At 72.2% G+C, this 112,904-nt stretch carries 102 protein-coding genes and 1 pseudogene; 39 read left to right on the top strand and 64 right to left on the bottom strand.

Going from position 1 to position 112,904, the window contains the following annotated elements; genetic code table 11:
• Positions 1–56 precede the first annotated feature (56 nt).
• Positions 57–1,124 carry an RNA ligase (ATP) gene (locus ADK64_RS03635; RefSeq protein WP_053654691.1) on the top strand — a complete coding sequence of 356 codons (1,068 nt, stop codon included), beginning with the start codon at positions 57–59 and terminating at the stop codon, positions 1,122–1,124.
• A gap of 17 nt (positions 1,125–1,141) precedes the next feature.
• Here the strand turns inward: ADK64_RS03635 and soxR are convergent, their stop codons facing one another.
• Positions 1,142–1,600, bottom strand: a complete 459-nt coding sequence (gene soxR / locus ADK64_RS03630) for a redox-sensitive transcriptional activator SoxR (RefSeq protein ID WP_053654690.1) — start codon at positions 1,598–1,600, stop codon at positions 1,142–1,144.
• Positions 1,601–1,705: 105 nt separating this feature from the next.
• Here soxR and ADK64_RS03625 point away from each other — a divergent pair, with 105 nt between their 5' ends.
• Positions 1,706–2,167, top strand: coding sequence for a MaoC family dehydratase (locus ADK64_RS03625; RefSeq protein ID WP_053654689.1), 462 nt, complete (start codon positions 1,706–1,708; stop codon positions 2,165–2,167).
• 10 nt (positions 2,168–2,177) lie between these two features.
• Here ADK64_RS03625 and ADK64_RS03620 read toward each other — a convergent pair whose 3' ends face one another.
• The 3 genes from ADK64_RS03620 to ADK64_RS03610 all read right to left on the bottom strand — a co-directional run bounded on the left by ADK64_RS03620 (position 2,178) and on the right by ADK64_RS03610 (position 4,411).
• On the bottom strand, positions 2,178–2,822 hold the full coding sequence (locus tag ADK64_RS03620; protein ID WP_053654688.1) for a TetR/AcrR family transcriptional regulator: 645 nt from the start codon (positions 2,820–2,822) through the stop codon (positions 2,178–2,180).
• Positions 2,823–2,895: 73 nt separating this feature from the next.
• Positions 2,896–3,183 (bottom strand): YiaA/YiaB family inner membrane protein, encoded by a 288-nt coding sequence (locus ADK64_RS03615; RefSeq protein WP_053654795.1) that lies wholly within the window; start codon positions 3,181–3,183, stop codon positions 2,896–2,898.
• Positions 3,184–3,259: 76 nt separating this feature from the next.
• Positions 3,260–4,411: an acyl-CoA dehydrogenase family protein gene (locus ADK64_RS03610; RefSeq protein ID WP_053654793.1), complete on the bottom strand. Its 1,152-nt coding sequence runs from the start codon at positions 4,409–4,411 to the stop codon at positions 3,260–3,262.
• A 90-nt stretch (positions 4,412–4,501) separates the two neighbouring features.
• Here ADK64_RS03610 and ADK64_RS03605 point away from each other — a divergent pair, with 90 nt between their 5' ends.
• Together ADK64_RS03605 and ADK64_RS03600 are read left to right on the top strand one after the other, a co-directional pair.
• Positions 4,502–5,149, top strand: a complete 648-nt coding sequence (locus ADK64_RS03605; protein WP_053654687.1) for a TetR/AcrR family transcriptional regulator — start codon at positions 4,502–4,504, stop codon at positions 5,147–5,149.
• A gap of 41 nt (positions 5,150–5,190) precedes the next feature.
• Positions 5,191–5,904 carry an ArsR/SmtB family transcription factor gene (locus tag ADK64_RS03600; RefSeq protein WP_053654791.1) on the top strand — a complete coding sequence of 238 codons (714 nt, stop codon included), beginning with the start codon at positions 5,191–5,193 and terminating at the stop codon, positions 5,902–5,904.
• Positions 5,905–6,066: 162 nt separating this feature from the next.
• Here ADK64_RS03600 and ADK64_RS03595 read toward each other — a convergent pair whose 3' ends face one another.
• From ADK64_RS03595 to ADK64_RS03550, 10 genes are all read right to left on the bottom strand, one after another.
• Positions 6,067–7,149: a Zn-dependent alcohol dehydrogenase gene (locus ADK64_RS03595; RefSeq protein ID WP_053654686.1), complete on the bottom strand. Its 1,083-nt coding sequence runs from the start codon at positions 7,147–7,149 to the stop codon at positions 6,067–6,069.
• Between the two features lie 15 nt (positions 7,150–7,164).
• Positions 7,165–8,553 carry an aldehyde dehydrogenase family protein gene (locus ADK64_RS03590; RefSeq protein WP_053654685.1) on the bottom strand — a complete coding sequence of 463 codons (1,389 nt, stop codon included), beginning with the start codon at positions 8,551–8,553 and terminating at the stop codon, positions 7,165–7,167.
• Between the two features lie 122 nt (positions 8,554–8,675).
• Positions 8,676–10,013: an ABC transporter ATP-binding protein gene (locus tag ADK64_RS03585; RefSeq protein ID WP_053654684.1), complete on the bottom strand. Its 1,338-nt coding sequence runs from the start codon at positions 10,011–10,013 to the stop codon at positions 8,676–8,678.
• A gap of 305 nt (positions 10,014–10,318) precedes the next feature.
• Entirely contained in the window at positions 10,319–11,032 is a 714-nt protein-coding gene (locus ADK64_RS03580) for a class F sortase (protein ID WP_053654683.1), read from the bottom strand.
• Positions 11,019–11,690, bottom strand: coding sequence for a hypothetical protein (locus ADK64_RS03575; RefSeq protein ID WP_053654682.1), 672 nt, complete (start codon positions 11,688–11,690; stop codon positions 11,019–11,021). The genes ADK64_RS03580 and ADK64_RS03575 overlap by 14 nt, the downstream gene beginning before the upstream one ends.
• A 101-nt stretch (positions 11,691–11,791) precedes the next feature.
• Positions 11,792–13,027, bottom strand: a complete 1,236-nt coding sequence (locus ADK64_RS03570; RefSeq protein ID WP_053654681.1) for an MFS transporter — start codon at positions 13,025–13,027, stop codon at positions 11,792–11,794.
• A gap of 28 nt (positions 13,028–13,055) precedes the next feature.
• Positions 13,056–14,468, bottom strand: a complete 1,413-nt coding sequence (locus tag ADK64_RS03565; protein ID WP_053654680.1) for a CitMHS family transporter — start codon at positions 14,466–14,468, stop codon at positions 13,056–13,058.
• Between the two features lie 124 nt (positions 14,469–14,592).
• On the bottom strand, positions 14,593–16,824 hold the full coding sequence (locus ADK64_RS03560) for a molybdopterin oxidoreductase family protein (RefSeq protein WP_053654679.1): 2,232 nt from the start codon (positions 16,822–16,824) through the stop codon (positions 14,593–14,595).
• Between the two features lie 153 nt (positions 16,825–16,977).
• Positions 16,978–17,595 (bottom strand): TetR/AcrR family transcriptional regulator, encoded by a 618-nt coding sequence (locus ADK64_RS03555; RefSeq protein ID WP_053654678.1) that lies wholly within the window; start codon positions 17,593–17,595, stop codon positions 16,978–16,980.
• 64 nt (positions 17,596–17,659) lie between these two features.
• Complete coding sequence (locus ADK64_RS03550) at positions 17,660–18,271, bottom strand: hypothetical protein (RefSeq protein WP_078992472.1); 612 nt, start codon at positions 18,269–18,271, stop codon at positions 17,660–17,662.
• Between the two features lie 183 nt (positions 18,272–18,454).
• Between ADK64_RS03550 and hmgA the strand changes: the two genes are divergently transcribed.
• Genes hmgA through ADK64_RS03535 form a run of 3 tightly spaced genes read left to right on the top strand, consistent with a single transcriptional unit; the run spans position 18,455 to position 21,776 of the window.
• Complete coding sequence (gene hmgA, locus ADK64_RS03545; protein ID WP_053654677.1) at positions 18,455–19,801, top strand: homogentisate 1,2-dioxygenase; 1,347 nt, start codon at positions 18,455–18,457, stop codon at positions 19,799–19,801.
• Positions 19,802–19,846: 45 nt separating this feature from the next.
• Positions 19,847–20,596, top strand: coding sequence for a GntR family transcriptional regulator (locus ADK64_RS03540; RefSeq protein WP_053654676.1), 750 nt, complete (start codon positions 19,847–19,849; stop codon positions 20,594–20,596).
• A gap of 25 nt (positions 20,597–20,621) precedes the next feature.
• Entirely contained in the window at positions 20,622–21,776 is a 1,155-nt protein-coding gene (locus tag ADK64_RS03535) for a type ISP restriction/modification enzyme (RefSeq protein ID WP_053654675.1), read from the top strand.
• 379 nt (positions 21,777–22,155) lie between these two features.
• On the opposite strand, the gene ADK64_RS03530 is transcribed toward ADK64_RS03535, so the two are convergent.
• Positions 22,156–22,866 carry a TetR/AcrR family transcriptional regulator gene (locus ADK64_RS03530; protein WP_053654674.1) on the bottom strand — a complete coding sequence of 237 codons (711 nt, stop codon included), beginning with the start codon at positions 22,864–22,866 and terminating at the stop codon, positions 22,156–22,158.
• Positions 22,867–22,929: 63 nt separating this feature from the next.
• Between ADK64_RS03530 and ADK64_RS03525 the strand changes: the two genes are divergently transcribed.
• The 3 genes from ADK64_RS03525 to ADK64_RS03515 all read left to right on the top strand — a co-directional run bounded on the left by ADK64_RS03525 (position 22,930) and on the right by ADK64_RS03515 (position 25,933).
• Positions 22,930–23,886, top strand: a complete 957-nt coding sequence (locus ADK64_RS03525) for an ATP-binding cassette domain-containing protein (protein WP_053654673.1) — start codon at positions 22,930–22,932, stop codon at positions 23,884–23,886.
• A complete protein-coding gene (locus ADK64_RS03520; protein ID WP_053654672.1) occupies positions 23,883–24,665 on the top strand; it encodes an ABC transporter permease in 783 nt (260 codons plus the stop codon). The genes ADK64_RS03525 and ADK64_RS03520 overlap by 4 nt, the downstream gene beginning before the upstream one ends.
• Before the next feature lie 71 nt (positions 24,666–24,736).
• A complete protein-coding gene (locus ADK64_RS03515) occupies positions 24,737–25,933 on the top strand; it encodes a CaiB/BaiF CoA transferase family protein (RefSeq protein WP_053654671.1) in 1,197 nt (398 codons plus the stop codon).
• 75 nt (positions 25,934–26,008) lie between these two features.
• On the opposite strand, the gene ADK64_RS03510 is transcribed toward ADK64_RS03515, so the two are convergent.
• The 3 genes from ADK64_RS03510 to ADK64_RS03500 all read right to left on the bottom strand — a co-directional run bounded on the left by ADK64_RS03510 (position 26,009) and on the right by ADK64_RS03500 (position 27,792).
• Positions 26,009–26,290, bottom strand: a complete 282-nt coding sequence (locus ADK64_RS03510; RefSeq protein ID WP_053654670.1) for a hypothetical protein — start codon at positions 26,288–26,290, stop codon at positions 26,009–26,011.
• A 126-nt stretch (positions 26,291–26,416) separates the two neighbouring features.
• Complete coding sequence (locus ADK64_RS03505) at positions 26,417–27,253, bottom strand: anti-sigma factor (RefSeq protein ID WP_053654669.1); 837 nt, start codon at positions 27,251–27,253, stop codon at positions 26,417–26,419.
• Positions 27,250–27,792, bottom strand: a complete 543-nt coding sequence (locus ADK64_RS03500; RefSeq protein WP_053654668.1) for a sigma-70 family RNA polymerase sigma factor — start codon at positions 27,790–27,792, stop codon at positions 27,250–27,252. The genes ADK64_RS03505 and ADK64_RS03500 overlap by 4 nt, the downstream gene beginning before the upstream one ends.
• Positions 27,793–28,002: 210 nt before the next feature.
• Between ADK64_RS03500 and ADK64_RS03495 the strand changes: the two genes are divergently transcribed.
• The 4 genes and pseudogenes from ADK64_RS03495 (at position 28,003) to ADK64_RS03480 (ending at position 34,242) form a co-directional block, all read left to right on the top strand.
• On the top strand, positions 28,003–29,538 hold the full coding sequence (locus ADK64_RS03495) for a DUF4331 domain-containing protein (RefSeq protein WP_053654667.1): 1,536 nt from the start codon (positions 28,003–28,005) through the stop codon (positions 29,536–29,538).
• 96 nt (positions 29,539–29,634) lie between these two features.
• The gene (locus ADK64_RS03490) at positions 29,635–31,149 is read left to right on the top strand and encodes a tetratricopeptide repeat protein (RefSeq protein WP_234384450.1); all 1,515 of its coding nucleotides are present in this window, start codon (positions 29,635–29,637) and stop codon (positions 31,147–31,149) included.
• Positions 31,146–32,582, top strand: coding sequence for a nickel transporter (locus ADK64_RS03485; protein ID WP_053654666.1), 1,437 nt, complete (start codon positions 31,146–31,148; stop codon positions 32,580–32,582). The genes ADK64_RS03490 and ADK64_RS03485 overlap by 4 nt, the downstream gene beginning before the upstream one ends.
• 44 nt (positions 32,583–32,626) lie before the next feature.
• Positions 32,627–34,242: pseudogene (locus ADK64_RS03480) on the top strand (protein kinase domain-containing protein).
• A gap of 18 nt (positions 34,243–34,260) precedes the next feature.
• Here the strand turns inward: ADK64_RS03480 and ADK64_RS03475 are convergent.
• A complete protein-coding gene (locus ADK64_RS03475; RefSeq protein WP_053654665.1) occupies positions 34,261–35,064 on the bottom strand; it encodes an SGNH/GDSL hydrolase family protein in 804 nt (267 codons plus the stop codon).
• Between the two features lie 265 nt (positions 35,065–35,329).
• Here ADK64_RS03475 and ADK64_RS03470 point away from each other — a divergent pair, with 265 nt between their 5' ends.
• The 5 genes from ADK64_RS03470 (at position 35,330) to ADK64_RS03450 (ending at position 42,576) form a co-directional block, all read left to right on the top strand.
• A complete protein-coding gene (locus ADK64_RS03470; RefSeq protein ID WP_234384449.1) occupies positions 35,330–35,767 on the top strand; it encodes a hypothetical protein in 438 nt (145 codons plus the stop codon).
• A gap of 400 nt (positions 35,768–36,167) precedes the next feature.
• On the top strand, positions 36,168–36,989 hold the full coding sequence (locus tag ADK64_RS03465; protein ID WP_053654664.1) for a glycosyltransferase family 2 protein: 822 nt from the start codon (positions 36,168–36,170) through the stop codon (positions 36,987–36,989).
• A complete protein-coding gene (locus ADK64_RS03460; protein ID WP_053654663.1) occupies positions 36,986–38,014 on the top strand; it encodes a glycosyltransferase family 2 protein in 1,029 nt (342 codons plus the stop codon). Before ADK64_RS03465 ends, ADK64_RS03460 begins: the two co-directional genes overlap by 4 nt.
• Positions 38,007–38,834: a polysaccharide deacetylase family protein gene (locus tag ADK64_RS03455; RefSeq protein WP_199829473.1), complete on the top strand. Its 828-nt coding sequence runs from the start codon at positions 38,007–38,009 to the stop codon at positions 38,832–38,834. The genes ADK64_RS03460 and ADK64_RS03455 overlap by 8 nt, the downstream gene beginning before the upstream one ends.
• Entirely contained in the window at positions 38,827–42,576 is a 3,750-nt protein-coding gene (locus ADK64_RS03450; protein WP_053654662.1) for a hypothetical protein, read from the top strand. The genes ADK64_RS03455 and ADK64_RS03450 overlap by 8 nt, the downstream gene beginning before the upstream one ends.
• 15 nt (positions 42,577–42,591) lie before the next feature.
• Here ADK64_RS03450 and ADK64_RS03445 read toward each other — a convergent pair whose 3' ends face one another.
• Entirely contained in the window at positions 42,592–44,010 is a 1,419-nt protein-coding gene (locus ADK64_RS03445) for a GH39 family glycosyl hydrolase (RefSeq protein ID WP_053654661.1), read from the bottom strand.
• A 130-nt stretch (positions 44,011–44,140) separates the two neighbouring features.
• Here ADK64_RS03445 and ADK64_RS03440 point away from each other — a divergent pair, with 130 nt between their 5' ends.
• Together ADK64_RS03440 and ADK64_RS03435 are read left to right on the top strand one after the other, a co-directional pair.
• Positions 44,141–45,250 (top strand): DUF5925 domain-containing protein, encoded by a 1,110-nt coding sequence (locus ADK64_RS03440; protein ID WP_053654660.1) that lies wholly within the window; start codon positions 44,141–44,143, stop codon positions 45,248–45,250.
• A gap of 15 nt (positions 45,251–45,265) precedes the next feature.
• Positions 45,266–46,039 (top strand): DUF72 domain-containing protein, encoded by a 774-nt coding sequence (locus ADK64_RS03435; RefSeq protein WP_053654659.1) that lies wholly within the window; start codon positions 45,266–45,268, stop codon positions 46,037–46,039.
• Positions 46,040–46,049: 10 nt separating this feature from the next.
• Here the strand turns inward: ADK64_RS03435 and ADK64_RS03430 are convergent, their stop codons facing one another.
• Positions 46,050–46,421 (bottom strand): GntR family transcriptional regulator, encoded by a 372-nt coding sequence (locus ADK64_RS03430; protein WP_053654658.1) that lies wholly within the window; start codon positions 46,419–46,421, stop codon positions 46,050–46,052.
• Positions 46,422–46,492: 71 nt separating this feature from the next.
• Between ADK64_RS03430 and ADK64_RS03425 the strand changes: the two genes are divergently transcribed.
• From ADK64_RS03425 to ADK64_RS03415, 4 genes are all read left to right on the top strand, one after another.
• Positions 46,493–47,422, top strand: coding sequence for a GNAT family N-acetyltransferase (locus ADK64_RS03425; RefSeq protein WP_053654657.1), 930 nt, complete (start codon positions 46,493–46,495; stop codon positions 47,420–47,422).
• Positions 47,403–47,903 (top strand): DUF402 domain-containing protein, encoded by a 501-nt coding sequence (locus ADK64_RS03420; RefSeq protein ID WP_053654656.1) that lies wholly within the window; start codon positions 47,403–47,405, stop codon positions 47,901–47,903. The genes ADK64_RS03425 and ADK64_RS03420 overlap by 20 nt, the downstream gene beginning before the upstream one ends.
• A gap of 169 nt (positions 47,904–48,072) precedes the next feature.
• Positions 48,073–48,207: a hypothetical protein gene (locus tag ADK64_RS48320; RefSeq protein WP_107092909.1), complete on the top strand. Its 135-nt coding sequence runs from the start codon at positions 48,073–48,075 to the stop codon at positions 48,205–48,207.
• 154 nt (positions 48,208–48,361) lie between these two features.
• Positions 48,362–49,333, top strand: coding sequence for a lytic polysaccharide monooxygenase auxiliary activity family 9 protein (locus ADK64_RS03415; RefSeq protein ID WP_053654655.1), 972 nt, complete (start codon positions 48,362–48,364; stop codon positions 49,331–49,333).
• A 50-nt stretch (positions 49,334–49,383) separates the two neighbouring features.
• Here ADK64_RS03415 and ADK64_RS03410 read toward each other — a convergent pair whose 3' ends face one another.
• Both ADK64_RS03410 and ADK64_RS03405 read right to left on the bottom strand, forming a co-directional pair.
• The gene (locus ADK64_RS03410) at positions 49,384–50,247 is read right to left on the bottom strand and encodes an esterase/lipase family protein (protein WP_053654654.1); all 864 of its coding nucleotides are present in this window, start codon (positions 50,245–50,247) and stop codon (positions 49,384–49,386) included.
• A 170-nt stretch (positions 50,248–50,417) separates the two neighbouring features.
• Positions 50,418–50,864, bottom strand: a complete 447-nt coding sequence (locus ADK64_RS03405) for a MarR family winged helix-turn-helix transcriptional regulator (RefSeq protein ID WP_053654653.1) — start codon at positions 50,862–50,864, stop codon at positions 50,418–50,420.
• Between the two features lie 96 nt (positions 50,865–50,960).
• On the opposite strand from ADK64_RS03405, the gene ADK64_RS03400 reads away from it, so the two are divergent.
• Positions 50,961–51,335 (top strand): cupin domain-containing protein, encoded by a 375-nt coding sequence (locus ADK64_RS03400; protein WP_053654652.1) that lies wholly within the window; start codon positions 50,961–50,963, stop codon positions 51,333–51,335.
• A gap of 18 nt (positions 51,336–51,353) precedes the next feature.
• Here the strand turns inward: ADK64_RS03400 and ADK64_RS03395 are convergent, their stop codons facing one another.
• The 9 genes from ADK64_RS03395 to ADK64_RS03355 form a co-directional block, all read right to left on the bottom strand.
• Positions 51,354–52,328, bottom strand: coding sequence for a DNA polymerase Y family protein (locus ADK64_RS03395; RefSeq protein WP_053654651.1), 975 nt, complete (start codon positions 52,326–52,328; stop codon positions 51,354–51,356).
• Positions 52,325–55,765: a DNA polymerase III subunit alpha gene (locus ADK64_RS03390; protein WP_053654784.1), complete on the bottom strand. Its 3,441-nt coding sequence runs from the start codon at positions 55,763–55,765 to the stop codon at positions 52,325–52,327. The genes ADK64_RS03395 and ADK64_RS03390 overlap by 4 nt, the downstream gene beginning before the upstream one ends.
• Positions 55,766–55,958: 193 nt before the next feature.
• Positions 55,959–57,041, bottom strand: coding sequence for a S1 family peptidase (locus tag ADK64_RS03385; RefSeq protein WP_053654650.1), 1,083 nt, complete (start codon positions 57,039–57,041; stop codon positions 55,959–55,961).
• 317 nt (positions 57,042–57,358) lie between these two features.
• A complete protein-coding gene (locus ADK64_RS03380) occupies positions 57,359–58,258 on the bottom strand; it encodes a S1 family peptidase (protein WP_053654649.1) in 900 nt (299 codons plus the stop codon).
• Positions 58,259–58,707: 449 nt separating this feature from the next.
• Positions 58,708–59,553, bottom strand: a complete 846-nt coding sequence (locus ADK64_RS03375; protein WP_053654648.1) for an LLM class flavin-dependent oxidoreductase — start codon at positions 59,551–59,553, stop codon at positions 58,708–58,710.
• Positions 59,550–60,446 (bottom strand): LLM class flavin-dependent oxidoreductase, encoded by an 897-nt coding sequence (locus ADK64_RS03370; protein ID WP_053654647.1) that lies wholly within the window; start codon positions 60,444–60,446, stop codon positions 59,550–59,552. Before ADK64_RS03370 ends, ADK64_RS03375 begins: the two co-directional genes overlap by 4 nt.
• 2 nt (positions 60,447–60,448) lie before the next feature.
• Positions 60,449–61,210, bottom strand: coding sequence for an amino acid ABC transporter ATP-binding protein (locus ADK64_RS03365; protein WP_053654646.1), 762 nt, complete (start codon positions 61,208–61,210; stop codon positions 60,449–60,451).
• Complete coding sequence (locus tag ADK64_RS03360) at positions 61,207–62,967, bottom strand: FAD/NAD(P)-binding protein (protein WP_053654645.1); 1,761 nt, start codon at positions 62,965–62,967, stop codon at positions 61,207–61,209. The genes ADK64_RS03365 and ADK64_RS03360 overlap by 4 nt, the downstream gene beginning before the upstream one ends.
• The gene (locus tag ADK64_RS03355; RefSeq protein ID WP_053654644.1) at positions 62,964–63,821 is read right to left on the bottom strand and encodes an amino acid ABC transporter permease; all 858 of its coding nucleotides are present in this window, start codon (positions 63,819–63,821) and stop codon (positions 62,964–62,966) included. The genes ADK64_RS03360 and ADK64_RS03355 overlap by 4 nt, the downstream gene beginning before the upstream one ends.
• Positions 63,822–64,252: 431 nt before the next feature.
• Between ADK64_RS03355 and ADK64_RS03350 the strand changes: the two genes are divergently transcribed.
• Positions 64,253–65,182: an ABC transporter substrate-binding protein gene (locus ADK64_RS03350; protein WP_053654643.1), complete on the top strand. Its 930-nt coding sequence runs from the start codon at positions 64,253–64,255 to the stop codon at positions 65,180–65,182.
• A 9-nt stretch (positions 65,183–65,191) separates the two neighbouring features.
• Here the strand turns inward: ADK64_RS03350 and ADK64_RS03345 are convergent, their stop codons facing one another.
• Positions 65,192–66,349 carry a DUF5685 family protein gene (locus ADK64_RS03345; protein WP_078992471.1) on the bottom strand — a complete coding sequence of 386 codons (1,158 nt, stop codon included), beginning with the start codon at positions 66,347–66,349 and terminating at the stop codon, positions 65,192–65,194.
• A gap of 266 nt (positions 66,350–66,615) precedes the next feature.
• Here ADK64_RS03345 and ADK64_RS03340 point away from each other — a divergent pair, with 266 nt between their 5' ends.
• Positions 66,616–67,053, top strand: a complete 438-nt coding sequence (locus ADK64_RS03340) for a cell division protein SepF (RefSeq protein WP_053654641.1) — start codon at positions 66,616–66,618, stop codon at positions 67,051–67,053.
• A gap of 36 nt (positions 67,054–67,089) precedes the next feature.
• Here the strand turns inward: ADK64_RS03340 and ADK64_RS03335 are convergent, their stop codons facing one another.
• A complete protein-coding gene (locus tag ADK64_RS03335) occupies positions 67,090–68,280 on the bottom strand; it encodes an acyl-CoA dehydrogenase family protein (protein ID WP_053654640.1) in 1,191 nt (396 codons plus the stop codon).
• Positions 68,281–68,367: 87 nt separating this feature from the next.
• Positions 68,368–69,975: an MFS transporter gene (locus ADK64_RS03330; RefSeq protein ID WP_053654639.1), complete on the bottom strand. Its 1,608-nt coding sequence runs from the start codon at positions 69,973–69,975 to the stop codon at positions 68,368–68,370.
• Positions 69,976–70,235: 260 nt separating this feature from the next.
• Here ADK64_RS03330 and ADK64_RS03325 point away from each other — a divergent pair, with 260 nt between their 5' ends.
• Together ADK64_RS03325 and ADK64_RS03320 are read left to right on the top strand one after the other, a co-directional pair.
• Entirely contained in the window at positions 70,236–71,417 is a 1,182-nt protein-coding gene (locus ADK64_RS03325) for a mannosyltransferase family protein (RefSeq protein WP_053654638.1), read from the top strand.
• Between the two features lie 237 nt (positions 71,418–71,654).
• Positions 71,655–72,680 carry a phosphatase PAP2 family protein gene (locus ADK64_RS03320; protein WP_053654637.1) on the top strand — a complete coding sequence of 342 codons (1,026 nt, stop codon included), beginning with the start codon at positions 71,655–71,657 and terminating at the stop codon, positions 72,678–72,680.
• Positions 72,681–72,841: 161 nt separating this feature from the next.
• Here ADK64_RS03320 and ADK64_RS03315 read toward each other — a convergent pair whose 3' ends face one another.
• Positions 72,842–73,057 carry an I78 family peptidase inhibitor gene (locus ADK64_RS03315; RefSeq protein ID WP_053654636.1) on the bottom strand — a complete coding sequence of 72 codons (216 nt, stop codon included), beginning with the start codon at positions 73,055–73,057 and terminating at the stop codon, positions 72,842–72,844.
• 335 nt (positions 73,058–73,392) lie between these two features.
• Positions 73,393–74,085 carry a transglycosylase family protein gene (locus tag ADK64_RS03310; protein WP_053654635.1) on the bottom strand — a complete coding sequence of 231 codons (693 nt, stop codon included), beginning with the start codon at positions 74,083–74,085 and terminating at the stop codon, positions 73,393–73,395.
• A gap of 538 nt (positions 74,086–74,623) precedes the next feature.
• Here ADK64_RS03310 and ADK64_RS03305 point away from each other — a divergent pair.
• The gene (locus ADK64_RS03305; protein ID WP_053654634.1) at positions 74,624–75,415 is read left to right on the top strand and encodes a hypothetical protein; all 792 of its coding nucleotides are present in this window, start codon (positions 74,624–74,626) and stop codon (positions 75,413–75,415) included.
• A 122-nt stretch (positions 75,416–75,537) separates the two neighbouring features.
• Positions 75,538–75,945 (top strand): hypothetical protein, encoded by a 408-nt coding sequence (locus ADK64_RS03300; protein WP_053654633.1) that lies wholly within the window; start codon positions 75,538–75,540, stop codon positions 75,943–75,945.
• Between the two features lie 63 nt (positions 75,946–76,008).
• Here the strand turns inward: ADK64_RS03300 and der are convergent, their stop codons facing one another.
• From der to aroH, 5 genes are all read right to left on the bottom strand, one after another.
• Positions 76,009–77,490, bottom strand: a complete 1,482-nt coding sequence (gene der / locus ADK64_RS03295) for a ribosome biogenesis GTPase Der (RefSeq protein ID WP_053654632.1) — start codon at positions 77,488–77,490, stop codon at positions 76,009–76,011.
• A gap of 78 nt (positions 77,491–77,568) precedes the next feature.
• Positions 77,569–78,276 (bottom strand): lysophospholipid acyltransferase family protein, encoded by a 708-nt coding sequence (locus ADK64_RS03290; protein WP_078992470.1) that lies wholly within the window; start codon positions 78,274–78,276, stop codon positions 77,569–77,571.
• Entirely contained in the window at positions 78,234–78,929 is a 696-nt protein-coding gene (gene cmk / locus ADK64_RS03285; RefSeq protein WP_053654631.1) for a (d)CMP kinase, read from the bottom strand. The genes ADK64_RS03290 and cmk overlap by 43 nt, the downstream gene beginning before the upstream one ends.
• A 103-nt stretch (positions 78,930–79,032) precedes the next feature.
• Positions 79,033–80,118: a prephenate dehydrogenase gene (locus ADK64_RS03280; RefSeq protein WP_053654630.1), complete on the bottom strand. Its 1,086-nt coding sequence runs from the start codon at positions 80,116–80,118 to the stop codon at positions 79,033–79,035.
• Entirely contained in the window at positions 80,115–80,477 is a 363-nt protein-coding gene (gene aroH / locus ADK64_RS03275; protein WP_053654629.1) for a chorismate mutase, read from the bottom strand. Before aroH ends, ADK64_RS03280 begins: the two co-directional genes overlap by 4 nt.
• A 145-nt stretch (positions 80,478–80,622) precedes the next feature.
• Between aroH and ADK64_RS03270 the strand changes: the two genes are divergently transcribed.
• Together ADK64_RS03270 and ADK64_RS03265 are read left to right on the top strand one after the other, a co-directional pair.
• Positions 80,623–81,009, top strand: coding sequence for a Rieske (2Fe-2S) protein (locus ADK64_RS03270; RefSeq protein WP_053654628.1), 387 nt, complete (start codon positions 80,623–80,625; stop codon positions 81,007–81,009).
• A 22-nt stretch (positions 81,010–81,031) separates the two neighbouring features.
• Positions 81,032–81,829 carry a DNA polymerase beta superfamily protein gene (locus tag ADK64_RS03265; protein ID WP_078992469.1) on the top strand — a complete coding sequence of 266 codons (798 nt, stop codon included), beginning with the start codon at positions 81,032–81,034 and terminating at the stop codon, positions 81,827–81,829.
• On the opposite strand, the gene ADK64_RS03260 is transcribed toward ADK64_RS03265, so the two are convergent.
• The 11 genes from ADK64_RS03260 to ADK64_RS03210 form a co-directional block, all read right to left on the bottom strand.
• Positions 81,755–82,498, bottom strand: coding sequence for a DNA polymerase beta superfamily protein (locus ADK64_RS03260; RefSeq protein WP_053654627.1), 744 nt, complete (start codon positions 82,496–82,498; stop codon positions 81,755–81,757). The two genes, ADK64_RS03265 and ADK64_RS03260, sit on opposite strands and share 75 nt — an antisense overlap.
• A 4-nt stretch (positions 82,499–82,502) precedes the next feature.
• Entirely contained in the window at positions 82,503–83,510 is a 1,008-nt protein-coding gene (locus ADK64_RS03255; protein ID WP_078992468.1) for an ADP-ribosylglycohydrolase family protein, read from the bottom strand.
• Positions 83,511–83,576: 66 nt separating this feature from the next.
• The gene (locus ADK64_RS03250) at positions 83,577–84,638 is read right to left on the bottom strand and encodes a pseudouridine synthase (protein ID WP_053654625.1); all 1,062 of its coding nucleotides are present in this window, start codon (positions 84,636–84,638) and stop codon (positions 83,577–83,579) included.
• Positions 84,638–85,312: an SMC-Scp complex subunit ScpB gene (gene scpB, locus ADK64_RS03245; protein WP_053654624.1), complete on the bottom strand. Its 675-nt coding sequence runs from the start codon at positions 85,310–85,312 to the stop codon at positions 84,638–84,640. Before scpB ends, ADK64_RS03250 begins: the two co-directional genes overlap by 1 nt.
• On the bottom strand, positions 85,309–86,316 hold the full coding sequence (locus ADK64_RS03240; protein ID WP_053654623.1) for a segregation and condensation protein A: 1,008 nt from the start codon (positions 86,314–86,316) through the stop codon (positions 85,309–85,311). Before ADK64_RS03240 ends, scpB begins: the two co-directional genes overlap by 4 nt.
• Positions 86,317–86,334: 18 nt before the next feature.
• Positions 86,335–86,883: a hypothetical protein gene (locus tag ADK64_RS03235; RefSeq protein ID WP_078992467.1), complete on the bottom strand. Its 549-nt coding sequence runs from the start codon at positions 86,881–86,883 to the stop codon at positions 86,335–86,337.
• Entirely contained in the window at positions 86,868–88,001 is a 1,134-nt protein-coding gene (locus ADK64_RS03230) for a ParA family protein (RefSeq protein ID WP_078992466.1), read from the bottom strand. The genes ADK64_RS03235 and ADK64_RS03230 overlap by 16 nt, the downstream gene beginning before the upstream one ends.
• Positions 88,002–88,414: 413 nt before the next feature.
• The gene (gene ald, locus ADK64_RS03225; protein WP_199829475.1) at positions 88,415–89,530 is read right to left on the bottom strand and encodes an alanine dehydrogenase; all 1,116 of its coding nucleotides are present in this window, start codon (positions 89,528–89,530) and stop codon (positions 88,415–88,417) included.
• A 146-nt stretch (positions 89,531–89,676) separates the two neighbouring features.
• Positions 89,677–91,743: a tetratricopeptide repeat protein gene (locus tag ADK64_RS03220; RefSeq protein WP_053654619.1), complete on the bottom strand. Its 2,067-nt coding sequence runs from the start codon at positions 91,741–91,743 to the stop codon at positions 89,677–89,679.
• Between the two features lie 162 nt (positions 91,744–91,905).
• Positions 91,906–92,532, bottom strand: coding sequence for an NUDIX domain-containing protein (locus ADK64_RS03215; protein WP_053654618.1), 627 nt, complete (start codon positions 92,530–92,532; stop codon positions 91,906–91,908).
• Positions 92,533–92,615: 83 nt separating this feature from the next.
• Complete coding sequence (locus tag ADK64_RS03210; RefSeq protein WP_053654617.1) at positions 92,616–94,265, bottom strand: CTP synthase; 1,650 nt, start codon at positions 94,263–94,265, stop codon at positions 92,616–92,618.
• 570 nt (positions 94,266–94,835) lie between these two features.
• On the opposite strand from ADK64_RS03210, the gene ADK64_RS03205 reads away from it, so the two are divergent.
• The 3 genes from ADK64_RS03205 (at position 94,836) to ADK64_RS03195 (ending at position 99,801) form a co-directional block, all read left to right on the top strand.
• Entirely contained in the window at positions 94,836–96,638 is a 1,803-nt protein-coding gene (locus ADK64_RS03205; protein WP_053654616.1) for a glycoside hydrolase family 15 protein, read from the top strand.
• Positions 96,639–96,703: 65 nt separating this feature from the next.
• Positions 96,704–98,086, top strand: a complete 1,383-nt coding sequence (locus tag ADK64_RS03200; protein ID WP_053654615.1) for an FAD-binding oxidoreductase — start codon at positions 96,704–96,706, stop codon at positions 98,084–98,086.
• 68 nt (positions 98,087–98,154) lie between these two features.
• Complete coding sequence (locus ADK64_RS03195; protein WP_053654614.1) at positions 98,155–99,801, top strand: PucR family transcriptional regulator; 1,647 nt, start codon at positions 98,155–98,157, stop codon at positions 99,799–99,801.
• On the opposite strand, the gene ADK64_RS03190 is transcribed toward ADK64_RS03195, so the two are convergent.
• The 6 genes from ADK64_RS03190 to ADK64_RS03165 all read right to left on the bottom strand — a co-directional run bounded on the left by ADK64_RS03190 (position 99,798) and on the right by ADK64_RS03165 (position 105,823).
• Positions 99,798–100,934: a glycosyltransferase family 4 protein gene (locus ADK64_RS03190; protein ID WP_053654613.1), complete on the bottom strand. Its 1,137-nt coding sequence runs from the start codon at positions 100,932–100,934 to the stop codon at positions 99,798–99,800. The genes ADK64_RS03195 and ADK64_RS03190 overlap by 4 nt on opposite strands.
• A gap of 292 nt (positions 100,935–101,226) precedes the next feature.
• On the bottom strand, positions 101,227–101,979 hold the full coding sequence (locus tag ADK64_RS45770; protein WP_053654612.1) for a hypothetical protein: 753 nt from the start codon (positions 101,977–101,979) through the stop codon (positions 101,227–101,229).
• A complete protein-coding gene (gene recN / locus ADK64_RS03180; protein WP_199829471.1) occupies positions 101,976–103,718 on the bottom strand; it encodes a DNA repair protein RecN in 1,743 nt (580 codons plus the stop codon). The genes ADK64_RS45770 and recN overlap by 4 nt, the downstream gene beginning before the upstream one ends.
• A 39-nt stretch (positions 103,719–103,757) precedes the next feature.
• Positions 103,758–104,675 (bottom strand): NAD kinase, encoded by a 918-nt coding sequence (locus tag ADK64_RS03175; protein ID WP_053654610.1) that lies wholly within the window; start codon positions 104,673–104,675, stop codon positions 103,758–103,760.
• Entirely contained in the window at positions 104,672–105,487 is an 816-nt protein-coding gene (locus ADK64_RS03170; protein ID WP_053654609.1) for a TlyA family RNA methyltransferase, read from the bottom strand. Before ADK64_RS03170 ends, ADK64_RS03175 begins: the two co-directional genes overlap by 4 nt.
• 57 nt (positions 105,488–105,544) lie before the next feature.
• Entirely contained in the window at positions 105,545–105,823 is a 279-nt protein-coding gene (locus tag ADK64_RS03165; RefSeq protein ID WP_053654608.1) for a hypothetical protein, read from the bottom strand.
• A gap of 42 nt (positions 105,824–105,865) precedes the next feature.
• On the opposite strand from ADK64_RS03165, the gene ADK64_RS03160 reads away from it, so the two are divergent.
• Positions 105,866–106,213 (top strand): sterol-binding protein, encoded by a 348-nt coding sequence (locus tag ADK64_RS03160; RefSeq protein ID WP_053654607.1) that lies wholly within the window; start codon positions 105,866–105,868, stop codon positions 106,211–106,213.
• Here the strand turns inward: ADK64_RS03160 and ADK64_RS03155 are convergent.
• Genes ADK64_RS03155 through ADK64_RS03140 form a run of 4 tightly spaced genes read right to left on the bottom strand, consistent with a single transcriptional unit; the run spans position 106,197 to position 110,230 of the window.
• Positions 106,197–107,066, bottom strand: a complete 870-nt coding sequence (locus ADK64_RS03155) for an ABC transporter ATP-binding protein (protein WP_199829470.1) — start codon at positions 107,064–107,066, stop codon at positions 106,197–106,199. The two genes, ADK64_RS03160 and ADK64_RS03155, sit on opposite strands and share 17 nt — an antisense overlap.
• Positions 107,063–108,094, bottom strand: coding sequence for a FecCD family ABC transporter permease (locus ADK64_RS03150; protein WP_107092914.1), 1,032 nt, complete (start codon positions 108,092–108,094; stop codon positions 107,063–107,065). The genes ADK64_RS03155 and ADK64_RS03150 overlap by 4 nt, the downstream gene beginning before the upstream one ends.
• An 11-nt stretch (positions 108,095–108,105) precedes the next feature.
• Positions 108,106–109,149, bottom strand: a complete 1,044-nt coding sequence (locus ADK64_RS03145) for a FecCD family ABC transporter permease (protein WP_053654604.1) — start codon at positions 109,147–109,149, stop codon at positions 108,106–108,108.
• Between the two features lie 52 nt (positions 109,150–109,201).
• On the bottom strand, positions 109,202–110,230 hold the full coding sequence (locus ADK64_RS03140) for an HAD hydrolase-like protein (protein WP_053654603.1): 1,029 nt from the start codon (positions 110,228–110,230) through the stop codon (positions 109,202–109,204).
• 73 nt (positions 110,231–110,303) lie between these two features.
• Between ADK64_RS03140 and ADK64_RS03135 the strand changes: the two genes are divergently transcribed.
• Positions 110,304–111,587 carry a DUF1015 domain-containing protein gene (locus ADK64_RS03135; RefSeq protein ID WP_053654602.1) on the top strand — a complete coding sequence of 428 codons (1,284 nt, stop codon included), beginning with the start codon at positions 110,304–110,306 and terminating at the stop codon, positions 111,585–111,587.
• Positions 111,588–111,650: 63 nt separating this feature from the next.
• Here ADK64_RS03135 and ADK64_RS03130 read toward each other — a convergent pair whose 3' ends face one another.
• Entirely contained in the window at positions 111,651–112,427 is a 777-nt protein-coding gene (locus tag ADK64_RS03130) for a tetratricopeptide repeat protein (protein ID WP_053654781.1), read from the bottom strand.
• Positions 112,428–112,904: the final 477 nt, after the last annotated feature.

Raw genomic sequence — 112,904 nt, 5'->3', positions numbered from 1 at the left:
GCGCGATGAAACACGCCTGAGGGCCGTCAACGTGCCCGATCCTGCGAGGAGTTGTGATGTCGACGCTGCGCGTCACCGCCGAAGTGCTGACCGTCCACGAGCATCCGAACGCCGACGCGCTCGAACTGGCCCAGGTGGGCCTGTACCGAGCGGTCGTCGCCAAGGGCGCCTACCGCACCGGTGACACGGCCGTCTACATCCCCGAGCAGTCCGTCCTCCCGCCGGGGCTGATCGGGGAGCTGGGGCTGACCGGGCGGCTGGCGGGCGGCGAGGCCAACCGGGTCAAGGCGGTGCGGCTGCGCGGCGAGCTGTCCCAGGGCATCGTGTGCCGGCCGACGTCACTCGCGGACGTCGACCTGGCGCGCGCGGCCGCCGAGGGCACGGACTTCGCCGAGCGTCTGGGCATCACCAAGTGGGTGCCCCCGATCCCGCCGACCATGAACGGCGAGGTCGAGTCCGCCCCCGGGCTGCTGCCCTGGGTCGACATCGAGAACATCCAGCGTTACCCGGACATCTTCGCCCCGGGCGAGCCGATCGTCCTGACGGAGAAGCTGCACGGTTCGGCGTGCCTGCTGACGTATGCCGCCGAGGAGGGTCGGGCGTACGTGTCCTCCAAGGGTTTCGGCGCCAAGTCCCTGGCCCTGAAGGAGGATCCGCGCAACCTCTACTGGCGGGCGGTGCGCTCCCACGGCGTCGCCGAGACCGCGGCGAAACTCTGCCGGCGGCTGGGCGCCACCCGGGTCGGCATCTTCGGGGAGGTGTACGGCGCGGGGGTGCAGGACCTGACGTACGGCGCGGACGGCCGGCGGGACACACTGGGGTACGCGGCGTTCGACGTGTCGGCGGAGATCGGCGGGACGGTGCGCTGGCTGGACGCGGCCGAGCTGCTGGAGAAGGAGTTGCCGGTGGCGCCCACGCTGTACGCGGGGCCGTACGACATCGAGCGGGTCCGGGACTTCGCGAGCGGCCGGGAGACCGTCTCGGGGCGGGAGCTGCATCTGCGGGAGGGTGTGGTGATACGCCCTGCGGTGGAGCGGTACAGCGCGGTGACCGGGGGCCGGGCGATCGCGAAGGCGGTGAGTCCGGCGTATCTGACGCGCAAGGGCGGGACGGAGTACGAGTAGGGGCCCCGCAGGGGCGCTCAGCGCCCCTCCGCCAGCAGCCGCGACCCCGTCAGCCGTTCGCCGAACACGTCGTCCGGGTTGGAGAGGACACAGTTCTCCAGCGACAGACACCCGCAGCCGATGCAATCGGTGAGGTGGTCACGCAAACGATTCAGCTGTCTGATGCGTTCGTCGAGTTCCGAACGCCATTTCTCCGACAGCCGGGCCCAGTCCTCCCGGGTCGGCGTCCGCTCCTCGGGCAGCTCGGCGAGGGCGTCCCGGATCGTGGCCAGCGGGATGCCCACCCGCTGGGCCGCACGGACGAAGGCGACCCGGCGCAGGGTGTCACGGCCGTAGCGGCGCTGGTTGCCGCCGGTGCGGCGGCTGCTGATCAGACCCTTGGCCTCGTAGAAGTGCAGGGCGGAGACCGCGGCGCCGCTGCGCGCGGACAGCTGGCCGACGGTCAGCTCGTGGATCTTCTCGGGAATCTGGGGCACTCCTCAGAGCCTAGCGACCCGATCCCCGTCGCGGTCCGTTGACAGGCGCCGCACACCCGAGCATGCTAAGCAGTTGCTTAGACAAGCGAGCGAGAGGCCGGGAACATGGCAGAACCGAGGACCTTCACCTCCCCCGACGAGCTGAAGGCGGCCGTGGGCGAGCAGCTGGGGTACACCGACTGGCTGGAGGTCGACCAGAAGCGGATCGACCTGTTCGCCGACGCCACGGGCGACCACCAGTGGATCCACGTGGACCCGGAGAAGGCCGCGGCGGGGCCGTTCGGGACCACCATCGCCCACGGCTACCTCACCCTCTCGCTGCTGCCGCTCTTCGGCCCGCAGCTGATCCGGGTCGAGGGCGTCAGGATGGGCGTCAACTACGGGACGAACAAGGTCCGCTTCCCCGCGCCCGTCCCCGTCGGCTCCCGGCTGCGCGCGACCGCGAAGATCACCGGTGTCGAGGACGTCACCGGTGGCGTCCAGGTGACGGTCGCCTTCTCCGTGGAGCGCGAGGGCGGCGACAAGCCGGTGTGCGTCGCGGAGTCGGTGTCCCGGTACTACCTCTGAAGTCCCGGTACTACCCCTGAGCCGGTCGGGGCTGCTCCGCCCCGACCATCCGCAGCACGAGGTCGGCGTAGAGCGCACCGACCTCGTCCGGGGTGCGCGGGCCGTTCACGGTGAACCAGCGGGCCACGTCGATGCAGAGCGAGAGCACGGCGAGCGTGGTGCCCTGTACGTCCAGCACGTCGAACTCGCCCGAGGCCACTCCGTCGTCGATGATCCCGCGCACCTCGGCGTCGACCTGGCGGCGCAGCGCGACGATCTCGGCGCGGGCCTCGGGGCCGAGGGCGTCGAGTTCGTACTGCACGACGCGCGCGGTGGTGCGCCGGCCGGCGTGCCAGCGGACGAAGGAGCCGACCGCGTCGGCCAGCCGCTCGGCCGCGGTGCCCTCCCGCCGGGCCGCCGTGCGCAGGATGTCGAGGGCCTTGTCGTGGCCGATCCGGCTGATCCGGTGGAGCAGCTCTTCCTTGGTCTTGTAGTGGATGTAGAGCGCGGCCGGGCTCATCCCGGCACGGCCGGCGATGTCACGGGTCGTCGTCGCGTGGTAGCCGCGCTCGGCGAAGGCCTCCACGGCGGCGACGAGCAGCCGCCGGGCCGCGTCAGGGGTGACCTCTTCCCACGGCTCCATCTCGCCGCCGGTCGTCTCCTGCGCCGTACTCATCGCTCGCTCGCCCCTCTCGGTGACAGGAGCACCACCATACCGCCGAAGGTGAGCGAGCGCTTAGCGCGCCTGCTCAGATCTTCTCGAAGGGGTCGTGGTCGGCGAGGAGCTTCTCCAGCCGGGCCTGGTCGACCCGGCTGACGATCTGCCCGGCCTCCTGGCGGTCCCGGATCACCTTGGCGAGGGTGAAGGCGGAGGTGACGAGGTAGAGGACCGCGATCGCGAGGAACGCGCGGACCCAGGCATTGGTGTCGAGCTGGTAGATACCGATGGCCGTGGCCGCCATGGCGATCGCGAAGGAGGCGACGGACTGGCCGTAGAACGCGGCCGTGCTCTGCTGCTTGACCGGTGTGTCACTCATACGGAAGAGCATCGGCGGTCGTGGCCCGCGCCACATCCGCCGGCGTACTCAGACACGTACTCAGCCGGATCCGCCCTCAGAACGCCGAAACCCCGGTCAGCGCACGCCCGATGAGGAGCTTCTGGATCTGGCTGGTGCCCTCGTAGAGGGTCATCACACGGGCGTCGCGCAGGAGTTTGCCGGCCGGGTACTCGTCGATGTAGCCGTAGCCGCCGAAGACCTGGAGGGCGTTGTTGGCGGCGCGGACGGCGGCCTCGGAGGCGAACAGCTTGGCCTTGGAGGACTCGACGGCGAACGGCTGCCCGCGGTCGATGAGATCGGCGACCCGCCAGGTCAGCAGCCGGGCCGCGTCCACATCGACGGCGATGTCGCTGATCAGCTCCTGCACCAGCTGGTGCCGGGCGATGGACTTGCCGAACTGCTCGCGCTCACCGGCGTACCTGACGGCCGCGTCCAGCGCGGCCTGCGCTATGCCGACGCAGCCGGCCGCCACCGACATCCGCCCCTTGGCGAGCGCCGACATGGCGACGGAGAAGCCCTTGCCCTCCTCGCCCAGCAGGGCCGAGGCGGGGACGCGGACGTCCTGGAGGACGAGTTCGGCGGTGGCCTGGCCGCGCAGGCCGAGCTTGCCGTGGACGGTGCGGCGGGTCAGGCCGGGCGTGTCGGCGGGCACGAGGAAGGCGCTGACGCCCTTGTGGCCGGGCGCGTCGGTGGAGCGGGCGAAGAGCAGGACGACGTCGGCCCAGGTCCCGTTGGTGATGAACATCTTGGTGCCGTTGAGGACGTAGTCGTCGCCGTCGCGTACGGCCCGGGTGGTGAGGTTGCCCGCGTCGGAGCCGGTACCGGGCTCGGTGAGGCCGAAGCAGCCGACGTACGCGCCCGAGGTCAACCCCGGCAGCCAGCGGCGCTTGTGCTCCTCGTCGCCCCAGGCCGCGATCGTCTTGGCGACGAGCCCGAGGGAGACCGAGACGATGCCGCGCACGGAGGAGTCGCCGCGCCCCAGCTCCTCGGTGACCAGGCAGTAGGCGAGATGGTCGCCGCCACAGCCGCCGTACTCCTCGTCGACGGTCAGGCCGAGGAAGCCGACCTCGCCGAGCTTCTTCACGATGCCCCGGTCAACCTCCTCGGCCCGGTCCCAGTCGACGACGTGCGGGGCGATCTCGCGTGCCACGAAGTCCCGGGCGAGCTGCCGCACGGCCGCCTGCTCCTCGCTCAGCTCCAGGTTCACCACGAGATCACCCCACAGATGACAGATCTTGAAAACCGTACATTTAAATTAGCACTGCTAGTTTCTGTTGGCAGCCCTACTATGTGCGCCATGGCCCGACCGCGCAAGCCCCTCCTCAGCACCGACCGGATCGTCGCGACGGCCCGGGACCTCGTGGACCGGGAGGGACTGGCGGCCGTCTCCACCCGCCGGCTCGCCGCCGAGCTGGGGGTGAGCGGGCCCTCGCTCTACAACCACTTCCGCACCAAGGACGAGATCCTGGAAGCGGTCGCGGACTCGGTGAGCGGGCTGGTGGACCTGGCGATGTTCGAGGACGGCCGCGACTGGCGCACCGCACTGCACGACTGGGCCGTCTCCTACCGGGCGGCGCTGCGCGACCACCCCAACATCGTCCCGGTCCTCGCCCGGGGGCCGGGCCGCCGCCCCGCCGCGCTCCACCTGGCCGACGCGGTCTACGGTGCGATGGTCGACGCCGGCTGGCCGCCGGCCCAGGCGACCTCCATCGGCGCGCTGATGCGGTACTTCATCATGGGCTCCGCGCTCGGTTCGTTCGCCGGGGGCTTCGTCGACGACGCGAGCGCGTACGACCCGGCCGACTATCCCCACCTCGGCCAGGCCCATCTGCTCGCCGAACAGCAGGAGAAGATCGACGAGCGGGCCTTCGAGGCGGGGCTGACGGCACTGCTGGACGGGCTGGCGCACCAGTACGAGCAGGTCGGGCAGGGCGCGCAGCGATAGTTCGGCGGGTGCCGAAGTGTCCGTGGCGCATGCTGGGAGGCATGACCGCCAAGGATCCGCGGGCCGCCGGCCTCGCCTCGCTCGCCTCGCTGGTCGCCGACGAGACGCGGGCCGCCTGTCTGCTGGCACTGCTCGACGGGCGGGCCTGGACGGCCGGTGAACTGGCCCGGCACGCCGGGGTCGCCGCGTCCACGCTCAGCGAGCACCTGGGCAGACTGGTGGCCGGCGGTCTGCTCGCCGAGGAACGGCAGGGGCGGCACCGGTACGTGCGGCTGGCCGGCACCGGGGTGGCACAGCTGGTGGAGGACCTCGCCGCGCAGGTGCCTCCGGCGGCGCTGCGGCACCCGGCTCGCAGCCTGCGCGAGTCGAGTGCGGGCTCGGCCATGGCGCGGGGGCGTACCTGTTACGACCATCTCGCCGGGCGGCTGGGAATCGCGGTCACGGACGCACTGACCGAGCGGGGGCTGCTGCGGCAGGACACGGGGTTCGCGCTCACGGAGGCGGGGGTGGAGTGGTTCGGGCGGGTCGGAATCCCGCTGGAGCGCGGAGGGCGGCGCCCGCTGGCCCGGGCGTGCCTCGACTGGACGGAGCGGCGCCCGCACCTCGCGGGGGTGGCGGGGGCCGCGCTGTGCCGGTATGCGCTGGACGCCGGGTGGTGCGTGCGGGTCGGGTCGGAGCGCGCGGTGAAGGTGACTCCGTCGGGGGAGCGGGAGTTGGGGTTGCTGCTGGGTGTCCCGTCCGGCGCCCTGCGCTGAGATGCGGCTACGGGGGCGGGGGTCCTCCGGTCTGCCGGGTGCGCGCCGTTCGTGGCTGGTCGCGCCCACGCGGCGGGGCCGCGTGCCGATACGGCCCCGCGCCCTGCTCGGCCCGTCGGGTCGCGGTCCAGGGGGCCGCGACCCGAGAAGGTCGTCCGAGCCTCAGAACACCACCAGTGCCCGGCCGCCCTTGCCCGCGAGCATGTTCTCGAAGGCGGCCGGGATGCCCTCCAGGGCGATGCGTTCGGTGACCAGGGCGGACAGGTCGAGGCGGCCTTCGCGTACGTGTTCGGCGAGCACCGGCAGATCGCGGGCCGGGTCGCAGTTGCCGTAGACGCAGCCGGACAGGGTGCGGCCCCAGTGGAAGATCTCCAGGGCGTTGAAGGTGACCTCCTGGTCCTTGCCGCCGATGCCGACGACCGTCGTACGGCCGCCCCGGCGGGTGGCGTCCCAGGCGGCGCGGATGGAGACCGCCCGGCCGACGCACTCGACGGAGACGTCGACGCCCTGTTTTCCGGTGAGGGCCCGGATCTCGCGCGGGGTGGTGTCGGAGGCGACAAGGTAGTCCGTCGCGCCTGCCGCCCTTGCCAGTTCCTCCTTCTCCGGGGAGACGTCGACCGCGATGATGCGGGACGCGCCCGCGATCCGCGCCGACTGGAGGGTGGCCAGGCCGACCCCGCCGACGCCGAACACGGCCACCGTCTCGCCGGCCCGGACCCGGGCCGAGTGGTGGACCGCGCCGTAGCCGGTGAGGACGGCGCAGCCGAGGAGGGCGGCGTCCACCAGCGGCACGCCGTCCGGGAGGGGCAGCACACAGGACGCGGAGACCACCGTCTCCTCGGCGAACGCCGCGACGTTCAGGCCGGGGTGGAGGTCGGTGCCGTCGGCGGTGCGGGCGTAGACGTCGGCGGCGCCGTTCAGGGCGTTGGCGCACAGCCAGACCTCGCCGAGTGCGCAGGCGTGGCAACTGCCGCAGGAGGGGGCCCAGTTGAGGACCACGGGAGCGCCGGGCGAGACATGGGTGACCCCCTCCCCCACGGCCACCACCGTGCCGGCGCCCTCGTGGCCGAGGACGGCCGGGACCGGGACCCGCATGGTGCCGTTGGACAGGGACAGGTCGGAGTGACACACGCCGGCGGCGGCGAGGCGGACGCGGACCTGTCCGGGGCCCGGGTCGGGCAGGTCGATACCGATGATCTCCAGGGGGGCGCCGATGGCGGGCAGGACGGCGGCTCGTACGGCCATGGATCGCGTACTTCCTTAGAACTGGAGGGACTTGGTCTGGAGGTACTCGGCGAGTCCGTGCGCGCCGAGTTCCCGGCCGACTCCGGACTGCTTGTAGCCGCCGAAGGGGGCGAGGGGGTTGAACCGGCCGCCGTTGATGTCGACCTGGCCGGTGTCCATGCGGCGGGCGAAGGCCGCCGCCTCGGACGCGTCACCCGCCCAGACGGCGCCCGCGAGACCGTACACCGTGCCGTTGGCGATGCGCAGGGCGTCCTCCTCGTCGTCGTAGGGGAGGATCGCGAGGACCGGTCCGAAGATCTCCTCCTGGGCGATGGTCATCTGCGGGGTGACGTCCGCGAAGACCGTGGGGCTGACGAAGTAGCCCCGTTCGTTCGGCGACTGGGGGCCGCCCGCCACGATCCGGGCCCCCTCGGCCACGCCCTTCTCGATGTAGCCGCGCACCCGTGCCTGCTGCCTGGCGCTGACCAGCGGGCCGATCCGGTCGCCGTACTTGGCCGCGGCCGTGCGGGCCAGCTCGACCGCCTCCTCGTACCGGTCGCGGTGGACCAGCATGCGGGTCCAGGCGCTGCACGTCTGGCCGGAGTTGGCCATCACGTTGGCCACACCGACGTTAACCGCCTTGGCGAGGTCGGCGCTCGGCAGGATGACGTTGGCGGACTTGCCGCCGAGTTCGAGGGCGACCTGCTTGACGGCGGCACCGGCCGCCGCGCCGATCTGCCTGCCGACGGCCGTGGAGCCGGTGAAGGAGACCAGATCGACGCCCGGGTGCTCGGCGAGGGCCTGCCCGGCGACCGGGCCGAGGCCGGTGACCAGGTTGAACACACCGGCCGGCACGCCCGCCTCATGAACGGCCTCGGCGAACAGCTGGGCGGTGAGCGGCGTGTCCTCGGCCGGCTTGAGGACGACCGTGCAGCCGGCCGCGAGGGCCGGGGCGACCTTGGCGACGATCTGGTGCAGCGGGTAGTTCCAGGGGGTGATCGCGCCGACCACGCCGACCGGCTCGTGCAGGACGGTGGAGTTGCCGACCTTCTCCTCGAAGGAGTGGGCGGCGGCCAGCTCGGCGTAGGAGCCGGCGACCGCGATCGGCAGGCCGACGTGCACCGCCTGCGCGAACTCCGGCGGCGCGCCCAGTTCCGCGGTGACCGTCTCGGCGATCTCGTCCTTGCGGGCCACGAGGGCGTCGCGCAGGGCGGTCAGGCGTGCGGCCCGCTCGGCCGCAGGCGTGGCGGCCCAGGCGGGCAGAGCGGCCCGGGCCGCCCGGACGGCCGCGTCGACGTCCAGCGCGCCGCCGGCCGGAACGTGCCCGATGACCTGCTCGTCGACCGGGTTCACGACCTCGATCACATCCCTGCTCCCGGCGGGGCGCCAAGCTCCGTCGATGTACAGGCCGTCATGTGCCTTCATGCTGCTTCCTCCCGGCGGATCCGCGTCGTCCGGCACACAAACTAGCGGTGTTAGTTTTTCTGCGCCATAGCTGCCCTGCGGTGCCGGACGTTCCCGGACATCATCGCCGCGCGGAGCGGTGCTCACTCGTCCAGGGCGGGCAGCCGGTCGGGCGACGGCGAGATGCGGTCGCCCGCCTGGTCGAAGACGAGCAGGCGCTCCAGGTCGACGAGGAGCGGGACCTGCATGCCGTGGTGCAGCCGGACGTCCGGGGTGGTGCGCACGACCAGGTCGCCCGGGAGGCGGACCCCCGACGGCGCGGGTGCGGGCTCCTGCGGCGGATGTTCCAGGACGACCACCGGCCCGGCCCGCAGTGACCCCGCCCGCTCCCGCAGCCGGTCCAGTAGGCCCGGCCCTTCCCTGCGGCGCCGGCGCGGGGGCCGGGCGGCCGGGTGCGGCGCCTCCAGTTCGGGTACGACGGCGGGCCGCGAGCCGGTGTCGAAGTGGACGAGGACCTCGTGCCCCTGGAACTCCAGGTGCTCCACGAGCCCGGTGATCAGCGCCTCTCCCGGCCGGGCGGACTCCCGGTCGCCGATGCGGACCACCTCCGAGCGCAGCCCGACGATGACCTCGCGGCCCTGCTGCACCCGTAGCAACCGGTGGTCCGGGGAGAGCGGTTCGGGCAGCCGCAGGGCCTGTTTGCCCAGGGCGACGGTCATGGCGCCGTCCAGCGGGGCGCGGACCACACCCTGGAGCAGGTTGATGCGCGGGATGCCGACGAAGGCGGCGACGAAGAGGTTGCGGGGCAGCGCGTAGACCTCGCGCGGGGTGCCGACCTGCTGGAGCACCCCGCCGCGCAGTACGGCGACCCGGTCGCCGAGCGACATCGCCTCGGCCTGGTCGTGCGTGACGTACACCGTGGTGACCCCCAACTCTCGGGTGAGCTGGGACATCTCGGCCCGCAGCCGGTTGCGGAGCTTGGCGTCCAGGTTGGACAGCGGCTCGTCCATCAGGAAGGCCGCGGGGTGGCGGGCGATGGCCCGGCCCATGGCGACGCGCTGCCGTTCGCCGCCGGAGAGCTGGCTCGGGTAGCGGTCGAGCAGTTCCTCGACGCCGAGCATGCGGGCGGTGGCGGTGACGCGGGGGCCGGGGTCGGCGCCGGGGTCCTCGATGCGCAGCGGGAAACCGATGTTGTCGCGGCTGGTCATGCTCGGGTAGAGGGCGAAGTTCTGGAACACCATGGCGATGTTCCGGCCGGCGGGCTGCCAGTCGTTGGCGTACTCCCCGTCGAGCAGCAGCTCGCCCTCGTCGATCTCCTCCAGACCGGCGATCATCCGCAGCACGGTGGACTTGCCGCAGCCGGACGGGCCGAGCAGGACCAGGAACTCGCCGGGTGCGATGTCCAGCGAGAGCCCGTCGACCACGCGCGTGCCGCGCACGAAGGACTTGCTCACGTCGTGCAGTGAGATGGCGCGTGTCATGCCTGCCGCCCCGGGGCTGTCCGGAGCGCCACTGCTCCGTGGTCCGAAGGCCCCGCGCGGGTCGTACGAAGCCTGTGCGTCACGGAAGTTAACGGAATGTGCCCGGCCGGGGGAAGACACGCGGGGAACGCGGGAACACCGGGGCAGGTGGGGGCTAAAACGGACGCCGGGATTCAGCGCCCGGCCGCCGCCGTGCCCGGATCGCGGACGCCGGGAGCCGGCGGTCGTCCACGGCCCTGCCCGGTTCGCGGACGCCGGACCCCGACGGACGACCGTCACCCTGCCCGCCCCTCGGACGCCGGGGCTCAGCGGCCGGCCGTGGCCGTGCCCGGATCGCGTACGGCGGCGAGGTGGGCGAAGACGACCACGTTGCTGGTGTAGCCCGTCCGCCGGCTGTAGAGACCGCCGCAGGTCAGCACGCGGAGCTCCGGTCGCCGCGCCGGGGCGTAGACCTCCTTGTCCGGGAAGCTCGCCTTGTCGTAGACCTTCATCCGGTCCACCGAGTAGACGGCGGTGCGGCCGTCGGCGCGCTTGACCTCGATGACCTTGCAGGGTTTGACCTGGGCGAGCCCCGCGAAGACGGCCGGGCCGGTCAACGTGTCCCGGTGGCCGACGGCGATCGCGGTGCCGGACTCGCCCGGTGTGGGGCCGCCCTCGTACCAGCCGACCAGCTTGGGTCTGTCCATGGGCGGGGTCTCCAGCTCCCCCGCCTTGTCGAGCCGGAGGGCCGTGATCGGGGCGTCGATGCCCAGCGAGGGGACGCGGAAGGACGTCGGCCGGGACCGGGGCAGCGGGCGGGGCACGGGCCCCGGAGGCGTCTCGCAGGACTGTTCACCGGCCGCGCCCGCGCCATGGGCGGCCGCCATGGCGCCCGAGTCCCCCGCCCGGCCCGGACCGAGGTGCCCGCCCCCGCACCGGTGCACCACCGTCACCAGGACGGTCACCAGCAGGGCCGTCCTGGTGAGACGGTAGGCGCGGGTCCGGTGCCAGGGTCTGCGTCTGCGCCTACGCGGCGCCATGAGGCCGCCGGCGGCTGCGCCGAAGGTACATCACACCACCGACCGCGCCCAGGCCCACGGCACCCGCGGCGGCCACCGGCGAGTACGCCGCGGCCTTGTCGATGACACCGCCCCCGCCCGCGTGCACACCGCCCCTCGGATCGTCGTGATCCCTGCCGCCCCAGCCCGGACCGTCCTGCTGATGGTGGTCCTGGTGGTCCTCGATCTGTCCGTTGGGACCGTGCCCCTCGTCATGTCGGCCGTCGTGGCAGTTGACGCGGAAGAGCTTCTCCTTGACGGCACCTGCCGCGACCCAGGTGAGCTTGTACTGCCCATCGGTCAGGCCGATCGCGTCGGTGTGTCCGGCGCCGCCGGCGAGCTGGATGACGCCGGTGAGGGTGGCCGCGCTGGGCAGCGGCGGCTGCGCCTGGATGATGTAGGGGATATTGGGCAGGATGTCGAAGTTGACGGCGTCGAGGTAGAACTTGCAGACCGCCGGCTCGTCCTTCGTCACACCGTAGGGCACACCCACGCTGTGCACCCTGATGTCGCCGTTCTCCCCTTGAGCAGCCACGTTCGGCGCCGCCACCCACGACGCACCCACCGCGGCGAGGGCGGCGAGGACGACAGTGGCGCCCGCACGGGAGCCGAAAGTACGTGGTGAGGTCTGGGTGGGCATGCACATTCCTCCGAGTCGGACGATTGTCATACAAATCGCTCTTTCGTCTGGACTCTGCGCGATGGACACCTCGCCCGACGGCACCGACGCCCGGCGCGCCGTCAGAGATCGCTCGTGCGGCGCAATCCCGTGCGCCCGGCCCGCTCCCCCGCTGACCGTCCGGCTCCCCTGGGCCGCTCCTGCGAGCGCATTCCCACCCCCGCCGACAGCAGCAGCAGCGCCCCCAGCAACACGAACGGCGCCGCCACGCCCGCCACCCCGGCGACCAGACCGGCGGCGGCCGGGGCGGCGACCTGGCCGAGGCGGTTGCCGGTCAGGCGCAGGGCGAGCGCCGTCGAGCGGGCCTCGTCGGGCGCGGCCTGCACCACGGTCGTCATGGACAGCGGCTGGCCCACGCCCAGACAGAAGCCGAGCAGCGCGAGCAGGACGCCGAGCGCCCACACGGGCAGCGGGAGGGAGATACCCGCGCACAGCACTGCGGCCAGGAAACACGTCACCGTGAGCAGTGCGGGCCGGCCGAGCAGCCGGAGCAGCGGGGTGAGGACGAGCCGGCACGCGATGGTGGCACCGGCGCGCAGGCTGAGCAGGGCGCCGACGACCGGGGGCGCGATGCCCCGGTGCTCGCCGACGACCGGGAGGTAGGCGGTGAGGATGTCGGTGGCGGACAGCACCGACAGGCTGATCAGCATGCCCGCCGGTACGCCCCGGGCGCGCAGGATGTGGCCGACCGGGACCCGGTCGCCTTGCCCGGTACGGGACTTGACGGCCGTAGGGTCCTCGATGCGCCACAGCGAGGTGACGGCCACCGCCGCGCCCGCGCCCGCCACCACGAGGGCGCGGGCGCTGCTGCCCGCCATGTCGGGGCCGCCGATCAGAACACCGGCGGCCACCGGGCCGAGGAGCTGGCCCAGCGAGGCGCCGATGGTGAAGTGGCCGAAGTTCCGGTCCTGTTCGTGCGGTGCGGACTGGCGGGCGACGAGCGACTGGGCACCGATGACGAAACAGAGGTGGCCAAGGCCCATCACCCCGCTCCACAGCGCCATCGCCCACAGCGAGTTCACCACGCCGCTCAGCGCGCAGCCGCCGCAGATCAGGACCACGCCCGCCGGGAGCAGCGGGGCGCACCGGCCGTGGTCGGTGCGCCGGCCGAGCGGTACGGCGGCGAAGAGGGGCAAAAGCGCGTACACGCCCGCGATGACGCCCACCGCCCGCTCGTCGGCGCCGAGCGCGAGGGCCCGGTAGGAGACGGCGGGCCGGGCCATCGACACCGCCCCCTGCGCGAAGCCGAAGGCGAGGACGAGGCGGAGCAGCCAGCCGCGGTTCCCGCCGGGCGCCATGGGTCGGTTCCTCCCTGGAGACGCGGACTCAGATGATGCCGAAGACGATGCCGGCCCCGAGCACCACCAGGGATGTCAGGGCCGCCCACTTGACCACGAACCGGGTGTGGTCGCCGAACTCCACCTTGGCCATGCCGACCAGGACGTAGACGGCCGGGACGAGCGGGCTGGACATGTGCAGGGGCTGGCCGATGATCGAGGCGCGGGCGATCTCCAGGGAGGAGACGCCGTGCGCGTGGCCGGCCTCGGCGAGCACCGGCAGGATGCCGAAGTAGAAGCCGTCGTTGGACATGAAGTACGTGAGCGGGATGCTCAGCACGCCGGTGACGAAGGCCATGTGCGGGCCCATGCCGTCGGGGATGTTGTCCACCAGCCAGGACGCCATGTGGTCGACCATGCCGGTGCCCTGGAGGACGCCGGTGAAGACGGCGGCGGCGAAGACCATGCCGGAGACGTTGAGGACGTTCTCGGCGTGGGCGGCGATCCGGGCCTTCTGGTCCGGCATGTGCGGGAAGTTGACGGTCAGGGCGAGGGCCGCGCCGAGCAGGAAGAGCACCGGGATCGGCAGCCACTCCATGATCATGGCGGTGAGCAGGGCGACGGTGAGCAGCGCGTTGAACCAGTACAGCTTGGGGCGCAGGGTGGGGCGGTGCGGGTCGAGCCCCTGGAAGGTGTCGTCCGCGTCCGCCGGCTCCTCGGGCAGCCCGGCACCGGACGCACCCGAACCACCGCCGGCCGTGGACTTCTCGGCCTCCGCGCCGGAGCCGGAGCCGGAGCCGGAGCCGACGAGGACGGTCTCCTCCACCAGCACCTCGTCCAGCGTGAGCACACCGAGCCGCTTCCGCTCGCGCCGGCCGAGCACGTAGGCGAGGACGAGGACGAACAGCAGGCCCACGGCCAGGGCCGGGATCATCGGCACGAAGATGTCGCTCGCGTCGACCTTCAGCGCGGTGGCGGCGCGGGCGGTCGGGCCGCCCCACGGGAGCGTGTTCATCACGCCGTTGGCCATGGCGGCCACACCGGTCATCACGACCATCGACATCTTCAGGCGCTTGTACAGCGGGTACATCGCCGAGACGGTGATCATGAAGGTGGTGGAGCCGTCGCCGTCCAGGGAGACGATCGCGGCGAGGACCGCCGTACCGACGACGATGCGCAGCGGGTCGGCCTTGCAGAACCTCAGGATGCTCCGCACGATCGGGTCGAAGAGGCCTACGTCGATCATCACGCCGAAGTAGACGATCGCGAACATGAGCATCGCCGCCGTGGGCGCGAGGCTGGTGACGCCGTCGATGACGTAGTCGCCCAGCTTGGCGCCCTTGCCCACGAACACACAGAAGAGCGCGGGGATCAGCACGAGCGCCGCGATCGGCGACATCTTCTTCAACATGATCAGGACCAGAAAGGTCGCGATCATGGCGAAGCCGAGGATGGTCAGCATGAATGGATACCTAACGTTCGCCCTTGAACATCCCACCTGGGGGTCGGCGGTGCGTTGACGTTAGGTCCCGTCGTCTGGCGTTAACAAGATGTTGACGTGCGAGCAATAAGCGCGAAAGTCCAGGTCACAGGCTTGCACTGAGCTCCACGGGTACGCCGTTGAGGACGGCGTTGCCCGAGAGCGGGTCGAGCAGGCTGCCGTCGAGGAGCTGGTTGACGTTGACGCCCGGGCTGGCGGCGGCGTGGCCGAGGCGGGTGCCGGGGCGGTCGTGGCCCCAGCCGTGCGGCAGGCTCACCACCCCGGGCCGGACCCCGTCGGTGACCTCGGCGGCGACCACCACCTCTCCCCCGGCGCCCTTGACCCGTACGTCCGCCCCGTCCCGGACGCCGAGCCGGTCCGCGTCCGCGGGGTGGATGTGCAGGGTGCAGCGGTTGGACCCGCCGGTGAGGGCGGGGACGTTGTGCATCCAGCTGTTGTTGGAGCGCAGATGGCGGCGGCCGACGAGGACGAGCCCCGCGGGCCGGTCGTGCAGTGCCTGCCGCAGCCGGGGCAGATCGCCGGCGATCGGGTCGGGCAGCAGCTCGATCCTGCCGCTGCGGGTCTTGAGGGGCTGCGGCAGGCGGGGGTGCAGCGGGCCGAGGTCGATGCCGTGCGGGTGGGCGAGCAGCCGGGCGAGGGTCAGCCCGTCGGGCCGGGCGCCGAAGCCGTCGCCGTAGGGGCCGAGGCGCAGCATCATGTCCAGCCGCCGCTCGGGGCCGCCCGCGCCGGTGAGCCGCCCGGCGAGGTCGCGCGGGTCGCGACCGTACACCGGGGAGTGGGCTTCCTGGACGGCCTTGCCGAGGGTCTGCTCGATGACCATGGTGTCGACGCCGGCCGGGTCGGCGCCGTGCAGGCCGGTGGCCGCGAGGATCAGCCGGGCGAGGATCTCGCTCTCGGCCATGCGGCCGGGCTCCAGCGGGACGGCCGGACGGCTGTAGCGGACCTGGTTGCGGACGGCGAGGGTGTTGAAGGCGAAGTCGTGGTGCGGGCTCTGGGACGGCGGGGGCGGGGGCAGCACGACATGGGCGTGACGCGAGGTCTCGTTGAGGTACGGGTCGACGCTGACCATGAAGTCCAGGGAGTCCAGGGCCCTGTCGAGGCGGTCGCCGTCGGGCGCGGACAGCACCGGGTTGGCGGCCACGGCGATCAGCGCGCGCACCGGTTCGCCCCGATCGGTGGCGGTGTCGATCTCCTCGGCGAGCGCAGAGAGCGGCAACTCGCCTTTCGCTTCGGGCAGTTGGCGGACCCGGGAGTGCCAGCGACCGAGGGCGAAGCCGTGCCCGGGGCCCGCCGGGCGGGGGGTCTTGTCGGTGGCGGCCTGCGGGAAGAGGGCGCCGCCGGGCCGGTCCAGGTTGCCGGTGAGGATGTTGAGCACGTCGACCAGCCAGCTGGCCAGGGTGCCGTGCGGGACGGTGCAACTGCCGATGCGGGCGTACACGGCGGCGGTGCGAGCGCCGGCCAGTTCGCGCGCGAGGGCGCGGACGAGGTCGGGCCCGACGTCGCAGGCCCCGGCCACGGCTTCGGGGGTGAAATCGCTCATCTCCTCCCGGAGTTCGTCGACCCCCTGGACGTGCGGGGCGAGGCGGTCGAGGTCGACCAGGTACTCCTCGAAGAGGGTGTGCGCCATCGCGGCGAGCAGCAGGGCGTCGGTGCCGGGCCGGATCGCCACGTGCCGGTCGGCCAGTTTCGCGGTGCGGGTGCGGCGCGGGTCCACGACGGTGAGCCGGCCGCCGCGGGCCCTGAGCGCCTTGAGCCGGCCGGGGAAGTCGGGGGCGGTGCACAGACTGCCGTTGGACTCCAGCGGGTTGGCGCCGATGAGGAGCAGGTGGTCGGTGTGGTCCAGGTCCGGTACCGGGATGGCGTTCGCGTCGCCGAAGAGCAGCCCGCTGGAGACGTGCTTGGGCATCTGGTCGACCGTGGAGGCGGTGAAGAGGCTGCGGGTGCGCAGGGCGGCGAGCAGGACCGGTGGGTAGAGGGCGCCCGCCACGGTGTGCACGTTGGGGTTGCCGAGGACCAGGCCGACCGAGTCGGGGCCGTAGCGCTCCACGACCGGGCGCAGTCCGCCGGCGACCGCGCCGAAGGCCTCCTCCCAACTCGCCTCGCGCAGGCGCCCGTTCTCCCGGACGAGCGGGACGCGCAGCCGGTCGGGGTCGCCGTCGACGGCGCCGAAGGAGGCGCCCTTGGGGCAGATGAACCCCTTGCTGAAGACGTCCTCGCCATCGCCGCGGGCGCCGGTGACCCGGGTGCCCTCGATGGTGAGGGTCAGCCCGCAGGTGGCCTCGCACAGAGGGCAGATTCGCAGGGCGGTGCGGGGCACGGGTCCTCCCGGAGGTCGACGGCGGCGCCGGTCGAGCACCGGCGGGCCCGCCGGCTCGACGCGAGGATACCGACCAGTAGGCATGGACGGGAGCCCTGTCGCGCCACTGTTCGCAGACCGTTCGGCCGGAGAGGGGAGCCGCCGAGGGGCCGTTCAGTCGAGCACGCGCCCCAGATACGCCCGCAACAGCTCGCGCGTCTCGGCGATGATCGCCTCGTCCCCCTCGGGGTCCGTGCGGAAGGCCAGTTGGACGAGGGTGTCCGCGCTCTCCACGGCGACGAGGAAGATCCGGCGCAGGTCCTCGTCCGGGCCGTGCCCGACATAGCCGGAGAGCAGTCGGACGAGCCGGTCGGCGACCCGGGTGTTGGGCTCGGCCTGGCGGGCGCCGACCGGTATCTGGTTGCCGAAGTCGACCAGCGAGAAGCCGGGCGCGGTGCGCTTCATGGCGAGGTACTCGTCCAGGACGGCGTCCATCGCGGCTCGCCAGTCCCCCTCGGCCACCCGCTTCAGCCGCTCGCCGACGCGCTCGGTGTACCGCTCCAGGTTGCGCTGGGCGAGGGCGTCGGCCATCTGCCGCTTGTTGCCGAAGAAGCGGTAGACGGAGCCGATGGGCACACCGGCGCGCAGGGCGACCGCGCGGGTGCTCAGGGCGTCGTAACCCTCCTCGTCGAGGAGTTCGGCGCAGGCGTCGAGGATCCTGGTCAGCCGTTCGGCACTGCGCCGTTGGACCGGCGCGCGGCGGAGCGATGTCGCGTGGGGCACGGGCTTCATGATGCCTCTCCGCCGGGGCCAGGTGAACCTCGCCCTCCCGTACGCAGGCCAGTGGCCGATGCACTCATCGCACCGGGGAGCCGCCCATGGTGGGCATGGCCCCCACCCCGGGGGAGCGCGTGGTGCGGGCCTCCGGAGAGTGTGTGGAGGTCTGGGTGGGGGTCGGTGCGGGCTCCGTGTCCGACACCGTGATGTCGGCGGTGCTCTGCACCGGCTTGCCGTGGACGGCCCACACGGTGCCGTCGTCGGCGTACAGGCGCGCGGTGACGTGGTGGGTGCCGCGCGGGACGAGACGACCGGGCAGGTGGTAGTCGCTGGAGCGCAGCCGGGCGGACTCGTGGCCGTCGACGAAGAGGTAGGCGAGACCGCGCCCGATGACCGCCGCCCGTCCCGCGCCCGGCGCGGAGCCGCGGAAGTGGCGGAAGGTCAGGCGTACGTCCCAGCCGCCGTGGGCGTCCGGTATCACCTCGACGTCGACCTCGGGCGCGTCCTTCTTGTCGACCTCGCGCAGATGCCGGCCGCTCTCGTCGGTGTCGTCCAGGACCTTGCCGACCGGCGAGGGCGACGGCGCGCCCCCGTGGGCGTGACCGGTCGTACAGCCCGCCGCTCCGAGCGGCGGCAGGACGCACACCGCGAGCACGGCGAGAGTTCTGCGGGTCCACGGCGTCCAGGGCATGCCCGCGAGACTAGAACAACCTTCCGGTCTGCCGAATCCGCCTGAAGTCTGGTTCTGGCCGGCGTGTGTGGTCCCCCGGACGGAGTAGGCGGGCCCCTCTTGCGCCCGCCCTCACGTATTCCTACGGTGATACATAGGAATCGGAGCGCATCAGGCGCGCACCGGGAGCGCAAGGGAGCGATCATGAGCGACGGGGGTACCTCCCGCGTGAGCGAATTCGAGCGCGGGGAAGCACGGAAGACCGCCGCGGGACTGTCGTATCTGACCGGGTTCGGCAACGAACACGCCTCGGAGGCGGTGCCGGGCGCCCTGCCCGAGGGCCGCAACTCGCCGCAGCGCGCACCGCTCGGCCTGTACGCGGAACAGCTGAGCGGCTCGGCGTTCACCGAGCCCCGGGGGCACAACCGCCGCTCCTGGCTGTACCGGATCCGCCCCTCGGCCGCGCACCCGGCGTTCACCCGCGCCGACAACGGCGCGATCCGTACGGCCCCCTTCACCGAGTCCGTGCCCGACCCCAACCGGCTGCGCTGGAACCCGCTGCCCGAGCCGCCCTCCGGCACCGACTTCCTCGCCGGCCTGTGGACGCTCGGCGGCAACGGCGACGCGACCCAGCGCACCGGCATGGCCGTGCACCTCTACCACGCCAACTCCTCGATGGAGCGGGTCTTCTCCGACGCGGACGGGGAGCTGCTGCTCGTGCCGGAGCGCGGCGAACTGCTGCTGCACACGGAGTTCGGCCGGCTTCATGTGGAGCCGGCACAGGTGGCGTTGATCCCGCGTGGGGTGCGCTTCCGGGTGGAGCTGCTGGAGGAGTCCGCCCGGGGTTATGTGTGCGAGAACTACGGGGCGCCGTTCCGGCTGCCCGACCTCGGGCCGATCGGCGCCAACGGGCTCGCCAACGCCCGCGACTTCCGCGCGCCGGTCGCCGCCTACGAGGACGTGTCCGGGCCGGTGGAGGTGGTGAACAAGTTCTGCGGCAACCTCTGGACGGCCGGCTACGACCACTCCCCCCTCGATGTGGTCGCCTGGCACGGCAACCATGTGCCGTACGTCTACGATCTGCGCCGTTTCAACGTGATCGGCAGCATCTCCTACGACCACCCGGACCCGTCCATCTTCACGGTCCTGACCGCCCCGTCGGACACCCCGGGCCTGGCCGGTGTCGACTTCGTCGTCTTCGCGCCGCGCTGGCTGGTCGGTGAGGACACGTTCCGGCCGCCGTACTTCCACCGCAACGTGATGAGCGAGTACATGGGCCTGATCGAGGGCGCCTACGACGCGAAGGCGGAGGGCTTCGTGCCGGGCGGCGGCTCGCTGCACAACATGATGTCGGCGCACGGCCCGGACCGGGAGACCTTCGACCGGGCGAGCGCGGCCGAGCTGAAGCCGCAGAGGATCGACGACGGGCTGGCGTTCATGTTCGAGACCCGCTGGCCGGTCACCCTCACCCCGCACGCGGCAGGCGCGGACCACCTCCAGCAGCGCTACGACGACGTGTGGCGGGGCCTGGAGCCCCACTTCCGCGCGTGACACCTCTGTTGCGTCTGATGTTCATCGACAGGTACGGATAGCCATGTGACCTCCTTCGCCCCGGACTCGATCGTCCTGAACCGCAAGCTGCCGCTCTGGTACCAGGTGTCGCAGTCGCTGCGCGCCTCGATACTCGGCCGCTCGCCCGAGGATCCGCTGCGGCTGCCCACCGAGGAGCGGCTGGCGGAGCACTACGGGGTGAGCGTGCTGACCATGCGGCAGGCACTGAAGGAGTTGGAGGACGAGGGCCTGATCAGCCGGCACCGGCGGCGCGGCACGTTCATCGAGCCCGACGCCCGGCGCGCGACCCCGGTGCGGCTGCTGGGCTCGGTGGACGCGATCGTGGCCCAGCAGTCCGGTATGACGACCGAACTGCTGGACCACGGCAGCGTGCCGGTGCCGCCCGGTCTCACCGAGTACTTCCCGGACGTCGCGGAGGTGGCGACGTACCACCGGCTGCGCAGCGACGAGAAGACCGGCGAGCCGACGAACCACGCCGTCAACCACATCCGACCCGAACTGGCCGCGCGCATCGACCTGGAGGACCTGATCCGCTGGCCGATGACGAAGGTGCTGCGGGACGTGGTCGGGGCGGACATCAGCCGCATCACGGACACGGTGGAGGCCCGGCTCGCCGACCCGGAGACCGCCCGTCTCCTCCAAGTACCGCTGCTCAGCCCGATCCTGCACTACACAGGCGTGACCTACGACACGGACGGCCGGGTGCTGGACGTGGCGGTGATCCACTACCGGGGGGACCGGTTCTCGTTCACCGTCACTCTGGAGGCGACCTGATCCCGGGCCTCGGTCAGGCCGTACGATGCCCTGCGTGACGCACGACGACGCTCCGCTGCTGGCGGACCTCATGCCGTGGTCCGTCGCACCGCTGCGGCCGGGCCGCGCCTGGCCGACGGCACCTGATCCGGCTTCCCTGAAGGCCCGCTGGGACGCGTTGCTGAAGGCCGAAGGCCCGGACCGGGAGGCCCTGTTCGAGCCGACGCGGGCCCGCACACCGGACTCCGCGGTGGGCCAGCTGCCGGGCCAGCCGACCGGCACGGAGCGGCTGGCCCGTGCCGGGGGCCCGTGCGCGGAGCCGGTACGGGTGCTGGCTGCCCCCTTCGACGAACAGTGGCTGATCCCGGACCACCGGCTGATCGACACGGCCCGCCCGGAGCTGTGGCGGGTGGCGGACTCGCACCAGGTGTTCACGGCGGAGACGACCGACGCCGACACCCCCCTGCTGGCCACATCGCTCCTGCCCACCTTCCGCACGCCCCGCATCCGCCCCCTCTACCGCCGTCCGGGCGGCAGGGAACCGAACCTGGCCCCGGGCCTGCTGGACCACCTGGCGGACCGCCTCGGCACCCGCCCCACGGCACCGGACACGCTGGCCTGGATCCTCACGGCGATCCGCCCGGACCTCACCGTCCCGCTCACCGGCGACACCGACGCCTGGGACCGGGGCGTGGAGTCGGGCCACCGCATGCTGTGGCTGATGCGCCGCGAGGGCGAACGCCCCAAGCTGCCCGGCGGCCGCCGCCCCTACGTCCGCGCGCCCCTGCCGAGCCGCCCGCTGAGCCTCCGCTACGACCCCGAGGAGGAGACCCTCCAGCTGGACGAGGGCCGCGTCTCCCCCGTCCCCCAGGAGGCCTGGGACTACGAGGTGGCCGGAGTCCGGGTGCTGGAATCCTGGTTCGCGACCCGTACGGACCCGGCCGCTCCCGGAACCCTCGCGGCGATCCGCCCGGCGACCTGGCCACAGCCCTGGACCTCGGAGCTGCTGGAGCTGATCACGGTCCTGGCCCTGCTGGCCGAACTGCGCCCGCTGCGCGCCGAGTCGACGATCCCGTCCCCGATCAGCGCGACCGACCTGCGCCGGGCCGGCGTCCTCCCGCCCCCCGCCACATCCCGCCGCCCCGCCTCGGTCCTGGACCACCACGAGGAGGGCCCGGAAGGCCAGTTCGCCCTGATCTAGCGGCTCCGCGGGGCTGCCCAGAGCCGGGGACGTCCTCGACGTCCCCGGCCCGGCGAGGCCGCGCGGGGCCCCGGACGGGCATCATGCGCTTGATCCCGATCCGGGCGAGAGGGCTGACGATCGGCGCCTCGATGCCTGCGATGCGGCCGGGCGCCGCGCCCCGGTCCACGAACGGGCAGCCACTGTCCAGCGCCTCCCTGACGAAGTCCTGCCGGAGACCGGGAGGCGGCCCGGGCACGGGCGTGTGACCGAGCCGGGTCAGCAGCTCGGCAAGGCTGACGCCGGGTGCGCCCATGATCGGTCTGCACACCGACGCCCCAGGGGCCCGGGGAACTGCGCGGCCGGCCACGACGAGGCCGCACCCGCCGAACCACCCGAGCTAGCGGGGCGCATAGGCGTCCAGCACCCTTCCGAGCGCCCGCTCGAAAACCTCCTCCAGATCCACCGGCCCCGGATCCTCCGCGAACGCGCGCGCCATCCTCGGATACGCGCCGGAGGCGATCCGACGGCCCAGGTAGGCGCCGCGCACCGCGTTCTCCTCGGTCTCCGACCACGGCAGCGCCCGCACCCGCTCGGCGGTGTCGAGCTCGTTGCGGACGTACGTCGTCACGATGCCGTTCACCATGGCGATGAGTTCCAGCTTCGTGCCGTACCGCGCCTCCAGCGGATCCAGGCAGGCCAGGCAGTGCTCCAGATAGCGCAGGGCGTGCGGGCTGAAGCCGTAGGCCGGGGACATCAGGCGCGGCAGCCACGGGTGCCGGTGCATCAGCGCCCGGGTCTCGCGCGCCACCCGGAGCAGATCCGCCCGCCAGTCGGCGCTCGGCTCCCACGGGACGTGCTCGGCGCTCACCGCGTCCACCATCAGCTCGTACAGGTCCTCCTTGCGGGGAACGTAGTTGTAGAGCGACATGGTGCCGCACCCCAGCTCGGCCGCGACGTGCCGCATCGACACCGCGTCGAGCCCCTGCGCGTCGGCGATCCGGACGGCGGCGGCCGCGATGTCGTCCCGCGTGTACGCCGGTTTCGGCCCCCGCCCGGTGCGCTCGGGGCGCGCCCAGATCACCTCGGGAACGGCCCCTCGGTCTGCCATCGGTCATCACCTCGGCCACCATCCTAGTTACGTACAGCGTACGTAGTGCGCTATGGTGGCACCATGACAACTACGTACGCTGTACTTAGTGAGGGGTTGGAGAAGCGCTTCGGTTCCGTCCACGCCCTGCGCGGGCTGGATCTGGCGGTGGTACAGGGCACCGTCTGCGGGCTGCTCGGGCCGAACGGCGCCGGAAAGACGACCGCGGTACGGCTGCTGACCACGCTGCTGCGGCCGGACGCCGGATCCGCGCGGGTCGCGGGGCACGACCTGGTGCGGGAGGCCGCCGCCGTGCGGAGCCGGATCGGGGTCACCGGGCAGTACGCCTCGGTGGACGGCGACCTGACCGGCCGGGAGAACCTGCGGCTGTTCGCCCGGCTGCACCGGGTGCGCGGGCCGGCCGCCCGGGCCGAGGAACTACTGGAGCGCTTCGGGCTCACCGGGGCGGCGGGACGCCGGGCCTCGACCTACTCGGGCGGCATGCGGCGCCGGCTCGACCTCGCGGCGAGCCTCATCCGGCGCCCCGACGTCCTCTTCCTCGACGAGCCGACCACCGGCCTCGACCCGGCCAGCCGCAACCTGATCCGGCACGCCGTGCGCGATCTGCGGGCGGACGGTACGACGGTGCTGCTGACCACGCAGTACCTGGAGGAGGCCGACCAACTCGCCGACGACATCGCCCTGGTGGACCGGGGACAGGTCGCGCACCGCGGCTCGCCCGCCGAACTCAAGGCGCTGATCGGGTCGTACGCGGAGGCCGTCGTCGCGGACGGCGCCGCGCTTCAGCGGGCGGCGGCCGTGCTCGATCAACTCACCGGCGGCGAGCCGGTGTTCCACCGCGAGCGCAACGCGGTCGGCGCCGTCACCACCGACCCGACCCTCACCCTGCCGCGTCTGGTGCGTGAACTCGACGCGGCTGGCGTGCCGTTGATCGACGCGTGTCTGCGCCCGCCCACTCTCGACGACGTCTTCCTGCGGCTCACCGGCGAGGCCGCCGACCGCAAGGAGCCTGCCGCATGAGCGCGTTGGCGCACGACGGCCTGGCGATGACGGGCCGGCAGCTGCGCCGGGTCCGCAACAGCCCCGGCCTGGCGATCCTGACCCAGATGATGCCGATCAACATGCTGCTGTTCTTCGGCTACGTCTTCGGCAGCGCGCTGGCGATGCCCGGCCGCGAGTACCGCTCCTTCCTGGTCCCCGGATTGCTGGTGGCGACCGCGGCCGGCGGGCTGATGACGGGCATGCTGCAGGCCGCCGCGGACACGCACCGGGGGGTGATGGACCGGTTCCGGACGATGCCGGTGAGCCGGGCCGCCGTGCCGCTCGGGCAGGCCGTGGCGGACCTGGTGGTCACGACCGTCGGCACGGTGCCGCTGCTGCTGGTGGGGCTCGCGGTGGGATGGCGGATCGAGGGGTCGGCTGCGGCGGCCCTCGGGGCCGTGGGGCTGCTGCTCTTCTTCCGGTTCGCCTGCACCTGCGCCGGGATCCACCTGGGCCTGCTCACCCGCAGCGAGGACGCGGCTGGACAGCTCGGTGCCTCCTCCTTCGTGCTGCCGCTGATGTCGAACGCCTACATCCCGACGGGCAACCTGCCCGGCTGGCTGCGCGCGCTCGCCGAGTGGAACCCCATCAGCGCGGTGACGACCGCCCTGCGGGACCTGTTCGGCAACGCGCCGGTACCCCACGGTGCCGCCTGGCCGGTGGCCCACCCGGTCGCCGGGTCGCTCGCCTGGTGCCTGGCGCTGACCGCGGTGTTCCTGCCGCTGGCCGTGCGCCGGTACGCACGCGGGCAGCGGTGACCGGGTCACCTGGGCCAGGAGCGGTGACCGGGTACTGACAGACCTGCCGGTCACGGGCCATGATCCAGCCCATGGACCAGCAACCCCTGCCCCTGGAGGGCATCACCGTCGTCGCCGTCGAACAGGCCGTGTCCGCACCTTTCGCGACCCGGCAGCTCGCCGACCTGGGCGCCCGGGTCATCAAGGTGGAGCGGGTCGACGGCGGCGATTTCGCGCGCGGCTACGACTCGGCGGCCCGCGGTCTCGCCTCGCACTTCGTGTGGTGCAACCGCGGCAAGGAGTCCCTCGCGCTGGACCTGAAGGACCCGCGCGCCCTGGCCGTCGTACGCCGGCTGATCGCGGACGCGGACGTGTTCGTGCAGAACCTCGCGCACGGGGCGGCGGCCCGGCTCGGCCTCGACGCGGCCACGCTGTGCGCCGCGCATCCGCGGCTGATCGCCGTGGACATCTCGGGCTACGGCGGCTCGGGGCCGTACGCGGACAAGCGGGCGTACGACATGCTCGTGCAGTGCGAGGCGGGGCTCGTGTCGGTGACCGGGACGCCGGAGCAGCCGGTGAAGGCGGGCATCCCGGCAGCGGACATCGCGGCGGCCATGTACACGTTCTCGGGCGTGCTGGCGGCTCTCGTACGGCGCGGTACGACCGGGCGGGGCGGGCCGGTGGAGGTGTCCATGCTGGAGGCCCTCGCCGAGTGGCTGGGCCATCCCCTGCACCACGCGATGCACGGAGGCGAACCCCCGGCGCGCACCGGGCTCGCGCACGCCGTGATCGCACCGTACGACGCCTACCCGACGGCCGACGGCAGTCGGGTGTTGCTGTCCGTGCAGAACGACCGGGAGTGGCGGCGGCTGGCCGAACAGGTCATGGGCCACCCCGAATTGGGGATGGATCCGGCGTATGCGACGAATGCGTCACGGGTCGCGAACCGGGAGGAGACGGACGAACTGGTGGCGCGGGCACTCGGTGTCCTGGACGCCGAGGAGGCGCTGGCCCGGCTGGAGAAGGCGGGTATCGCCTGCGCCCGGCTGCGGGACCTGCACGAGCTGGCGGCACATCCGCAGCTGGCGGCCCGGGGCCGGTGGCGTCAGGTGGGGTCGCCGGTCGGGCCGCTGAAGGCGCTGCTGCCCCCCATCACACTGCCGGGCGGGGACGAGGCGCGGATGGGTGACGTGCCCGCGCTCGGGCAGCACACCGGGGCGCTGCTGCGTGCCGTGGGGATGACGGACGGCGAGATCGCAGCGATGCGCCGGGACGGTGTGGTGGCCTGAGCACGGGCACCCCGGAAGGGCTCCAGGGGGCCGCCTGCTCGGTCAGCGGCGGCTCACTGTCCGCCCGCTGTCGACTCAGTGGCCGCGTCCGTGCCCGCCGAACAGCGAGCGACGCAGCCGGCGCAGCGGTGCGAACAGGGAGACGCGGCTGACCCGCTTGCCCCGGTCGCTGCGCGGGTGCGCGGTGTCACGCGACGTCAGCTCGAGCATCAGCGAGGTCGCCTCAGCCGCCTTCTGCTGCGGTATGGCGGGTCCCGCCAGCACCGACAGATGGCGGTCGAGGCGCGAACTGGTCGCGCTGCTTCCGCAGGTGATCGCAGGGACCCTGGCCCTGCTGCGCACTGTTATCTGCTCCATGTCACTCCCCACCCGTACGAGTCCACCCGGCCCGGGCAGGCTAACCCTATCGCCCCAAGACGGCACGCGTGTATCGCGTCCGCAGGATTCACCTTCTCTGCAAGGCGGTTGACCATCCTTCTTTGACTACTCTCCGAATCCGACCGATTTCAGGGTGAGTTGGACAATGGGCTGGCTGGTGGGCTGCGCTGAGCCGCCATCAGGCTCGACGGTTACGGCGAGTGACGTCGAGGAGGTGTCGAGCCCCTGGGCGACCAGGGGCGTGTCGCCTGCGAAGAGCCCGAGGGAGCGCGGTTGTGCGCGGGGGCGCATCAGCCAGAGCTGGTGGACACGCCCGCCGGGCGGGGTGCCGTATCCGCTGAGGGTGACGACGGCCTCCCGCTCCGATGCGGAAGCGATCACTCCGATACTGCGTCCCCGCACGTCCGCGCTGTTCGTGGCGCGGGCGTCGGGAGCGGCCAGAACGTGGGCGATCTCACGTGTCCGGACCTGTGCGGCGTCGAACCGGTCCTGCGTGCGGTGCGCCTGGACCGCGAAGAGGGAGGCGACGACGAGGGCCGCCGCCGCGGTGGCCGTGGCGAGCGGCGCGAACAGGGGGCGCGGCCGGGGGGCACGGGTGCGTCCCGGCGGGGGCTGGGCGCCCCAGACGTGCGGCGGCAGCTGCGGCGCGCGCTCCCGTGACGTGCGCCCGGGGGCCGCGTGCTCCGGGGCCGGCTCCTGCGGGGTCGCGCGTACGGCGGCCAGTACCCGGTCGCGCAGCGCGGCCGGTGCGGGCGCCGCCGTGGACCAGGCGAGGCGCACCGCGTCCTCGGCCAGCGCCCGGGTCTCGGCGGCACAGCGGTCGCAGTCCCGCAGGTGTTTCTCGAACCGGCGCCGCTCGCCGGGTTCGAGGGCGTCTAGCGCGTAGGGCGCGGCGAGGGAGTGCGGGTCCCCACGGCGCAGCAGCCTGCCGAGGATGCTCATGCGGCGCCTCCCAGGCACTGGCGCAGCCGGGTGAGTCCGTCGCGCATCCGCGTCTTGACCGTGCCGAGCGGCAGCGAGAGCCGTTCGGCCACCTCACGGTAGGTGTAGCCGTCGTAGTAGGCGAGCGTCACGGACTGGCGCTGCAGGGCCGTGAGCCGGTCCAGGCAGCGGCGTACCCATTCGCGCTCCAGCCCCGCCTCGACCTCCTCGGCGACCTGGTCGAACGCGGTCTCCCCGGCCCGCAGCGCCTCGCGCTGCTCGCGTTCGCCGGCCGCGCGTGCACTGCGCACCCGGTCGACGGCGCGGCGGTGGGCGAGGGTCAGGATCCAGGAGAGCGCGCTGCCCCGGCCGGGGTCGAACCGGGCGGCCGAGCGCCACGTCTCCAGCATCACCTCCTGGGCCACCTCCTCGGACTGGGCGGGGTCGCGCACCACCCGCCGCACGAGTCCGTACACCGGACCCGACACCAGGGCGTACAGATCCTCGAACGCCCGGTGGTCGCCGCCCGCGACGAGCACCAGCAGTTCGTCGGCCCGCACACCGGCCCCCTCTCCGCGGCCGCAGCCGGCCCTTCCCCGCGTTCCCCGCATCCGCACGAACGCCCACCTCCCGCCGGTGATACGGATCCGCGGGCCGAAAACGCGGGTCGCACGGCACCCGAAACTTTTTCTCCGGCGGGCCAATCCGATCGCCGGTCCGGTTCCGAATGAGCGTCCGTCAACGGCAGGTCGGCACTGAGGACGGACGGCATGACACCTCTCTTCTCCAGGAGCGGCACGGGACGCACGGGCCTGGCCACGCTCCTGTGCGGCGCGCTGGCGGCCGGCGGGCTCGCCGCCGCCGGCGTCGCCGCGCTGGCACCCGGGGCGGCCTCCGCCTCCTCGCACCGGGAGGCCCCGCTGATCTCGGGGACCCCGCAGTACGACAACACCGACCTGTACGCGTTCGTCAGCCCGGACAGGCCCGACACGACGACGATCGTGGCGGACTGGATCCCGTTCGAGGAACCGGCGGGCGGACCGAACTTCTACACGTTCGCCGACGACGCGCAGTACGACATCCACATCGACAACAACGGTGACGCACAAGGAGAGTCGGTCTTCCGCTACACCTTCCGGACCCATACGAAGAACGGCGGCACGTTCCTCTACAACACCGGTCCCGTCACCAGCCTGGACGACCCCGACCTCAACATCACGCAGACCTACGACGTCGATCTGCTCCGGCTCAGTCACGACCGGGTGGTGTCGCGGACCAAGCTCGCGGACGACGTGCCGGTGGCCCCGTCGAACGTCGGCAGGGCGTCCATGCCCGACTACGGCAAGCTGCGCGCGCAGGCCGTCCGCAGGACAGCGGGCGGCGCCGCGACCTTCGCCGGGCAGGCGGACGACCCGTTCTTCGCCGACCTGCGCGTCTTCGACCTGCTGTACGGCGGCAATCTCAGCGAGGTCGGCCGCGACACCCTCCAGGGCTACAACGTCAACACCATCGCCCTCCAGGTGCCGAGCGACCTGATCCGCGAGTCGGCGGGCCAGCCGGTGGTCGGCCTCTGGTCCACGACCCAGCGCCGCAACGCGCAGGGCTCCTGGACGCAGGTCTCGCGCCTGGGCAACCCGCTGGTCAACGAGGTCGTCAATCCGCAGAAGGACAAGGACCGGTTCAACGCCTCCCAGCCCGCGTACGACGCCCGGTTCCTGAAGAACGTCACCGAACCCGAGCTGCCGAAGCTCATCGAGTCGATCTACAGGATCAAGGCGCCGAGCGAGCCGCGCAACGACCTGGTCGACGTGTTCCTGAAGGGCGTCAAGGGTCTCAACCAGCCGCCGGGCGTGCGCCCTTCGGAGGAGCTGCGCCTGAACACGTCCATCAGGCCGAGCACGCATCCCAAGCGGCTCGGCGTCCTGGACGGCGACAACGCCGGCTTCCCCAACGGACGCCGCCTCGGCGACGACGTGGTGGACGCGGCCCTTCAGGTGATGGAGGGCGAACTGGTCGGCGCCAAGAACGACTTGGGCGACGCGGTCGACAAGAACGACCGGGCCTTCGAGGCGTACTTCCCCTACGTCGCCGAGCCCACCTCCGGCTCACGCGGCCCGCTCGCCCAGGGCACGACCGCCGGCACGGACGTGCGCAGCCGGCTCGGCGACGCCCTGCGCCCGGCCGGGTCCGCCGGCTCCGGCGACACCGTCCTCATCGCCGCCTCGGCGGCCTCGGGCGCGGCCGGGATCCTGCTGCTCGGCACCGCCTTCGCCTGGTGGCGCCGGCGTCTGCAGCGCCCGTACTGACCTCCGCCCCACCCCCAGACCGGCGCGGCCCGTATCCCCTTCCCCCACGACGGGCCGCGCCTTCCACGCCACGACGCAGCAGACGGAGGAGAGGACATGGGCCCGCGCGCACAGGACGAGGACGACATGGGCGGGAGCAGGGTGAGCACCGGCGACGGCAGGGGCCCGGCGCCGGCCGGGACACCGGAGCCCTCCGGTCCGCACGCGCACGCCTCGCGCCACTGCGACGAGGACCCGCCCCACGACACCGACGAGCGGGTCGCCGCCGTGCGCCGGGTGGCCGCTGCCGGACGGCACTGGCACTCTCTCCAACTCGGCGGATCCGCCGTCCTGTTGGCGATCGCGCTCACCGGTGGGGCGATCGCGGTCGGTGCGGACCGGGCGCCCGCGTCCGTGCCGGTGGCGTCCGGTGCCATGGATCCCGGGGTGCTGGGCGGGGGCGATCCGGACGCGAGCATCGCCGCGCTCCAGGCTCATCTGCGCACCCAGCCCAAGGACGCGGGCAGTTGGGCGACGCTCGGGCTGGCCTACGTCGAGCAGGCGCGGACCAAGGGCGACCCCTCCCGGTATCCGCAGGCGGACAAGGCGCTGCGGCGGTCCCTGGCGCAGGCCCCGGACAACGACCAGGCCCTGGCCGGCCGCGCCGCGCTCGCCGCCGCCCGGCACGACTTCGCCCACGCCCTGACCTTCGCGGACCGGGCCCTGCGGCAGAACCCGTACAGCGAACGCGCGTTGTCCTCACGGATCGACGCCCTGGTCGAACTCGGCCGGTACGCCGAGGCGTCGAAGGCCGCCGGGACCGCCGACGCGCGCAAGCCGGGCGTCCCGGTGTTCACGCGGTACGCGTACGTGCACGAGCTGCGCGGGGACGTGGCGACCGCGCGCCGGGTGCTCCAGCAGGCGCTGTCCGGGGCCACGTCACGGGGCGACATCGCCTACGTGGCCGCCCAACTCGGACAACTCGCCTGGAACCAGGGCGACTACAGGACCGCTCTCGCCTGCTACGGCCGCGCGCTCGCCGCCGACGACACCTACCTCCCCGCACTGGAGGGCCGGGCCCGGGCGCAGGCCGCGAGCGGCGACCGGGCCGCGGCGGTCAAGGGGATGGAGACGGTGGTGTCCCGCTATCCGTTGCCGGGCCCGCTCGTCGAACTGGGCGAGCTGTACGAGGCGCGGGGCGCGTCCGGCGACAGGGCCAGGGCGCGGGAGCAGTACGCCCTCGTGGCCGCCTGGACCGCGCTGGCCCGGGCGAACGGCGTCGACGCCGACCTCGACACCGCGCTGGCCGCCGCCGACCACGGCGACAAGGCGGCCGCCCTGCGCGCGGCCCGCGCCGAATGGGCCCGGCGGCACACCGTGCACACCGCGGACGCGCTGGCCTGGGCGCTGCACGTCAACGGCCGTGACACGGAAGCCCTTTCGTACGCGCGCGCGGCCACGGCGACGGGCTACCGCAACGCCGCCTTCCGCTACCACCTCGGCATGATCGAGCTGGCCACCGGCCGCCGCACGGCCGGCCGCGCCTCGCTGTCCTCGGCCCTGAAGCTGAACCCCGGCTTCTCCCCCTTGGGCGCGGCCGAGGCCCGCAGGGCGCTGGAGGCCGCGGAGTGAGGACGCGTCTGCCGTTCGTCGTCGGCGTCGTGTGCGCTCTCGTGCTGCTGCCCGCGACCGGCGCGAGCGCGCATCCCCTGGGCAACTTCACCGTCAACCGGTACGACGGTCTGGTCGCCGCGCCGGGTCAGCTCCGGGTCGCCCATGTCGAGGACCTGGCCGAGATACCGGCGACCCAGGCCAGGCCGGACCTCGAACGGCTGGGCGTGACGCGGTGGGCCCGGCAGCGCTGTGCCCGGGCCGCCCGCGGCAGCGAGGTGACCGTGGCCGGGCGCCGGGTCCCCCTCGCCGTGCGGGGCGGCTCGGCCACCCTGCGGCCCGGTCAGGCGGGCCTCAACACCCTGCGCGTGGAGTGCCGTTGGACCGCGCCGCTGCCCCGGGCCGGCTCGGTGGCCCTCGGCTTCCGGGCCGCGGCGAACTGGTCGGGTCCCGGCTGGCGGGAGATCACCGCGCGCGGCGACCGGATGACGCTTACCGGGTCGAACGTGCCGAAGACCTCCGTCTCGCACGAACTCACCACCTATCCCGCGGACTTGCTGTCGTCACCGGCCGACGTCTCCGCCGCGTCGCTGCGGGTGCGCCCCGGCGGCCCCGCCCTCGCCGGGGAGCGCCCCAACGCCCCGGCCGCCTCCGTACTGCCCCGGGGCGCGGACCGCTTCACGCAGGCCCTCGACGGCCTCGTGTCCCGCCATCGCCTCACCCTCGGCTTCGCCGCCCTCGCACTGCTCGTCGCGGTCGCCCTCGGCGCCCTGCACGCCCTCGCGCCCGGGCACGGCAAGACCCTGATGGCGGCCACGGCGGCGGCGCGCGGCAGCCGGGCCGGGCTCCGGGACGTCCTGCCGCTGGCGGCGTCGGTCACCGTCACCCACACCCTCGGCGTCGTCGCGCTGGGCCTGCTCGTCACCGCCGGCTCCGCCGCCACGCCCTCGGTGATCGCCTGGCTGGGCCTGGCGAGCGGCGCCCTGGTGCTGGCGGCAGGCCTGAACCTCGTACGACGGGCCTGGCGCGGCCGGGCACACGGACACGCCCACCTCCCCGTCCACGCCCAGCACGCCCATGGCGGTCACGCCCACACCCACGCCAGCGCCCCCACCCTCCGCGGCACGATCCTGCTCGGCTTCGCCGGTGGGCTCGTGCCGAGTCCGTCGGCGGTGGTGGTGCTCGTCGGTGCCGCCGCGCTGGGCAAGGCCTGGTTCGGGCTGCTGCTCGTCGTGGCCTACGGCGCCGGGCTCGCGCTGACGCTGACGGCGGCGGGGGTCGCCGTGGTCCGGGTGGGTTCGGGGGCGTCCCGGATGCTGGAGCGGCGCCCGCGCTGGACCGCGCACCCGCTGACCGCGCCGGTGCGCCGTGCCCTGCCGCTCGTGTCCGCGCTCACCGTGCTGGCCCTGGGCGCCGGATTGGTGCTCAAGGGGGCCGCAACCGCCCTCGGTTGAGCTACTTTTGCGGAGAAATCACGCGACCTGTCTGGGGGGCGCCCGTGTCCGGAGAACCGGGCCGCGACCGTGTGATCGCGGGCCGCTACCGTCTGCTGTCCCCGCTGGGTGAGGGCGGCATGGGCACCGTCTGGCGGGCCCGGGACGAGGTGCTGCACCGGGAGGTGGCCGTCAAGGAGGTGCGGGCCCCGGCCGGACTGCCCGCCTCCGACGTGGAGCGGATGTACGCCCGCCTGGAGCGGGAGGCGTGGGCGGCGGCCCGGGTCGCGAACCGCAACGTGGTCACGGTGTACGACGTGGCGATCGAGGGCGGCCGGCCGTGGATCGTGATGGAGCTGGTGCGCGGGCCGTCGCTGGCGGACCAGGTGGCGGCGGCGGGTCCGCTGCCGCCGCAGCGGGCCGCGTACATCGGGGCCGAGGTCCTGTCCGCCCTGCGGGCCGCGCACGCCGCCGGGGTGCTGCACCGGGATGTGAAGCCGGCCAACGTGCTGCTGGCCGACGACGGCCGGGTGGTGCTGACCGACTTCGGGATCGCCTCGGTCGAGGGCAGCTCGGCGATCACCATGACCGGCGAGGTCGTCGGCTCGCCCGAATTCCTGGCTCCGGAGCGGGCGTTGGGGCGGACCCCGGGCCCCGAGTCGGACCTGTGGTCGCTGGGCGTGCTGCTGTACGCGGCCGTCGAGGGCGTCTCGCCGTTCCGGTACGACACCCCGATCAGCACCCTGCGGGCCGTGGTGGACGAGGAGTTGCCGCCACCGCGCCGGGCCGGGCCGCTCGCGCCGGTCATCGAGGGGCTGCTGCGCAAGGACCCGGCCGAGCGGCTCGGCGCCGATCGGGCGGAGCGGGAGCTGCGGCTCGTCGCGGCCGGGGGGCCCCCTCCGGGGGAGGTTCGCCGCGTGCGCAGGCGGCACCGGGACCGTCCGGGTACGCCCCGGCGGTCGCCGCTCAGGAGCCCTGGCCGGCCGAGTCGCCCTCCGCCACACCGCCGCTGCCCGTGCCCGCCGCTCGGCCCGGGCGCGGGCGCGGGGCGGTTGTGGTGCTGGCGGCGGGCCTGCTCGCGGTCGTGCTCGCGCTGGCGGGGCTGACGTACGTCCTGGTGAACCGCGACAACGGCGGTCACGGAACCACGGGCGCGGGCAGCCCCCGGGCGAGCGGCGGCCCACCCGCGCCGGCCACGCACAGCGGCACCGACTCGGACACCGGGTCGCCGGCGACGGCGAGGAGCAGTACGTCGTCGCCCCGGCCGGCCCAGTCCGTGCGGGTCACACTGACCGGCGCGCACACGGCGTACTCCGGCACCTGTCCGCCGCCGGGCGCGCAGGCGCCGACGTTCACGGCGACGTTCACCGTGGCGCGGCTGCCCGCTCAGGTGGAGTACCGGTGGGTGCTCGCGCACGGGTCGGTGTCGGACCCCGGCTGGCAGACGCTGTCGTTCGCGGCCGGTGACGGCAGGACCCGGCAGGTGCGGGTGAGCGTGACGGCGAACCCGAAAGACGCGGACCGCGGGGCGGTCGACAACGCGATCAGCGTCGAGGTGCGCGCTCCGGTGGGGGCCACGTCCGATCCGGTGCCGTTCTCGGTGACCTGTACGACGGCGACGGAGACCCCGTCGGGCGGGGCCTCCGCTTCGGCGTCGGGCTCGCCGGGAAGTTCACCCTGACGGGCGAGCCCGTAGGGGTCACGCGTTGCTCGTGAACACCGGCAGATAGCCGCCGGAGTGGCCGGCCGCGGTGGGGTGGTACGACTCGCTGATGTCGAGCCAGTTCACGCTGTGCAGCCAGGAGTCGCTCGAGCAGATCTCGTGGGTGGAGAAGGCGGAGCGGACGTCGGCGAAGACGAAGCCGTGCGCCGCGGCACGCTTCTGGATGGCGGCGTCCATGTAGTCGGCGGCGCCGTTGATCGCGGACCGTTTGGTGTCGGAGAGGCCGAGGCAGGTCTGTCCGAGCAGGTAGAAGCGGGGGTAGCTGATCACCACAACACGCGCGTTGGGAGCCTTGGCGCTGATCGCGTTGTAGACGTTGTCGAGCTTGCCGGGGAGCGTGGAGTCGACGTACGCCTTGGCGGTGTTGATCCGGCTGATGCAGTCGCTGTCGGACTGCAGCACACAGGTCGTCATGACGTCGGAGAACCCGGCGTCGTTGCCGCCGATCGTGATGGACACCAGTGAGGTGGACGAGTTCAGCGAGCCCAGCTGGTTCGACAGTACGTCGTCCGTCGTGGCGCCCGAGCAGGCGTTGAAGGCGAACGACGACGGGGAGTGGGCCGCGTTCCACAGGTAGGGGTACGCGTTGGTGCTGCGGTCACAGCTGCCGCTGGAGCTGATGTAGCTGCCCGCGCCGACTCCGGAGGAGTAGGAGTCGCCGAGCGCCACGTAACCCCCGGTCGCTGCTGTCGAGGCCTGGGCCGCGGCGGCTCCGGTGAGTGCGAGGCCGGCGGCGAGGAGGAGTGAGGTCACATATCCGGTAAGTCTGAAACGACTCATGGTGCCTCCCTATAGCAGGATCTCTGCCCACAACTGTGGTAGCCGCTACGCGCGTTGATCGGAAGTGTTCATGCCAAGACTTTTGAAGCCTGAACAAGATCCGCCGAAGAAGTTCACCACTTCACGTCTTGCGTGTGCATGTCAGATATGTCGACCGTGGGTCAACTCGGGCATGGGCCGCCGTCTTGACGCCCCGCCGGGGCCTGCGCCACATTGAAGCCCGACATCCCGCGCGTCGGGGTCGAATCGGGGGGCAAAGTCGCCAATGCAGACCTTACGCATCAAGTCACGTTCATCGGACGGCGTCACCGAGGATCCCGAAGGGGCACGGTCAGGTTCGGGGAGGGACCTGTCGCCGCTGCTCGCGGGGGCCGCGACCGCCATCGCGGCGGCCGGCGCGGTGCTCGCCCTCGTCAACTCCGCTTCACCGCTGCGCGGTCCGAGCACATTGTTCTTCCTGCTCGCCGCACCGGCCGCGGCACTCGCCACGGCACTGCGCGGGCTGGATCCGTTCGGCCGGGCGCTGACCGCACTTGCGGGCGCGGTCGTCCTCGACATGCTGGTCGCCCAGGGAATGCTGGCCGTGCATCGCTGGTCCGTCCGCGGCGGATTGATCGCCGTGAGCGCACTGAGCCTGTTGTTGCTCCTGTCGATTCTCGCCCGGGAAAAAGCCCGTTCGAGGAACGAACAAAAGAGTGAGTAACACAGGCCAAAGTTGTGTAACGGCCAAACCAACAAAAACGTGAGGCAGCCTTCCAGGTCTTGCCTTTCGGGTTCAATCGTCAATACCGTCGTACATCTCACCCGCACCGGCACGTCGGCACACGGCTCCAGGGGAGGGCTCAGGGCCACGGCGTCACCGGCGCGGGGCGCGGTAGGGGGGTGCCGTGCTCGGTGACCACACGCGTGACCGAGCCGTGCCGCGCGACCGGCTGCCGTTTTCCTCCGGCGGACCGGCCAGCTTTGCCAGCTCATCGGCGTGCACGGAGATCAATGCACCGATCGACGCACCGTGCCGAAGATGAGAACCCCCCTTTCGAACCGGACACAGAGCCGGGCCGCCCGGGGGTGGGCGGTCCACCGGACGAGAGGGAAAAAGACTCATGAGTTCTGTTCTGCGCCCGCCGAGTTCCGGGCGGGATCCTTTGATCTCCACGCACTACCGGCCCATCTCCTCTCACCTGGCGATCACTCCGCCGGTGAGCGTGGTGATTCCCGCGATGAATGAGGCGGAGAATCTGCCCTACGTCTTCAAGACCCTTCCGGACTGGATACACGAAGTCGTTCTGGTGGACGGCAATTCCACCGACGACACCGTCGACGTGGCCCGGTCGCTGTGGCCGGACGTCCGCGTCGTCGAACAGCGCGGCAAGGGCAAAGGGGATGCCCTGATCACCGGGTTCGAGGCGTGCCGCGGCGACATCATCGTGATGGTCGACGCGGACGGCTCGGCCGACGGCGGCGAGATCGTCAGCTACGTCTCCGCCCTCGTCTCCGGCGCCGACTTCGCCAAGGGCTCCCGCTTCGCCAACGGCGGCGGCACCGACGACATGACCTTCGTCCGCAAGCTCGGCAACTGGGCGCTGTGCACGGTCGTCAACCGCAAGTTCGGCGCCCGGTACACCGACCTGTGCTACGGCTACAACGCCTTCTGGCGGCACTGCCTCGACAAGATCGACCTCGACTGCACCGGCTTCGAGGTCGAGACGCTGATGAACATCAGAGTGGTCAAGGCGGGACTGAAGGTGCAGGAGATCCCGAGCCACGAGTACCTCCGCATCCACGGCACCAGCAATCTGCGCGCCGTGCGCGACGGGTTCCGGGTGCTCAAGGTCATCCTCGAGGAGCGCTCCAACCGGCGTGAGCTGCGCCGGTTGGAGCACCCCTCGCCGATGCTCGACGCGGTCCGGGGAGAGGTGTCTTGAGAGATCCCGGCATCTCCGTCGTGATCTGCGTGTACACCGAGGACCGCTGGGAGGACATCCTCGCGGCGGTCTCCTCGGTGCGCGCGCAGTCGTATCCGGCGCTGGAGACGCTCCTGGTCGTGGACCACAACCCGGTCCTGAAGGACCGGCTGGCCCGCGAGTACAAGGAGACCGAGGGCATCCGGGTGCTGCCCAACGCGGGCCCGCGCGGCCTGTCCGCCGGCCGCAACACCGGCATCGCCGCCTCCCACGGCGACGTGATCGCCTTCCTGGACGACGACGCCGTGGCCGAACGCGACTGGCTGCGCCGCTTCGCCGAGCCCTACGCCGACCCGCGCGTCATGGCGGTCGGCGGCCGTACGGTGCCGGTCTGGGCGTCGGGCCGGCGTCCGGCCTGGTTCCCGGAGGAGTTCGACTGGGTGGTGGGCTGCACCTACAAGGGGCTGCCGCCGGGCCGGGTCCACGTCCGCAATGTGCTCGGCGGAAACGCTTCGTTCCGGCGTACGGCGTTCGACGCGGCGGGCGGCTTCGCCACCGGCATCGGCCGCGACGGCGACCGCCGCCCGCTGGGCTGCGAGGAGACGGAGCTGTGCATCCGCCTCACCCGCGCCCGCCCCGACGCCGTCCTGCTCATCGACGACCGGGCGGTGATCCACCACCGGGTGCCCGCACCCCGCGAGCACTTCGCCTACTTCCGCACCCGCGCCTACGCCGAGGGACTGTCCAAGGCGCTGGTCGCGCGGAGCGTCGGCGCGGGCAAGGGGCTGGAGTCCGAACGCCGGTACACCACCAGGGTGTTGCCCGCCGGGGTCGCTCGTGGCCTGCGGGACGCCCTGCTGGCGCGGCCGGGCGGCGCGGGCCGCGCGGGCGCCATCGTCGCGGGGGTGCTGAGCGCCGCCGGCGGCTACGCGGTGGGCAGCCTGCGGGCACGGCGGAACGGGACGACGTTCACGGCAGGGCCGATCCGGGAGAACCAGGAGGGCGTTCGGCCGGACCAGGAGACCCAGGAGGGCACCCATGAGTGACCTGCCCGTGCCCATCCTCATGTACCACTCCGTCGCCGCCTCCCCCAACGACGCCACCCGCGCCCTGTCGGTCGCGCCGGAGGCGTTCGCCGAACAGATGGCGCTCATCGGCGACCTCGGCCTGACCCCGGTCACCACCGCCGACCTCGCGGCCCGCTGGCGCACCGGCCGCCCGCTGCCCGCCCGGCCGGTACTGATCACCTTCGACGACGGTTACGAGGGCGTGCACCGGCACGCGCTGCCCGTGCTCGCCAAGCACGCCTTCCCGGCCACGCTGTTCGTCTCCACCGGCTGGCTCAGGGGAACGTACGACACCGGGGGCGGCCTCGACACCATGCTCGACTGGCGCCAGGTGCGCGAACTGGCCGCCGCCGGCGTCGAGATCGGCGGCCACAGCCACACCCACCCGCAGCTCGACCAGCTCGGCGACGAGGAGCTGCGCGGTGAGCTGGACCGCTGCACCGAGATCGTCGGCGACGAACTCGGCGCCCGGCCGCTGTCGTTCGCCTACCCGTACGGCTACTCCAGCCTCCGGGTCCGCCGAGCGGTGCGCGCGAGCGGCTACGCCCAGGCACTCGCCGTCGGCAACGCGCTCGCCCGCCGCCGCCAGGGGCCGTACGCGCTGGAGCGGGTCACGGTCCGGCGCGCCACCGGCGTCGAGGAGTTCGAGCGGTTGCTCCAGGGCCGCGCCCTCGCCCGCGCCTTCGCCAAGGACCGCGCCCTCACCAAGGGGTACGCCCTCGTCCGCAGAGCCCGCCAGATCCGCCCAGTCCGCCAGATCCGCCAGATCCGCCGGAAGGCCATCCGTTCCCGTGTCTGACACGACCACCACCACCGAGGCCGCGACGACCGGCACCGAGGCGCCCGGCACGTCCGGGCGCCGCCTCCGGCTGCCCGGGACGGGCCGCTCACCGGGCGGCGGCAGCCCGCTGTTCCGCAACGCCTACGCGCTGATGCTCAACACCGGCATCTCCGCCGTTCTCGGGCTCGGCTTCTGGCTGGCCGCGGCACGCTACTACTCCGAGTCGGCGGTCGGGCAGGGTTCGGCCGCCATCGCCGCGATGAAGTTCCTCGCCGGGCTCACCGCGGTCACGCTCACCGGGGCGCTGGCCCGCTTCATCCCGGTCGCCGGGCGGCGCACCGGCAGGCTCATCTTCCGAACCTACGCGGGCAGTTCCCTGGTGGTGGCGGTGGCCGCCGGGGTGTTCCTGCTGACCCTGGACGCGTGGGGTCCGTCGTACCGCTTCCTGCACGGGACGTTCAACGGGCTCGGCTTCATCGTGGCCGTCATGGCCTGGAATCTGCTCACCCTCCAGGACGGTGTGCTGACCGGGCTGCGCAGCGCGACCTGGGTACCGGTCGGCAACACCGTGTTCTCGGCGGTGAAGCTGGCCCTGCTCGCCGCGTTCGCCGTCGCCATCCCCACCATGGGCGTCTTCGTCTCCTGGGTGGCCGCGATCGCCACCTCGGTGGTGCCGCTGGGCTGGCTGGTGTTCCGGCGGCTGGTGCCCCGGCACGTCGAGGCGACCGAGGGCCGCGCCACCCCGCCGACGCTGCGGCAGGTCGGGAGGTTCCTGGCCGGGGACTACACCGGCTCGCTGTTCTCCCTCGCGGTGATCTATCTGGTGCCGGTGATCGTCGCCTCCCAGGTCAGCTCCGCGGAGAACGCGTACTTCTACATCGCCACCACCATCGGCGGTACGACCGACCTCCTCGCCATCAACATGGGCGCGTCCCTCACGGTCGAGGGCTCGCACGACCCGGACCGCCTGGCCGTCAACACCCGTGCCGCGCTCAAGCGGATGGCCCGGATCATGCTGCCGATCGCGGCCCTGCTGATCATCGGCGCGCCCTGGATCCTCGGCGTGTTCGGCGCGGGCTACGCGCACGCGGCGACCCCGCTGCTGCGCTGGCTCGCGCTCGGCTCGGTGCTCCGGGTCGTGATCGAGACGTACTTCGCGGTGCTGCGGGCGCGCAGCCGGACCGGCGGACTCGCCGTGTTCCAGGGCCTGTTGTGCGTGCTGGTGCTGGGTTCGACCCTGCTTCTGCTGCCCCGGATGGGGCTGACCGGCGCGGGTGTCGCCGAGGCCGGCAGCCTCGCGGTGGTCGCGGCGATCGCCGCCCCGAGGCTCTGGCGGACGATCCGGACCGCGCCCGCCGCCGTGCCCACCGCGACGGCACCCGACGGAGACCTCGCCGACCTGGGCGCGCGCGAGGTCCCGGTCGCCTCGGTCAAGGCGCGCCGGCCCGGCCCGGCCTGGGCGCCGGACACCGACACCCTGGCCCTCGGCATCCACGTCGACTTCGACCATGCGGAGCGCCGCCCGGACGTCCGTCCGGGACCGGGCACCCCGCCCGCCGGCACGCCGCCACCGCCGCCGGGGCCCCCGGTGGCGGAGCGGGAGGCGGCGGCGGAAGTGGACGCGCCGTTCACGGCCCAGGAGCTGGACGCGTCCCCCGCCCGGACCGGCGCACCCTCGCCGCGAGCCGCCGCCGACACGACCGTACGGGACGAAGCCGTGCCCGGGGAACCACCGCGCAGACGGCTGCCGCCCACCCGCTCCGGTGTCGTCCTCGGCTGTCTGCTGATCGCCGCGCTGCTGCTGTACTGGGTGCCCGCGCTGCGGCTCGGCGAGGCCGATCTGGACCGGATGGGCGGTCTCGGGCTGGTCTCGGTGCTGCCGCTGCCGACCCTGGCCGGGGCGGGACTGCTGGTCACGGTCTTCGCCGCACTGCTGTGGCTGCGCCGGGAGCACCGGGCGCTGCTGCTGCTCACGCTCGTGGCGACGGTGGTGTCGCTGCACGCGCTGCCCGCGGTGATCGAGAGCGAACCGCGGTTCCCGACGGCCTGGCAGCATCTCGGCTTCGTCGACTACATCGACCGCACCGGCTCCGCCGTACCGGACCTGGACGCCCGCTGGAGCTGGCCGGGATTCTTCGCGGTGGCCGCGTTCGTCGGCCGGGCCTGCGGGGTCACCGACTTCACCGAGGTCATCCGCTGGTGGCCCACTGCCGTCCAACTCGCCTATCTGGCCCCGATGTTCCTGCTCACCCGGTCGCTGCGGGCGAGCTGGCGGGCGAAGTGGACCGGCGTCTGGCTCTTCGTGCTGTGCGGCTGGGTCGGCCAGGACTACTTCTCCCCGCAGGGGTTCACGTATCTGCTGTACCTGATGTTCGTGGCGATCCTGCTGGTGTGGTTCCGCCCGCAGCGCGTGATCTGGACGAGGTTGCGTCCGGGCGAGGCGGAGGTGGAGCCGGTCGACCGGCGTCAACGGTGCGTCCTGCTCCTGGTGTTGATCGGCCTGTACGCGGCGAGCGTGCCCGCGCACCAGCTCACCCCGTTCATCATGCTCGGCGTGCTCACGGCCCTGGTCCTGTTCGGCAGGTCCGAACTGCGCGGACTGCCCCTGCTGTTCGCGGTGGTGGTCGCGGTGTGGGTCGGCTTCATGGCCGAACCGTACTGGTCAGGGCATTTCAACGATCTGTTCGGCGGGGTGGGCGGGGTCGGCAGCAACGTCTCGACCTCCGTCTCCGGCCGGATCCAGGGCGGCAGTTCGACCCACAAGCTGGTGCTGTACACCCGGGTGCTGCTGGCCGGCTCGGTGCTGGCGTTCGCCTGCTGGGGCTGGTGGCGCCGGCGCTTGCACCGCTACCGCGAACGCTCGCTGCTGGTGCTGACCTTCGTACCGTTCCTCGGCTTCGGCATGCAGTCGTACGGCGGTGAGATGGCGCTGCGCGTCTTCATGTTCGCGGTGCCGGGCGCGGCCCTGCTCGGTGGGCTGGCCCTCTTCCCGCGCACCGGCGTCACCGCGAAGGAGCGCGAGCAGGACCGGGTGAGCCTCGCCCCGCTGGCCGCGCTGCTCGCCGGGCTGCTGCTGATGGGCGGCTTCCTGGTGGCCCGCTGGGGCAACGAGCCGTTCGAGCGGACCCGGCCCGGCGAGGTCGCGGCCATGAACTGGGTCTACGCCCACGACAAGCCGACGGTACGGCTGCTGTGGCTGACCCAGGACCCGGTCAACGACGTGACCCCGGCGCTGCCGTGGGGCGCGAAGGACATGGAGCGGGTGGACTATGTGCCGACCCTGGCGCCGACCGACCCGGTGCTGGTGTCGGGCCTGGTCAAGGCGTTGAAGGACGCCGGTCCGAACTCGTATCTGATGGTCAACCGCAGTCAGGTGACGTATCTGCAGCTGGACGCGGGCTACTCAGCGACCTGGGAGCACCGGCTGATCGGGAACCTGGACGACCGGCAGGATGTGTCGAAGGCCCTCGTCAACGACGACGTCACCGTGTACGCGCTGCGCGAGCGGCCGGCGGGCGCGGTGCCGAAGCCGGATCCGGGGCCGATCGGGCCGCTGGTGACCTGGACCCCGTGGTCGGTGGTCGGCGCGCTGGCCGCCGTCGTACTGATCCTGCTGCTGGCCGCCCGGGAGGTGGTCCGGGTCGCGGTCCGGCCCGGCGTGCGCCGACTGCGCCTGCTCCAGGGCGCGTTCTGGTTCGCGCTGCCGCTGCTGGCGGTGGTGCTGGGCTCGCTGGCGCAGCGGTTCCTGACGATGAAGTGAGGGTGGCTCGGCCGGTCAGCGGTCGAGCCACCTCACCTCGTACGGCCGCAGGTCGAACCGCTTGCCGTCGATCTGCGCGCCGATCGGCCGGTTCTGTGTGTTGACCACGAGGACGGTCCTGGGGCTCGCGAGGACACGGACATTCGGAACGTCGTCAGGGGCGACGGACACGGTCTCGTACGCCGTCCCCGGCGGGAAGGCCTTCGCGAACCGGGACACCAGGTCGTACATGGGCAGCGCGGTGCCTCCGCCGGCGCTGTCGGTCGGCGTCCACAGGCAGCCCGCGCAGCCGGTGCCGGTGCGCTCCTCCGGGTTCCAGTAGAAGCCGGAGCCGGCGCCGCCCTTCACCATGGCGATCATCCCGGTGGCCTGGACGGCGACGCGGTGCGGTTCGGTCCAGCCCGTGCGGTCGTCGTTGCCGTCGCCGGGTTCGACGTAGTACTCGGCCCACCACAGCGGCAGGTCGTGGGTCTGCCGCCGGATCCACTCGCTGACCGCCGTCAGCTTGTCGGTGGCCGCGAACTCGTTCGGCAGCAGCTCGTCGTCGCGGGTGTAGCTGGAGCCGTCGACCACGGTGAAGTCGGCGCCGGCCTTGTGCGTGTTCCAGTAGGCGAAGGCGTCCAGCACCCGCTGGTCCATGGCGCCCCACGGGCCCTTCACCGCGCCGGAGGCGTTCTGGTCGCGCGGGTCGACGCTGTCCATGACCAGGTAGGGCCCGCCGACCATGATGTCCTTGTCGACCTTCTTCAGCGCCGCGTACACGAGGTTGTACAGCTGGGTGTAACCCTCGTAGTCCCAGCGGGACTTGGCGTCGTTCCAGAAGCCCTTGAACTCGTTCCAGACGATGAAGTGCTTCACGTCCGGGTAGCGGCGGGCGACGGTCGCGGCGAGGTCGGCGAAGTCCTGGTAGTGGTCGGGGGTGGGGGCGGTCTCCAGGGCGGCCTGGTTCCAGTTCGTGTTGTCGACCCCGGCCTTGCCACCCTTCATCCAGTCGGGAGCGCAGCACAGGGTGATCACCGGGGTGCCGCCGGAGGCGCGCATGAAGTCGATGCGGCGGTCGAGGGCGCCGAAGTCGTAGTGCCCCTGGACCGGCTCGGGATTGTCCGCGCCCCAGCCCATGATGTGCTGGTTCTGCGCCAGCCCGCCGTTCTTCCCGAGCAGTCGCTCGACCCGGCCGGTGGCGGCCCCCGCGCCCTCGTCGGCGCTGTACTGGGTGTGCGTGAAGCCCCAGCCGACGTACGGCTGCGGTCTCCCGCCGGGCGTGGCGGGGGTGCCGTGGACCTTGTCGCCGTCGCGGGTGGTGCCGGTCGTACGGGGAGCGTCGGACAGGGTGCTGAACAGCGTCACGGCCAGGGCCAGCACGGCCGCGCCGACACCGAGCAGGGCGGTGAGCCGCCACCGCCGAGTATCCGATTCCCACCCATGTCGTCCCATCGAGGGCAACAGTAACGGCGGAACGGATGGCTCCGGCAGGTCTTGGGAAGACCCGGAACAGTCTTGGAACACCCGGCACAAGCGGGGGAAATGCCGTGCGCGGAGCGCATGTGTGCCGGATCATGGCGGCATGGTTGCGAACCCACACGACGCTCTGCCGATCCGGCTCCACGTCGACGACTCCGACTCGCCGTCCGACGTCGTCGACGCGCTGTTCCTCGGCCGCTTCGCGACGGGCGAGCAGCCGTACTCGCACGCGGTGAACATCGACCGGGTCCGCTCCGGCGCGACCCTGCTGCCCGACGGCGCCCGCGTGCTGCGGGTCGCCCGCGACGAGGACCGCAGCGCCACCCTCGCCGAGGGCGAGGGCTGGACCCTGCTGGTCTCCCGCTGGAACCGCGGCGCGGACGTCACGGTCACCGCGACCAGCGCCGAACTGGCGAAGCAGGTCCTCGACCGGGCCACGGACGGCGCGGCCGACGAGCCCGAGCCGCAGCCCGAGAACGTGACGATGGGCTTCTGGTACGTCTCCCCCCGGCGCGGACCGCACCGCACCACCCGGCAGATCTCCGCGGGCACCTGGGACGAGGTCCGGCCCAACTACTCGGCACCGGTGGCGGGCGCGATGGACCGTCTGATGAAGACGACCCCGCAGGACATCGCCGGCCGCCTGCTGCTGCTGCACGGCCCGCCCGGCACCGGCAAGACCTCCGCGCTGCGCACGCTGGCCCGCTCCTGGCGCGACTGGTGCCAGGTGGACTGCGTCCTCGACCCGGAGCGTCTCTTCTCCGACGTCGGCTATCTGATGGACATCGCGATCGGCGAGGAGGACAGCGCGGGCAAGGGCCGCTGGCGGCTGCTGCTCCTGGAGGACTGCGACGAGCTGATCCGCGGCGAGGCCAAGCACACGGCGGGCCAGGCGCTGTCCCGGCTGCTGAACCTCACCGACGGCCTGCTCGGCCAGGGCCGCAACGTCCTGGTCGGGGTCACCACCAACGAGGACCTGGAGCGCCTGCACCCGGCCGTGGTCCGCCCCGGCCGCTGTCTGGCCCGGATCGAGGTGGGCCCGCTCAGCCGCGGGGAGGCGCTGAACTGGCTCGGCAGCGACGCCGACGACCGGGAGAACGCCGTCGGCCGTGAGGGCGCCACGCTGGCCGAGCTGTACGCGCTGCGCCGGGGCACGGCCCCGACCTCGGTGCCGGAGGCCCGGGACGGCGCGGACGCGGGCCTGTACCTGTAGTGCTTTGATGGTGCTGTGACCTTGTTCGTCGGCACCTCCGGCTGGCAGTACAAGGACTGGCGGGACCTCGTCTATCCGGCCGGGGTCCCGGCCCGGCTGTGGCTGGAGGAGTACACGCGCCTCTTCGCGACGGTGGAACTCAACAACGCGTTCTACCGGCTGCCGACCCGGGACAACTTCGAGACCTGGCGCGACCGCGTGCCCGCGGACTTCGTCGTCGCGGTCAAGGCCAGCCGCTATCTCACCCACATCAAGCGCCTCAAGGACCCCGCCGAACCGGTCGACCGCCTGCTGTCCCACGCGGCGGGCCTCGGCGACCGCCTGGGCCCCGTCCTCCTGCAGCTGCCCCCGACCCTGCGCGCAGACCCCGCCCTGCTGGACGCCTGTCTGGCCTGCTTCCCGTCCGGTACGAGGGTGGCGGTCGAACCCCGCCACGACTCCTGGTGGACGCCTCGGCTGCGCGAAGTGCTGGAGTCCCGGGGCGCGGCCCTGTGCTGGGCGGACGTCCAGGCCCACCCGGTGATCCCGCTGTGGCGCACCACCGACTGGGGCTACGTCCGTTTCCACGAGGGCCGCGCCACGCCCTGGCCCCGCTACGGCCGCCGCTGCCTGGAGACCTGGGTGGACCGTGTCACGACGACGTGGCGGGAGGGGGAGGACGTCTACACGTACTTCAACAACGATCCCGGCGGAGCGGCGGTGCGGGACGCGGTGACGTTCGGGAGGGCGGCGGAGCGGGCGGGCCTGACCGTGACGCGTACACCCGGTGCCCTCGCGTCACGGCGATAGCCGCCGCGGCTCAGCCCTCCCCGTAACCGGCCCGCAGCGCGTCCTGGACCGCGGCCGACGCCTCCCCCTCCCCCAGCCCCAGCCGCCGCACCCGCTCGACGTACGCCTGCGCGGCGGCCGCGGCCTCACGTACCGCGGCCGAGCCGGCGGCGGCCACGAACGTGCCGTTGCGCCCCCGCGTCTCGATCACCCCGTCGCTCTCCAGCGCCCGGTACGCCTTGGCCACGGTGTTCACGGCGAGCCCCAGGGACTCGGCCAGTCCCCGCACGGTCGGCAGCCGGTACCCCACCGGCAGCCCCCCGGACCGCGCCTGCTCGGAGATCTGCGCCCGCACCTGCTCGTACGGGGGCGCACTGTCATCGATGCGGATCTTCAGGCTCACGCGCCGATTGTCCCGCACCCGCGGGAAAATGAGAGGCACCCCCGGTGCGTCTGCCCGTACGGTCACCTGTCATGACAGTGATCGTGCGCGACCTGCGCCCCGGCGACCGGTCCGACGTGGAGGACTTCACACGGGTACGGCATCTCGCACTGCCCTACATCCTGTGGACCCCCCAGGCCGTCCTGCACGGACTCACCCGCACCCCTGCCGAGGCCCGGTCCAGGTCGCTCGTGGCGGAGGAGGACGGCGAGGTGATCGGCACCGCCCAGGTGAGCCTGGCGCACGACAGCCCGACACCGGGCCAGGGGCTGCTCAACATCTACGTCCACCCGGACCGGACCCGGCGCGGCGCCGGTGAGCTGCTGGTCCGTACCGCCGAGGAGCATCTGGCGGCGCACGGGGCGACGAAGCTGTTCGCCTGGGTCCTGGACAAGGGGGACAACCGCGCCTTCGCCGAGAAGCGCGGCTACCGTGCCGGCCGCTCCGCCCACTTCCTCCGACTGGACCTGGCACACGCCGCGCTGCCGCCCCTGCGCACGTGCCCACCGGGTGTCGAGCTGCGCACGGCCGCGGACTTCGCGGACGACCCGCGCCCGCTGTTCCGGCTGGACGCGGAGACGATGTCGGACGAACCGGGCGACGTCGACGTCGAGTTCACCGACTACGAGGCCTGGCTCCGGGAGATCTGGGAGCACCCGCTGCTCGACCGCGAGCTGACCACGGTCGTGGTGGCCGAGGGCCGCCCCGTAGCCTTCAGCGTGGCGTACACCGACAGCGGCACCCGGTACGTCACCGCGATGACCGGCACCGCGCGCGCCTTCCGCGGGCGCGGCCTGGCCAAGCTCGCCAAGACCGACTCGCTGCACCGCGCCCGCGCCGCCGGCCGCACCGAGGCCCTGACGGGCAACGACACCGGCAACGCCCCGATGCTCGCGATCAACACGTCGCTCGGGTACGAGATCTGCGCGACGGAGGTGCGCCATGTCCGCGAACTCGGCTGAGCCTGTGGACGAGTTGGAGATCGTACTGGTCAAGGGTGGCCGTACGAAGATCCGTTATCCGGCGCGGCTGCTCCACGACGACGGCACGCGCGTCGCCGTCCGGGCGGCGTGGGCGGGCGCCGGTGTCCGGGACTTCGGCTTCGTCCGCTTCGAGCCGGGTGACGTCTTCACCGAGTACTACTGGCGGAACAGGTGGTACGCGGTGAAGGAGGTCCGCGCCGGGGACGGCACCCTGAAGGGCTGGTACTGCGACGTCACCCGCCCGGCGGTGCGCACCGGCGCCGAACTGGTCGTGGAAGACCTGGACCTGGACCTGTGGCGCTCCGCCGACGGCACGGACGTACGACGGCTGGACGAGGACGAGTTCGCCGCGAGCGGGCTCACGGAGACGGACCCCGTGGCCGCGTCGGCCGCCGTGGCCGCCCTGGACGAACTGGAGCGGCTCGCCCGGGAGGGCGGTTTCACGGAGCTGCCGGCCTGACCGCCCGAGGTTCAGCGCTCCCGGGACTCCCGCGGCCGGCACGTCCTTCGCGTTCGTCATGTCCCCGGAGTGACACCCGCCACTGACAATCCGGCTCCGATGAGGAACTCTCCCCAAAAGCGTCTACCCCGTGACACACGGGTTCAGGTAGGCACTGAAGGAGGCAGCCATGCGCCGCACGACCGTGCACAAGCCCCTGAAGAGGACGGACAGCCGCCGGATCCGCGAAGAGGCGGAGGAGCGTCCCGCGGGGCGTCCCGAGGTGCGCAAGGACATCGCCCGCACCTGGTGGCCGGACGGCTGAACCTCAGCGCAGGCTGAGCATTCCCTTAACGCCGGCATAAGGATCTCCCCCGCCCGCCTCCAGCAGGCGATTCCACGGTTTCTTGGGGCTAGCTTCTGATCGCCCCCACGGGATTCACCCCACCCCCCCGAGGACCGTTCCGAGGAGTTCCCCCATGTCCACACGCCGCAAGGTCGTCGTCGCCGCCCTGGCCGGCACCGCACTCGCGCTCTGTGCCGCTCCGGCGTCCGCGCACGGTTCGATGGGCGACCCGGTCAGCCGTGTCTCGCAGTGCTACGCCGAGGGGCCGGAGAGCCCCAGGTCGGCCGCGTGCGAGGCGGCCGTGGCGGCCGGCGGCACGCAGGCGCTGTACGACTGGAACGGCATCCGGATCGGCGACGCCGCGGGACAGCACCGGAAGCTGATCCCGGACGGCAAGCTGTGCAGCGCGGACAACGACGAGTTCAAGGGCCTCGACCTGGCCCGCGCCGACTGGCCGGCGACGAGCGTGCGCAGCGGCTCGTACACCTTCAAGTACCGCGTGACCGCCCAGCACAAGGGCACCTTCACCGTGTATCTCACCAAGCCGGGCTACGATCCGGCGAAGCCGCTGGCCTGGTCCGAGCTGGATCTGGAGCACCCGGTGGCGACGGCCACCGACCCGGTCGCCTCGGGCGGCTTCTACACGTTCTCCGGCACGCTCCCCGAGCGCACGGGCAAGCAGCTGATCTACGCGATCTGGCAGCGTTCGGACAGCCCCGAGGCGTTCTACTCCTGCTCGGACGTCGACTTCGGCGGCGCCTCCGCGGGGGCCGCGGCAAGCACCGGCACCACCCCCGCCCCGACGGCCTCCGCCCCCTCCGACCAGCAGATCGCGGCCGGTGCCGACAAGTCGACGATGCGGCACCACGGCATGGGCGGCGACGACGCGAGCACGCCGGCCCGGCAGCCCACCACGGCGTCCCCGGCGCCCGGCGCGCCCAACGCGCCGAAGGCGGCCGGTACTGCGCAGAACCTCGCGGAGACCGGCGCGTCCACCGGCACGCCGTACCTGGCGCTCGGCGGTGCCGCGGCGCTGGCGCTCGGCTCGGCGGCGCTGTTCCTCTCGGTGCGCCGGCGCGCGACGGGCGGCAGTCACCGCCGGTGAGGTTCCGGGGCCTGTCCGGCGGCTCAGGCCGGACGGGCCCCGGCGGCACGTCAGCTGAAGGCGGACGCGCAGCTGGTGGCGGACGCGTGGGCCGGGTCCAGCGCGTTGGCCACCTCGTGAAAGGCGATGCGGTCGAACAGGCCGATGGCGACGTGCTCGGTCAGGTCGAGCGGGCACAGGTCCTGGAGCAGGACGTTGTGGACGTCCGAACCGCTCAGGTACTGGCTCTGCCAGGGCGTGGCCACCTCGTCGTACTTGGTGGCGATGACCGTGTAGTGCACTCCGGGGACGGTGTCGCCGCCCGCGTTGAGCTTGGTGAGGAAGCCGGATCCGGGGATCTGGTCGGCGAGGCCGGGGGTGGTGGCCTTGATCAGGTCCTGGGCGCCGGGGAAGTACGGCAGCAGGTTGGTGAGGCCGCTGAGGGTGGCGCCGTGGTTGTCGGGGGCGAGGCCGACGAGGGCGTTCACCTTGGCGGCGCCGCCGAGGAACTTCAGGTAGTAGCGGGGCATCATGCCGCCCTGGGAGTGCCCGACGAGGTCGGCCTTGGCGGCGCCGGTCGCGGAGAGCACCTTGTCGACGAAGGCGGAGAGCTGCTCCGCCGACTTGTCGATGGGGCCGAGGCCGTAGAAGAGGGGGACGCCGGACAGCTGCCCGTAGTCGAGGGAGAAGACGCAGTACCCCCGGGCCTCCAGATAGGGGGCGAGGGAGAGCCAGTTGTCGACCGAGTTGCCCAGGGTGCCGTGCACCAGGACGACCGGTCGGGGGTGGTCGGCGGAGGGCTTGCAGGAGAAGTCGTTCCAGCCGGTGCTCGGTGCGCTGTCGGCGGCGTTCGCGGTGGCAGCGGGAACGGCGGCGACGGCGGCGGTGAGCAGCAGCGCGGCGAGGGGTCTGAGAACTCGCTTCCAGGGCAGCATCGGGTGATCTCCTTGCGGCTCAAGGGAGGTGCGACGGCCTTACCCTGTGATCCGGATCACGAGGATGCTGTTCACCCGTCAAGTTACGGGCGAGTAGTGCAAGTGTGAAGTTACGCGTGAGTAAAAACTGCCAGTAACAAGAAGAGGATTACCGGACAACCGACGGATCCTCACCAGGCAGGCCTGATCGGACCGTACGGAGCGATGCGCGCCAAGCGGTCCCGCAACGCGCGCACTTCACCCTCACCCAGCAGTTCGGCCCATCGCCCCACCACCTCGGCAGCGGCCTCCTCCGCCGCTCGGGTGCAGTCCCGGCCGCGCTCGGTCAGCACGACCAGCCGGGCGCGCGCGTCATGAGGATGCGGCCGGCGTTCGGCGTACCCCTTGCGTACGATCTCGTCCACCAGCTGGCTCGCGGCCTGCTTGGTCACCCCGAGATGCGCGGCGAGGTCGCTCACGGTGGCCCCGTCCGGGGCGAGCCGTGCGAAGGCGAAGCCGTGGGCGGGCCGCAGATCGGCGAACCCGCGGGCCAGGACCCCGGCGTGAATGCGTTGCGTGAGGTCCCCCGCGGCGGCGAGCAGCGCGGCGGAGAGGGCCATGGCTTCGGAGTTCTGCACGGAGGCATTGAAACACCCTTGACACATTGGTCAAGCAGATTGACCATATAGTCAAACACCTTGACCAGTTGTCCACTCCGAACGGAGATCACGACCATGCCCGTAGTCCGCTCCGACCAGGCCGTGTCCTACGAGATCCACGGCGCCCGCTTCGTCTCGTACGCCACCCCGCTCACCGGCAGCAAGGAGCTGTGCGCCTGGCGCGGCGAGATTCCCCCGGGGACCAAGGCCCCCGCCCACACCGTCACCCGGGAGGAGATCTTCCATCTGCTCGTCGGCGACCTGCTGATCACCCTCGACGGTCACCCCGAGCGGCTCACGGCGGGTGACACGGTGATCGTCAACGCCGGTACGACCCTGGGCGTGGAGAACCCGACCGACCACACCGCGCTGTCCTGGGTCACCACCTCCGTCGGACTGGAGGCGGAACTGGCCGACGGCACGCGCATCACTCCGCCGTGGGCCAACTGACGACCCGACAGCCCGTGTTCACGCCGCCAGCGACCCCGGGACCACCGCCCTGGGCCCGAACTTGGCCCGCGCGCGGTCCGCGACCTCCTCGATCCGGCGGATCTTCTCGTCGACGGGGTCGAAGGTGAGCTGGCAGGAGGCCCGGTCGGCGGGGGCCAGGCCCTCGGCGCGCAGGACGAGGGCGCGGACCCGGGCGCGCTGGAGGCCGAGCGCCCCGTACATGCCGTAGGCCGTCTCCGTCAGGGCCGCCGAGTGCGCGGTCGGCTCCTTCAGGGTGCGGCTGCGGGTGGAGGAAGAGCGGTCGGCGTAGCGCACGGTGAGCGTCAGGGTGCGGCAGACCTTCTGCACCGCGCGCAGCCGGGTGCCCAGTTCCCCGGCGGCCGACAGCAGGGCCTTGCGATGCCGGACGGGATCCAGCTCGTCGATCCCGAAGGGCCGTTCAGCGACCAGCGAGCGGGAGACGGCGTTCGGCACGACCCGGCCGCGGTCGATGCCGCTCGCCCTCTCCCGCAGTTCGCGGCCCGCCTTCGCGCCGATCAGCCGCTGGAGCGTGGACAGCGGCGCGGCGGCGACCAGCCCGAGGGTGTCCAGGCCGTACTCGCACAGGGTGCGGGCGGTCGCCGTGCCGACGCCGGGCAGCGCGGACACCGGCCGGCCGGCGAGGAACTCCGCGATGCCGCCCGGGTCCTCGGGCACCGCGCAGGTCACCCCGGGCCGGGCGGCGCGCAGCGCCACGCGGGCCAGCATCGGCCCCGGACCGGCGCCGATGACACAGTCGACGCCGTACAACGCGAGGGCCCGCACCCGGATCACCGAGGCCAGCTCCACCGCGCTGCGCCCGAAGTACCGCTCGGCACCGCGCAGATCGGCCAGCGCCCCGTCCGGGGGCAGCGCCTCGACGACGGGAGTGAAGTCCTCCAGCAGTCCGAGCAGCCCCGGCAGGGCCGCCTCGCGCCTCGGCGGCAGCTGGAAACGTACGCAGAGGATGGTCATCCCGCACTCCCCGGACTCTGGTGCCACAACTTCCTCGTCGCCGAAGGCCCTTGCGCGGCCTCCTGCCCCGCGGGCCGCAGATCGGCCCACGGATGCATCTCGTATCCGGTGGGCAGCCGGATCCGCCGTCCACCCGTCGCATCGCCCTCACCACCTGCGGCCACCGGCTCCGCGAGCCGCGCGGCGACCACGTCCAGACCGCCCTCGGCGCGCAGTTCGGCCAGTTCGGCGAGGTTCCAGGCGGCGGAGCCCACCACGCTCAGACTGCGCGGGCCACGCCGCTGCACCACTCCGCGCACCAGCAGCAGCCAGGAATGGAAGACCGTGTGGGCACAGGCGTCGTGCGAGTCGTCGAAGAAGGCGAGGTCGACCAGGCCCGTGCCGTCGTCCAGCGTGGAGAAGATGACCCGCTTGCCGGACCGGATCGGCGGGGTCTGGGTGGCCGCCTTGGCACCCGCGACCAGTACGGTCTCGCCGTGCCGGGCCTCGCGCAGCCGGCGCGCGCGGACCACACCCAGCTCATCGAGGAACTCCCGGTGGTCGTCCATGAGATTCCGTGAGGCGTCCATGGACAGCACACCCAGCTCGGCGCTGAGCCGCTCCGTCGACGACAGATCGGGCAGCCCGGCCGGAGCGGTCTTCCGCCCGTCGGCCAAAGGAAGTTGACCGCCCCCCGCGCTCCGGGCCCCTCGGTGCAGCTCGGTCAAGTGCAGTTGCAGATCACGCCGGTTGGCGCCGAAGGCGTCCAACGCCCCCACCTGGGCAAGCCGCCCCGCCAGCGGCCGGCTGGGCCGCCCCCGCTCCCAGAAGTCCACCAGGGAGGAGTACGGCTGCCCGCCCTCGATCCGCTTCGCCTCGGCCTCGCTGATCCCGCGCACATCGCACAGAGCGAGCCGCAGTCCCCACACCCCGGATTCAGACACCAGTTCGATCCGGTGAGCGACTCCGGACACATTCACGTCCAACGGCAGGATCGGCACCCCACGCCGCCGCGCATCGGCCAGCAGCAGCCGCTTCGGATACATGCCCGGATCATGCGTGAGCAGCCCGGCGTAGAAGGCGGCCGGATGGTGGGCCTTCAGCCAGGCCGACTGATACGTCGGCACCGCGAAGGCGACGGCATGCGCCTTGCAGAACCCGTACGACCCGAAGGCCTCGAGGATCTCCCAGGTCCGCTGGACCGTCTCCGTGTCGTACCCGTTCGCCGCCGCACGCTGCGCGAACCACACCCGGATCCGCCCCTGTGCCTGCGGATCGGACAGTCCGCGCCGCACCCGGTCGGCCTCGCCCCGCCCGCACCCGGCCATGATGGCGACGATGTCGATGACCTGCTCATGAAAGACGACGACGCCGTACGTCCCCTTCAACGGCTCTTCCAGATCCGGGTGCGGACAGCGCGCGGGCGCCCGCCCGTGCCGCGCCTCGATGAACGGCCGCACCATGTCGGCGGCGACGGGTCCGGGCCGGAACAGCGAGATGTCGACCACCAGATCATGAAAGGTGCTCGGCTGCAGCCGCCCCACCAGATCCCGCTGGCCCGGGGACTCGATCTGGAAGCACCCCAGCGTCTCGGCGGACCGGATCAGCTCGTAGGTCTGCGCGTCCCCGGCCGGCACCGCGTCCAGTTCGACCCGCTCCCCCGTCACTCGCTCCACCTCGGCAACGGCGTGCGCCATCGCCGACTGCATCCGCACGCCGAGCACATCGAGCTTGAGCAGCCCGAGATCCTCCACGTCCTCCTTGTCGAACTGCGACATCGGCAGCCCCTCACCGCTGGTCGGCACCACCGGCGTACGGGCGAGAAGCGAGGCATCGGACAACAGCACCCCGCACGGATGCATGGCGACCCCGCGCGGCAGGGCGTCCAGCGCCTCGACCAGCTCCCACAACCGGCCGAACCTGTCCCGCTCCCCCGCCAGTTGCCGCAGTTCGGGCAGCTCCTCCAGCGCGGCCCGCGCATCCCGGGCCCGAATGTGCGGAAAGGACTTGGCGACCCGGTCGATCTCGGCCGGATCCATGGACAGGGCGGCACCCACGTCCCGAACGGCATGCCGTACCCGATAGGTCTCCGGCATGGAGACGGTGGCGACCCGCTCCGTCCCGAACCGCCCGATGATCGCCCGGTACACCTCGAGCCGCCGAGCGGACTCCACGTCGATGTCGATGTCCGGCAGCACCGCACGCTCCCTGGACAGGAACCGCTCCATCAACAGCCCGTGCTCGACCGGATCGGCGTGCGCGATCCCCAGCAGATGGTTGACGAGGGACCCGGCACCGGACCCACGGGCAGCCACGCGGATCCCCATCTCCCGCACGTCATCGACGACCTGAGTGACCGTCAGGAAATATGAGGCGAACCCGTGGAAGCCGATGATGTCCAGCTCGTGGTGCATCCGCTCCCAGTACGCACGCCGGCCGCCGTACCCGAGCCGCACCATCCCGGCCACCGCCCGCGAGGCAAGGGCCCGCTGGGCGGTGCGCCGCCCGGCGCCGACGAGATGCGCCTCCGGGAAGTGGACCATGCCGATGCCGAGATCGTCCTCGGGATCGACCAGGCACTCGGCGGCCGTGGCCAGGGTCTGCTCCAGCAGCCGGTACGCGACGTCACGCCGATACCCGGCCCCCTCCACGACCCGCTCGGCGACGCGCAGCATGTCATCCGCGCCCTTGAGCCAGGCCTCCCCGGAGTCCAGCTCCCCGCGCGGGTCGATCGGGACCAGCCGCCGGGCGGCATCCAGCACATCGGCGACCGGCCCCATCCCGGGATCGGCGTACCGGACGGCGTTGGTCAGCACCGGCCGCACGCCCTGTTCGGCGGCGAAGCCGACCGTACGGGCGGCCAGCCGCAGAGAGCCGGCCCCCGTGCCCGTACGCCCGTGCCAGACGGCCTCCAGCCGCAGGGCGTCGCCGTAGATCTCACGCCAGGGGGCCAGCAGCCTGACCGCCCGGTCGGGCCGCCCCGCCGCGAGGGCGCGCCCCACGTCGGAGCCGGGCCCGAGCAGCACCACGAGCCCCTCTCCGTGCTGTCCTGACCAGGGAAGCAGCGGAGCCCCCTCCCTCTCGTGCGCGGCCGTGACGAGCCGGCACAGCCCGGCCCACCCCCGGGCACCGTCCCGGGCGAGAAAGGTCGCGCGAGGAGCCGACTCATCGACAAAGGCCCCACCCCGCACCGGCACCCGGCGCCGCTCCCGCCGCCCGGCCCCGGCCCCGGTCTCGGGCTCGGTCTCTACGGCGAGATCCACCCCGAAGACCGGCCGCACCCCCGCTCCCGCGCAGGCCTTGGCGAAGCGCACCGCCCCCGCGACGGTGTCACGATCGGCGAGCGCGAGCACATCCATCCCCCGCTCCGAGGCGCGCTCGGCCAGCCGCTCCGGGTGGGACGCCCCGTACCTCAGGGAGAACCCGGAGGCGGTGTGCAGATGCGCGAAGCCCGGCACACGCACCTCCCGCACTCGAACATCAGTTCCCTATTTCCACCCCCACCATACCCCTATTTTCGAACGTCTGTGCGACAACTGTTCGCCCGCCTCCCACCTGCGCAAACACCCGCCCAAGGAGGCCACCGCAGGCGTGGAGCCCCGCCCCCGCACACACGGGGACGGGGCTCCACGGAACGCACGCCGAAAACAGTCAGCCGATCTGAGCCCCCGTGGCGGACAGCGCCGCGGTGACCGGCTGGAAGAACGTCTCCCCGCCGGAGGTGCAGTCACCACTGCCACCGGAGGTCAGCCCGATGGCGTTGCTCCCCGAGAACAGCGAGCCACCGCTGTCACCGGGCTCGGCGCACACGTTGGTCTGGATGAGCCCGCTGACCGTGCCCTCGGAGTAGTTGACCGTGGCGTTCAGGCCGGTGACCGTACCGTCGTGCACATGGGTCGTCGACCCGCTGCGCGTCACCTTCATCCCCACCGTCGCCTCGGCGGCACCGGTGATCTTCTGGGTGGACCCGTCGTACAGGTCGACCTCGCTCGGGTGGTCCACGTTCGCCGTGTACTTCACGAGCCCGAAGTCGGTTCCCGGGAAGTGGGACTCGGCGTTCTGCCCGATCTGCTGCCCGCTGGAGTCCGACCAGCTGGAGATGGCCGCGGTGCAGTGCCCGGCGGTCAGGAAGTACGGCTGACCGCCCTTGACCACGTTGAACCCGAGCGAGCAGCGCCCGCCCGAGCCGCTGATCGCGTCACCTCCGGCGATGAAGGGCTTGAACTCCCCCTTCGACCGCTTCAGTTCGGCCTTGCCGCCGAGCCCGTCGACCACCTGGCTCAGCTTGGTCCACTGCGCCCCGGACACGGTCCTGTCGGCGGTGACGACGACCTTGTTGCTGACCGGGTCCGTCGCCCACGACGTACCGGCAATGGTCGCGTCCTTCTTCAACATGGTCCGCGCGCCGTCGAGTTCGGCGAGCGAGTTGCCGACGACTCTGGCCTTGGCGCCGGCCGCCTCGACGGCCTTCACCGCACTCTGGTCGAGCACGTTGACGACGAGATGTCGGCCCTGGGCGTCGTAGTAGCCGCCGGCGGCGTCGGAGCCGAGGCTCTTCAGCAGTGTCGAGGCGAGATTTCCAGCCGCCGGAGCGGACAGAACCCGTGCTTGCGGTGCGGACTTCACCGGCTCACTGGCGTTCGCGTTCTGCAAGGTGAGACCCGCGGCGACCAGTGCGGCGATTCCCGCGCCGACCACGGCGGCCCGCCTTCCGGGTATGCGTCGGTGCTTCAACTCATGTCCTCCTGTGGGGGGTCGGCCCGGGAGTTATGGGGACTCGACGGGCCGGAAGGCTGGTTGACGAGCGACCACTCTTTCGAACCGCACAGGGAGCACACAAGGTTGACTTCAGGACGCGCGCAGAGAGGGTTCGCACCCCCTCCCGGCTTGACCGCCCACCGTCACGCCAGGAAATTCGCACTGCAAACACCACACGCAAGCGGTCCGCAGCGGAACGTGATGACAGTGCACGGCTTGTTTCCGCCCCTGTCCTGACAGCAGACAGCCCCCGCACACAAGGCGTGCACGGGGGCCGAAGAGAGCTGAGGCGATCAGGGCAGCGTGACCCCGTAGTAGCTCAGCGCCTCGGTCACGGGCTGGAAGAAGGTCGTACCACCGGAGGTGCAGTCACCACTGCCACCGGAGGTCAGCCCGTAGGCCACGGACCCCCCGTACAGCGGACCACCGCTGTCGCCGCCCTCGGCGCAGACCGTGGTCTGGATCAGGCCGGAGACGATGTCACCGCTGCCGTAGTTGACGGTGGCGTTCAGCGCGGTGACCCGGCCGCTGTGCGTCCCGGTGGTGGAACCGCGCCGGTAGACGGTCGTCCCGACGGACGGCGTGGCCGCGCTCGTGATCGACTGGCTGCCCACCGCACTCGGGTGCGCGATCGAGGAGTTGGTGTACCGCACCAACGCGAAGTCGTTGCCCGGGAAGCTGTAGCCGACGTTGGTGCCGAGCACCGTGCTGTGGCCGGAGTTGCTGTACCAGGTGGAGGCCACCTGGCCGCAGTGACCGGCGGTGAGGAAGTAGTACGTGCTGCCGCTGTGCACGTTGAACCCGAGCGAACAGCGGTAGGAACCGCCGTAGATGGCGTCACCGCCGCTGATCAGCTTGTTGAACCTGCCGGAGGTGTGCTTGATGGCGAGCGCACCCGACTCGGCGCCGGCCTGCTGCTTGATCTTGGCGATCTTGGCCTTGGACACCGTGCTGTCGACGGTGACGACGACACGCCCGGTCTTGCTGTCCACGGCCCAGGCCGTACCGGGTATGTCGGCCTGACGGACGGAGTCGCTTACCTTGCTGAGCTGGGTCGCGCTGAACGTGTGGGCGTCGCTGGCGTTCGCGGTGGGGGCGGCGAACGCCGCTGCGGCCAGGAAGCCGGTGGCCACGGCGATCAGCCGGGTACGTCTAGCGGTGCCGCTGCGGGGAGTGGTGCGCTTGATCCTCACGTTTCGTTCCCTCCCAGGGGAAGTCGGGGGCCCGCGTGGGGTCGGGGCCCGTGAGGCGCAGCCAGGGGTGCGGTGTCCGAACACGCATGCCCTCTGACAAGCGCTGAGGGGGAGTATTCGGCCGAACGACCGGTCGCCACAAGGGCGCCTTTCGGCCGTAGAACTTTAAACGCCTTTTACGCACGGCGCCCTGACTTCACCTCACCGCACACCCGTCGGCTCAGCGCACACTCTCCCGCGTCGATCGCCACGTCCAGCGTGAAGGCGAGCTCACCGGCGATGCCGAGTCCGCGCTCGTGAGCGGGCCTCGGCCCCACCCCCGTGGACGCGCACTCCTCACGTGCCCTCGCGGACCAGCACGAGTACGGTCCCGTCGGCATCGGCCACCCCACTCCCGGGAATGTCCGGAAGTCGCCCCTCCGGATCGTGCTCGACCCGCTGCCTGCCGGTCAGCGCGAGCGGCTCTCAGGGAGCCGAGACCTTCTCACCGGCTCAGGCACCCCGAGATGGGAGCGGAGGGTGGTGCCGGCGTACTCCCGGCGGAAGGCGCCCCGCTCCTGCAGCAGCGGCACCACCCGGTCGACGAACTCCTCCAACACGTGGGCCGCGAGCAGGAATCCATCGACAGCCCCCTCGCGGACGTAGAGGTCGAGGCCGGCGGCGACGGCCTCGGGGGTGCCCCCGAAAGACGCCTCACCGGTGGGGTCCCCGGGCACCACACTCACCCCGGCCATGACCTTCAGGTCCTCCGGAGCGCGTCCGTACGCCGCGAGCCGCCGCTTGACGTCGGCGTACCGGGCGCGGGACGCCTTCAGGGACCCGTGCGGCACGACCAGCACGTCGGCCGAGGCCGCGGCCGCCTCCCGCGCCCGCTCGCTCTCCCCCGCCCGGATCACCACGGGCCGCCCCTGCGGACAGCGGGGCAGCCCGACCGGGTGCGGCACCCCTTCGGGCATCCCGGAATCCCACCACCCCGCCCGCCCCGCACTGAGATGGTCCAAGGTGGCGAGCCTGCGGCCGAGTTCGTACGGCTCACCGTCGGCGCCGTCCACGGCTCCGGCGAGCCCGAGCCGGGCGGTGACCCCGGCGAGCGCGTTCAGCACGGCGATCGGCTCGGGCCGGCCCACCGGCCCCACACCGAACAGCAGGAAGTCGAACAACCCGCGCTCGGCGACGCGGGCGAGGCGCTCGACGGCGGCAAACGCGACGTCGGCGTCGTGCTCGACGGTGTCACCGCCGACCGGACCCCGGACCGCCAGATGCATCCGCCGCACCGGCAGCCGCCGTACGCTCATGACGTCCCCCCGCTCACGGCGTACCGCTGGACGGACCGGGCCAGCCCGAGATGGTCGCGCAGGGTGCTGCCGGGGTAGAAGGTGCGGAACAGCCCACGGTGCTGAAGCAGCGCCACCGTTCCGTTGACGAGCCGCTCCAGGTCACGGCGCGGCTCGACGGGGACGAGGTGGAAGCCGTCGACGGCGCCCTCGGCGTGCCAGGCTGCGACCAGTTCCGCGAGGTCGACGGGGCCGCCCCGGTACAACGGACCGCGCGCGGTCGGCCGGGTTCCTCCCCCACCGTATCCGGGCTCGGCCGCGTACTCCCCGTCGCCGAGGTCGATCAGCAGGCTCACCAGGACCCGCAGCGCGTCCGGCCCGCGCCCGGACGCGGCTGCCCGCTCACGCAGTTCGTCCCGTACGGCGCCGGCCTGGTCGGAGGTGGCGGCGCGGACCAGAGCCACGTCCGCGCACCGGGCGGCGACGCCCCGGCTGTGCTCCTCACTGGCGTCGAGCACGCGAACGGGCCGCCCCTGCGGCGACTCCCATCCGTCTGCCAAGTCCGCGGACGCTCCGATCCGCCACCCGGCCCGTCCCCCGCTGACCCAGTCCAGCGTCGCCACGCCGGCGGCCCGCGCCCGACAGGGCTCGGTATGCGTGGTGGAGGCCATCGGGACCAGGCCGATCCGCCGGGTCGCGGGCGCCACCCGACACAGCACGGCGAGCGCGTCGGGCCCGGACCGGTCGAAGGAGTCGTCCAGCGTCACGAAGTCCAGCCCGCCGCGCTCGGCGAGAAGGGCCAGTTCGAGGTAGGAACCGGCGTCGAAGGAGCCTGTCTGATCGATGCCGGCGGCGAGGTGCAGCAACCCGCCCCGAAACCGCCTGGCCACCCCGTGCCCCGTCACCGCACCCATCCTCACAGCACCTTCGCCAGGAACGCCCGGGTCCGCTCCGCGCGGGGAGCGTCGAGCACCTGCTCCGGCGTCCCCTGCTCGACGATCCTTCCGTCGGCCATGAACACCACCGTGTCGGCGATCTCCCGGGCGAACGCGATCTCGTGCGTGACGACGACCATCGTCGTACCGCGGTCCGCCAAGTCCCTTATGACATCGAGGACTTCACCGACCAGTTCGGGATCGAGCGCCGAGGTCGGCTCGTCGAACAGCAGCAGCCTCGGTTCCAGCGCGAGCGCCCGGGCGATGGCCACGCGCTGCTGTTGGCCGCCGGACAGCTGCCGCGGGTAGGCGTCGGCCCTGTCGTCGAGCCCCACCCGCGCCAGCAGTCGGCGTGCGGCCTCCACCGCCTCCTTCCGGGGCCGTTTCAGCGCGTGCACCGGCGCCTCGACGACGTTCTCCAGCACCGTCAGATGGGGGAAGAGGTTGAAGCTCTGGAAGACGAACCCGATCCGGGTGCGCTGCCTGAGCACCTCGCGCTCGGGCAGCTCGTACACCTTGTCCCCGGCGCGCCGGTATCCCATCAGGGCGCCGTCGACGCTGATCTCGCCCCGGTCGGCCTTCTCCAGCTGGTTGATGGTGCGCAGCAGCGTCGACTTGCCGGAGCCGGAGGGGCCGAGCACGACGGTGACCTCACCGGCGCGCACCGTCAGGTCGATGCCTTTGAGGACGTCGAGCGAGCCGAAGCTCTTGTGCACGGACCTGATGTCGACCATGACGGTCATCGTGTGGGTTCCCTTTCGAGTGAGGTGCCCAGAAGGCGCAGCGCCGCCCGGGCGGTGGCGTCGTTCTGCCGGAACGCGGGCCCGCCGGTGCGCGGCCGGGTGAAGGCGCCGGGGGTTCGGGCGTCGGTGTAGGGGCCGAGGGCGAAGCGCCGGGGATGCGGGCGCCCCGCCGCGTCGAGGACGCGGCCGTCGCGGGGGTCGACCCGGAGCAGCCCTTCGGGGGTCTCGGTGGCGCCGTCGGCGTGCAGTTCGCGCAGCAGGCTGTCGCGGGCCCGCCCGACGGTGGGCTCGGGCAGCCTGGCCTCGACCAGCGCCCGGGCCTCGACCGAGAAGCCGGGCACGGTGGAGCCGGCGGCCCGGAACACCCCGCCCGCGGCGGTGACGGTCATGCCGGCGCCGACGAAACGGAGCAGGCCGGCCCGGGACAGCGCGAGCATCTGCCGCAGCCGGGGCCCGGGCGGCCCGGACGCCAGATGGCTGAAGAACCCGTGCCACCAGGGCCCGACGTCCCCGAGCCGCACGATCTGCCCGTAGACGGACAGCAGTCCCAGGAAGACTCCCAAGTCGGCACTGTGCGAAGCGTCATGACGTCGTATCAGGTCATTCTCGATGTACCCGCGCAGCCCTTCCTGGAACGCCTCGTGCGAGGTGTGCCGCACGCCCTCCAGCGGATGGTCGAGCGCGGTGAGGTCGAGCCGGTCGGCCGGGTCCGGCACGGCGGCGGCGACCAGCGCCCGGGTCTCGGCGGGGCCGGCGGCGGTCGCGTACCTGTCCTCGAAGTCGGCCCAGGCCATCGCCGTACGCCCGGGGTGGGCGGTGAAGAGCCGGTGGTAGTGGGCGAAGCCCAGCTCCTTCTCCACCAGCGGCCGCACATCGCGCCGGAAGTCGAAGCCCTCCGGCCGGGCCAGCAGCGTCTCGACCTCGGCGGGCCCGAAGAAGCGGGGCAGCGGGGGCCGGTCGCCGGTCCAGTCGTAGCCGATCTTCGAGTGGTACGGCACCCCGCGCCGGGAGCCGACGTACAGCACCGGCTCCCGCCCGGAGGGAACGTAGGTGTCCCCCGCGTACCGCCCGCCGCGCCCCTCGGTGAGCAGGACCATCAGGTCGACGAAGGCCAGCCCGAAGCCCCGTACGAGGACGGGTTCGCCGGCCTTCAGCGCGGACAGGTCGCTGTCGGCGGTGAAGTCGGGCGGCAGGTGCGTCAGGCCGTGCTCGCGGGCATAGGAGGCCAACGCGGCCTGCTCGTCGTCGAGTTCGGCGTCGAGGTGGCCGAGGGCGAGGATCACCAGGTCGGCGAGGAGGGGGCGCGGCCGGTCCGCCAGCCACACCTGCTGGCGGCCCTCGCGCGGCCCGCTGACCCGCAGGGCGCGCCGGGCGTGGTGGTGGACGGCGATGCCCTCGGGCAGTTCGGCCAGCGCGCGCTCGTACACATGGCGCAGATAGCGCCCCTGGAGCTGCCGGTCGGCGAAGGTGCCGCCGTCCAGCCCGGCCCATTCGTGCAGGGTGGGGCCCTCGCGCACCGGGCCGTCCATGGCCACGCTCTCGTCGGTGAACATGGTGACGTCCTCGGCGTGCGAGTTCATCCACAGCAGCGGCGACTGCTCCTGGCGCCAAATGCGGCCGCCGCCCGGCGGGTGCGGGTCGACCAGATGGATGTCGAGGCCCGTGTCGGCGTACAGCTCGGGGGCGTTGGCGGCGATGCGTTCCAGGAGGCCGGTCCCCCGCGGCCCGGCTCCCACGATCACCAACTGCGGCCTCATCGGGCGCGCTCCGTGCCGCGCGCGTAGTACTTCTCGACGTAACTCTGGCCGAGACCGAGCAGCGAGGTGACGGCGGCGTACCAGAGGGTCGCGACCATCAGCAGCGGAATGACCTGATAGGTGCGGTGGTAGACCAACTGGGCCGAGAACAAAAGGTCGTTGACGGCGATGACACTGACGATCGAGGTGCCCTTGAGGGTGCCGATCAGCATGTTTCCGGCGGGCGGCACGATGGAGCGCATGGCCTGGGGCAGCACGATCCGCCACCAGCGCCGCGCCCGGCTCAGGCCCAGCGCCTGGGCGGCCTCGACCTGGCCGCGCTCCACGGAGAGGATGCCGGCCCGGACGACCTCGGCGGCGAAGGCGGCCTCGTGCAGGGTGAGCCCGACGACGGCGACGGCGACCGGCGGGAGCAGGTCCACGGTCCGCACGCCGAGCACCTGCGGGTACAGGGCGCCGATGTTGAACCACAGCAGCAGCTGCACCAGGATCGGGATCGACCGGAACAGCCAGACGTACCCCCAACTCACCGCGCGCAGCACGGGATTGGCGGACAGCCGGAAGGCGGCGAGCAGGGTGCCGAGGGCGAAGCCGAGGACCATGACCACGGCGGTCAGCCACAGGGTGAGCCACAGTCCGCGCAGGATGGAGTCCGAGGTGAAGTAGTCGGCGACGACGCCCCATTGGAACGCCTTGTTGCGCACGACGGAGTCGGCCGCGAGGCCGAACAGGGCGAGGACGGCGACCGCGGCGGCCCACTGTCCGTACCGGCGCCGCGGGACGATCCGGGGGAGGTCCACGGGCTCGGGCGTCCCGGGTGTGGCGGGGATCTTTGCGAGGGTGTCGGATGACATGCGAAGGCTCCGTGACGCGAATCGTCAGAACGGGGTGGTGCCTTCACACGGGCCGCGCGGTACGGCGCGGACACGGCCGAGCCCCTCAGCAGGGCCGTCCCCCGAGACTACGTGGGCGTTTCCGCGCACTGTCAAGGCCGTCCACACTGTGAGCCGTACGTCTCAAGTCGGTTGACGGGGAACCGGATGCCTGTTCCACTTGGCCCATGCATCCACAGCAGTGGCTGGTCACCCGCTCCCACATCGACCTCGGTCGCGTGTGGTCCTGTTCCTGTTGAGCTGACCCCCTGCTCGCGCCCGCCGATCGCAGGCGTGCTCGCGTTCTCCCTTCTTTCTCCACCGCCTTCTCCACGCGCTCCCTCCGCGCCTTCACACGCGCACCCCTCCCCTCGCGTTGTCGCACCCTGCTGCTCACAGGAGACCGCCACCCGATGCGTTCACGTTTCTTGCTGCCTTTCGTCATGATGACGTCGGCCACCCTGTTCGTCACCGCCTGCGGTTCCGGCCCGGGCGGGACGGACGCGTCCGAAGTCGCCGCCAAGTCCGACGAGGTACCCACCACGGACGTCGTCTCGGCCGAGAAGAAGGACGCGGCGGCGGCCGGGCTGCTGCCCGCCGGCACCACCCGCCTCACCGTCGCGATCAGCGTCGGCGGCACCCCGCCCGGCACCACCTATCTCTCCGACGGCACGACGCTGACCGGCCAGGACGTCGACTTCGCCCAGGCGGTCGGCAAGGTGCTCGGGGTCGGGCTGAAGGTGGAACAGGCGAGTTTCGAGGCGATCCTGCCCGCCCTGGACAGCGGTAAGTACGACGTCGGCGCGAGCAACTTCGGCGTCACGGACGAGCGCCGCAGGACCATCGACTTCGTCACCTACGTCAACGACGGCCAGGGCTTCGCCGCCCGCAAGGACAGCAGGCTGCCCCGGATCACCGATCTGCGGCAGCTGTGCGGTCTGCACGTCGCGACCGGTGCCGGCACGACCTTCGAGGCCACGCTGGAGGCGAACCGGCACGTGTGCGCCGACGCGGGCAAGAAGGCCTACCAGGTGCAGACGTACGGCGAGTCGAGCGCGATGTGGTCCTCGGTGCAGCAGGGCCGCAGCGATGTCGTGATGTCCACGATCAACGGCCTGCGCTACGCCGTGGCCCACCAGGTGGGCCTGAGGTTCCTGGGCGAGTACCACCGCCTGGACGTGGGCTTCGCCTTCAAGAAGGGCACGAAGCTGGCCCCCGCGTTCCAGGCGGCGGTGAACAGGCTGCTGGCCGACGGCACCTACGCCAGGATCCTCAGGAAGTGGGGTACGACGGGGTCGGCGATCGACAGGTCCCGGATCAGCCCGCCCGAACTGGGGAGCTGAGCGACGCCGTCACAGCCCGCAGTCACAGCACGAGCAGCACTCGCAGCATTCACAGCACTCGAGGGCCTCGCAGCACGACCAGTCGCAGTTGCAGTCGCACGTGCCGCAGCAGCCCTCGCGCTTCTTGCGCGACCAGGGACCCTCGAACTCGTCGGCACAGCACACCTTGCAGGTGCAGCACAGGCCGAAGGCGGCGGCGCAACCGGCCCAGAAGCCCCGCTTGTCCGGGCGCGGCGGCTGCCCGTCGAAGGGGCTGCCGTACGGGTTGCCGGGAGCCGGTCCGAAGGAGGCCTCGGGCGCGTGTCCGCACGACCGCGAGCCGAACGCCCGGTCCACGGACCGCCCCAGCTCGTGCACGAGCAGCAGATGGGCGAGCCTGCCGTCGGCGAACCCGGTCTCCCGCAGGGCGAGCCGGATGCCGTGCAGGGCGTCGTCGGCGAGCCTGCGGGCCTCGGCGCGGGAGGTGCCGGTGGCCGTGAGGGGGTTCCAGGCGCCCGACAGGGCGTCGGACTCCTGGTCCTCGACGGCGTCCAGCAGATGCGCGAGCCGGCCGAAGAGGCGGCCCGCCTCCGCCAGGGGCCGTGCGTTGCCCGGGCGCCCGGCCAGCGTCGCGGTGTGGGCGAAGGCGGCGGCGGTCGCGGTCTCGGTCGGCTCGGTGACCGTCAGGATCGGGGTGCCGTATCCGGCGAGGGTCTCCAGGCCGAGCTGCCGGTCGACGGCCTCGACGAGGACGCCGGTGTCGAAGCCGACCGCGGCACCGCCGCGCGCGCCGGCCCGGCCCCAGCCCGCGGCGACGCGGCGGGCCGCGGCGGCCACCGGCCTGTGGGCCAGCAGCCCGTCCTGGTCGGCGACATGGTCACGGACCTTCGCCGCGGCGAGCACCAGGGAGACGGCGGCGGCGAGCCGCGCACCCTCGCCCTGGGCGACGGACGCGGTCCGCATCCCGCGCAGCGCGCACGGCCCGGCCGTACGCCGGGCACCGGCGGCCGGTCCCGTCTGAGCATCCGTCAGAACCGATATGAGCAGGCCGTCGTAGTTCGTCACGACGCGCGCGAGCTGTCCGTGATCGTGGCGCAGCGCGAGACACAGTCCGCACAAGTGCGCCATCCACTCGGCTTTGAGACGTTCTCCGAGCCGGTGTGAGCAGGGTCTGACGATTCCGAACACTTCGATCCCCCGTGATGTGGTACGACGTTGGCGTTCACCCGTCCGCAGTGACGATCACCCGTCCGCCGTCGACGATCATATTTCACTCTCAGTCAGCAGCTATACGAGTAAGGACCCTTGGGATACAAGGGCTCTCGACGGATCGGCTGTGCACCAGTACCGTCACAAACCCCCCGCGCGGCGTCTATCCACTTGGCGCGCCGTCCGCATCATGGATGACCATAGGGGTGCGGAAAGCAGAAAGACCGCTGTGAGAGGAGGCGTCCATGGGATCGGTACGCAAGGCGAGTGCGTGGCTCGGCCTCGTCGACGACAACGATGACGAGCGTTACTACGACGACGAGTACTCCGAGGGCACCGAGTCCGGGGACGCCTGGGTCACGGACCCGCGGGTGAAGGTGGCCACGGACACGGCCGAGGAGAAGGGCCGCCGGATCGGCACGGTCACCCCGGACAGCTTCCGGGACGCCCGCGCGATCGGCGAGCTGTTCCGGGACGGCGTCCCGGTGATCATGAACCTCACGGCGATGGAGCCCGGCGACGCCAAACGCGTGGTGGACTTCGCGGCGGGGCTGACCTTCGGTCTGCGGGGCACGATCGAACGGGTGGCGACCCGGGTCTTCCTGCTGACGCCGGCCAACACCGAGATCGTCAGCGGTGAGCCGGCCGCGCGCCGGGAGGACGGATTCTTCAACCAGAGCTGAGGCAGGGCCGCTCACCGGCCCTGCCTCCCCGGAGGTTCACCGGAAGGCGTCGAGCCCGGTGAGCGCCTTGCCCAGCACGAGCTGGTGCATCTCGACGGTGCCCTCGTAGGTGAGCACCGACTCGAGGTTGGTCGCGTGCCGCATCACGGGGTATTCGAGGGAGATCCCGTTGGCACCGAGGATCGTGCGCGCCGTGCGGCAGATCTCGATCGCCTCGCGGACGTTGTTGAGCTTGCCGAAGCTGACCTGCTCGGGGCGCAGGCGGCCGGCGTCCATCCGCCGCCCGAGATGATGGGCGAGCAGGATCCCCTTGTGCAGTTCGACCGCCATGTCGGCGAGCTTGGCCTGGGTGAGCTGGAAGCCGCCGATGGGCCGCCCGAACTGCTCGCGCGACTTCGCGTAGTCGACGGCCGCCTCGAAGCTGCTGCGGGCCGCGCCCATCGCGCCCCAGACGATGCCGTACCGGGCGTGGGAGAGACAGCTGAGCGGTCCGCGCAGGCCGGTGACCTCCGGCAGGACGGCGGTCGCGGGCAGTCGTACGTCGTCCAGCACCAGTTCGCTGGTGACCGAGGCGCGCAGCGACCACTTGTGCTTGATCTCCGGCGCCGAGAAGCCGGGGGCGTCGGTGGGGACGACGAAGCCACGGATGCCGTTGTCGGTCTGTGCCCAGACGACGGCCACTCCGGCGACCGAGCCGTTGGTGATCCACATCTTGCGGCCGTTCAGCACCCAGTCGTCGCCGTCGCGCTTGGCACGGGTGCGCATCGACGCCGGGTCGGAGCCGTGGTCGGGCTCGGTCAGTCCGAAGCAGCCGATCACCTCGCCGGCCGCCATGCGGGGCAGCCACTCGCGCTTCTGCTCCTCGCTGCCGAACCGGTGGATCGCGTACATGGCGAGCGAACCCTGGACGGAGACCAGGGAGCGGATGCCCGAGTCGGCCGCCTCCAGCTCCAGGCAGGCCAAGCCGTACTGCACGGCCGACGCGCCCGCGCAGCCGTAGCCGGTGAGGGACATCCCGAGGGCGCCGATGGAGCCGAGTTCGCGGGCGAGTTCCCGGATCCCGGGCAGCTCCCCGCTCTCGTACCACTCGGCGACGTACGGCAGCACCCGGTCCGCCGCCCAGGCCCGCACGGTGTCCCGTACGGCCAGGTCCTCCGGTTCCAGCAGGTCGTCGATGCCGAGCGGGTCGGCGGGATCGAACGGGGGCAACGTCGAGGACGCGGACATGGGACACCCTCCGGCACACGAAAACTAGCATCGCTAGTTACAGTTTGCCGCCGACGTTACGGCGCGGTGTGCCGCACGTCCAGTACGTCAGGCCGAGACGCGGGACTCCGCCGTCTCCCGGGGCGCGGGCAGCTCCACCGCCGCCGTGGCCTCGCCGCACTGCATGATCCGCGGCAGCCGCAGCGCCATCACCGCACCCAGCAGCAACAGCCCCGCACTCACCAGCAGCGTCACATGGAGCCCGTGCACGAACGAGTCCCGCGCCGCCTGGCGCAGCGCGACCCCGGCGCCGCCGTCGAGCCGGCCGGCGACGTCGTAGGCCTCGCCGAGCGAGTGCCCGGCCGCGTCGGCGGCGTACTGCGGAACGCCCGGCACCGACCGCAGACCCGGTGTGTAGGCGGCGTTCATCACGCTGCCGAGCAGCGCTATCCCGATCCCGGCGCCGAGCTGGTACGACGTCTCGCCGATCGCGGCCGCGCCACCGGCCTGCTCCACCGGGGCCTCGCTGAGCATCGACTCGTACGCCCCGAAGAGCGTGGTCTCCAGGCCCAAGCCGAGCAGCAGGAAACCGGACAGCAGCAGGGGCGCGTTGTCGCTGGCGCCCATCGCCGTGAGCGTCACGACCGCGGCGGCGGTCAGCAGGAAGCCGGCGCACACCATCCGGCGCGGCCCGAAGCGGCGCAGCATCCGCGCACCCGCGAGGCCCGCCGCCATCGCCGCGACGGTCAGGGGCAGCAGCCGGAGCCCGGTCTGCAGCGGCGACAGTCCGAGCACCAGTTGCAGATACTGCGCGGCGATCAGCTCCAGGCCGACCAGCGCGAGCATCGCCAGCACGATGCAGCCCACCGAGGTGCTGAACGCGGGCCGGCGGAACATCCGCAGGTCCACCAGCGGATGCGGAAGCCGCCGCTGGCGCCGTACGAAGAGGAAGAGGAGGGCGGCGCCGGCCAGCAGCGGCAGCACGGTGAAGGGGCCGGCCGGGGTCTCGCCGCCGCCCAGCCGCTTCACCCCGAGCACGACACCGAACAGACCCCCGGCCGCCATCAGCGCGCCCATGACGTCCCAGGGGCCGTTGCTCTCGCCCCGGGACTCGGGCAGCAGGATCCGGCCGACCGGGAGGCTGACCAGCATCAGGGGGATGTTGACGAGGAAGACCGCGCCCCACCAGAAGTGCTCCAGCAGAAAGCCGCCGAGCAGCGGGCCGACCGCCGCGCCGACGGCGGCGACCGCGCTCCAGATGCCGATGGCGAGGGCGCGCTCGCGCCGGTCGGGGAAGACCTGACGCAGGATCGACAGCGTCGCGGGCATGATCATGGCGCCGCCGACGCCGAGCAGCGCACGGGCGAGGATCAGGGTCCCGGCGGTCGGCGCGAAGGCGGCGACGGCGGAGGCGACACCGAAGAGGCCGTAGCCGAGGAGCAGGACACGTCTGCGGCCGATCCGGTCGCCGAGGGTGCCGAAGAGGATCAGCAACGAGGCGCAGACCAGCGGATAGACGTCGACGATCCAGAGCAGTTCCATGGCGCCCGGCCGGAGGTCCTCGGTGACGGCGGGGACCGCCACGTGCAGCACCGTCGCGTCGAGGGCGACGAGCAGCAGGCTGATGCAGAGGACGACGAGGACGACCCAGCGGTTGGCACCTGCTCCGGTCACCCGACCGCGCGGCCCTGCGGCAGCCGTGGTCGTCCCGGACATGCGTGCACCTCCCAGATGATCCCTCGCGTGCGGCGGACCGACGGGGTGGGGACTCCCTGTCGTACGGCCGGAGAGGAGCGGTGTCTCCGGCCCGCTCGAACCCACGCGGGTGACTCGTCAGCGTACGCGAGTTCACCGTGAGGACACGTGGCGGACCTCTCACCCGCTTGACGGAACCCCTGTGGCGTACGCCACTTCGCCCCCGCTTGACCGTGCCCCGGGGGCCGGTCCGGTTCCCGGGCCGTCCGATAATCGAGCCCGTGACCGATCTCGACTCGCGCGCGGCCCCGCCGCGCACCCCCCTGCTGCGCCGGGCCGCCCCGGCCCTTCTGGGCTATGCGGCCGTGCGCGCCGTGGGGCTGGTGGTGCTGGCGGTGTGGAGCGCCGCGCGCGGCACGAGCGCGTACACCCTGCTGACCGCGCGCTGGGACTCCCTTTGGTACACCCGCGTCGCCGAACTGGGTTACGGCTACGAAGTGCGGCTGCCCAACGGCGACGTGCACTCCAATCTGGCGTTCTTCCCGCTGCTGCCGTGGCTGGAGCGGCTGCTGCACGCGATCACACCGCTGTCGTACGCGGACGCGGGTTTCACGGTCAGCCTGTTCGCCTCGCTCGCCGCGGCCGGCGGGATCTTCGCGGTCGCGGAGCGGGTGTACGGGGCCCGGGCCGGGGTCTGCGCGGTGCTGCTGTGGGCGGTGCTGCCGGTCGGGATCGTGCAGTCGATGGCGTACAGCGAGTCGTTGTTCACGGCGCTGGCGGCCTGGTCGCTGTACGCGCTGCTGACCGGGCGCTGGGTGAGCGCGGGCGCGCTGGCGGCGCTGGCCGGGCTGACCCGGCCGGTGGGGGCGGCGGTGGTCGCGGCGGTGTGGGTCGCGGGCGTGCTCTCCTTCGTACGGGACCGCGCGGCCGTACGGGACCGCGCGGCGCCCGGCGCACACCCTCCCGCCTGGCGCCGCGCCCTCGGCATGGTGCTCGCCCCGCTCGGCGCCGCGGGCTACGTCCTGTGGGTCGGGCATCGCACGGGCAAGGGACCGCTGGGTTATCTGGACGTCCAGGCCGGCTGGCGCAACGGGTTCGACGGCGGCTATGCCTTCGCCCGTTTTGTGGCCGACAAGTTCACGTCATTTCCGTCCGCCCTCGCCGGCGCCGGACTGATCGTCGGGGTCGTGCTGCTGCTGTGGCTCTACGTCACCGGCGTCCGCCGGCGCCAGCCCGTCGAGCTGCTGGTGTACACGGGTGTCGTTCTCGCGCTCGCCCTGTGCGCGTCAAGTTACTTCGGTTCCAAGCCCCGGCTGCTGCTGCCCGCCTTCCCGCTGCTGCTGCCGCTCGCCTGCGCCCTGGCCCGGCTGCGCACGTCGAGATCCGCGCTGGTCACGGCGGGGTTGGCGGTCGCCTCCGCGGCCTACGGGGCGTTCTGGCTGAACGGCTCCGGTCCCCCATGATCAACTTCTACGACCGGTGACGCTCCGGAGAATTCCGCACCAGGACCCGGTTAACGCATTCATAAGCGCCATATAAACAACACCCGGCATGATCAAAGGAATTGAAGGGCGCAGCGTCACCGGATTGCGGAATCCCCGGAATTCAAGCCACCCTTGAGAGGTTTGCCACATCACATCGTCATCACAAAGCCGCAGTTTCGACGGGGTTCACAGCTCACTCGCTGTAACGTCGATTGGGTGCGTACTGAACGAAACCTCACTCGGCGTCTGGACCGGGTGTTCGCCAGACTCGACCGTGAGCCGGAACGACCGGCCCACATCGATGTGCCGAGGATGAGCCGGCACCGGGTCGTTCTGTTCACGGCGACCCTGGCTTTCTACCTCGCGATCGTGTGGGCCGTCGTGATCACGTCCTGGCTGGTCCGGCTCGACTGGCAGGTCATGTTCTTCCGGCCGTACCAGCAGTGGCCGCAGATCCACGCCTTCCTCGACTACTACGTGGTGCTCGGCCAGCGCGGCCCCACCGCCGTGATGGTCGCGGCCTGGCTCGGCTGGCGCTCCTGGCGGCAGCACACGCTGCGTCCGCTGCTGACCCTGGCCACCTCGCTGCTGCTGCTGAACATCACGGTCGGCGCCGCCAAGTACGGCATGGGGCGCCTCGGTCCGCACTACGCGACCGTGATCGGCTCGAACGAGATGATGCGGGGCGGCGATATATTTCCCAGCGGCCACACCGCCAACGCGGTCGTGACCTGGGGCATCCTGGCGTATCTGGCCTCCACCCCGCGGGCCCGCCGCTGGCTGTCGGCCGTGTCCGCGGTCACCTCGCTCGGCGTCGGCATGACCACCGTCTACCTCGGTACGCACTGGCTGAGCGACGTGCTGCTGGGCTGGGCCGCGGGCCTGCTGATCCTGCTCGCGCTGCCGTGGTTCGAGCCGCTGATCGCCAGGACCGAGACCGCGCTGTTCGATCTGCGCGACCGCTGGCGGGCCCGCCGCACCCGGCCCGTGGCCGAACCGGCCGTACCGGTCACCCCGGTGGTGCTCAAGCCGCGCGGTGCTCCGGCCGGGCAGCCGAGCCCGGCGCGCGAGCCGGTCGCCTCGACCCGCGCCTCCCGTGGGCTCGCGCATCTGGCCCCGGTCCCGCACACGACCCGTTCGGAACGCAGCCCGGTCACCCCGGTGGGCAGCCGCCGCCCGCCGCACGCCGACCGCCTCCCGCGCGGCACGTCGCAGCCGGCCCGCCCGCTCACGGGAGGCTGAGGCCGCATCGGGCGCGGCGGGGGCCAGTACGCACACTCCCCCGCCCGGACCGACCCGACAGCCCCGCAGCACGGCGAAGGCCCCGTCTCCCTCCTCGGGAGCGGGGCCTTTCCCCTGCGTGGGGGCGCTTCGTGCGTGGGGCGCTTCGTGCGCGGGGGCGTTCAGCCCTTCCAGGCGCGGGCCACCCGGCCGTCGCGCACCTCGAAGTTCAGCCGTCCCGCCCGGTACTCCATGGTGATGATCGCGCCCGGCGGCAGCGACCGTACCGTCGCCCAGCCCCGCTGCCGAGCGAGCCGCTCGGCGTGCGCGGCGTCGAGACCGACGTACCCGTCCGGACTGTCCTGGGGCTCCGCTGACGGAGTGGGAATCGGTGCCATGCGGCTACGCTAGCAAGGTAAGAGGACGATCCGCCCTCGGTCACACTTCTGTCACAGCTTCCGGACCCGTGTTTCCGCCGAACTCCGTCACACGTACGGGGGTTTCCTCGCGGCTTGCCGAGTCAATCGAACAGAATGCGCGCCGGTCGCGGCGCCGCCCCCAATTACCCGTCGTTAAGCTCCGCAGCGCGGATCGGCGCGCGGCACGGACAGGATTATCCGCGTAATCCAGCTCGATATCAGGACAGCTGACGCCGCATAGGAATTTCACGGATTCAGCACACGACAGCCGCCGCCCTCGGTGGGCGGCGGCCGTCCTGCGGGGTGCTCGGTGCTCAGAGTGCCAGGCGCTGGCCGGGCACGATCAGGTTCGGATCGGCGCCGATGACCTTCTCGTTGGCGGCGTAGATCCGCTGCCAGGTGGTCCCGTGCCGGGCGGCGATGGCGCTCAGCGTGTCGCCCTCACGGACGGTGTAGTCACCGCGGGAGGCGCTGCGGCCCGAGTGGGTCGCGGGTCGCTCCGACTGCCGCGCCGGGGCGGACCGGGTCGGAGCGGGCTCGGTCGGGGCGGACTTCGTCGTCTCACCCTTCGAGGCCGCCGTACCGGACGAACCGGTGTGGTCGGCCGCGGGAGCCGCGCCATAGGCTTCGGCGCGGGCCGAGCAGACCGGCCAGGCGCCCCAGCCCTGGGCCTGCTGGACCTGGGTGGCGACGGCGATCTGCGCGCTCCTGGAGGCCTGGTCGGCCGTCGGGGCGTAGGCGGTGCCGCCGTACGCGCGCCAGGTGCCGGCGGAGAACTGGAGCCCGCCGTAGTAGCCGTTGCCGGTGTTGATGTGCCAGTTGCCGCCGCTCTCGCACTGGGCGATGCGGTCCCACACCCCGTTGTCCGCCGCTGCGGCGTTGCCGGTCGCGGCCAGCAGCCCCAGGGGGGCGAGCAGCGCGGCTCCGGCGAGCGCGGCCGTCGTACGGCCCTTGCGGCCGCCGTCGTGACGGGCGGTGTTGCGGGTGGTATCGGCACACTCGGACATGTAATTCCCTCTCCACGAACCCGGGTTCCCCCGGGCGGAGCGCGCCTCGCCGCGGACGACCGCGGTTCCTCGCGCCCGCCCCGTCCGCCGTGACCGGTGCCGGCGGTCGTGCTGCCGGTGCCGGGCGGTGGACGCACCCGAGCGGTGCTCGTTGCACACGGCGGAGGAATCTAGGGAGGACGACCTGCTGAAATCAACCAACTCGCCGTCGCTCCAGGCCAGTTGAGAGTTACCACTGGTAACGACAATTTTCGGCCACCCACTACATCCTCGGATTTCCTGATTTGTCGACCAAACACTGAAGCGATCTGTGATTCACTTCACCCGTTCAAGCTCCTTGACTGGCCGGGGAGTTGACGGTGAGTGGCTGATTCCGCACGCCTGGTGACCGTGTGCGGCGGTTGGTGCGAACCGGTCCCCCTCGGGGCGTGACTCCCACCACAGGACGTCCGTTGTCTTCTTCATGAGCCCGGGACCCCGGGACTCATCGGCCGGGAGCCACCCGGCCGACTCAGCACCGCATCCCGAGGGAGCCACCGTGCCGCGCATGCTCGACGTGAGTGACGCCGTACGCGCAGAGATCGGCGACGAAGAAGCCAACCGGCTGCTCGCCGGAGAGAACGCCCCGGGCAGTTACGACTGCACGTCCTGCCGCACCCCGGGCGACTCCGACCAGGAACGCACCAGCACCGTCCTGTTCGTCGGCGACGAGACCGCGGTCCTCGCCTTCGCGCACGCCACCTGCCTGCCCTCCCAGGTCGTCCAGGTCACCGAGGAGCAGCTGCAGGGCGCCGTCCGGTCCATCGGCGGGGTCGGCGGTGACCTCGCCGGCAGCGGACCGCACAAGGCCGCGTCCGAGCAGGCGGTGCTCGGTGTGACCAGCGGACTCGTCCTGATCGAGGGCGAGTTGCACCCCGCGCTCGTCGTCGAACCGACCACGCCGATCGTGCGCCCGGGTACCTCCGGGACCGGCGACGACTTCCTTCCGCTCCTCATCGAGCAGGGGTTCATGCCGGTGACCGAGCTGACGTCCGTTCCCCCGGTGCTGCACGGCTGGTCGGTGCTGCTCGCCGTGGGCCAGCTGCACGCGGTGCTCCAGCCGTCGGCGACCGGCGGACAGCCCGTCGCCTGGTGGCAGGCCCATCAGCCGCTCCAGGTCACGGACAGCTGGCGGGCCGCGGCCAACAAGCATCAGCAGGTGCTGATGTACGCGGCGCCGGTGGGGTCGATCGGGCGTCAGCCCCGGGAGGATCTGCTGCGGTCGTCTCTCGACAAGGCCGCGGCGGAGGACAAGCTGGTCGCGGCGGCGCTTCCGCTTGCCGGTACGTGATCCATTCACCCAGGGGGGCTGCCGCGCTGGGGCGACTACCGGCGCATTGCGGCCTGTCGCACAGTTCCTCGCGCCCCTATATGCGGCCGTATCTCTTCAAAGGCGCTGTCGTTTGGACATACGTGCACGCATACGACACTCCTCCTCCCCGCCGGTCCGCCTTCGTCTCCGTTCCGTCCGCCCGGGCTCCTCATGAGCCCTCCGGCGGATGCTCGGCCACGCCGATCTACGACATGCTCTACGCGGAGTGGGTCAAGACCTTCCGCACGCTGCCGGGCGACCGCAGCGGTGAGGAGGAGCTGGGGTTCAGCGCCTTCGGGAATCTCCCGGGCGGTACGGGCTCTTACGGAGGCCACCGCTCGGGGTCGTTCAGCAGCTCGTACAGCGCCTACAGCGCCGGGGCCTACAGCGCACGGCAGCAGTCGCAGGCGCAGTGGCAGCGGGTCGGCACGATCGGGCGGCAGCAGGAGACCGGGATGCACTACGTTCCGGCGGCGGCGCTGCCGCCGGGGCCGCGCCGGGGCATGTGACACACGACAGGGGCGGCCCCCGACCTTGGTGGTCGGGGGCCGCCCCTGTGCGTCGTGGACGTACTACTTCTTCTTCGCGCCGCGCTTCTCGCGCACCCGCACCGAGATGTGGATCGGGGTGCCCTCGAAGCCGAACTCCTCGCGCAGCCGGCGCTCGATGAAGCGGCGGTAGCCCGCCTCGATGAAGCCGGAGGCGAACAGGACGAAGCGCGGGGGCTTGGTGCCGGCCTGGGTGCCGAACAGGATGCGCGGCTGCTTGCCGCCACGCACCGGGTGCGGGTGGGCGGCGACCAGCTCGCCGAGGAAGGCGTTCAGCCGGCCGGTGGGGACACGGGTCTCCCAGCCGGCGAGGGCGGTCTCGATCGCCGGGACCAGCTTCTCCATGTGGCGGCCGGTGCGTGCCGAGACGTTCACACGCGGGGCCCACGCCACCTGGCCCAGCTCGGTCTCGATCTCCCGCTCCAGGTAGTAGCGGCGCTCCTCGTCGAGGGTGTCCCACTTGTTGAAGGCCAGGACCACCGCGCGGCCCGCCTCGACGGCCATCGTGACGATCCGCTGGTCCTGCACCGAGATGTTCTCGCAGGCGTCGATCAGGATGACCGCGACCTCGGCCTTCTCCACGGCGGCGGCCGTGCGCAGGGAGGCGTAGTAGTCGGCGCCCTGCTGGAGGTGGACGCGCTTGCGGATACCGGCGGTGTCCACGAACTTCCAGGTCACGCCGCCCAGTTCGATCAGCTCGTCGACCGGGTCGCGGGTGGTGCCCGCCAGCTCGTTGACGACGACGCGCTCCTCGCCCGCCACCTTGTTCAGCAGGGAGGACTTGCCGACGTTCGGGCGGCCGATGAGCGCGATGCGGCGCGGACCTCCGACGGCGCTGCCGAAGGTCTGCTCCGGCGCCTCGGGCAGCGCCTCCAGGACGGCGTCCAGCATGTCGCCGGTACCGCGGCCGTGCAGGGCGGAGACCGGGTGCGGCTCGCCGAGGCCCAGGTTCCACAGGTAGGACGCGTCGGCCTCGCCGCTCGGGCCGTCGACCTTGTTGGCGCACAGCACGACCGGCTTGCCGGCCTTGCGCAGCAGCCGTACGACCGCCTCGTCGGTGTCGGTCGCGCCGACCTTGGCGTCCACGACGAAGACGACCGCGTCGGCCGCCTCGATCGCGTACTCCGCCTGGGCGGCGACGGAGGCGTCGATGCCGAGGACGTCCTGCTCCCAGCCGCCGGTGTCGACGACCTTGAAGCGGCGGCCCGCCCACTCGGCCTCGTAGGTGACACGGTCGCGGGTGACACCGGGCTTGTCCTCGACGACGGCCTCGCGGCGGCCGATGATCCGGTTGACCAGGGTCGACTTGCCGACATTGGGGCGGCCGACGACGGCGAGCACGGGCAGCGGGCCGTGGCCCGCCGCCTCGATGGCGCCCTCGACGTCCTCGATGTCGAAGCCCTCTACCGCTGCGAGCTCCATGAACTCCGCGTACTCGGCGTCGCCGAGCGCCCCGTGCTCGTACTCGTGCGCGGCCGAGTCGTCGGGCTGGATGTCGTCGTTCATGAAGTCCGTACCTCGTCGTTCATTGGTGGTGATCGGTGGAACGGCCCTTCATGGGCTGATCCACTACTCAAGTGTCGCCTAGCGCCCGGTCAGGCGCCTGGCGTTTTCCAGGTGGCTGGTGAGCTGCTTCTGGATGCGCTCGGTCGCCTCGTCCAGCGCCTTGCGCGTGCGCCGCCCGCTGCCGTCGCCCGCGTCGAACGGGTCGCCGAAGACGACGTCGACGCGGGAGCGCAGCGGGGGCAGTGCCTTGATCAACCGTCCCCGCTCCCGGGAGCTTCCCAGGACGGCCACGGGCACGATCGGTGCGCCGCCGCGCACGGCGAAGTAGGCGAGCCCGGCGCGCAGCGCGGCGAAGTCGCCCTCGCCCCGGGTGCCCTCCGGGAAGATGCCCAGCACGCCGCCGTTCTCCAGCACGCCGAGCGCCCGGGTGATGGCGGTGCGGTCGGTGGTCGTGCGGTCCACCTTGACCTGGCCGATGCCGGTCAGGAAGGGGTCCAGCGGGCCGATGAACGCTTCCTTCTTGATCAGGAAGTGCGTCGGCCGGGGCGCCACGCCCATGACCATCGGGCCGTCGATGTTGTGGGAGTGGTTCACCGCGAAGATCACCGGGCCGGTCGCGGGCACCTTCCAGGCGCCGAGCACGCGCGGCCTGAACAGCCCGAACATCAGGCCGACGCCGATGCGCCGGCCGACCTCGGCGCCTCTCTCCGAGGGCAGCCCCTCCGAAGGAGCGGACGGACGGCTCACTTCCCGGCCCGCTTCTCCTCGACCAGGGTGACGACGCAATCGATGACCTGGGCGAGAGTCAGCTCGGTGGTGTCCACCTCGACCGCGTCGTCCGCCTTGGCGAGCGGCGAGGTCTTGCGGGAGGAGTCGGCCGCGTCCCGCTTGATCAGGGCCTCGCGGGTGGCGTGGACGTCGGCGCCCTTCAGCTCGCCGCTGCGGCGGGCCGCGCGGGCCTCCGGGGAGGCGGTGAGGAAGATCTTCAGGTCGGCGTCCGGCAGGACGGTCGTCCCGATGTCCCGGCCCTCGACGACGATGCCGTACTCCGCGCCGGCGGCGATCGAGCGCTGCAGCTCGGTGATCCGGGTCCGCACCTCGGGCACCGCGCTGACGGCGCTGACCTTGGAGGTGACCTCCTGCGTGCGGATCGGACCGGCCACGTCGGTGCCGTCGACCGTGATGGTCGGGGCGGCCGGGTCGGTGCCGGAGACGATCTCCGGCTTGCCGGCGACGGCGGCGACGGCGGTCGGGTCGGCCAGGTCGATGCTGTTGTTCACCATCCACCAGGTGATCGCCCGGTACTGGGCGCCGGTGTCCAGGTAGCTCAGGCCGAGCTGCGCGGCCACGGCCTTCGACGTGCTCGACTTGCCCGTGCCGGAGGGGCCGTCGATCGCGACGATCACGGGCTTGGCGGTCGGGGCGGCGCCGTTTTCCACGGAGGGACACCTTCCTGGTGCGGTGTGGGCGGATGCGGGGAGCGAGAGCGCCCCGCACAAGGTTACTGGGTGCGGGTCACTCGTCCGGACGCGTACGGGTGCCCTACTGCCGCAGCGCCCAGCCCCGCTCGCGCAGCGCCTCCTTCAGAACGGCCGCCGCCTTCGGCTCGACCGAGAGCTGGACCAGACCGGCCTGCTGCCCGGTCGCGTGCTCGATGCGCACGTCCTCGATGTTGACCCCGGCCCGTCCCGCGTCGGCGAAGATGCGGGCCAGCTGGCCGGGCTGGTCGTCGATGAGGACGACGACGGTCTCGTACACGCGCGGCGCGCTGCCGTGCTTGCCGGGCACCCGCACCTGGCCCGCGTTGCCGCGGCGCAGCACGTCCTCGACGCCGGTGGTGCCCTCGTGCCGCTTGGCCTCGTCGGAGGACTGCAGGGCGCGCAGGGCCCGCACGGTCTCGTCGAGGTCGGCGGCGACGTCGCAGAGCAGGTCGGCGACCGGGCCGGGGTTCGCGGAGAGGATGTCGATCCACATACGGGGGTCGGAGGCGGCGATCCGGGTGACGTCCCGGATGCCCTGCCCGCACAGCCGTACGGCGGCCTCCTCGGCGTTCTCCAGGCGCGCGGCGACCATGCTCGACACCAGGTGGGGCATGTGGGAGACGAGGGCCACGGCGCGGTCGTGGGCGTCGGCGTCCATGACGACCGGAACGGCCCGGCAGTGCGAGACCAGCTCCAGGGCGAGGTTCAGCACCTCGGTGTCGGTGTCCCGGGTCGGCGTGAGCACCCAGGGGCGGCCCTCGAAGAGGTCGGCGGTCGCGGCCAGCGGGCCGGACTTCTCGCGGCCGGACATGGGGTGGGAACCGATGTACGCCGACAGGTCCAGGCCGAGCGCCTCCAGCTCGCGGCGCGGGCCGCCCTTGACGCTGGCCACGTCGGCGTAGCCGCGGGCCACGCCCTTGCGCATGGCCTCGGCGAGCACGCCGGCCACGTGTGCGGGCGGGGCGGCCACGATCGCGAGGTCGACGGGTCCCGCGGGGGCCTCTTCGGTGCCGGCGCCCAGCGCGGCGGCCGTACGGGCCTGCTCGGGGTCGTGGTCGGCGAGGTGGACGGTGACGCCGCGCTGGACGAGAGCCAGGGCGGCGGAGGTGCCGATGAGCCCGGTTCCGATGACGAGTGCGGTTCTCACTGGGCGATGTCCTTGCGCAGGGCGGCCGCGGTGCCGAGGTAGACGTGGGCGATGTCGGCGCGGGGCCGGTCGGACTCGATGTGGGCGAGGACCCGTACGACCCGGGGCATGGCGCCCGCGATGTCGAGTTCCTGGGCGCAGATCAGGGGTACGTCGACGATGCCGAGCTTGCGGGCGGCGGCGGCCGGGAAGTCGCTGTGCAGGTCGGGGGTGGCCGTGAACCAGATGCTGATGAGGTCGTCGGCACTCAGCCCGTTGCGCTCCAGGATCGCGGTGAGCAGGGCTCCGACCTGCTCGTCCATGTGCCCGGCCTCGTCCCGCTCCAGTTGGACGGCCCCACGGACCGCTCGTACCGCCACGGCGCTGCTCCTTGCTGACATACGGATCTGTTCTTGGTCCGTCCAGCGTAGTCAGCCCGTGCGGGCGGGGCGCACGGCGCCCGATCACTGAGACGATGCGGATCATCCGGTATCGACCGATCTCAACGTCTCTTTGGAGGGCGCCATGGCCGAGGGTACGAAGCGGCGCACGGTTTTGGTGACGGGCGCGGCGGTGCTGATCGCCCCCCTCACGGCATGCGGGGGTGGCGGTACCAGCGCCAGCGGCACCGATCTGGGGAAGACCGGTGACATCCCGGAGGGCGGCGGCAAGATCTTCAAGGACGAGAAGGTCGTCGTCACGCAGCCGTCGAAGGGCGACTTCAAGGCCTTCTCGGCGATCTGCACCCACGAGGGCTGCACGGTGAGCAAGGTCGTGGACGGCACGATCGACTGCCCGTGTCACGGCAGCAAGTTCCACATCGCCGACGGCGCGGTGGCGCACGGCCCGGCGACCAGGCCGCTGCCGGCGAAGTCGATCAAGGTGGAGGGAAATTCGATCCGCCTGACGTGAGGGTCCGCGTACGCTCCCGGACATGCGGAACGATCACCTGGTGCGGGATCACACGGTCTACGCCTGCGTCATGGGCTCCCGGGCGTTCGGGCTGGCGACGGAGGCGAGCGACACCGACCGGCGCGGGGTGTTCCTCGCCCCCACCGCCCTGTTCTGGCGGTTCGAGAAGCCGCCGACGCATGTGGAGGGGCCGGACGAGGAACGGTTCTCCTGGGAGCTGGAGCGGTTCTGCGAGCTGGCGCTGCGCGGCAATCCGAACATCCTGGAGTGCCTGCACTCGCCGCTGGTGGAGCACGCGGACGACACCGGCCTGGAGCTGCTCTCCCTGCGCGGCGCCTTCCTCTCCCGGCGGGCCCACGACACCTTCACCCGCTACGCCCTCGGTCAGCGCCGCAAGCTGGACGCCGACGTCCGCGCGACGGGCGCCCCGCGCTGGAAGCACGCCATGCATCTGCTCCGCCTGCTGATGACCGCCCGTGACCTGCTGCGCACCGGCGAACTGCGCCTCGACGTCGGCGACCAGCGCGAACCGCTGCTCGCGGTGCGGCGCGGCGAGGTCTCCTGGTCCGAGATCGAGACCCGGATGACCCGACTGGCGGCGGAAACGGACCGGGCCCTGTCCCGCACCCCGCTCCCCCCGGAGCCGGACAGCGCCGTGGTCGCCGACTTCCTGTTCCGCACCCGCCGCACCTCGGCACTCGGCCCGCGGGACCCCACCCCGACCGACCTGCCGCACCCCCCTCGCTCAGTTCGCCAGGCGGACGCGGATCACGAAGTCGTGCAGGGCGTCGTAGGTGCTGGGCGCGTCGGGCAGGGATGAGGTGGCCTGGGCCTCGTCCAGGACGGCGTGCAGGTGCTCCACGTCGGCCTCCACGCGTGCGTGCGCGATGTCGGTCTTGCCGTGCTCCCGCTCCCGCTTGGCGGCTATCAGCTCGGGCAGATAGCCGGGGGCGTCGACCTGGTCCAGCAGGGTGGGCAGATGGGCCTGGACCTCGCCGCTGCGCATGAGGTGGATGCCGGTGAGCAGGACCCGGAAGGTGTAGAGCAGCGGCTTGAGTTCGCCGGTCTTCTCGAACAGCCGCCACTGGGTCACCGCGAACCCCCGGTAGTGGTGGGCGTGGTGGCTGGTGACGACGCCGGAGGCCAGTGCGGCCAGCTCACGGTGCGTGTCGCCGGTGTGCACGACCAGGGGCGAGAGCAGCTGCTCCAGGACGTAGCCGTTGCGGCGGAGCATCAACCGTACGAACTTGCGCAGATCGTGCGTGACGAGGTCCAGCTCGACGCCGAACCGCACCCAGGCCCGCGAGCGCGTCTCCTCCGGCTCGCGCAGGCCGACGAGGTCGGCGGCCGGAAGCAGATGGACGCCGCGCAGGTCCACGTCGGAGTCCTGCGAGGGGAAGCCGTAGAGGTGGGCTCCGGAGACGGTCGCGAACAGCAGCGGGTCGGGCTGTTCCGCGACCACGGGCGCGAGGTCGAGGTCTTCGATCATGGTTCTAAGCGTCCCAGAGCGTTCCCAGCGCCAAAAGGTCGCCTCGGTACTCGATCCGCCCGGCCCAGTCCGCCGGCCAGGCGTCCGCGCCCAGCCAGGCACCCGCGAAGGCGCCGGTGAGACAGGCGATGGAGTCGGAGTCGCCGGCGGTGCACGCGGCCCGGCGCAAGGCGGTGACGGGCTCGTCGGGGAAGAGCAGGAAACACAACAGCCCGGTGGCGAAGGCCTCCTCGGCGATCCAGCCCTCACCGGTGGCCAGGCACGGGTCGGCCTCCGGGGAGACCGTCCGCACGGCCTCCTGGAGCCGGTCGAGGACGGCCAGGCACTCGTCCCAGCCCCGCGCGATGAATTGTTCGGCACCGGGGTCCTGGGAGCGGGTCCACAGATCGCCTAGCCAGGTGTGGTCGTAGAAGGTGCGGTGGTCGTGCGCGTACGCGCGCAGGTGCCCGATCAGGGCCGCCGGGTCCGTGCCCTGGGCCAGCAGGTGGACGGCGTGCGCGGTGAGGTCGGAGGCGGCGAGCGCGGTGGGATGGCCGTGGGTGAGCGCGGACTGCAACTGGGCGGCACCGGCACGCTGTTCGCCGCTCAGCGCGGGGGCGAGCCCGATCGGGGCGACGCGCATGTTGGCACCGCAGCCCTTGGAGCCGATCTGGCTGGCGTCCTGCCAGATCCTGCCCTGCCTCGTGAGGAGTTCGCACGCGGTCAGGCACGTGCGGCCCGGGGCGCGGTTGTTCTCCGGCGAGTGGTACCAGTCCACGAACTCCTCGCGCAGCGGCCGCTCCAGCCGCTTGGGCCCGATGGGGCCGCGTTCCACGGCCGTCCGCAGGGCCCGCCCGACGGCCAGGGTCATCTGCGTGTCGTCGGAGACGAAGGCCCGCTTCGGCAGCTCCATCTCCCGCCAGGGCCCGCACTTGGCGAGGATCGAGGGCACGTCGTTGAACTCGGTCGGGAAGCCGAGGGCGTCCCCGAGGGCGAGACCGATCAGTGCCCCGGTGGCGGCTTGCTTGGGCATCACACCATCCCCCTTTATCGTCATGCTGACAATAAAGGGGGATGGTGATCACCGCAAGGGAGTCGCCTAGAGATCGACTTCCTGCATCAGCATGCCGACCTCGGTGTTGGACAGCCGACGCAGCCAGCCCGACTTCTGGTCGCCCAGGGTGATCGGGCCGAAGGCGGTGCGCACGAGCTTGTCGACCGGGAAGCCGGCCTCGGCCAGCATGCGGCGCACGATGTGCTTGCGGCCCTCGTGCAGGACCACCTCGACCAGGTAGTTCTTGCCGGTCTGCTCCACGACCCGGAAGTGGTCCGCACGCGCGTAACCGTCCTCCAGCTGGATGCCGTCCTTCAGGCGCTTGCCCAGGTCGCGCGGGATCGGCCCGACGATGTGCGCGAGGTAGGTCTTCTTCACGCCGTACTTCGGATGCGTGAGGCGGTGCGCCAGCTCGCCATGGTTGGTGAGCAGGATGACGCCCTCGGTCTCGGTGTCCAGCCGGCCGACGTGGAAGAGCCGCGTCTCGCGGTTGGTGACGTAGTCACCGAGGCACTGGCGCCCCTCCGGGTCCTCCATGGTGGACACCACTCCGGCGGGCTTGTTCAGCGAGAAGAACTGGTACGACTGCGTCGCGACCGTCAGGCCGTCGACCTTGACCTCGTCCTTCTCCGGGTCGACCCGCTTGCCCTGCTCGGTGACGATCTCGCCGTTCACCTCGACCCGGGCCTGGTCGATCAGCTCCTCGCAGGCCCGCCGCGAGCCGTAGCCCGCGCGCGCGAGGACCTTCTGGAGGCGCTCGCCCTCCTGCTCGGCGCCCGGGAAGGTCTTGGGCAGCTTGACGTCCTTCTTGCCCGCGTAGCGCTCCCGGTTGCGCTCCTCGACGCGCGTCTCGTACTCACGCGAGCGCGCCGGAGCCGTACGGCCGCCCTGCTGGGGCTTCTTCGGGCCGCCCTTGGCTCCCCCGCGCGCGGCGCCGCCCCGGCCGGCCTTGGGGCCGTCCTGGGTGGCCCCGGGGCCCACGTCGTAGCGGCGCTCCTCCGGGCGGGGCTTGCGGGGACGGCCCTGCCCCTGCTTCTGGTCCCTGTCGTTGCCGGCTCCGCGGTAGTTACCGCGCCCGCCGCTCTTGCCGCTGCCGCTGCTTCGCATCAAAATTCCGTCGTTGTCCTATTAGGCATATCCGTCGTGGGACCGTCGTCCGCGTCCGGGGCGTCCGGATCGAACGACGGCACGCCTTCCTGGGTCTCGGCCTCGATCGCCTCCGCCTCCGGGAGGAAGGGCGCGAGCTCCGGAAGCTCGTCCAGGCCACGCAGGCCCATCCGCTCCAGGAAGTAGTTCGTCGTCCTGTACAGGATCGCACCTGTTTCGGGTTCCGCGCCCGCTTCCTCGACCAGACCGCGCTGCAGGAGGGTGCGCATCACGCCGTCGCAGTTGACCCCGCGCACCGCGGAGACACGGCTGCGGCTGACCGGCTGGCGGTAGGCGACGACGGCGAGGGTCTCCAGCGCCGCCTGGGTGAGCCGGGCGGTCTGGCCGTCCAGGACGAGCCGCTCGACGGCCGGGGCGTACTCCGCGCGCGTGGAGAAGCGCCAGCCGCCCGCGACGAACCGCAGCTCGAAGCCGCGCCCCTGCACGGCGTACTCGTCGGCCAGCTCCCGCAGCGCGTCCGCGACCTGCCGTCGGGGCCGCTCCAGCAGCTTCGCCAGGTGCTCCTCGGTCGCGGGCTCGTCCACGACCATGAGCATCGCCTCCAGGGCGGGCTTGAGCGCGAGACCGGCCACGGCCCGCGGCCCGGCCGGTGTCTGCGTGGTCTGCTCGCTCACGGCTTCTTCTCCTCCTTGGGCTCCTCGGGCGGCCGGTCGAACTCGTCGGTGACCCTCGGCGCCGTGTCCGTGTCCCCGCCGGTCCAGCGCACCAGCAGCTCCCCGAGCGCGGTCTCCTGCTCCAGGGCGACGGCCTTCTCGCGGTACAGCTCCAGCAGGGCGAGGAACCGGGCCACCACGGTGAGGGTGTCGTCGGTGTCCTCGACCAGGGCCCGGAAGCTGGCCTCGCCCAGCTCGCGCAGCCGGGCGACCACGATCCCGGCCTGCTCCTGCACGCTGACCAGCGGGGCGTGGATGTGGTCGACGTAGACCTGCGGCTTGGGCCTGGGCTGCATCGCCTTGACCGCGAGCCTGGCGAAGCCCTCGGGGCCGATGCTGATGACGACCTCGGGCAGCAGCTCGGCGTACTGGGGTTCCAGGCCGACGGTACGGGGGTAGCGGCGGGCCTCCTCGTCCAGGCGGCCGTTGAAGATGTCCGCGATCTGCTTGTAGGCGCGGTACTGCAGCAGCCGCGCGAACAGCAGGTCCCGGGCCTCCAGCAGCGCCAGGTCGGCCTCGTCCTCGACCTCGGCGGCGGGCAGCAGCCGGGCCGCCTTCAGATCGAGCAGCGTGGCGGCCACGACGAGGAACTCCGTGGTCTGGTCCAGGTCCCAGTCGGGTCCCATGGCCCGGATGTGCGCCATGAACTCGTCGGTGACCTTGGACAGCGCGACCTCGGTGACGTCCAGCTTGTGCTTGGAGATCAACTGGAGCAGCAGGTCGAAGGGTCCCTCGAAGTTCGAGAGCCGGACCTTGAAGACGCCGTCGCCCGGTTCCTGCGGTTGCGTGGCCGCGGGCGCCCGGTCCGGTGGCGCGCCGTCGTGTGCATCGGGCTCGGCCGCGGTGACGACCTCGGCCGGCGAAACGACCTCGGCCGGCCGGACCCGTGCGGTCCCCGGCCCCCGGCCCAGCGCGCGCCGACGGCCGGCACCGGTGCCGGGGAGGGGAACGTCGTTCGAGGTCATGGCCTCCGCAGGCTACCCCTACCGCCCCCGCAGCCGTCGTACGAGGATGCTCGCGTCCCCGCGGGACTCCAGGTCGGCCAGGACCACCGCCACCGCCTCGCGGACGATCCGCCCGCGGTCGACGGCGAGCCCGTGCTCGCCGCGGAGCACCAGGCGCGCGTGCTCGAGGTCCATCAGTTCCTCGGCGGAGACGTAGACCGTGATCTTCTCGTCGTGCCGTTCGCGCCCGCTGGGCCGCCGGGCCGGGGCCCGCCCGCGCTTGCGCGGCTGGGCGTCGGCAGAACCCTCCTGCGCCGCCTGCCGCCGGGCCGGGCGAATGCGGGACTCGCCGGTCTCGGCCTGTCCGGCCTCCGCCGCGACGTGCTCCGCGCCCTCGCCGTCGCCGCCCTGGACCGGCACCGACTGCGGTGCGTCCTCGGCGGCGGCAGCGTCGTCGCTCTCCCCCGCGGGAGCCGGCACCCGGACCTCACCGTTGGCGCCGCGGCGGGGAGTCGACGGCTGCAGCGCCGTCCCGCCTGTCGTACGGAAGAGTTCGTCGGCCCCGGGCAGACTCACTCGGCGTGACACCGGGCGAGCACCTCCCTGGCGAGCTGGCGATAGGCGGCGGCACCGACGGAGTTGGAGGCGTAGGTGGTGATCGGCTCGCCGGCGACCGTGGTCTCCGGGAAGCGGACCGTGCGGCCGATGACCGTGTGGTAGACGTGATCGTCGAAGGCCTCGACCACACGGGCCAGGACCTCGCGGCTGTGGACCGTGCGCGAGTCGTACATCGTGGCGAGGATGCCGTCCAGTTCCAGCTCGGGGTTGAGCCGCTCCTGGACCTTCTCGATGGTCTCGGTCAGCAGGGCCACACCGCGCAGGGCGAAGAACTCGCACTCCAGCGGCACGATCACCTTGTGCGCCGCCGTGAGCGCGTTGACGGTGAGCAGGCCGAGCGAGGGCTGACAGTCGATCACGATGTAGTCGTAGTCGTCCATCAGCGGCTTCAGGGCGCGCTGCAGCGTCGACTCGCGGGCGACCTCGGAGACCAGCTGGACCTCGGCGGCCGACAGGTCGATGTTGGAGGGCAGCAGGTCCATGTTGGGGACCGCCGTCTTCAGCAGGACCTCGTCCGCCGACATGCCCCGCTCCATGAGCAGGTTGTAGACGGTGAGGTCCAGTTCCATCGGGTTGACGCCGAGACCCACCGACAGCGCGCCCTGCGGGTCGAAGTCCACGAGCAGCACGCGCCGGCCGTACTCCGCGAGCGCGGCACCCAGATTGATGGTCGACGTCGTCTTGCCGACGCCGCCCTTCTGGTTGCACATCGCGATGATCTTCGCGGGGCCGTGGTCGGTCAGCGGGCCGGGGATCGGGAAGTACGGCAGCGGGCGTCCGGTCGGACCGACGCGCTCGCGGCGCTGGCGGGCCGCGTCGGGCGCGAGCGTGGCCGCGTACTCCGGATCGGGCTCGTACTCGGCGTCGGGGTCGTAGAAGTGCCCCTGGGGCAGTTCGTCGTAGTCGGCGAGTTGGTTGTGGGGCGCGCCACTTCCGTCGCCGGCCATGGCGTTCACGTGATGGCCATCCATGCTCTGGTGTGCTGTCCGGGCCGGCTGCGAACCCGGACTCTGGTGGGCTGCGAAGGTGCGCACAGCGACGGAGCCGACAGCCTCGAATCCCGCGGAGCCCTGGCCCCGTGCAGGCATTCCTGGTTGACCACCCCCGGGAGAAAATGTCGACTCATTCACAAGTCGTCTTACCTCCTTGGTGACCAGGAAACTTCTAGACAAGGTCAGCGTGGCACCATGCCGACGGTTGGCGACTCTATGGCGTGTCGGCGGTCCGCAGCAACACAATCCGCCGGACCCGGCAGGATGTGTCGGCAATGAAACATGTCGCTGTCAAGGGCGTACGGCCGTCGCACAGCAGGTTTCACCGGTGTGCGAATCGGTCGAAGAGTTACGTTCGAGGCGAGTTGACCGAGCGTCGCAAAGTGACCATACACACATCCGGCCGGACCTTGTCGGGCAAGGTCCGGCCGGGCGCGCGGGGTTGACGAGCCGTGTTGACGAATCGCCTTTTACCTGAGGGTGACTTAGCGGTTCACCAGGTCAGAGGATCAGCCGAGCAGCGAGGCCAGCTCGACGTGCTCCAGGCCGTGGGCCTCGGCGACCTCCTTGTAAACGACCTTGCCGTCATGGGTGTTGAGGCCCTTGCCGAGCGCGGCGTCGCGGCGCAGCGCCTCGACCCAGCCGTTGTTGGCCAGCGACACGATGTACGGCAGCGTGGCGTTGGTGAGGGCGTTGGTGGAGGTGTTGGGCACCGCGCCCGGCATGTTGGCCACGCAGTAGAAGACCGAGTTGTGCACCTTGAAGGTCGGCTCGGCGTGGGTGGTGGGACGGGAGTCCTCGAAGCAGCCGCCCTGGTCGATCGCGATGTCGACAAGAACACTTCCCGGCTTCATGCGGGACACCAGCTCGTTGGTGACGAGCTTCGGGGCCTTGGCGCCCGGGATGAGGACCGCGCCGATGACGAGGTCGGCCTCCAGGACGGCCTTCTCCAGCTCGAAGGCGTTGGACATGATCGCCTTGACCTTGGTGCCGAAGACCTTGTCGGCCTCGCGGAGCTTGTTGATGTCGCGGTCGAGCAGGGTCACGTCGAAGCCCATGCCGACGGCGACCTGCGTGGCGTTCCAGCCGGAGACGCCGCCGCCGATGACGACCGCCTTGGCCGGGGTCACGCCCGGGACGCCGCCGGGGAGCACACCGCGGCCACCGTTCGGGGCCATCAGGTGGTAGGCGCCGACCTGCGGGGCGAGGCGGCCCGCGACCTCGGACATCGGGGCGAGCAGCGGCAGCGCGCGGCTGGGCAGCTCGACGGTCTCGTAGGCGATGGCCGTGGTGCCGGACTCGATGAGCGCGTCCGTGCACTCCTTGGAGGCGGCCAGGTGCAGGTAGGTGAAGAGGATCTGGTCCTTGCGCAGGCGGTGGTACTCCTCCGCGATGGGCTCCTTGACCTTCAGCAGCAGGTCGGCGGCGGCCCAGACCTCGTCGGCGGTGTCGAGGATCGCGGCACCGGCGGAGACGTACTCCTCGTCCGTGATCGAGGAGCCGACGCCGGCACCCCGCTCGATGACGACCTGGTGGCCGTTGCGCACCAGCTCGTGCACACCGGCGGGGGTGATGGCCACCCGGAACTCGTTGTTCTTGACCTCGCGGGGGATACCGACCTTCACGTCGATCACGGTCCTTGGCTCAGAGGGTATGGGGGGTGCATTACAAGACATACCCAGGCATGCGGGGGCACACCGGGAGACACCGCAGGAGAGCGCGGCAGAGCCAGTTTAATGAAGGTGTTCCGCCTGTCTAGCCTTTCATTGCATCAATCTTCACTGGATGTACTACGGATTTCGCAGGCTTCCCTGTCCTGTTCCACCCTTGTGTCGTCCTCCGGGGCCTCCTCAACCAGCATGCGCTCGGCCGCCGCGCGGTGCAGTCGGGCGGCGGCGGGGTCGCCGAGGTGCTCCAGGGTGTCGGCGAGCCGGAGCTGCAGGGCGGCCTGCAGCCGGACGTCCTCGGCACGCCGCGCCCACTCCACCGCCTCCTGACAGGTGCGCAGCGATTCCTCGAACCGTCCCGCGTACTCCTGCACCCGGGCCAGCTCGCTCAACGCCCGGGCGTGCGCGGCGACATCGCCGCCCTTGCGATAGCCGACGACGGCCGCCCGCCAGTTCCGCAGGCCCTCGCCGTAGCGCCCCGCGTAGGTGTGGGCGGTGGCGATCCGGCCATACAGCCGGGCGGCCTGCTCGCGCTCGCCCCGGGCCAGCCGGTCGGCCAGGGCCCGGCCGAACCAGTCGGCGGCCCGGTCGTAGTCCTCCAGCTCCTGGTAGGCGCCGCCTACGGATTCCATCGCGCGGCTGGTCGCATACGGGTCATTCGCCCGGCGTCCGGCGTCCAGCGCCGACCGATACCGTGCCAGCGCGTCCCGGGTGCGACCGGTCTGGGCGTCCACGTCGCCGAGGTTCAGCAGGGCGGCGGCCTTCTCGCGGGGCAGCCCGCGCCGCTCGGCGACATCGAGGACGAGGCGGTGCACGCGGTACAGGTCGGCCGCGGCGGCCTGGGTGCCCTCATGCGCCACCATGGCCCTGACCAGCTGGGACATCAGCCGCCGGGCGAGCGTGTCCAGCTCGCCGTCGGCCACGGCGAGCCGCGCGGACGCCAGCAGGGCGGGCCGCCGGACACACAGCCAGTCGGCCGCCGCCCTGGGGGTCGGGAAGCGCACCTCGCGGGGCATCGCGCTCAGCTTCTCGCGGGCCTGCGGGCTGTCCGTCTCGGTGATCGCCCGGCAGGACTGCAGCAGCCGTACCGTCCGCTCCAGCATCCGGGCGCGGGCCAGCTGGAGCTCGGCGGGCCGCTCCTGGCTCTCGGCGAGGGCGCGCAGCAGCGGGTGCAGACAGCCGGGGACCTCGTACTGGGGCAGCGGGGACTCCAGCGTGCGCAGCAGGCCGAGGGCGGCGAGCTCGTCCAGGGTGGCGCGGGCGGCGGCGACCGAACAGCCGGCGAGGGCGGAGGCGGTGTGCGGGTCGGCCAGCCCGGCCGGGGCGAGCGCGAGCAGCCGCAGGATCCGGGCGGCCTGGCCCGGCAGCTCGTCGTACACGTACCGGAAGACCCGGGCCGTCGGGGTGCCGTCCGTACCGTCGTCGGTGGCCGTGTTCAGCCGTTTGGCGAGGTCGGAGACGGCGGCCTTGGGGCGGGCGGCGAGCCAGCCGCCGGCCAGCACCAGTGCGGTCGGGTGGCCGTGGCAGGCCTCGACCAGGCTCTCGGCGGAGCGCGGGTCGACGGTGATGCGGACCGAGCCGGTGTAGCGGGTGAGCAGTTCCACCGCGGACTTGGTGTCGAGGCCGCCGACGGTACAGGGGCGGACGTCCGCGATACCGGTGAGCGGGCCCTTGGAGACGGCCACCACCAGGCAGTCCGGGGCGTCCGGCAGCAGCGCGTCGACCTGCTCGGCGCCGGCCGCGTCGTCCAGCAGGAGCAGCGTGCGCCGCTCGGCGAGGGCGGTGCGCAGAGCCTCGGTCAGCTCGTCCTCGGCGGCGCCGGCGGGGGCCGGCAGCTCCAGCGCGCCGAGCAGTTCACGGGCGGCGTCCTCGACCGGGACGGGGGTGCCGTCGGGCTCGCCGAGCCGGGCGCGCAGCACTCCGTCGGGGTAACGGCCGGCGACCTGTCGTACGAGTTCCTCGGCGAGCGCGGTCCGGCCGGAGCCGGGGCGGCCGGCGATCAGGAGCACGCGCGCGCGAGGGGCTTTCCGGCCGGAGATGGTGTCCAGGCCCGCGCGCTCGATGTCGGCGCGCAGCTCCTTCAACTCCCTTGTACGGCCCAGGAAATGGTCTTGCGCGACCTCGTGCCCCGACAGCCGTACGCCGTCCGTGTCCACCGCCTGATCCGTCACGGGCCACACTCCCGTCCCACCGCACGCGCAAGCCCGCCGGAACTTCCGAGACAGGCGTTCAGAGCCTAGTTCACGCTCTGCGACGTGCCGTGAGGAGCGCGGCGCGCAGGTCGCCCGATCGGATCAGGCGATGGTCACACCACTGGGCCGTACGAGTGGAGTTCAGGAGGTGAAGGGGCGGGCGGGCCAAGGGGCGTCCGCCGGGCGCAGCGCGTCGAGGCCGTCCCCGCCGCGGGCCGCCACCAGCGAGAGGACGCCCACGGCCAGACAGTTGTTGTGCACATCGCCGGCCAGGACATGGCGTACCAGCTCGTCGACCGGCACGCGCGCGTAGCTCATGTCGGTCTCCTCGTGCTCGGCCTCGAACCGCTCGCCCTCGGCCTCCGCCAGCTCACGGGCGAGGAAGATCCGTACGGCCTCGTCGCAGCCGCCGGGGGTGGTGTACACGTCGGTCAGCACCCGCCAGTCCTCGGCCTTGACGTGCGCCTCCTCGTACAGCTCGCGCTGGGCGGCGTGCAGCGGGTTCTCGCCGGGGACGTCGAGCAGACCTGCCGGGATCTCCCACAGCTTGTGCCGCACCGGGTGGCGGTACTGGTTGATCAGCAGGACCCGGTCCTCCTCGTCGAGAGCGAGGACGGCGACCGAGCCCGGGTGGACCTGGTAGTCGCGGCGGACCACCGAACCGTCGGGCATGACGACGTCGTCCGTGCGCACGGAGGTCTTGTTCCCCACGAAGGGGGTGTCCGTCGCCCGGATCTCCCACTCCTCGGGGGTGTCCTTGATCGTCATGCCCTGTCCTTCCACACATGCGCGAGCGGCCGGGGCGCGCTCCACCTGAATGCGCGCGCCCCGGCCACCGTACCGCTCCTGTGTTACTTGGCGATCTTCCGCTCGACCGCGGCCTTCACCAGCCCGGCGAAGAGCGGGTGGGGGCGGGTCGGCCGGGAGCGCAGCTCCGGGTGCGCCTGCGTGGCGACCAGGTAGGGGTGCACGTCGCGCGGGTACTCGACGTACTCCACGAGCTTGCCGTCGGGCGACGTGCCGGAGAACAGGATGCCGGCCTTCTTCTCCAGCTCCGCGCGGTAGGCGTTGTTCACCTCGTAGCGGTGGCGGTGACGCTCCTCGATGTACTCCTTGCCGTCGTACACCTCGCGCACGATCGAGCCCTCGGCGAGCTTGGCCGGGTACATGCCGAGCCGCATGGTGCCGCCCATGTCGCCCTCACCGGCGACGATGTCCATCTGCTCGGCCATGGTGGAGATGACCGGGTGGCCGGTCGCCGGGTCGAACTCGGTGGAGTTGGCGTCCGGGATGTCGGCCAGGTTCCGCGCGGCCTCGATCACGATGCACTGCAGGCCGAGGCAGAGGCCGAGCAGCGGGATCTTGTTCTCGCGGGCGTAGCGGATCGCGCCGACCTTGCCGAGCACACCGCGGTCGCCGAAGCCGCCGGGGATGCAGATGCCGTCGACGTCGCCGAGCTGGGCCTTGGCGCCGGCCGGGGTCTTGCAGTCGTCCGAGGTGACCCACTTGATCTTGACGCGGGCCTTGTTGGCGAAGCCGCCCGCGCGCAGCGCCTCGGTGACCGACAGATAGGCGTCGGGCAGGTCGATGTACTTGCCGACCAGGGCGAGGGTGATCTCGTGGTCGGGGTTGTGGACGCGGTCCAGCAGATCGTCCCAGGTCGTCCAGTCGACGTCACGGAACGGCAGGTCGAGCTTGCGCACGACGTAGGCGTCCAGGCCCTCGGTGTGCACGACCTTCGGGATGTCGTAGATCGAGCGGGCGTCGGGGCAGGCCACGACGGCGGCCTCGTCGACGTCGCACATCAGCGAGATCTTCCGCTTGATCGCGGTCGGCACCTCGCGGTCGCAGCGCAGCACGATCGCGTCGGGCTGGATACCGATGTTGCGCAGCGCGGCCACCGAGTGCTGGGTCGGCTTGGTCTTCAGCTCGCCCGACGGGCCGATGTACGGCAGCAGGGAGATGTGGACGACGAAGACGTTGTCCCGGCCGACCTCGTGGCGGACCTGGCGGACGGTCTCCAGGAACGGCAGCGACTCGATGTCGCCGACCGTGCCGCCGACCTCGGTGATGACGACGTCCACCTCGTCGGTGGCCATGCGCCGGATGCGGTGCTTGATCTCGTTGGTGATGTGCGGGATGACCTGCACGGTGTCGCCCAGGTACTCGCCGCGCCGCTCCTTGGCGATCACGGTCGAGTACACCTGGCCTGTAGTGACATTGGCGGTGCCGTCCAAGTCACGGTCGAGGAAGCGCTCGTAGTGTCCGATGTCGAGGTCGGTCTCGGCACCGTCGTTGGTGACGAAGACCTCACCGTGCTGGAAGGGGTTCATCGTGCCGGGATCGACGTTCAGATACGGATCCAGCTTCTGCATCACGACGCGCAGGCCGCGGGCCTTGAGCAGCATGCCCAGGCTGGAGGCGGTGAGGCCCTTGCCGAGCGAGGAGGCGACACCCCCGGTGACGAAGATGTGCTTGGTCGTCGTAGATTTCGGCGGCATGGCCAAGAGGGGGCTCCCGTGGTCGCTGTCTGTCGTGCGGTGCGGCTGCGGGCTCGGAAACTGCTGTGCTTTCGAGCGGGGTCGCCGTAGCTGCGGTTCGGGGGCTTCAGGCCCACCGGTCCACGGGCTACCAGGGTATCAGCGCGTGGACGCGATGGCGGACGGCCACGCTCCGCACTCGCCCGGGCACACGGCGGCCCGTCACCCAGGCCACCACAGAACGTCCCGCCACACCTTTCACCACAGATACGCGCCGGTCACATCGTCATCACCCGCTGCTCACCCGTTCGGCCCACACGGGTTGCCCGGAGCGGCACGCAGATCATCTAGGTGCGTCGTATCCTGCTCGGACATTCGCTGCCGAGCCCGGCCGGAACGACGGCACACCCCCGCCTGCACCCCCCGGAACAACGAGAGCGCGGCAGTTCGTTGAGCATGGACTGTCGTTTTGCCTCAGGGCTTGGCCGGCTGGTTCGCTACACCGCTCAACGACGCACAACACGACCCCTTGACCGCATCAGCGACAGCCCCCTGCGTGGGGGTGACGTGGCCGTTCGACTGGAGTTGCACGTGGCCGGGCGCATCGAAGACTACGCACTCATCGGAGACATGCAGACCGCCGCGCTGGTCTGCCGGGACGGCACAGTCGACTGGCTGTGCCTGCCCCGCTTCGACTCGCATGCCATCTTCGCCGGCCTGCTGGGCACCGAGGAACACGGCTTCTGGCGGCTCGGCCCGGCGCACGCGGCCGACGCGAAGCCGCCGACGGCCGCGCGGCGCGGTTACCGGGGCGACTCGCTGGTGCTGGAGTCGGAGTGGGACACTCCGCGCGGCACGGTCCGCGTGACCGACTTCATGCCTCCGCGTGACGGCGCGCCGCAGCTGATCCGGATCGTGGAGGGCGTCACCGGCCGGGTGCCGATGCGCTCCGCGCTCCGGATGCGGTTCTCCTACGGCCGGGTCGTGCCCTGGGTGCACAAGCACGAGGGACGCACGGTGGCCGTCGCCGGTCCCGACTCGGTGTGGTTCGACACGGAGGCCGAGACCTACGGCAAGTCGTTGACGACGTACTCCGACTTCACGGTGGGCCCGGGTGACCGGATCGCGTTCACCATCTCGTGGCAGCCCTCGCACAAGGAGCCGCCGCCGCTGCCGGAGCCGGAGGCCTCGCTGGAGGCGACGGAGGAGTTCTGGCACGACTGGGTGGAGCACTGTACGTACCACGGGCCGTACCGCGAAGCGGTGGTCCGCTCGCTGATCACCCTCAAGGCGCTGACGTACGCCCCCACGGGTGGCATCGTCGCCGCGCCGACGACCTCCCTGCCGGAGGACATCGGCGGTGTGCGCAACTGGGACTACCGCTACACCTGGCTGCGCGACGCCGCGATCACCCTGTCGTCCCTGCTGCGCACCGGCTACCGCGAGGAGGCCCGCGCCTGGCGCGAGTGGCTGCTGCGCGCGGTCGCGGGCGATCCGGAGAGCCTGCAGATCATGTACGGCATCGCCGGTGAGCGCGAGCTGGGCGAGGCCGAGCTGGACTGGCTGCCGGGCTACGAGAACTCCGCCCCGGTCCGGGTCGGCAACGGCGCCGCGCACCAGCTCCAGCTGGACGTGTACGGCGAGGTCATCGAGGCCCTGCACCTGGCGCACATGACGGGCCTGGCCCGCAACGACTACGCGTCCCTGCTCCAGCTGAAGCTCATCCGCTACCTCGAGGACCACTGGCAGGAGCCGGACGAGGGCATCTGGGAGGTGCGCGGGCCGCGCCGGCACTTCGTGCATTCCAAGGTGATGGCCTGGGTCGCGGTGGACCGCACCATCAAGCTGATCGAGTCCGGCGACGCGGACGGTCCGCTGGAGCGCTGGAAGGAACTGCGCGACGACATCCACCGGGACGTGTGCGAGAAGGGCTACGACAAGGAGCGCAACACCTTCACCCAGTCCTACGGCTCCCAGGAGCTGGACGCCTCGCTGCTGCTCATCCCGCAGATGGGCTTCCTGCCGCCGGACGACAAGCGGGTGATCGGCACGATCGAGGCGATCCAGCGCGAGCTGTCGACCACGGACGGGTTCATCCTGCGCTACCCGACGGAGGGCGACAGCGAGGGCGTCGACGGCCTGCCGGGCGACGAGGGCGCCTTCCTGGCCTGCTCCTTCTGGATGGCGGACGACCTGGCGATGATCGGCCGCGTGGACGAGGCCCGCAAGCTGTTCGAGAAGCTCCTCGATCTGCGCAACGACCTCGGCCTGCTCGCCGAGGAGTGGGACCCGCGCCTGCAACGCCAGGTCGGCAACTTCCCGCAGGCCTTCAGCCACGTTCCGCTGATCGACACGGCGCTGCGGCTGACGGCTTCGGGGGCGTACGGGGGCTGAGCGGGAACGGCGGGCCGCGCGCGCCTACGCTGGGAGGGTCACCCCTTGCAGGGAAGGGAGCGGCCATGGCTTTCCCTTCGAAGGCGCGGACGGCCCTGGCCGCCCTGCGCGAGGACCTCGTCGGCGATGTGTTCGCCCCGGGGGACCCGGGCTACGACGAGGCCCGTGCGGTCTTCAACGCGATGATCGACCGGCGTCCGGCGGTGATCGCGCAGTGCGCTGACGCGGCCGATGCCGTCCGGGCCGTGCGCTTCGCGCGGGAGCTGGATCTGCCGGTCGCGGTGCGCGGCGGCGGGCACAGCGTGGCCGGCTCGGCCGTCGGCGACGGCGCGCTGGTGGTGGACCTGCGCCGGATGCACCGGGTCACGGTCGACCCGGCGGCGGAGGCGGTCCGGATCGAGGGCGGGGCCACGATGAGCCACCTGGACCGGGCGACCCAGCCGTACGCCCTCGCGACGACCGGCGGACGGGCCTCGACCACGGGGGTCGGCGGGTTCGTCCTCGGCGGCGGCACCGGCTGGCTGGACCGCGTCTTCGGTCTCGCCGTCGACAACCTCCTCGGCGTCGAGCTGGTGACCGCCGACGGCGAGCGGGTGCACGCCAACGACGACGAGAACCCCGAGCTGTTCTGGGCGCTGCACGGCGGGGGCGGCAACTTCGGCGTCGCCACCGCGCTCACCCTGGAGCTGCACGAACTGCCGGAGTTCTGCATCGCGCTGCTGCTGTGTCTGCCGCGGTTCGGCCCGCAACTGGTCCGCATCTTCCGCGAGGTCCTCCGCGCCGCCCCCGACGAGGCGAGCGGCGGCGTGCTGTACGCCGTCGGTCCGCCGGCGGACTTCGTACCGCCGGAGCTGGTGGGCAGGCTGCTGTGCGTGGTGCTGCTGACGTACGCGGGCGGCGAGGAGGGCCTGCGCAAGCTCGCCGAGCCGTTCCTGGCGCAGCCGCACGAGGCACAGGTCGTGGGGGCCGTGCCGTACGCCGATGTGCAGTGCATGCTCGACAGCCCGGCCGGCCTGCGGAACTACTGGTCCGCGGAGCACCTGAGCGCCCTGCCGGACGAGGCCGTGGACGTCTTCTGCGCCCGTGGAGACGGCGTGCCGGTACCGTCCGGCACCCTGCATGTGCTGTTCCCGCAGGGCGGGGCGGTCGCGGCCGGTCCGCACGCGTACCCGGTGCCGTACCGGGACGCGCCCTGGGTGGTGCACCCGTTCGGCATCTGGGCGGACCCGGCCGACGACGAGCGGTGCATCGCCTGGGTACGGGACGTGCGCACCGCCGTACGGCCCTGGAGCACGGGAGACGTCTATCTGAACTTCATCGGTGACGAGGGCCCCGAACGGGTCCGGGCCGGCCTCGGCGCCGGGAACACGCTGCGCCTGGAGAAGGTCAAACGGCGCTGGGATCCCGACAACGTCTTCCGCTTCAACCACAACATCAGGCCGGTGTAGCCCGGAGATGTCCGCGCAGATGTCCGCGGAGATGTTCTCAGGGCGTTCGCGCAGGTAGCGTCCGCTGCATGGACAGCCGTACGGACCACCGATTCGACACCCAGGGCGCCGGGATCACCGTGCAGCGGGCCCTCGAGCTGCCCGGACTGCGCAGCGGACTGCCGGAGATCCTGGCGGGTGCCGACCGGCTGGGGCGTACGGTGCGCTGGGTACACGCCGGCGAGGTGCCGAACATCGCCTCACTGCTCAAGGGCGGCGAACTGCTCCTCACCACGGGCTACGGCCTCGGCACCCGCCCGGCCGAGCAGCGGGCGTTCGTACGCACCCTCGCCGAGCGCGGGATCGCCGCCCTGGTGGTGGAGCTGGGCCCGCGGTTCTCCCGGCTGCCCGCAGCCCTGGTGGACACCGCCCGCACCGCGGGACTGCCGCTGGTCCAGCTGCACCGCGAGGTGCCGTTCGTGACGGTGACCGAGGAGGTCCACACCGAGATCGTCAACGGCCACTACGCGCTGCTCCAGCGCGCGGAGGAGGTGCACCGCCGATGCACCGAGGCGTTGCTGGGGGGCGGCGGGGTGCCGCAGGTGCTGGGCATCCTGGCCGACTTCGGCGGCAACCCGGTGTTCCTGGAGACCGCCGACGGCCGCCTGCTGTACGCCGCCGGGGCCGGGCCCGAGGGCGCGGATCCGCTCCAGGTGTGGGAGGGGCTGCGCGGCCCGCACAAGGAGGCGCCGCCGCCCGCCGGTTCGGTGCTCGTGGACGTGCCCGGCGGCGGCCCGGGCACGGCGGGTTCCGTCCGCGCGCGTCTCGTCCTGCTGCCGGTGCGCTCGCCGCTGGCCCCCGTGCACCGGATCGCCGCCGAGCGGGCCGCGGGCATTCTGGCCGTGGTGCTGATGCAGGCCCGGCAGGAGGAGGAACTCGCGGCGCGCGGGCGCGGTGACTTCCTCACCGATCTCGCCGAGGGCCGTATCTCGGCTCAGGACGCCCCGGCGCAGGCCCGGGTCCTCGGCTTCAAGCCCGGCGAGAGCCCGCTGCTTCCCGTGGTGATGCGGATCGGCGACTCGCTGTCGCACGGCGGGGGCTGGGCGGTGCTGGCCCGCGCGGTCTCCGAGGAGCTGGCCGCGGTGGGGGTGCCGGTGCTGCTGGGCGTACGGCCGGTGGAGGGCCGGGTGCTGGTACTGCTCGGGCTGCGCGCGGAGTCGGAGCGCGCGGCGGTCGCGGACCGGGTGGCGGCGGCCCTGCGGGCGGGGGTGGAGCGGGCCGGGATGCGTCGGCCGGGCTCACCGCCGCCGGTCGTGGTCGTCGGCGTGGCGGGCGGCTGGGCGGCCGCGTCGGCCGGGCTGCGGCACGCGGCGGAGACGGCGACGGCCGCGCAGGGCCTGACCGACCGGCCCTGGTACGACGCCCGCCGCCTCGACATCGACCTGCTGCTGTGGCGGCTGCGCGACCACCCGGACCTCGCCGCGTTCGTGGACCGGGCGATCGGGCCGCTGCGCGAGCACGACCGCCGCTCCAAGCCTCCGCTGCTCCCGACCCTGGAGACCTATCTGGCGCACGCGGGCCGCAAGGCGGAGACGGCCCGTGAGCTGCACCTGAACCGCCAGACCCTCTACAACCGCCTCGCCCGTATCGGTGAGTTGCTGGGCACCGACCTCGACGACCCGCAGACGGTGCTGGCGTTGAGCCTGGCCCTGCGCGCCCGTCGGCACGTGCCCTAGGCGAGGGGCCGGGGCTGCGTCAACTCGTCGTACACGCTGAGCACTTGGGCGACCGTCTCGTCCTCGGACGGCCAGCCGGCGGCCTGCCGAACGCCCGCCTCGCCCAGCTCCCGCCGGCGCTCCGGATCCCCGAGGAGACGTACGACGGTGTCCGCGAGCGCCTCCGGATCGCCGTACGGAACGAGTGCGGCCGCGTCGCCGACGAGGTCGGGGATGCCGCCGACCCGGGTCGCGACGAGCGGCACGCGCGCGTGCAACGCCTCCTGGGCGAGGACCGAGCGCGACTCCCAACTGCTCGTCAGCAGCGCCAGATCGGCGGCGACGAGCAGCTCGGGCACGTCCTCGCGGCGCCCGATGAGCCGCACCGGCAGCTCCTCGTCCTCGATCCGTCGCGCCAGCTGCGGGCGCAGCGGCCCCTCCCCTGCGATCACGACCAGCGGGACGGCGTCCAGGTCCCGCCAGACGCGGGCGGCGTCGAGCAGGACGTCGTAGCCGCGGTGCCGGTCGAGGGAGCCGACCGCGATGAGCAACGGCCGTCCGGTGGCGCCGAGTTCGGCCCGGATCTTGGCCCGCAGCCGGTCGGGGTCGTCCTGGTCGACGGGGGTGCGCTGTCCCGGCAGGCCGACGGCGGCCAGCCGGGCGTCGCGTGCCCCGGTCCGCCGCGCCCGGTCCACCAGGTCGGAGCTGGTGCCGAGGACCACGGCCGCCGTGCGCACCACACGCCGCTCCAGCAGCCGCAGCAGCTGGGCCCGCGGGCCCTCCGCCCGGGCCCGGTCGTGCCAGGTGACCACCAGCGGGGTGCGCCGGCCGCTGAGCGCGAGCACGGCCCGGAAGGAGGCGTGCAGCCCGTGCGCGTGGACCAGGTCGGCACCCGCGCAGGCCGCCCGGAGCGCGGCCACCGAGACGGGGTCACTGCTGCGCGGCACGTGCACGTGCTCGGCCCCGACACCGGTGAAGTCGTAGGCGCGATCGGCCTCGACGGGGGCGCACACCGTGACCCGCACGCCCCGTGCCACGAGCCCCTCGGCCAGGGAGCGCACGTGCGTGCTGCTGCCGGCGTTGCCTCCGCCCAGCACCTGCACGGTGCGCAGCGGCGACTGGCCGTGCGGCGCGTTGCTGCTCAGGGGGCTCACGAGGCCGGGGCTCCTGGTTCGACGTGGGCGGTCACGAGGCAACGTACAGAAGGTAGCGGGCGCACGGGGGCGGAAGGACGTACCCCGCGCGCCTCCCCCGCGGACCGATCCGGGCCGCCGCTCGCCCGCGTTCCCCGTCAAGCATGCCAGCACGTGCGGCCGTTACGGGCAACCCGGCCGGGCGCACTGTGCGGCGGGCCGGGGCAATGCGCCGGAGCACGTCACCCACACGGGTGAGTCAAACCCCGTCGCGACCGCACCGTGTTCGACCGCGTCCGCCAAGGTCAGACTGTCACAGCGAGCGCGCCCACGCGGTCACCCGGTCCCCGTACGCGGCGACGGCCACGACCGCGACGGCGTGCGCGAGCAACCCCGCGCGCCGGTTGCCCGCCACGATGGCCGCCCCCAGCGCGGCACCGAGGGCGTGCGCTCCCGTGTCCCCGATCATGACGCGTTCGCCGAGATCCTCCCTCAGCACGACCGCGGCGCCGCCGGTCGCGACCGCGGCCAGCTCACCGCCCGGCCCCGCGCGCAGCAGCCCCGGCGCCCCGAGCGCCAGCACCGCGCCGAGCGCCCGCCCCGGCCGTACGTCGACCAGGTTGACGAAGTGCGCGGTCCCCGCGATCACGATCCCGGCGAGCAGTTTGTCCAGTGGCCGCTGCTTCAGCAGCGCGCCCGCGACGAGCCCGGCCGCGGAGATCCCGGACAACTTGACGGCGCCGCTGGTGACTTCGCCGTCGCGCAGCGCGCCGAGATGCGCCCGGAAGCCGCGCCGGGTGTCCCCGGAGAGGTGGCCGGCGACGTCGTCGTACGCCCCGCAGGCCCCGGCCGCCAGTACGGCGAGCCCGGCGCCGGGGTGGACCCGGGTGGCGGCGACGGCCGTACCGAGCGCCGCTGCGGGACCGGCGTACCACTCGACCGTGCGGCCGGCATAGTTCTTCCGCTCCCACCACGCGGACTTCCCGGGCCGGCCGGCGCGCAGGAGCACGAAGCCGGCCCGGGTGACGGCGGCGGCGAGCGCGAAGGAGCCCGCCCGGCCCCTCATCCGTCCGCCCGGGCCGTCGCCAGCAGTTCCTCGGCGTGCGCGCGGGCCGTCTCGGAGTCCTCCTGTCCGGCCAGCATCCGCGACAGCTCCCGGATCCGCTCCTCGCCCTCCAGCACCTTCACACCGGACCGGGTGACGGACCCGTCGTTGGTCTTCTCGACCAGCAACTGCCGGTCGGCGAAGGCGGCGACCTGGGGCAGGTGGGTGACCACGACGACCTGCGCGGTCCGGGCGAGCTTCGCCAGGCGCCGCCCGATCTCGACCGCGGCCTTGCCGCCGACACCGGCGTCGACCTCGTCGAAGAGGTACGTCGGCACGGGGTCGGTGCCCGCGAAGACGACCTCCACGGCGAGCATCACGCGGGACAGCTCACCGCCGGAGGCGCCCTTGGCGATGGGCCGCGGCGGGGCACCGGGGTGCGGGGCGAGCAGCAGCTCGACCTCGTCCACACCCGCCGGCCCGTACGCCACCGCACGCCCGCCCACCTCGACCCCCTCCGGATCCTCGGTCTGACGGATGTCGAAGGACACGCGCGCGTGGGGCATCGCCAGCGAGGCCAGCTCGGCGGTCACGGCGGCGGCGAAGCGCTCCGCGGCCTCCGTCCGCGCGTCCGTCAACGCCTGTGCGAGAGCGCCCAGTTCGCCGCGGAGCGCGTCCCGCTCGGCGGTCAGCTCCCCGGTCCGCTCGTCGTCGCCGTCCAGCTCGGTCAGCCGCGCGGCACTCTGCTCGGCCCAGGCGAGCACGGAGGCGACGTCGTCGCCGTACTTGCGCGTGAGGGCGCCCAGAGCCGCCCTGCGCTCCTCCACGGCCGCGAGCCGCAGCGGATCGGCGTCGAGATCGTCCGCGTAGCCCGCCAGCTCACCGGCGACGTCGCCGAGCAGGATGCCGATCTCCCCGATCCGCTCGGCGAGGGAGGCGAGCGCCGGGTCATGGGACCTGACGGCCTCCAGTGCCCGATGGGCGCCCGCGACGAGGGTCGTGGCATCCATGCCCTCGGGGTCCTCGGGATTGCCCGCGAGAGCGGCGTGCGCGGCCGTCGCGGCGGACGACAGCGCCTCGGCGTGCCCCAGCCGCTCGGCCTCCTCGGCCAGCTCGGCGTCCTCCCCGGCCCGCGGCTCGACGGCGGCGATCTCATCGAGCCCGTACCGCAGCATGTCGGCTTCCTGCGCCCGCTCACGCGCGCGCGTGACGATCTCGTCCAGCTCGACGGAGACGGCCCGCAGCCGCCGGTAGGCCTCGGCGTACTTGGCCAGCGGTACGGCGACGGCGTCACCCGCGTACCGGTCCAGCGCCTGGCGCTGCCGGGACAGCTTCAGCAGCCCCTGCTGGTCGGTCTGCCCGTGCACGGCCACCAGGTCGTCGGCCAGCTCGGCGAGCAGCCCCACGGGCACACTGCGTCCGCCGACGTGCGCCCGCGACCGCCCCTCGGCGGAAACGGTACGGCTGATCAGCAGCGCCCCGTCGTCGAGCTCGGCACCGGCCTCCTCGGCGCGAACGACGACCGAGGCGCCCGCGGGGACGGTGATCCGCCCCTCCACGACCGCTTTCCCCGCCCCGATCCGCACGAGCGCCGGATCCGCCCGCCCACCGAGCAGCAGCCCCAGGCTGGTGACCACCATGGTCTTGCCCGCACCCGTCTCACCGGTGACGGCGGTGAACCCAGGCGAAAGCTCGACGACGGCATCGTCGATGACCCCGAGCGACCGTATCCGCATCTCCTCCAACACGGAACAGACCATACGAGGTCTGGGGCGGGGAGTGCACACAGGCCGCCCGTCTCACTCCGTCGAGTGGTGCGGCGCCCCCCGCCACCCCGTGGTCGGCAACGCGAACTTGGCCACAAGCCGGTCGGTGAACGACGAGTGGTGCAGCCGGGCCAACCGCACCGGCACAGCCCCCCGGCGCACCTCCACCCGCGCCCCCGGCGGCAACTCCACCGTCCGGCGCCCGTCACACCACAGCACCCCCGGAGGGATGTGCGGCAGGACCTCCACGGCGAGCACGGAGTCCGGCGAGGTCACCAGCGGCTTGGCAAACAGCGCGTGCGCGCTGATCGGCACCATCAGCAGCGCCTCCACCTCGGGCCACACCACGGGCCCGCCGGCGGAGAAGGCGTACGCGGTGGACCCGGTCGGGGTCGACAGCACGACACCGTCGCACCCGAACCCCGTCACCGGCCGCCCGTCGATCTCCAGCACGACTTCCAGCAGCTTCTCGGCGCCGGCCTTCTGCACGGCCGCCTCGTTCAGCGCCCAGTCGGTGTGCACGATGTCCCCGTTGCGGTGCACCACGACGTCGACGGTCATCCGCTCCTCGACCTCGTACGACCGCGCCACCACCCGGTCGACCACCCGATCGAGGTCGTCCCGCTCGGCCTCCGCGAGGAACCCCACCCGTCCGAGGTTGACGCCGAGCATCGGCACCCCGGACGCCCGGGCGAACTCGGCGCCCCTCAGCAGTGTCCCGTCGCCGCCGAGGACGATCAGCAGCTCGCACCCGTCGAGGCAGTCCGGCGTCGCCTCCTTGACGAGCCCCACCGCCTCGGGCAACGGCAGGTCGCGCGCCTCCTCCTCGAGCACCCGCACCCCGATGCCATGCCGGAGCAGCCCCTTGACGACGAGTTCCGCACTGCGGATCGCCGCGGGCCGCCCGGTGTGGGCGAGCAGGAAGACAGTACGCGCCAGGTTCTGTGTCAAAGCGGCCCCTCCGCCACTGCACGGTCGACATCGGCCGGGTCCACCTGGGGTGCGCCCGCCCGCAGCCAGAGAAAGTACTCGACGTTCCCCGAGGGCCCGGGCAGCGGACTCGCGGTGACACCCTGCACCCCGAGCCCCAGCTCCCAGGCCTTCTCGGCCACTCCCCGCACGGCCTCCGCCCGCAGTTGCGGACTCCGTACGACACCCCCGCTGCCGAGCCGCTCCTTCCCCACCTCGAACTGCGGCTTGACCATCATCACCAGGTCGGCGTCCGGCTTCACGCACCGCTTGAGGGCCGGCAGCACCAGCCCGAGCGGGATGAAGGACAGATCGCCCACGACAAGATCCACAGGATCCCCGTCGATCACGTCGAGCGTCAACTCCCGTACGTTCGTACGGTCCTTGACGGTCACGCGTTCATCGCTCTGGAGAGACCAGGCGAGCTGTCCGTATCCGACGTCCACGGCGACGACGTGGGCGGCGCCCGCGCGCAGCAGGACATCGGTGAAGCCGCCGGTGGACGCGCCGGCGTCCAGCGCGCGCCGGTCCTCGACCACGAGTCCCCGGGGGACGAAGACCTCCAGCGCGCCGGCGAGCTTGTGGCCGCCCCGGGAGACGTACTCGGGGTCGCTGTCGTCGCTCTGGACGACGATCGCCGCGGCGGTCTCGACCTGCGTGGCCGGCTTGGTCGCCACGGTCTTGCCGACGGTGACCCGCCCGGCGGCGATCAGCTGGCTGGCGTGCTCACGCGAGCGCGCGAGCTTCCGGCGGACCAGCTCCGCGTCCAGACGACGGCGTACGACTCCTGCCACGTTCGGTTCAGCTCCTGCTTTCGTTACGGCCATTCAAAAGGTGCGACCCGAAGGGTCTCATTGGGGGGCGGCGGTCGGGTGACGGGTGGGAGCCGGAGATCCCGGGCGTGCGTCGAGCGCGGTGAGCGCGTCGCGCAGCCCCCGGTGTACATCCTCGTACACCTCGACGTGTCCGTCGGTGGCGAGGTGGTCGGTGTCCGCCAGCCGGTCGAGCTGGTCGTCGACCTCGGCGTTGCCGGTGGGGGTGCGCGGGACGTTCAGGGGGGCCGGGGCGGCGGGGTCGTACTCGGGCTCTGCCACGGTGACGATCTCGGCCTCGGACACGGACTCGCTCATGCCCAGACGCTACCTCGAACCGCTGGGGTACCGTCGTGGGCGATGGCCACGATCGAGGAGTGCCGCGCCGCACTGGGAAAGCTTTCGGACAACATGCAGGGCGCCGAGGGCGACGTCGGGGCGGCCGCCGCCCTGGACCGCTCGGTGAGCTGTCACATCACCGACCTGGACGTCACCTTCGAGGGACGGATGACCGGCGGCCGGATCGAGGTCGACGACACCCACCCGGGACCGCCGCGCGAGAGGGCGCAGATCAGGCTCGCCATGGCCGGCGACGACCTGGTGGCCCTCGTTGGCGGCGAGCTGAACTTCGCGACCGCCTGGGGCAAGGGCCGGGTGCGGCTGGAGGCGAGCCTGCTGGACCTGTTCCGGCTCAGGAAGCTGCTGTGACCTTCTGCCCCGTCCCCGTGTGCTCCGCCCGTGCCTTGCGCGCGGCCGGCACCACCAGCGGGGTCCCGGTCTCGGGGTCGTCGATGATCTGGCAGCGCAGCCCGAACACCTCCTCGACCAGCTCGGCCGTGACGATGTCGTTCGGGGCGCCCTCGGCGATGACCTCGCCGCCGCGCAGGGCGACCAGGTGGGTGGCGTAGCGGGCCGCGTGGTTGAGGTCGTGCAGGACGGCGACGAGGGTGCGGCCCTGGGTCTCGTGCAGCTCGGCGCACAGGTCGAGGACGTCGATCTGGTGCTGGATGTCGAGGTAGGTGGTCGGCTCGTCCAGGAGCAGCAGCGGGGTCTGCTGGGCCAGCGCCATGGCGATCCACACGCGCTGACGCTGTCCGCCGGACAGCTCGTCCACGTACCGGTCGGCCAGCTCGGCGACCCCCGTCTGCCGCATGGACTCCTGGACGACCCGCTCGTCCTCCGTCGACCACTGGCGCAGCAGGCCCTGGTGCGGGTAGCGGCCGCGGCCGACCAGGTCGGCGACGGTGATGCCGTCGGGCGCGATGGACGACTGCGGCAGCAGGCCGAGGGTCCGGGCGACCTTCTTCGCGGGCATGGACTGGATGACCTGCCCGTCGAGCAGCACCCGGCCCCGGCTGGGCTTGAGCATCCGCGACAGCGCCCGCAGCAGTGTCGACTTGCCGCACGCGTTCGGGCCGACGATCACGGTGAAGGAGTTGTCGGGGATCTCCACCGACAGCTGCTCGGCGATGACGCGCTGGTCGTAGGCGAGGGTGACGTTCTCGGCGGACAGGCGGTTCACGGTGCTCCTCTTGCTGACTGACTCGGGGGTGGCGCTCATATCCGGCCCGCCCTGCGCTCGGTGACCAGCAGCCACAGCAGATAGCCGCCGCCGAGGACGCCGGTGACCACGCCGACGGGGAGCTGGTCGGCGCCGAAGGCGCGCTGCGAGGCCCAGTCGGCGGCGACCAGCAGGGCGGCGCCCATGCAGAGCGAGGGCACCAGGTTGGGGCCCGGCGAGCGGGTCAGGCGGCGGGCGAGCTGCGGTGCGGTGAGCGCGACGAAGGCGACGGGTCCGGCGGCGGCCGTGGCGGCGGCGGTGAGCAGCACGGCGCAGACCATCAGCACCAGCCGGACACGCTGTACGCGCACTCCGAGGGCGTTCGCGACGTCGTCGCCCATCTCCATCATCCGAAGGCCGCGCGCGTGGGCGAGAACCAGCGGGACGAGGACGGCGCACAGGGCGAGCAGCGGCCAGACCTGGTCCCAGTCACGCCCGTTGAGCGAACCGGTCATCCACACGACCGCGCGGGCCGCGTCGACCATGTCGGCCTTGGTGAGCAGATAGCCGTTGACCGCGGTAGCGATCGCGGAGACACCGATACCGACCAGGACCAGCCGGTATCCGTGCACGCCCTGCTTCCAGGCGAGCAGATAGATGGCGAGTCCGGTCACCAGGCCGCCGATCAGCGCGCCGAAGGTGACCTGGGTGGAGGTGCCGGACATCAGCACGATGACGATCAGCGCGCCGGCCGTGGAGCCCTGCGAGAGGCCCAGCACGTCCGGGCTGCCGAGCGGGTTGCGGGAGACGGACTGGAACAGGGCACCGCCGAGCCCGAGCGAGGCGCCGACCAGCAGGCCGACCAGGACGCGTGGCAGCCGCAGCTCGTTGACGATGAAGTCCTGGTACGCGGTGCCGTTCCCGGCGAGGGTCCTGAGCACGTCGGACGCGGGGATCTTCGCGTCGCCGGTGCCGATCAGCGCGATGCCCGCGGCACCGGCGGCGACCAGCAGCAGGGCGACGACGATCAGGGCTCGCAGGTCCAGGCGCAGAGAGAGCCCGCCCGGGGTGCGCACCGCCCGGTTCATGGTTCGGGTCTTCACAGCTGGGCCGTCCTCCGCCGTCGTACGAGAAAGATGAAGACCGGGCCGCCGATGATCGCGGTGACGATGCCGACCTGGAGTTCCGAGGGGCGGGCCACGACGCGGCCGAGGATGTCGGCGCCGACCAGCAGCACGGGCGACAGGACCGTGGCGTACGGCAGGATCCAGCGCAGGTCGGGGCCGGTGAAGGAGCGCACGACGTGCGGCACCATCAGCCCGACGAAGACGATCGGGCCGCAGGCGGCGGTCGCGGCACCACACAGCATGGTGGCGGCCAGCATGGCCAGGGCGCGGGTACGGCCCAGGTTGGCGCCGAGAGCGCGGGCGGTGTCGTCGCCCATCGCCACCGCGTTCAGCGGCCGGGCCAGCCCGAGCGCGAGGAGCATGCCGACCGCGAGGAACGGCAGCACCTGCATGATGGTCGAGTGGGTGGCCGAGGCCAGTGAACCCACCGTCCAGAAGCGCATCTTGCCCAGCGCCGCATCATCCATGATCATCACGGCCTGGATGTAGCCGTACAGGGCCGCGCTGATGGCCGTGCCGGCGAGCGCGAGCCGCACGGGGGTGGCGCCCCGGCTGCCGCCGAGGAACCACACCAGCGCGCCGACCACCGCCGCCCCGAGGAAGGCGAACCACACATAGCCGGTGAGGCTGGTGACGCCGAAATAGGCCGTGGCCGTGACAACGGCGGCCGACGCGCCCGCGTTGATGCCGAGCAGCCCGGGATCGGCCAGCGGGTTGCGGGTGAGCGCCTGGAGCACGGCACCGGACAGCCCGAGCGCGGCACCGGCCAGCAGACCGAGACAGGTGCGCGCGACCCGCTCGTCCACGACGACGTCGCCGTATGTGCCCGTGTCGTGGAACAGGCCGTGCCAGACCTGGTCCGGCGACAGCGCTTTCGCCCCGATCGCGATACTCGCCATGGCGACGAGCAGCAGGATCGCGACAGAGAGCAGGAGCCCAAGGGCCCGTACCGCCTGGCGAGTTGGGGGCGCGGGAGCGGGCACCGCGCGCTGTTCCGGGGGACTGTCGACCAACACGAGGTTAGGTTAGCCTACCCTCGCTCCTGATCTCGATCCCCCGGGGTTCTCGTCACAGGCCGAGACGCGCCAGTGCCTTGCCTCCGTCCAGCTCGCAGGAGCCCTCCCCGGCCGCCGTCCAGGCCGCCGCGCACAGGGCCCGCAGTCCGTCCAGCGCCTCGCCGTCGCCCTCCAGCTCCAGCCGGTCCGCTCCGGCCGTCGCCGTGAACCCGCCACAGCGGAAACCCTCACCCGCCGCGGTGATCTCCGGTTGTCCGGTGAGCAGTCCGCGCAGATCGGCGTCCACGTACGTCGGCCGGTGCTGCGGCGGCGCGGCCAGCAGCTGGACGCCGTCGGTCACGCCGGTCAGCACCAGCAGCGAGTCGACCTCGCCGTTGAACGCGCCCTCGATGTCCGTGTCCAGCCGGTCCCCGACCACCAGCGGACGCCGCGCGCCCGTGCGGATGATCGTCTCCTTGTGCATCGGCGGCAGCGGCTTTCCCGCCACCTGCGGCACGGCACCCGTCGCGATCCGGACGACCTCCACGGCCGCCCCGTTGCCCGGCGCGATGCCCCGCCCGCTCGGGATCGTCAGATCCGTGTTGGACGCGAACCACGGCACGCCACGCCGGACGGCGTACGACGCCTCGGCGAACCGCCCCCAGGTCAGCTCGGGCCCGCCGAAGCCCTGCGCCACCGCCGCCGGGTCGTCGTCCGCCGACTCCACCGGCGTCAGCCCCCGCTCGCGCAGCGCCACCCGCAGCCCTTCGCCGCCGATCACCAGCACCCGCGCCCCGGCCGGCACCTGTTCGCTGATCAGCCGCGCCACGGCCTGCGCGGAGGTGATGACGTCCTCGGCCCCCGTCGGTATGCCCAGCTCCGTCAGATGCTCCGCCACGGCGTCCGGGGTCCGCAGCGCGTTGTTCGTGACGTACGCCAGATGCATCCCGCCCGCACGCGCCACATCCAGCGAGTCGACCGCGTGCGCGATCGCGTGCCCGCCCGCGTACACCACCCCGTCCAGATCGAGCAGCGCCGTGTCGTACGCCTCGCTCAGGGGCTGCCCACTGCCCTCGGGCCTCGTCCTGACCGTCTGGCTCATTCCACATCGCTCCTCGTTCGAAGGCCTTTCCCCCGATCATCCCGCACACCACTGACACACGTACGATGCCGGGATGAACACTGCAGGTCACTCGGAAGCAACGGCGCGCCGAGGCCTGGAACTCAACCCGTTCCGAGGCCTTCGTTACGACCCCGACCGGGTCGGCAGCCTCGCCTCCGTCACCTCCCCTCCCTACGACGTCGTCGTACGGCCCGACGGGGTTCATCATCTCCAGTCCGCCGACCCGCACAACATCGTCCGGCTGATCCTGCCCCAGGCCGGAACCCCGAGCGCCGGCACCGAACAGGCGGCCGACACCCTGCGCCGCTGGCTCGCCGAGGGCATCCTCGTCGCGGACCCGGAACCCGGCCTGTACGTCTACGAGCAGCGGGACGGAGACGGCATGCTCCAGCGCGGCGTCATCGGCGCGCTGCGGATCTCGGAACCGGCGGACGGCGTGGTGCTGCCGCACGAGGACGTCATGCCGCCCGTGGTCGCCGACCGCGCGGCCCTGATGCGCGCCACGCGCGCGAACCTGGAACCGCTGTTGCTGACCTACCGCGGCAACGGCACGACCGCCGAGGTGATCGAGCGCACCGCGGAGAAGCCCCCGCTGCTGTCCACGACCACCGAGGACGGCTTCCACCACCGTCTGTGGTCGGTCACCGACCCGGCCGACCTGGCCCGCGTCCAGGCGGATCTCTCCCACCACCAGGCCCTGATCGCCGACGGCCACCACCGCTGGGCCACCTACCGGCTGCTCCGCGCGGAACAGCCCTCCCCCGGCCCCTGGGACCACGGCCTGGTCCTCCTGGTGGACACCGCCCGCTATCCGCTGCGCGTCCGCGCCATCCACCGCCTGCTGCACGGGCTGCCGGTGGCGGACGCGGTGGCCGCCGTGCAGGGCCTGTTCCGGGTACGGCGCCTCGACGCACCGCTGGCCGAGGCCCTGGAGGTGCTCGCGGACGCGACCTGCACGGGCAACGCCTTCCTGCTGGCCGGCGACGGCGCCTTCCACCTGCTCGACCGGCCGGACCCGGCCCTGCTGGCCCGCACGATCCCGGCCGACCGCCCGGCCGCCTGGCGCTCCCTGGACGCCACGGTCCTGCACGCCACGCTCCTCGAGCACGTCTGGCACATCCCCGAGGACTCACCGGCCCACATCGCCTACATCCACGACACGGCCGCGACGGTCGCCAAGGCGGAACACGACGGCGGTACGGCCGTCCTGATGCACCCCGTCCGCGAGGAGGTCGTACGCGACCTGGCCCGCCAGGGCGTGACGATGCCCCGCAAGTCGACGTCGTTCGGCCCCAAGCCGGCGTCGGGGCTGGTGCTCCGGGCGCTGGAGATCTGAACCAGCGGCACCGAGAAGAGGGCAGGCCCCATCAGGAGCCTGCCCTCTTCTCGGTGACGGACGTCAGTCCTTGTCGCCGTCCTCCTCGGACGCCTTCACGGACTCGCTGTCGCTCTGGTTCTCGCCTTCGCCGTCGCTCTCTCCGTCGCCGGCGCTGGCGCTGTCACCCTCGGCCTCGCCCTCGCCCTCGGCCTCGGCCTCGGCCTCGACGAGTGCGTCGACGAACTCCACGCCGTCCAGCTCGGCGAGCCGGTCCGAGGCGTCCGTGCTGCTGTCCCGGTCGGCCTCGACGGCCTTGGCGAACCACTCCCGCGCCTCGCCTTCCCGGCCGGCGGCCAGCAGGGCGTCGGCGTACGCGTAGCGCAGGCGGGCGGTCCAGGGCTGAACCGAGTTGGAGGCCAGCTCGGGGCTCTGCAGGGTCACGATGGCCGCGTCCAGCTGGTCCATGTCACGCCGGGCACCGGCGGCGACGAGCCGCATCTCGACCTGACCGGCCTTGTCCAGCTTGTGCACCTCCGGGGCGCCGGCCATGTCCAGCGCCTTCTCCGGCCGCCCGAGCCCACGCTCGCAGTCGGCCATCACCGGCCACAGTTCCGCACTGCCGGTCATCCGGCGCGCGGCCCGGAACTCGGCGAGGGCCTCGCTGTACTTCTGGTTGGCGTACGCGGCGAACCCGGCGGCCTCGCGCACGGCGGCCACGCGGGACGCCAGACGCAGGGCCACCCTGGAGTAGCCGTAGGCGCCCTCGGGGTCCTCGTCGATGAGCCGGGCGACCATCACCAGGTTCCTGGCGACGTCCTCCGCGAGCGTCTTGGGCAGGCTCAGCAGCTCCTGCCGCACGTCCTGGTCGATCTCGTCACCGGTGACGTCCTCCGGGATCGGCAGCCGCTTGATCGGCTCACGGTCCCGGTCGCGGTCGCGCTCGTCGCGGAAGCGGCCACCGCCACGGCTGTCGTCCCGACCGCCGTAGCCGCCTCGGTCGTCACGCCGGTCGTCGCGACGGAAGCCACCGGGCCGACCACCGCGGTCGTCCCGCCGGGGCCCACGGCTGCCACCACGGTCGTCACGACCCCGGAACCCACCGCGATCCCCACGGCTGTCGTCCCGCCGGAAACCGCCACGGTCCTCACCGCGCCGGTCGTCCCGTCGGTCATCGCGGCGGTCATCGCGGCGGCCGTACCCGCCACGGTCGTCGTTGCGACGGAAGGCCGGGCGGTCACCACCGCGGTCGTCGTCGCGGCGGAAGGCCGGGCGGTCACCGCCACGGTCGTCGCGCCGGAATCCGCGGTCGTCGCGGCGGTCGTCACGACGCGGCCC

The sequence above is a fragment of the Streptomyces sp. MMG1121 genome (genome assembly GCF_001280015.1).
Lineage (GTDB): Bacteria > Actinomycetota > Actinomycetes > Streptomycetales > Streptomycetaceae > Streptomyces.
Note: the sequence above shows the minus strand (reverse complement) of the source record. Positions and strands in the feature narration are given on the sequence as shown.

What these genes read in the sequence shown, in the direction of transcription:
- ADK64_RS03570 (WP_053654681.1), bottom strand. Translation starts at nt 13,027, where the DNA reads ATGGCGCCCGGCGGGAACCGCGGCTGGCTGCTCCGCCTCGTCCTCGCC.
- ADK64_RS03465 (WP_053654664.1), top strand. Translation starts at nt 36,168, where the DNA reads ATGAGTTCTGTTCTGCGCCCGCCGAGTTCCGGGCGGGATCCTTTGATC.
- ADK64_RS03455 (WP_199829473.1), top strand. Translation starts at nt 38,007, where the DNA reads ATGAGTGACCTGCCCGTGCCCATCCTCATGTACCACTCCGTCGCCGCC.
- ADK64_RS03520 (WP_053654672.1), top strand. Translation starts at nt 23,883, where the DNA reads ATGAGCGCGTTGGCGCACGACGGCCTGGCGATGACGGGCCGGCAGCTG.
- ADK64_RS03140 (WP_053654603.1), bottom strand. Translation starts at nt 110,230, where the DNA reads ATGAGCCAGACGGTCAGGACGAGGCCCGAGGGCAGTGGGCAGCCCCTG.
- ADK64_RS03555 (WP_053654678.1), bottom strand. Translation starts at nt 17,595, where the DNA reads ATGAAGCCCGTGCCCCACGCGACATCGCTCCGCCGCGCGCCGGTCCAA.
- ADK64_RS03575 (WP_053654682.1), bottom strand. Translation starts at nt 11,690, where the DNA reads ATGCCCACCCAGACCTCACCACGTACTTTCGGCTCCCGTGCGGGCGCC.
- ADK64_RS03165 (WP_053654608.1), bottom strand. Translation starts at nt 105,823, where the DNA reads ATGAGCGAGTCCGTGTCCGAGGCCGAGATCGTCACCGTGGCAGAGCCC.
- ADK64_RS03635 (WP_053654691.1), top strand. Translation starts at nt 57, where the DNA reads ATGTCGACGCTGCGCGTCACCGCCGAAGTGCTGACCGTCCACGAGCAT.
- ADK64_RS03315 (WP_053654636.1), bottom strand. Translation starts at nt 73,057, where the DNA reads ATGGCACCGATTCCCACTCCGTCAGCGGAGCCCCAGGACAGTCCGGAC.
- ADK64_RS03495 (WP_053654667.1), top strand. Translation starts at nt 28,003, where the DNA reads ATGACACCTCTCTTCTCCAGGAGCGGCACGGGACGCACGGGCCTGGCC.
- ADK64_RS03195 (WP_053654614.1), top strand. Translation starts at nt 98,155, where the DNA reads ATGGACAGCCGTACGGACCACCGATTCGACACCCAGGGCGCCGGGATC.
- ADK64_RS03250 (WP_053654625.1), bottom strand. Translation starts at nt 84,638, where the DNA reads ATGCGAAGCAGCGGCAGCGGCAAGAGCGGCGGGCGCGGTAACTACCGC.
- ADK64_RS03420 (WP_053654656.1), top strand. Translation starts at nt 47,403, where the DNA reads ATGTCCGCGAACTCGGCTGAGCCTGTGGACGAGTTGGAGATCGTACTG.
- ADK64_RS03330 (WP_053654639.1), bottom strand. Translation starts at nt 69,975, where the DNA reads ATGTCCGGGACGACCACGGCTGCCGCAGGGCCGCGCGGTCGGGTGACC.
- ADK64_RS03510 (WP_053654670.1), bottom strand. Translation starts at nt 26,290, where the DNA reads ATGGAGCAGATAACAGTGCGCAGCAGGGCCAGGGTCCCTGCGATCACC.
- recN (WP_199829471.1), bottom strand. Translation starts at nt 103,718, where the DNA reads ATGGTCTGTTCCGTGTTGGAGGAGATGCGGATACGGTCGCTCGGGGTC.
- ADK64_RS03335 (WP_053654640.1), bottom strand. Translation starts at nt 68,280, where the DNA reads ATGTCCGCGTCCTCGACGTTGCCCCCGTTCGATCCCGCCGACCCGCTC.
- ADK64_RS03400 (WP_053654652.1), top strand. Translation starts at nt 50,961, where the DNA reads ATGCCCGTAGTCCGCTCCGACCAGGCCGTGTCCTACGAGATCCACGGC.
- ADK64_RS03525 (WP_053654673.1), top strand. Translation starts at nt 22,930, where the DNA reads ATGACAACTACGTACGCTGTACTTAGTGAGGGGTTGGAGAAGCGCTTC.
- ADK64_RS03470 (WP_234384449.1), top strand. Translation starts at nt 35,330, where the DNA reads ATGCAGACCTTACGCATCAAGTCACGTTCATCGGACGGCGTCACCGAG.
- ADK64_RS03310 (WP_053654635.1), bottom strand. Translation starts at nt 74,085, where the DNA reads ATGTCCGAGTGTGCCGATACCACCCGCAACACCGCCCGTCACGACGGC.
- ADK64_RS03535 (WP_053654675.1), top strand. Translation starts at nt 20,622, where the DNA reads ATGCCCTGCGTGACGCACGACGACGCTCCGCTGCTGGCGGACCTCATG.
- ADK64_RS03150 (WP_107092914.1), bottom strand. Translation starts at nt 108,094, where the DNA reads ATGAACCGGGCGGTGCGCACCCCGGGCGGGCTCTCTCTGCGCCTGGAC.
- ADK64_RS03440 (WP_053654660.1), top strand. Translation starts at nt 44,141, where the DNA reads ATGGTTGCGAACCCACACGACGCTCTGCCGATCCGGCTCCACGTCGAC.
- ADK64_RS48320 (WP_107092909.1), top strand. Translation starts at nt 48,073, where the DNA reads ATGCGCCGCACGACCGTGCACAAGCCCCTGAAGAGGACGGACAGCCGC.
- ADK64_RS03475 (WP_053654665.1), bottom strand. Translation starts at nt 35,064, where the DNA reads ATGAGTCGTTTCAGACTTACCGGATATGTGACCTCACTCCTCCTCGCC.
- ADK64_RS03550 (WP_078992472.1), bottom strand. Translation starts at nt 18,271, where the DNA reads ATGCCCTGGACGCCGTGGACCCGCAGAACTCTCGCCGTGCTCGCGGTG.
- ADK64_RS03255 (WP_078992468.1), bottom strand. Translation starts at nt 83,510, where the DNA reads ATGCCCAAGCAAGCCGCCACCGGGGCACTGATCGGTCTCGCCCTCGGG.
- ADK64_RS03490 (WP_234384450.1), top strand. Translation starts at nt 29,635, where the DNA reads ATGGGCCCGCGCGCACAGGACGAGGACGACATGGGCGGGAGCAGGGTG.
- ADK64_RS03270 (WP_053654628.1), top strand. Translation starts at nt 80,623, where the DNA reads ATGGCCGAGGGTACGAAGCGGCGCACGGTTTTGGTGACGGGCGCGGCG.
- ADK64_RS03530 (WP_053654674.1), bottom strand. Translation starts at nt 22,866, where the DNA reads ATGGCAGACCGAGGGGCCGTTCCCGAGGTGATCTGGGCGCGCCCCGAG.
- ADK64_RS03200 (WP_053654615.1), top strand. Translation starts at nt 96,704, where the DNA reads ATGGCTTTCCCTTCGAAGGCGCGGACGGCCCTGGCCGCCCTGCGCGAG.
- ADK64_RS03625 (WP_053654689.1), top strand. Translation starts at nt 1,706, where the DNA reads ATGGCAGAACCGAGGACCTTCACCTCCCCCGACGAGCTGAAGGCGGCC.
- ADK64_RS03155 (WP_199829470.1), bottom strand. Translation starts at nt 107,066, where the DNA reads ATGAGCGCCACCCCCGAGTCAGTCAGCAAGAGGAGCACCGTGAACCGC.
- ADK64_RS03370 (WP_053654647.1), bottom strand. Translation starts at nt 60,446, where the DNA reads ATGGGTGCGGTGACGGGGCACGGGGTGGCCAGGCGGTTTCGGGGCGGG.
- ADK64_RS03605 (WP_053654687.1), top strand. Translation starts at nt 4,502, where the DNA reads ATGGCCCGACCGCGCAAGCCCCTCCTCAGCACCGACCGGATCGTCGCG.
- ADK64_RS03505 (WP_053654669.1), bottom strand. Translation starts at nt 27,253, where the DNA reads ATGAGCATCCTCGGCAGGCTGCTGCGCCGTGGGGACCCGCACTCCCTC.
- ADK64_RS03565 (WP_053654680.1), bottom strand. Translation starts at nt 14,468, where the DNA reads ATGCTGACCATCCTCGGCTTCGCCATGATCGCGACCTTTCTGGTCCTG.
- ADK64_RS03340 (WP_053654641.1), top strand. Translation starts at nt 66,616, where the DNA reads ATGGGATCGGTACGCAAGGCGAGTGCGTGGCTCGGCCTCGTCGACGAC.
- ADK64_RS03210 (WP_053654617.1), bottom strand. Translation starts at nt 94,265, where the DNA reads ATGCCGCCGAAATCTACGACGACCAAGCACATCTTCGTCACCGGGGGT.
- ADK64_RS03375 (WP_053654648.1), bottom strand. Translation starts at nt 59,553, where the DNA reads ATGAGCGTACGGCGGCTGCCGGTGCGGCGGATGCATCTGGCGGTCCGG.
- ADK64_RS03515 (WP_053654671.1), top strand. Translation starts at nt 24,737, where the DNA reads ATGGACCAGCAACCCCTGCCCCTGGAGGGCATCACCGTCGTCGCCGTC.
- ADK64_RS03580 (WP_053654683.1), bottom strand. Translation starts at nt 11,032, where the DNA reads ATGGCGCCGCGTAGGCGCAGACGCAGACCCTGGCACCGGACCCGCGCC.
- ADK64_RS03160 (WP_053654607.1), top strand. Translation starts at nt 105,866, where the DNA reads ATGGCCACGATCGAGGAGTGCCGCGCCGCACTGGGAAAGCTTTCGGAC.
- ADK64_RS03425 (WP_053654657.1), top strand. Translation starts at nt 46,493, where the DNA reads ATGACAGTGATCGTGCGCGACCTGCGCCCCGGCGACCGGTCCGACGTG.
- ADK64_RS03600 (WP_053654791.1), top strand. Translation starts at nt 5,191, where the DNA reads ATGACCGCCAAGGATCCGCGGGCCGCCGGCCTCGCCTCGCTCGCCTCG.
- ADK64_RS03415 (WP_053654655.1), top strand. Translation starts at nt 48,362, where the DNA reads ATGTCCACACGCCGCAAGGTCGTCGTCGCCGCCCTGGCCGGCACCGCA.
- ADK64_RS45770 (WP_053654612.1), bottom strand. Translation starts at nt 101,979, where the DNA reads ATGAGGGGCCGGGCGGGCTCCTTCGCGCTCGCCGCCGCCGTCACCCGG.
- ADK64_RS03620 (WP_053654688.1), bottom strand. Translation starts at nt 2,822, where the DNA reads ATGAGTACGGCGCAGGAGACGACCGGCGGCGAGATGGAGCCGTGGGAA.
- ADK64_RS03360 (WP_053654645.1), bottom strand. Translation starts at nt 62,967, where the DNA reads ATGAGGCCGCAGTTGGTGATCGTGGGAGCCGGGCCGCGGGGGACCGGC.
- ADK64_RS03260 (WP_053654627.1), bottom strand. Translation starts at nt 82,498, where the DNA reads ATGATCGAAGACCTCGACCTCGCGCCCGTGGTCGCGGAACAGCCCGAC.
- ADK64_RS03585 (WP_053654684.1), bottom strand. Translation starts at nt 10,013, where the DNA reads ATGACACGCGCCATCTCACTGCACGACGTGAGCAAGTCCTTCGTGCGC.
- ADK64_RS03230 (WP_078992466.1), bottom strand. Translation starts at nt 88,001, where the DNA reads ATGCCTGCACGGGGCCAGGGCTCCGCGGGATTCGAGGCTGTCGGCTCC.
- ADK64_RS03590 (WP_053654685.1), bottom strand. Translation starts at nt 8,553, where the DNA reads ATGAAGGCACATGACGGCCTGTACATCGACGGAGCTTGGCGCCCCGCC.
- der (WP_053654632.1), bottom strand. Translation starts at nt 77,490, where the DNA reads ATGAACGACGACATCCAGCCCGACGACTCGGCCGCGCACGAGTACGAG.
- ADK64_RS03410 (WP_053654654.1), bottom strand. Translation starts at nt 50,247, where the DNA reads ATGCTGCCCTGGAAGCGAGTTCTCAGACCCCTCGCCGCGCTGCTGCTC.
- hmgA (WP_053654677.1), top strand. Translation starts at nt 18,455, where the DNA reads ATGAGCGACGGGGGTACCTCCCGCGTGAGCGAATTCGAGCGCGGGGAA.
- ADK64_RS03135 (WP_053654602.1), top strand. Translation starts at nt 110,304, where the DNA reads ATGAACACTGCAGGTCACTCGGAAGCAACGGCGCGCCGAGGCCTGGAA.
- ADK64_RS03595 (WP_053654686.1), bottom strand. Translation starts at nt 7,149, where the DNA reads ATGGCCGTACGAGCCGCCGTCCTGCCCGCCATCGGCGCCCCCCTGGAG.
- ADK64_RS03395 (WP_053654651.1), bottom strand. Translation starts at nt 52,328, where the DNA reads ATGACCATCCTCTGCGTACGTTTCCAGCTGCCGCCGAGGCGCGAGGCG.
- ADK64_RS03265 (WP_078992469.1), top strand. Translation starts at nt 81,032, where the DNA reads ATGCGGAACGATCACCTGGTGCGGGATCACACGGTCTACGCCTGCGTC.
- ADK64_RS03350 (WP_053654643.1), top strand. Translation starts at nt 64,253, where the DNA reads ATGCGTTCACGTTTCTTGCTGCCTTTCGTCATGATGACGTCGGCCACC.
- ADK64_RS03240 (WP_053654623.1), bottom strand. Translation starts at nt 86,316, where the DNA reads ATGACCTCGAACGACGTTCCCCTCCCCGGCACCGGTGCCGGCCGTCGG.
- ADK64_RS03365 (WP_053654646.1), bottom strand. Translation starts at nt 61,210, where the DNA reads ATGACCGTCATGGTCGACATCAGGTCCGTGCACAAGAGCTTCGGCTCG.
- ADK64_RS03355 (WP_053654644.1), bottom strand. Translation starts at nt 63,821, where the DNA reads ATGTCATCCGACACCCTCGCAAAGATCCCCGCCACACCCGGGACGCCC.
- ADK64_RS03215 (WP_053654618.1), bottom strand. Translation starts at nt 92,532, where the DNA reads ATGACGATCAAGGACACCCCCGAGGAGTGGGAGATCCGGGCGACGGAC.
- ADK64_RS03445 (WP_053654661.1), bottom strand. Translation starts at nt 44,010, where the DNA reads ATGGGACGACATGGGTGGGAATCGGATACTCGGCGGTGGCGGCTCACC.
- ADK64_RS03615 (WP_053654795.1), bottom strand. Translation starts at nt 3,183, where the DNA reads ATGAGTGACACACCGGTCAAGCAGCAGAGCACGGCCGCGTTCTACGGC.